This window comes from Streptomyces uncialis (genome assembly GCF_001905345.1).
In the GTDB taxonomy this organism is placed as follows: Bacteria; Actinomycetota; Actinomycetes; order Streptomycetales; family Streptomycetaceae; genus Streptomyces; species Streptomyces uncialis.
The window spans coordinates 403,700-518,631 of record NZ_LFBV01000006.1; the positions used below are offsets into that span (position 1 = coordinate 403,700).

General features: G+C 72.7%; 96 protein-coding genes, 1 tRNA gene and 4 pseudogenes (2 of these 101 running past the window's edge). 38 read left to right on the top strand and 63 right to left on the bottom strand.

The window, feature by feature from the left end:
• Positions 1-454: the 3' end of a helix-hairpin-helix domain-containing protein gene (locus tag AB852_RS24255; protein WP_073792287.1), read on the top strand. It extends 2,120 nt beyond the left edge of the window; 454 of the gene's 2,574 nt are visible here — the last part of the coding sequence; its start codon lies beyond the left edge, outside the window; it ends in the stop codon at positions 452-454.
• 303 nt (positions 455-757) lie between these two features.
• Here the strand turns inward: AB852_RS24255 and AB852_RS24260 are convergent, their stop codons facing one another.
• Complete coding sequence (locus tag AB852_RS24260; protein WP_073792288.1) at positions 758-1,636, bottom strand: hypothetical protein; 879 nt, start codon at positions 1,634-1,636, stop codon at positions 758-760.
• A gap of 47 nt (positions 1,637-1,683) precedes the next feature.
• On the opposite strand from AB852_RS24260, the gene AB852_RS24265 reads away from it, so the two are divergent.
• Positions 1,684-1,872 (top strand): DUF5703 family protein, encoded by a 189-nt coding sequence (locus AB852_RS24265; protein ID WP_073792289.1) that lies wholly within the window; start codon positions 1,684-1,686, stop codon positions 1,870-1,872.
• A gap of 257 nt (positions 1,873-2,129) precedes the next feature.
• Here AB852_RS24265 and AB852_RS24270 read toward each other — a convergent pair whose 3' ends face one another.
• From AB852_RS24270 to AB852_RS24280, 3 genes are all read right to left on the bottom strand, one after another.
• A complete protein-coding gene (locus tag AB852_RS24270; RefSeq protein WP_073792290.1) occupies positions 2,130-3,062 on the bottom strand; it encodes a chaplin in 933 nt (310 codons plus the stop codon).
• A 158-nt stretch (positions 3,063-3,220) separates the two neighbouring features.
• Positions 3,221-3,454, bottom strand: a complete 234-nt coding sequence (locus tag AB852_RS24275) for a chaplin (RefSeq protein WP_073792291.1) — start codon at positions 3,452-3,454, stop codon at positions 3,221-3,223.
• Positions 3,455-3,612: 158 nt separating this feature from the next.
• Positions 3,613-4,947: a M20/M25/M40 family metallo-hydrolase gene (locus tag AB852_RS24280; RefSeq protein WP_073792292.1), complete on the bottom strand. Its 1,335-nt coding sequence runs from the start codon at positions 4,945-4,947 to the stop codon at positions 3,613-3,615.
• 231 nt (positions 4,948-5,178) lie between these two features.
• Between AB852_RS24280 and AB852_RS24285 the strand changes: the two genes are divergently transcribed.
• Together AB852_RS24285 and AB852_RS24290 are read left to right on the top strand one after the other, a co-directional pair.
• A tRNA-Leu gene (locus tag AB852_RS24285) sits at positions 5,179-5,266 on the top strand.
• Between the two features lie 183 nt (positions 5,267-5,449).
• Positions 5,450-5,920 carry a YchJ family protein gene (locus AB852_RS24290; protein WP_073792293.1) on the top strand — a complete coding sequence of 157 codons (471 nt, stop codon included), beginning with the start codon at positions 5,450-5,452 and terminating at the stop codon, positions 5,918-5,920.
• A 69-nt stretch (positions 5,921-5,989) separates the two neighbouring features.
• Here AB852_RS24290 and AB852_RS24295 read toward each other — a convergent pair whose 3' ends face one another.
• Positions 5,990-6,691 carry a FadR/GntR family transcriptional regulator gene (locus tag AB852_RS24295; RefSeq protein ID WP_073792294.1) on the bottom strand — a complete coding sequence of 234 codons (702 nt, stop codon included), beginning with the start codon at positions 6,689-6,691 and terminating at the stop codon, positions 5,990-5,992.
• Between the two features lie 256 nt (positions 6,692-6,947).
• Between AB852_RS24295 and AB852_RS24300 the strand changes: the two genes are divergently transcribed.
• Both AB852_RS24300 and AB852_RS24305 read left to right on the top strand, forming a co-directional pair.
• Positions 6,948-7,469, top strand: coding sequence for a gluconokinase (locus AB852_RS24300; protein WP_073792404.1), 522 nt, complete (start codon positions 6,948-6,950; stop codon positions 7,467-7,469).
• A gap of 179 nt (positions 7,470-7,648) precedes the next feature.
• Complete coding sequence (locus tag AB852_RS24305) at positions 7,649-9,046, top strand: GntT/GntP/DsdX family permease (protein ID WP_073792295.1); 1,398 nt, start codon at positions 7,649-7,651, stop codon at positions 9,044-9,046.
• A gap of 184 nt (positions 9,047-9,230) precedes the next feature.
• Here the strand turns inward: AB852_RS24305 and AB852_RS24310 are convergent, their stop codons facing one another.
• The 3 genes from AB852_RS24310 to AB852_RS24320 form a co-directional block, all read right to left on the bottom strand.
• Positions 9,231-10,793, bottom strand: a complete 1,563-nt coding sequence (locus AB852_RS24310; RefSeq protein ID WP_073792296.1) for an APC family permease — start codon at positions 10,791-10,793, stop codon at positions 9,231-9,233.
• Positions 10,794-11,188: 395 nt separating this feature from the next.
• A complete protein-coding gene (locus AB852_RS24315; protein WP_073792297.1) occupies positions 11,189-12,139 on the bottom strand; it encodes a hypothetical protein in 951 nt (316 codons plus the stop codon).
• Positions 12,140-12,525: 386 nt separating this feature from the next.
• A complete protein-coding gene (locus tag AB852_RS24320) occupies positions 12,526-14,181 on the bottom strand; it encodes an FAD-binding dehydrogenase (RefSeq protein WP_073792298.1) in 1,656 nt (551 codons plus the stop codon).
• 197 nt (positions 14,182-14,378) lie between these two features.
• Between AB852_RS24320 and AB852_RS24325 the strand changes: the two genes are divergently transcribed.
• The 4 genes from AB852_RS24325 to AB852_RS24340 all read left to right on the top strand — a co-directional run bounded on the left by AB852_RS24325 (position 14,379) and on the right by AB852_RS24340 (position 17,178).
• On the top strand, positions 14,379-15,272 hold the full coding sequence (locus AB852_RS24325) for a DMT family transporter (protein ID WP_073792299.1): 894 nt from the start codon (positions 14,379-14,381) through the stop codon (positions 15,270-15,272).
• A 595-nt stretch (positions 15,273-15,867) separates the two neighbouring features.
• Entirely contained in the window at positions 15,868-16,428 is a 561-nt protein-coding gene (locus AB852_RS24330; RefSeq protein ID WP_073792300.1) for an NUDIX hydrolase, read from the top strand.
• On the top strand, positions 16,425-16,856 hold the full coding sequence (locus AB852_RS24335; RefSeq protein WP_073792301.1) for a YidH family protein: 432 nt from the start codon (positions 16,425-16,427) through the stop codon (positions 16,854-16,856). The genes AB852_RS24330 and AB852_RS24335 overlap by 4 nt, the downstream gene beginning before the upstream one ends.
• Position 16,857: 1 nt before the next feature.
• Positions 16,858-17,178: a DUF202 domain-containing protein gene (locus tag AB852_RS24340; protein WP_073792302.1), complete on the top strand. Its 321-nt coding sequence runs from the start codon at positions 16,858-16,860 to the stop codon at positions 17,176-17,178.
• 48 nt (positions 17,179-17,226) lie between these two features.
• On the opposite strand, the gene AB852_RS24345 is transcribed toward AB852_RS24340, so the two are convergent.
• Positions 17,227-17,820 carry a TetR/AcrR family transcriptional regulator gene (locus AB852_RS24345; RefSeq protein ID WP_073792405.1) on the bottom strand — a complete coding sequence of 198 codons (594 nt, stop codon included), beginning with the start codon at positions 17,818-17,820 and terminating at the stop codon, positions 17,227-17,229.
• A 432-nt stretch (positions 17,821-18,252) separates the two neighbouring features.
• On the opposite strand from AB852_RS24345, the gene AB852_RS24350 reads away from it, so the two are divergent.
• Both AB852_RS24350 and AB852_RS24355 read left to right on the top strand, forming a co-directional pair.
• Complete coding sequence (locus AB852_RS24350) at positions 18,253-19,536, top strand: exo-beta-N-acetylmuramidase NamZ family protein (protein ID WP_073792303.1); 1,284 nt, start codon at positions 18,253-18,255, stop codon at positions 19,534-19,536.
• Between the two features lie 386 nt (positions 19,537-19,922).
• A complete protein-coding gene (locus tag AB852_RS24355) occupies positions 19,923-20,525 on the top strand; it encodes a hypothetical protein (RefSeq protein WP_073792304.1) in 603 nt (200 codons plus the stop codon).
• Positions 20,526-20,614: 89 nt separating this feature from the next.
• On the opposite strand, the gene soxR is transcribed toward AB852_RS24355, so the two are convergent.
• Entirely contained in the window at positions 20,615-21,148 is a 534-nt protein-coding gene (soxR, locus tag AB852_RS24360; RefSeq protein ID WP_073792305.1) for a redox-sensitive transcriptional activator SoxR, read from the bottom strand.
• Positions 21,149-21,348: 200 nt separating this feature from the next.
• On the opposite strand from soxR, the gene AB852_RS24365 reads away from it, so the two are divergent.
• Positions 21,349-21,810: a MaoC family dehydratase gene (locus AB852_RS24365; RefSeq protein ID WP_073792306.1), complete on the top strand. Its 462-nt coding sequence runs from the start codon at positions 21,349-21,351 to the stop codon at positions 21,808-21,810.
• Here the strand turns inward: AB852_RS24365 and AB852_RS24370 are convergent.
• Positions 21,801-22,451 (bottom strand): TetR/AcrR family transcriptional regulator, encoded by a 651-nt coding sequence (locus AB852_RS24370; protein WP_073792307.1) that lies wholly within the window; start codon positions 22,449-22,451, stop codon positions 21,801-21,803. The genes AB852_RS24365 and AB852_RS24370 overlap by 10 nt on opposite strands.
• Positions 22,452-22,559: 108 nt before the next feature.
• Positions 22,560-22,847, bottom strand: coding sequence for a YiaA/YiaB family inner membrane protein (locus AB852_RS24375; RefSeq protein ID WP_073792308.1), 288 nt, complete (start codon positions 22,845-22,847; stop codon positions 22,560-22,562).
• Positions 22,848-22,972: 125 nt separating this feature from the next.
• Here AB852_RS24375 and AB852_RS24380 point away from each other — a divergent pair, with 125 nt between their 5' ends.
• Positions 22,973-23,617 (top strand): TetR/AcrR family transcriptional regulator, encoded by a 645-nt coding sequence (locus AB852_RS24380; protein ID WP_073792309.1) that lies wholly within the window; start codon positions 22,973-22,975, stop codon positions 23,615-23,617.
• 887 nt (positions 23,618-24,504) lie between these two features.
• Here the strand turns inward: AB852_RS24380 and AB852_RS24385 are convergent.
• From AB852_RS24385 to AB852_RS24395, 3 genes are all read right to left on the bottom strand, one after another.
• Positions 24,505-25,704 (bottom strand): MFS transporter, encoded by a 1,200-nt coding sequence (locus tag AB852_RS24385; protein ID WP_245876892.1) that lies wholly within the window; start codon positions 25,702-25,704, stop codon positions 24,505-24,507.
• 107 nt (positions 25,705-25,811) lie between these two features.
• Positions 25,812-27,266, bottom strand: a complete 1,455-nt coding sequence (locus tag AB852_RS24390) for a CitMHS family transporter (RefSeq protein WP_073792310.1) — start codon at positions 27,264-27,266, stop codon at positions 25,812-25,814.
• Between the two features lie 134 nt (positions 27,267-27,400).
• Entirely contained in the window at positions 27,401-28,012 is a 612-nt protein-coding gene (locus AB852_RS24395; RefSeq protein ID WP_143201273.1) for a hypothetical protein, read from the bottom strand.
• A 167-nt stretch (positions 28,013-28,179) separates the two neighbouring features.
• On the opposite strand from AB852_RS24395, the gene hmgA reads away from it, so the two are divergent.
• From hmgA to AB852_RS24410, 3 genes are all read left to right on the top strand, one after another.
• Positions 28,180-29,508 (top strand): homogentisate 1,2-dioxygenase, encoded by a 1,329-nt coding sequence (gene hmgA, locus AB852_RS24400; RefSeq protein WP_073792312.1) that lies wholly within the window; start codon positions 28,180-28,182, stop codon positions 29,506-29,508.
• Positions 29,509-29,569: 61 nt separating this feature from the next.
• Positions 29,570-30,319 carry a GntR family transcriptional regulator gene (locus AB852_RS24405; protein WP_073792313.1) on the top strand — a complete coding sequence of 250 codons (750 nt, stop codon included), beginning with the start codon at positions 29,570-29,572 and terminating at the stop codon, positions 30,317-30,319.
• Positions 30,320-30,394: 75 nt separating this feature from the next.
• Positions 30,395-31,588, top strand: coding sequence for a type ISP restriction/modification enzyme (locus AB852_RS24410; RefSeq protein ID WP_073792314.1), 1,194 nt, complete (start codon positions 30,395-30,397; stop codon positions 31,586-31,588).
• A gap of 354 nt (positions 31,589-31,942) precedes the next feature.
• On the opposite strand, the gene AB852_RS24415 is transcribed toward AB852_RS24410, so the two are convergent.
• A complete protein-coding gene (locus tag AB852_RS24415) occupies positions 31,943-32,212 on the bottom strand; it encodes a hypothetical protein (RefSeq protein WP_073792315.1) in 270 nt (89 codons plus the stop codon).
• 463 nt (positions 32,213-32,675) lie between these two features.
• On the opposite strand from AB852_RS24415, the pseudogene AB852_RS24420 reads away from it, so the two are divergent.
• Positions 32,676-33,095 (top strand): annotated as a pseudogene (locus tag AB852_RS24420) (serine/threonine-protein kinase); the annotation flags it as partial.
• An 80-nt stretch (positions 33,096-33,175) separates the two neighbouring features.
• Positions 33,176-33,349: a hypothetical protein gene (locus AB852_RS39890; RefSeq protein WP_178391098.1), complete on the top strand. Its 174-nt coding sequence runs from the start codon at positions 33,176-33,178 to the stop codon at positions 33,347-33,349.
• Positions 33,350-33,356: 7 nt separating this feature from the next.
• On the opposite strand, the gene AB852_RS24425 is transcribed toward AB852_RS39890, so the two are convergent.
• Complete coding sequence (locus AB852_RS24425) at positions 33,357-34,166, bottom strand: SGNH/GDSL hydrolase family protein (protein ID WP_073792316.1); 810 nt, start codon at positions 34,164-34,166, stop codon at positions 33,357-33,359.
• Positions 34,167-34,465: 299 nt separating this feature from the next.
• On the opposite strand from AB852_RS24425, the gene AB852_RS24430 reads away from it, so the two are divergent.
• From AB852_RS24430 to AB852_RS24440, 3 genes are all read left to right on the top strand, one after another.
• Entirely contained in the window at positions 34,466-35,704 is a 1,239-nt protein-coding gene (locus AB852_RS24430; protein WP_073792317.1) for a S8 family peptidase, read from the top strand.
• Between the two features lie 480 nt (positions 35,705-36,184).
• A complete protein-coding gene (locus tag AB852_RS24435; protein WP_073792406.1) occupies positions 36,185-37,249 on the top strand; it encodes a DUF5925 domain-containing protein in 1,065 nt (354 codons plus the stop codon).
• A 294-nt stretch (positions 37,250-37,543) separates the two neighbouring features.
• Positions 37,544-38,938, top strand: coding sequence for an MFS transporter (locus AB852_RS24440; protein ID WP_079184900.1), 1,395 nt, complete (start codon positions 37,544-37,546; stop codon positions 38,936-38,938).
• Positions 38,939-39,013: 75 nt separating this feature from the next.
• Here the strand turns inward: AB852_RS24440 and AB852_RS24445 are convergent, their stop codons facing one another.
• Positions 39,014-39,883, bottom strand: a complete 870-nt coding sequence (locus AB852_RS24445; RefSeq protein WP_073792319.1) for an NAD(P)-dependent oxidoreductase — start codon at positions 39,881-39,883, stop codon at positions 39,014-39,016.
• Positions 39,884-40,041: 158 nt separating this feature from the next.
• On the opposite strand from AB852_RS24445, the gene AB852_RS24450 reads away from it, so the two are divergent.
• The gene (locus tag AB852_RS24450; protein WP_073792320.1) at positions 40,042-40,647 is read left to right on the top strand and encodes a TetR/AcrR family transcriptional regulator; all 606 of its coding nucleotides are present in this window, start codon (positions 40,042-40,044) and stop codon (positions 40,645-40,647) included.
• Between the two features lie 84 nt (positions 40,648-40,731).
• Here the strand turns inward: AB852_RS24450 and AB852_RS24455 are convergent, their stop codons facing one another.
• Together AB852_RS24455 and AB852_RS24460 are read right to left on the bottom strand one after the other, a co-directional pair.
• Entirely contained in the window at positions 40,732-41,109 is a 378-nt protein-coding gene (locus AB852_RS24455) for a GntR family transcriptional regulator (protein ID WP_107499329.1), read from the bottom strand.
• Positions 41,110-41,674: 565 nt separating this feature from the next.
• Positions 41,675-42,931 (bottom strand): SLC13 family permease, encoded by a 1,257-nt coding sequence (locus tag AB852_RS24460; RefSeq protein WP_073792407.1) that lies wholly within the window; start codon positions 42,929-42,931, stop codon positions 41,675-41,677.
• Between the two features lie 137 nt (positions 42,932-43,068).
• On the opposite strand from AB852_RS24460, the gene AB852_RS24465 reads away from it, so the two are divergent.
• Positions 43,069-43,998 carry a GNAT family N-acetyltransferase gene (locus AB852_RS24465; RefSeq protein ID WP_073792322.1) on the top strand — a complete coding sequence of 310 codons (930 nt, stop codon included), beginning with the start codon at positions 43,069-43,071 and terminating at the stop codon, positions 43,996-43,998.
• The gene (locus AB852_RS24470) at positions 43,979-44,506 is read left to right on the top strand and encodes a ribonuclease FAU-1 family protein (protein WP_073792408.1); all 528 of its coding nucleotides are present in this window, start codon (positions 43,979-43,981) and stop codon (positions 44,504-44,506) included. The genes AB852_RS24465 and AB852_RS24470 overlap by 20 nt, the downstream gene beginning before the upstream one ends.
• Here AB852_RS24470 and AB852_RS24475 read toward each other — a convergent pair.
• A pseudogene (locus AB852_RS24475) lies at positions 44,503-45,015 on the bottom strand (NUDIX hydrolase); the annotation flags it as partial. The gene AB852_RS24470 and the pseudogene AB852_RS24475 overlap by 4 nt on opposite strands.
• A gap of 186 nt (positions 45,016-45,201) precedes the next feature.
• Between AB852_RS24475 and AB852_RS39895 the strand changes: the two are divergent.
• The gene (locus tag AB852_RS39895; RefSeq protein WP_099280421.1) at positions 45,202-45,339 is read left to right on the top strand and encodes a hypothetical protein; all 138 of its coding nucleotides are present in this window, start codon (positions 45,202-45,204) and stop codon (positions 45,337-45,339) included.
• Positions 45,340-45,685: 346 nt separating this feature from the next.
• Here the strand turns inward: AB852_RS39895 and AB852_RS24480 are convergent.
• From AB852_RS24480 to AB852_RS24490, 3 genes and pseudogenes are all read right to left on the bottom strand, one after another.
• A pseudogene (locus AB852_RS24480) lies at positions 45,686-47,155 on the bottom strand (tripartite tricarboxylate transporter permease); the annotation flags it as partial.
• A 1-nt stretch (position 47,156) separates the two neighbouring features.
• Entirely contained in the window at positions 47,157-47,639 is a 483-nt protein-coding gene (locus AB852_RS24485) for a tripartite tricarboxylate transporter TctB family protein (RefSeq protein ID WP_073792409.1), read from the bottom strand.
• A gap of 95 nt (positions 47,640-47,734) precedes the next feature.
• On the bottom strand, positions 47,735-48,718 hold the full coding sequence (locus AB852_RS24490) for a Bug family tripartite tricarboxylate transporter substrate binding protein (protein ID WP_073792410.1): 984 nt from the start codon (positions 48,716-48,718) through the stop codon (positions 47,735-47,737).
• A gap of 157 nt (positions 48,719-48,875) precedes the next feature.
• Between AB852_RS24490 and AB852_RS24495 the strand changes: the two genes are divergently transcribed.
• Both AB852_RS24495 and AB852_RS24500 read left to right on the top strand, forming a co-directional pair.
• Complete coding sequence (locus tag AB852_RS24495) at positions 48,876-49,583, top strand: response regulator (protein ID WP_073792323.1); 708 nt, start codon at positions 48,876-48,878, stop codon at positions 49,581-49,583.
• Between the two features lie 350 nt (positions 49,584-49,933).
• Positions 49,934-50,953: a lytic polysaccharide monooxygenase auxiliary activity family 9 protein gene (locus AB852_RS24500; protein ID WP_073792324.1), complete on the top strand. Its 1,020-nt coding sequence runs from the start codon at positions 49,934-49,936 to the stop codon at positions 50,951-50,953.
• Positions 50,954-51,210: 257 nt separating this feature from the next.
• Here the strand turns inward: AB852_RS24500 and AB852_RS24505 are convergent, their stop codons facing one another.
• Both AB852_RS24505 and AB852_RS24510 read right to left on the bottom strand, forming a co-directional pair.
• The gene (locus AB852_RS24505; protein WP_079184884.1) at positions 51,211-52,293 is read right to left on the bottom strand and encodes a DNA polymerase Y family protein; all 1,083 of its coding nucleotides are present in this window, start codon (positions 52,291-52,293) and stop codon (positions 51,211-51,213) included.
• Complete coding sequence (locus AB852_RS24510) at positions 52,290-56,159, bottom strand: DNA polymerase III subunit alpha (protein WP_073792411.1); 3,870 nt, start codon at positions 56,157-56,159, stop codon at positions 52,290-52,292. The genes AB852_RS24505 and AB852_RS24510 overlap by 4 nt, the downstream gene beginning before the upstream one ends.
• 239 nt (positions 56,160-56,398) lie before the next feature.
• Between AB852_RS24510 and AB852_RS24515 the strand changes: the two genes are divergently transcribed.
• Positions 56,399-57,598, top strand: coding sequence for a DUF3533 domain-containing protein (locus AB852_RS24515; protein WP_245876893.1), 1,200 nt, complete (start codon positions 56,399-56,401; stop codon positions 57,596-57,598).
• A gap of 396 nt (positions 57,599-57,994) precedes the next feature.
• Here the strand turns inward: AB852_RS24515 and AB852_RS24520 are convergent, their stop codons facing one another.
• The 11 genes from AB852_RS24520 to AB852_RS24570 form a co-directional block, all read right to left on the bottom strand.
• Positions 57,995-59,077, bottom strand: a complete 1,083-nt coding sequence (locus AB852_RS24520) for a S1 family peptidase (RefSeq protein ID WP_073792325.1) — start codon at positions 59,075-59,077, stop codon at positions 57,995-57,997.
• A 477-nt stretch (positions 59,078-59,554) separates the two neighbouring features.
• Positions 59,555-60,403, bottom strand: a complete 849-nt coding sequence (locus AB852_RS24525; RefSeq protein WP_073792326.1) for a hypothetical protein — start codon at positions 60,401-60,403, stop codon at positions 59,555-59,557.
• Between the two features lie 286 nt (positions 60,404-60,689).
• Complete coding sequence (locus tag AB852_RS24530) at positions 60,690-61,598, bottom strand: S1 family peptidase (protein ID WP_073792327.1); 909 nt, start codon at positions 61,596-61,598, stop codon at positions 60,690-60,692.
• A gap of 280 nt (positions 61,599-61,878) precedes the next feature.
• Positions 61,879-62,715, bottom strand: a complete 837-nt coding sequence (locus AB852_RS24535) for a DUF1684 domain-containing protein (protein WP_073792328.1) — start codon at positions 62,713-62,715, stop codon at positions 61,879-61,881.
• A gap of 270 nt (positions 62,716-62,985) precedes the next feature.
• Entirely contained in the window at positions 62,986-64,377 is a 1,392-nt protein-coding gene (locus AB852_RS24540) for an NtaA/DmoA family FMN-dependent monooxygenase (protein WP_079184887.1), read from the bottom strand.
• A complete protein-coding gene (locus AB852_RS24545; protein ID WP_073792329.1) occupies positions 64,374-65,453 on the bottom strand; it encodes an LLM class flavin-dependent oxidoreductase in 1,080 nt (359 codons plus the stop codon). Before AB852_RS24545 ends, AB852_RS24540 begins: the two co-directional genes overlap by 4 nt.
• 119 nt (positions 65,454-65,572) lie before the next feature.
• Positions 65,573-66,583: an ABC transporter substrate-binding protein gene (locus AB852_RS24550; RefSeq protein ID WP_073792330.1), complete on the bottom strand. Its 1,011-nt coding sequence runs from the start codon at positions 66,581-66,583 to the stop codon at positions 65,573-65,575.
• Between the two features lie 207 nt (positions 66,584-66,790).
• A complete protein-coding gene (locus AB852_RS24555) occupies positions 66,791-67,543 on the bottom strand; it encodes an amino acid ABC transporter ATP-binding protein (protein WP_073792413.1) in 753 nt (250 codons plus the stop codon).
• A 227-nt stretch (positions 67,544-67,770) separates the two neighbouring features.
• Complete coding sequence (locus tag AB852_RS24560) at positions 67,771-68,664, bottom strand: amino acid ABC transporter permease (protein ID WP_073792331.1); 894 nt, start codon at positions 68,662-68,664, stop codon at positions 67,771-67,773.
• Between the two features lie 74 nt (positions 68,665-68,738).
• Positions 68,739-70,523: an FAD/NAD(P)-binding protein gene (locus tag AB852_RS24565; protein ID WP_073792332.1), complete on the bottom strand. Its 1,785-nt coding sequence runs from the start codon at positions 70,521-70,523 to the stop codon at positions 68,739-68,741.
• The gene (locus tag AB852_RS24570; RefSeq protein ID WP_073792333.1) at positions 70,520-71,386 is read right to left on the bottom strand and encodes an amino acid ABC transporter permease; all 867 of its coding nucleotides are present in this window, start codon (positions 71,384-71,386) and stop codon (positions 70,520-70,522) included. The genes AB852_RS24565 and AB852_RS24570 overlap by 4 nt, the downstream gene beginning before the upstream one ends.
• 718 nt (positions 71,387-72,104) lie before the next feature.
• Here AB852_RS24570 and AB852_RS24575 point away from each other — a divergent pair.
• Positions 72,105-73,064, top strand: coding sequence for an ABC transporter substrate-binding protein (locus tag AB852_RS24575; protein ID WP_073792334.1), 960 nt, complete (start codon positions 72,105-72,107; stop codon positions 73,062-73,064).
• Positions 73,065-73,355: 291 nt separating this feature from the next.
• Here the strand turns inward: AB852_RS24575 and AB852_RS39900 are convergent, their stop codons facing one another.
• Entirely contained in the window at positions 73,356-74,702 is a 1,347-nt protein-coding gene (locus AB852_RS39900) for a DUF5685 family protein (protein WP_073792335.1), read from the bottom strand.
• A gap of 286 nt (positions 74,703-74,988) precedes the next feature.
• Here AB852_RS39900 and AB852_RS24585 point away from each other — a divergent pair, with 286 nt between their 5' ends.
• The gene (locus AB852_RS24585) at positions 74,989-75,438 is read left to right on the top strand and encodes a cell division protein SepF (RefSeq protein ID WP_073792336.1); all 450 of its coding nucleotides are present in this window, start codon (positions 74,989-74,991) and stop codon (positions 75,436-75,438) included.
• 88 nt (positions 75,439-75,526) lie between these two features.
• Here AB852_RS24585 and AB852_RS24590 read toward each other — a convergent pair whose 3' ends face one another.
• Complete coding sequence (locus AB852_RS24590; protein ID WP_073792337.1) at positions 75,527-76,717, bottom strand: acyl-CoA dehydrogenase family protein; 1,191 nt, start codon at positions 76,715-76,717, stop codon at positions 75,527-75,529.
• Between the two features lie 100 nt (positions 76,718-76,817).
• Positions 76,818-78,515: an MFS transporter gene (locus tag AB852_RS24595; protein ID WP_079184888.1), complete on the bottom strand. Its 1,698-nt coding sequence runs from the start codon at positions 78,513-78,515 to the stop codon at positions 76,818-76,820.
• 473 nt (positions 78,516-78,988) lie between these two features.
• Here AB852_RS24595 and AB852_RS24600 point away from each other — a divergent pair, with 473 nt between their 5' ends.
• Positions 78,989-80,050, top strand: coding sequence for a phosphatase PAP2 family protein (locus AB852_RS24600; protein ID WP_073792338.1), 1,062 nt, complete (start codon positions 78,989-78,991; stop codon positions 80,048-80,050).
• Between the two features lie 121 nt (positions 80,051-80,171).
• Here the strand turns inward: AB852_RS24600 and AB852_RS24605 are convergent, their stop codons facing one another.
• The gene (locus AB852_RS24605; RefSeq protein WP_073792339.1) at positions 80,172-80,387 is read right to left on the bottom strand and encodes an I78 family peptidase inhibitor; all 216 of its coding nucleotides are present in this window, start codon (positions 80,385-80,387) and stop codon (positions 80,172-80,174) included.
• 464 nt (positions 80,388-80,851) lie between these two features.
• Here AB852_RS24605 and ctaD point away from each other — a divergent pair, with 464 nt between their 5' ends.
• Positions 80,852-82,594, top strand: a complete 1,743-nt coding sequence (gene ctaD, locus AB852_RS24610) for an aa3-type cytochrome oxidase subunit I (RefSeq protein ID WP_079184889.1) — start codon at positions 80,852-80,854, stop codon at positions 82,592-82,594.
• A gap of 72 nt (positions 82,595-82,666) precedes the next feature.
• Here the strand turns inward: ctaD and AB852_RS24615 are convergent, their stop codons facing one another.
• Positions 82,667-83,518 (bottom strand): hypothetical protein, encoded by an 852-nt coding sequence (locus tag AB852_RS24615; protein ID WP_073792340.1) that lies wholly within the window; start codon positions 83,516-83,518, stop codon positions 82,667-82,669.
• Between the two features lie 626 nt (positions 83,519-84,144).
• On the bottom strand, positions 84,145-84,876 hold the full coding sequence (locus AB852_RS24620) for a LysM peptidoglycan-binding domain-containing protein (protein ID WP_073792341.1): 732 nt from the start codon (positions 84,874-84,876) through the stop codon (positions 84,145-84,147).
• Positions 84,877-85,413: 537 nt separating this feature from the next.
• Here AB852_RS24620 and AB852_RS24625 point away from each other — a divergent pair.
• A complete protein-coding gene (locus AB852_RS24625; RefSeq protein ID WP_073792342.1) occupies positions 85,414-86,199 on the top strand; it encodes a hypothetical protein in 786 nt (261 codons plus the stop codon).
• 311 nt (positions 86,200-86,510) lie between these two features.
• Positions 86,511-87,044 carry a hypothetical protein gene (locus tag AB852_RS41670; protein ID WP_143201274.1) on the top strand — a complete coding sequence of 178 codons (534 nt, stop codon included), beginning with the start codon at positions 86,511-86,513 and terminating at the stop codon, positions 87,042-87,044.
• A gap of 52 nt (positions 87,045-87,096) precedes the next feature.
• Here AB852_RS41670 and der read toward each other — a convergent pair whose 3' ends face one another.
• From der to AB852_RS24660, 6 genes are all read right to left on the bottom strand, one after another.
• The gene (der, locus tag AB852_RS24635) at positions 87,097-88,572 is read right to left on the bottom strand and encodes a ribosome biogenesis GTPase Der (RefSeq protein WP_073792344.1); all 1,476 of its coding nucleotides are present in this window, start codon (positions 88,570-88,572) and stop codon (positions 87,097-87,099) included.
• A gap of 73 nt (positions 88,573-88,645) precedes the next feature.
• A complete protein-coding gene (locus AB852_RS24640) occupies positions 88,646-89,371 on the bottom strand; it encodes a lysophospholipid acyltransferase family protein (RefSeq protein ID WP_073792345.1) in 726 nt (241 codons plus the stop codon).
• Positions 89,299-90,018, bottom strand: a complete 720-nt coding sequence (gene cmk, locus AB852_RS24645) for a (d)CMP kinase (protein WP_073792346.1) — start codon at positions 90,016-90,018, stop codon at positions 89,299-89,301. Before cmk ends, AB852_RS24640 begins: the two co-directional genes overlap by 73 nt.
• A gap of 201 nt (positions 90,019-90,219) precedes the next feature.
• The gene (locus AB852_RS24650) at positions 90,220-91,305 is read right to left on the bottom strand and encodes a prephenate dehydrogenase (protein ID WP_073792347.1); all 1,086 of its coding nucleotides are present in this window, start codon (positions 91,303-91,305) and stop codon (positions 90,220-90,222) included.
• Positions 91,302-91,664 carry a chorismate mutase gene (gene aroH / locus AB852_RS24655; protein WP_073792348.1) on the bottom strand — a complete coding sequence of 121 codons (363 nt, stop codon included), beginning with the start codon at positions 91,662-91,664 and terminating at the stop codon, positions 91,302-91,304. Before aroH ends, AB852_RS24650 begins: the two co-directional genes overlap by 4 nt.
• A 420-nt stretch (positions 91,665-92,084) precedes the next feature.
• Positions 92,085-92,576, bottom strand: coding sequence for a YidB family protein (locus AB852_RS24660; protein WP_218623284.1), 492 nt, complete (start codon positions 92,574-92,576; stop codon positions 92,085-92,087).
• 121 nt (positions 92,577-92,697) lie between these two features.
• Here AB852_RS24660 and AB852_RS24665 point away from each other — a divergent pair, with 121 nt between their 5' ends.
• Entirely contained in the window at positions 92,698-93,429 is a 732-nt protein-coding gene (locus AB852_RS24665) for a nucleotidyltransferase domain-containing protein (protein ID WP_073792350.1), read from the top strand.
• A gap of 149 nt (positions 93,430-93,578) precedes the next feature.
• On the opposite strand, the gene AB852_RS24670 is transcribed toward AB852_RS24665, so the two are convergent.
• The 13 genes and pseudogenes from AB852_RS24670 to AB852_RS24730 all read right to left on the bottom strand — a co-directional run bounded on the left by AB852_RS24670 (position 93,579) and on the right by AB852_RS24730 (position 110,001).
• Positions 93,579-94,634 (bottom strand): ADP-ribosylglycohydrolase family protein, encoded by a 1,056-nt coding sequence (locus AB852_RS24670; protein WP_107499330.1) that lies wholly within the window; start codon positions 94,632-94,634, stop codon positions 93,579-93,581.
• On the bottom strand, positions 94,631-95,542 hold the full coding sequence (locus AB852_RS24675) for an NUDIX hydrolase (protein ID WP_079184891.1): 912 nt from the start codon (positions 95,540-95,542) through the stop codon (positions 94,631-94,633). The genes AB852_RS24670 and AB852_RS24675 overlap by 4 nt, the downstream gene beginning before the upstream one ends.
• Positions 95,539-96,651, bottom strand: coding sequence for an AAA family ATPase (locus tag AB852_RS24680; RefSeq protein WP_073792351.1), 1,113 nt, complete (start codon positions 96,649-96,651; stop codon positions 95,539-95,541). The genes AB852_RS24675 and AB852_RS24680 overlap by 4 nt, the downstream gene beginning before the upstream one ends.
• A complete protein-coding gene (gene pnuC / locus AB852_RS24685) occupies positions 96,648-97,298 on the bottom strand; it encodes a nicotinamide riboside transporter PnuC (protein WP_073792352.1) in 651 nt (216 codons plus the stop codon). The genes AB852_RS24680 and pnuC overlap by 4 nt, the downstream gene beginning before the upstream one ends.
• A 228-nt stretch (positions 97,299-97,526) precedes the next feature.
• A complete protein-coding gene (locus AB852_RS24690; protein ID WP_073792353.1) occupies positions 97,527-98,696 on the bottom strand; it encodes a pseudouridine synthase in 1,170 nt (389 codons plus the stop codon).
• Positions 98,696-99,349, bottom strand: a complete 654-nt coding sequence (gene scpB / locus AB852_RS24695; RefSeq protein ID WP_073792354.1) for an SMC-Scp complex subunit ScpB — start codon at positions 99,347-99,349, stop codon at positions 98,696-98,698. Before scpB ends, AB852_RS24690 begins: the two co-directional genes overlap by 1 nt.
• 17 nt (positions 99,350-99,366) lie before the next feature.
• Positions 99,367-100,500 (bottom strand): segregation and condensation protein A, encoded by a 1,134-nt coding sequence (locus AB852_RS24700; RefSeq protein ID WP_245876894.1) that lies wholly within the window; start codon positions 100,498-100,500, stop codon positions 99,367-99,369.
• Positions 100,490-101,173 carry a hypothetical protein gene (locus AB852_RS24705; RefSeq protein WP_073792355.1) on the bottom strand — a complete coding sequence of 228 codons (684 nt, stop codon included), beginning with the start codon at positions 101,171-101,173 and terminating at the stop codon, positions 100,490-100,492. Before AB852_RS24705 ends, AB852_RS24700 begins: the two co-directional genes overlap by 11 nt.
• Positions 101,158-102,279, bottom strand: coding sequence for a ParA family protein (locus AB852_RS24710; protein ID WP_073792418.1), 1,122 nt, complete (start codon positions 102,277-102,279; stop codon positions 101,158-101,160). The genes AB852_RS24705 and AB852_RS24710 overlap by 16 nt, the downstream gene beginning before the upstream one ends.
• A 448-nt stretch (positions 102,280-102,727) precedes the next feature.
• Positions 102,728-103,843, bottom strand: coding sequence for an alanine dehydrogenase (ald, locus tag AB852_RS24715; protein WP_073792356.1), 1,116 nt, complete (start codon positions 103,841-103,843; stop codon positions 102,728-102,730).
• Positions 103,844-105,306: 1,463 nt separating this feature from the next.
• Positions 105,307-107,331: pseudogene (locus tag AB852_RS24720) on the bottom strand (tetratricopeptide repeat protein); the annotation flags it as partial.
• A 245-nt stretch (positions 107,332-107,576) separates the two neighbouring features.
• Positions 107,577-108,203: an NUDIX domain-containing protein gene (locus AB852_RS24725; RefSeq protein WP_073792357.1), complete on the bottom strand. Its 627-nt coding sequence runs from the start codon at positions 108,201-108,203 to the stop codon at positions 107,577-107,579.
• Between the two features lie 139 nt (positions 108,204-108,342).
• Complete coding sequence (locus AB852_RS24730) at positions 108,343-110,001, bottom strand: CTP synthase (protein ID WP_073792358.1); 1,659 nt, start codon at positions 109,999-110,001, stop codon at positions 108,343-108,345.
• 485 nt (positions 110,002-110,486) lie between these two features.
• Between AB852_RS24730 and AB852_RS24735 the strand changes: the two genes are divergently transcribed.
• Both AB852_RS24735 and AB852_RS24740 read left to right on the top strand, forming a co-directional pair.
• Positions 110,487-112,286, top strand: a complete 1,800-nt coding sequence (locus AB852_RS24735) for a glycoside hydrolase family 15 protein (RefSeq protein WP_073792359.1) — start codon at positions 110,487-110,489, stop codon at positions 112,284-112,286.
• 148 nt (positions 112,287-112,434) lie between these two features.
• Positions 112,435-114,087, top strand: coding sequence for a PucR family transcriptional regulator (locus tag AB852_RS24740; RefSeq protein WP_073792360.1), 1,653 nt, complete (start codon positions 112,435-112,437; stop codon positions 114,085-114,087).
• A 12-nt stretch (positions 114,088-114,099) separates the two neighbouring features.
• On the opposite strand, the gene AB852_RS24745 is transcribed toward AB852_RS24740, so the two are convergent.
• Positions 114,100-114,932, bottom strand: partial view of a glycosyltransferase family 4 protein gene (locus AB852_RS24745; RefSeq protein WP_245876895.1) — the 3' portion only. Its footprint extends 307 nt past the window's final position; 833 of the gene's 1,140 nt are visible here — the last part of the coding sequence; its start codon lies off the right edge, out of view; its stop codon occupies positions 114,100-114,102.

Here is a 114,932-nt window from a genome sequence, read left to right on the forward strand (position 1 = left end):
CACCGCGCTCAAGGAGCGGCTCAACCCCGGTCCGGGCAGGTTCGGCGGGTTCGACCCGGGTGACCGGGTGGTGTGGTCACCCGTGCCGGGCCGCGCGGTCCCGGGCAGCGTGGTGGGCGCCGACGCGGAAGGGCTGCGGCTGGAGTGCGACGGTTCGCCGGTCGTGGTGGCCCGGGAGCGGGTCGAGCAGAGCGTGCGGCACGGCTGGGCGATGACCGCCCACCAGGCCGTGGGGCGGCGCTGGCCCGCCGCCGTCGTCGTCCTGCCGGGGGACGCGGCGCACACCCTGAGCCGGGCGTGGGTGTACACCGCCTTCGGCCGGGGCGAGCGGCATCTGTCCGTGGTGCACGGGGTGGAGCAGGCGTTGCCCCGCGCGGTGGCTGAGGGCGCGCCCAAGCCGCGTACGACACGGTTGGCGGACCTGCTGCGCGGCCAGGTACCGGCGGCGGAGTAGGACCGCGGGGCCGCGTGCGAGGGGGCCGACCCCTCGTACGGCGGCGGTGCTCGGCCCGGAACGGGCGTCACGGCGTCACGGCGTCACGGCGTCACGGCGTCACGGCGTCACGGCGTCACGGCGTCACGGCGTCACGGCGTCACGGCGTCACGGCGTCACGGCGTCACGGCGTCACGGCGTCAGGGCGTCAGGGCGTCAGGGCGTCAGGGCGTCAGGGTGGAACGGCGACCGGCCCCCGGGGTCCCTCTACGGGGAGCCCGGGGGCCGGTGGGTTGTGCGTGGCGGTGGGGTGCGGGCAGCGGGTCAGCGTCCCCCGTCGCGCCGCTGCGGCCCCTCGCCGTCGGGATCGCCGCCGTCCGGATCGGGTTCGCCGTCCGGGTCGTCGTCCGGGTCGTCGTCGCGACCGGAGGTGGGCTCGATGTCGAGGTCGTCCTCCAGCCCGGGGCGGTCGTCGTCGACCGCCGCGTCCACGAGGTCCGTGAGGGCGTCCGCCGTGTCGGTGCGGGGCTCGACGGCCCCGGTCCGCACGGTGTCCTCGATGTCGTCGTCCAGATCGTCGATGTCCACGATGTCCTCGTCGTCGAAGACGGCGCTGACATCGAAGCGGCACACCACCCGCTGCGGGTCCGCGTGCTCGAAGGGGCTCTCCAGCCACACGCCCGGGTCCTCCGGGTCGTCGGTGGCCGTCACCCACAGCGTGGAGTCGCCCTCCTCCAGCCCGAACTCCTTGTGCCGGGAGGCGATCTCGTCGGGTTCGAACTCCCCGAAGAGGACGCCGAGCGCGCCGTGCACGGTGGTGCCCGCCGTGTCGACGAGCGGCGCGCCGTCCGCCTCGGCGGCCTCTACGCGCTGGGCCTGGGCCATGAGCCGCTGCGGCTCCACCACCGAGTAGTCGCGGCGGATCAGCACGCTGACCGCGTTCGGCTCCTCGGGGCCGGTGTACGGAGGAAGGGCGTCCTCCGAACCGGGGATCTCGAAGGGGGTGACCTCGTCGTAGCGGTCGTAGAGCAGCTCGTCGTACTCCTCGGCCGCGACGGCCAACTCGTTGAACGCTTCGTAGACGGCCGGGTCGTCCTCCCCCGACCTCCGCTCGACCGCGGCAAGGTGGCGGTCGAGCGCGGCCTTGACCGCCTCGGCGGCGGCGCGTACCTCGGCAACCGTGGGCTGCGCAGCATCAGACATAGTGCAGACGCTATCCGTACCGGGCCGGTGCCCGCACAATAGATGCGATGCCGGAATACGAATTTGTCGACGTGTATGTCCCCCGCGGGGTGACCCGCAAGGACACGACCCGCCTGCTGACCGACCACGCGGAGTACGGACACTGGGAGTTGGACCGTCTGAGACTGCACCCGGACGGCAGCCGCAGGGTGCGGTTGCGGCGCCGGATCATCCGCCAGGTGCGCGCCACATGGTGACGGACCACGGCGAAAGGGAAGTGGGCCCCGCGTTCGCGGGGCCCACTCAGTGTTTTACGGAGAGCGACGAGATCCCGGTACCGCGCGGTCGCCGAAGGCGGTGACCTGCGGGGTTCCGGCCGCCGTGAGCGCGCCGTGTGATGTCCGTGACAGCAGGGCCGTCAGACCCCGCAGAGCGTACGGATGACCCCCGCACGGGCGACGCCCGGTCGTGCGACCACTGTCACCGGGGTGACGGGCGCCGGGGCGCGCGCCCCTCACGCACCCACGCGCCCCCGGCGGTACAGGACTCCGCCGCCGAGCGCCGCGCCCGCGGCAAGCAGTCCGGCCGCTCCGATCGGCAGCGGGCTGCCGGTCTCGGCGAGGCTGCCCCCGGTGCGGGATTCCGCGGCGCGGGCCGCGCCGCGGTCCGAGGAGCCGACCGTGTGACGGGCGGGCCCGGCGGGCCAGCCGCGGGTCTCCGTCCCGGGCTTCGTGTGCTGTTCCGGGGCGACGGGCCCCCCGGGAGCACCCGGAGTACCGGGCGCACCGGGGGTACCCGGCGTCGCGGGGGTACCGGGGCTCCCCGGCGTCCCGGGCGTCCCGGGCTGCCCAGGGGTGCCGGGCCCACCGGGCGTGCCGGGGCCCTCAGGACCACCGGGGTTCCCGGGAGTGCCCGGGTTCCCCGGAGTGCCGGGTGCCTCGGGACCTCCCGGGTTCCCGGGCCCACCAGGCCCACCGGGCTCCGTCGGCTCGGTCGGCCGCTCGGGCGGGGTGCCCGCGTCGCCGTTGCCGCAGTCGTTGCCCATGGCCGGGTTGCCGACACCGATGACGTCGACGCTGTTGCCGCACGCGTTCACCGGGACGTGCACCGGGGCCTCGACGGTGTTCCCGGAGGCCACCCCCGGTGAGTCGCTGGTCCGTCCGCCCGCGTGCGCTCCGCCGGGCCGCTGCGGGCCGCCCCGCGCGGAGGCGTTCACACAGGTGTTCCCGTACGCGGGATTGAGGAGCCCCACGGCGTTCACCGTGTTTCCGCACGCGTTGACCGGGACGTCCACGGGCGCGTGGACCGTGTTCCCGGAGAGCACACCGGGCGATCCGGACGCCGTACCGTGCGCGCCGGAGTCCGCTTGCGCGTATCCGCCCCCGGTCGCCAAGGCGCCGGTCGCGGCCACCATCGTGATCAGTCCCTTGCGCGTGACCTGTCGCATAACCACCTGTTCCCTGCCCCTGCTCCGTACTCGCTGTGCCATGCCTGGTGCCGTACCGTCCCCGCCCCTCCCCCGGCCCCCAAAAGCGATGGCCCCGGAGTGCATGGATGGCACTCCGGGGCCAGGACCTCAGGGCCTCACGGAAGGAGGCGCGGCAATCAGCTGTTGATACAGGTGTTGCCGAAGGCGGGGTTCAGCAGACCGACCACGTTGACGGTGTTGCCGCAGACGTTGATCGGCACGTGGACCGGCACCTGGACGACGTTGCCCGAGAGCACGCCGGGGGACCCCACGGCGGCACCCTGGGCACCGGCATCGGCGATGGCGAGGCCCGCACCCGCGAGCATGAGGCCACCGGTGGCAGCCGCGACGGCGACGACCTTCTTGATCATGAGTTCCTCCTTGTTGGCAGAACGGTCCCCAGCACGCGGACCGCACCACCTGTAACGAGGAGGGCGCAATGGAGCTACGAGCTTATCTTCGGATTCACTCTTTCCGGAGCGGCTCCGTACATACGCCCGAATAACGGAACCGGCCGCTCCGGCCGCCGTCAGGAAGCGTCGAGGAAGCGGTCCAGCACCCGGACCCCGAACTTGAGGCCGTCCACCGGGACCCGCTCGTCCACCCCGTGGAACATCCCCGCGAAGTCCAGCTCCGGCGGCAGCTTGAGCGGCGCGAAGCCGAAGCAGCGGATGCCGAGGTCGTCGAACGACTTGGCGTCGGTGCCGCCGGACAGCATGTAGGGCACGGCCCGGGCGATGGGGTCCTCGGCGCGCAGCGCGGTCTGCATGGCGTCGACCAGGTCGCCGTCGAAGGTGGTCTCCAGGGCCTTGTCCCCGTGCACGTCCTCCCGCCGGACGCGCGGGCCGAGAATGCGGTCGAGGTCGGCCAGGAACTCGTCCTCGTACCCCGGCAGGAAGCGTCCGTCGACGTGCGCTGTCGCCTCACCGGGGATGACGTTCACCTTGTACCCGGCGCCGAGCATGGTGGGCGCGGCGGAGTTGCGCAGGGTCGCGCCGACCATCTTGGCGATACCGCCGAGCTTGGCGAGGGTGGCTTCCATGTCCTCGGGGTCGAGGGGGGTGCCGAGCGCGTCGGACAGCTCGTCGAGGAAGGACCGTACGGTCTTGGTGACCCTGACCGGCCACTGGTGGCGGCCGAGCCGGCCCACGGCCTCGCAGAGTTCCGTGATGGCGTTGTCGTTGTTGGTCATGGAGCCGTGGCCCGCGGTGCCCTCGACGGTGAGCCGCATCCAGTGCATGCCCTTCTGGGCGGTCTCCACCAGGTACAGCCGCAGATTCTCGTTGACGGTGAACGAGAATCCGCCGACCTCACCGATCGCCTCGGTCACCCCTTCGAAGAGGTCCGGGTGCTTGTCGACGAGGTACCGGGCGCCGTACGTGCCACCGGCCTCCTCGTCCGCGAGGAACGCGAGGACGATGTCGCGGGGCGGTTTGCGCCCGCTGCGCAGCCGGTCCCGGACGACCGCGAGGGTCATCGCGTCCATGTCCTTCATGTCGACGGCGCCCCGCCCCCATACGCAGCCGTCCGCGATCTCGCCGGAGAAGGGATCGTGGGTCCAGTCGGCGGCGTTCGCCGGTACGACGTCGGTGTGGCCGTGGATCAGCAGTGCGGGGCGGGAGGGGTCCTCGCCCTCGATCCGGGCGACCGTGGAGGCGCGGCCCGGGTGGGACTCGAAGACGCGGGGTTCCAGTCCGACCTCGGCGAGCTTCTCCGCGATGTACTCGGCGGCGCCCCGCTCGCCGGGGCCCGAGTGGTCACCGTAGTTGCTCGTGTCGATCCGGATCAGGTCGCGGCAGAGGTCGACGACCTCGTCCTCTCCGGTGACGGTCCGGGGCCCGGCGGCCCTGTTCGACTCGCTCACGGCGGTTCCTCCCACTGTCGCTGCCTGCTGCTCTCCCCTCCATACTCTCCCTCCTTGCCCGTCTCCCCCAAGGGCCGGCCCGGCCCGACATGCGCCGTTCACGCTGCCGCGGGGGTCACCCCGGCGGGCGCCCCCGGCCGGGCCGCGGGTACCGGACGGCCCGCGTGATCAGGGTCCGGATTCTTTGCTATGGTTTCCCACGTCGCCGCGGGAAACCGCGACACACCACCGGTCCGGGTGGCGGAATGGCAGACGCGCTAGCTTGAGGTGCTAGTGCCCTTTAACGGGCGTGGGGGTTCAAGTCCCCCCTCGGACACCAGCTGAGACCCCTGATGATCAGGGGTCTTCTGCGTTTCCGGACAGTGACTCCATTACCGGGTCACTTCGGTGTCGTGCCCGCGGCTCCCCCGTCGCCGCGGGCACGCGGGAGAACGCTGCCCCGGCGACCGGACGGGCCCGGCGCCGGAACAGTCGGCGTGATGTGGGCGGGCACAATGGGCGTATGGCTCGACGACCCTCGCGCAATGCCCGTTCCCGCCCGGCCCGTGATGCCGCGGCGGGCCTCGGCGCCGGGCCGGCCCCGGCCGCTCCCGTGGACTGCCCGTGCGGCGCCGGCCCGGCGTATGCGGAGTGCTGCGGGCGGTTCCACCGGGGTGAGGGGGCGGCGGCCACCGCGGAGGCGCTGATGCGGTCGCGGTACGCGGCGTTCGTCGTGCGGGACGCCGGATATCTGCTGCGGACCTGGCACCCGTCGACCCGGCCGCCGGTGGTGGAGTTCGATCCCGCGCTGCGGTGGACGGGGCTGGAGATCACCGGGACGGGCGAGGGGTCGGCGTTCCACGCGGTGGGCACGGTGTCGTTCCGGGCCTCGTACCTGGAGGACGGCCGGGCCGGGGCGCTGGTGGAGCGCAGCCGGTTCGCGCGGGTGGACGGCGCGTGGGTCTACGTGGACGGGGAGTTCGGGGAGGGCTGAGGGGAGGACCGAGCGGGGCGGGTCCTGTCTCCGGGCCGTGCGGGGCCGTGGACCCGGGGCGGGCGCGGGTCAGGGGGCGAGGATGTCCAGCTCCTGGAGGGCGCCCACCGCGATCTGGCGGGTCAGCTCCTCCGCGCGGACCGCGTCGCCCTCGCGTACCGCCTCCGCGACCCGGACATGCAGGGTGACGGCCGCCGGGTCCGGGTCCTCGAACATGACCTGGTGATGGGTGCGGCCCGCGAGGACCTCGGCGACGACATCGCCGAGGCGGGCGAACATCTCGTTGCCGGACGAGGTGAGGATCACCCGGTGGAAGGCGATGTCATGGACGAGGTACCCCTCCAACTGCCGTCCGCGTGAGGTGGCGACCATCCCGAGGGCGCACCGGGTGAGTTCCGCGCACTGCTCGGCGGTGGCGTGGCGGGCGGCCAGCGCGGCGGCGGCCGGTTCGACGGCGGAGCGCAGCACGGTCAGGGAGCGCAGCTGGCGGGGGCGGTCGGCGCCCGCGAGCCGCCAGCGGATGACCTGGGGGTCGTAGACGTTCCATTCCTCGGTGGGCCGGACCGTGACGCCGACCCTGCGGCGGGACTCCACCAGCCGCATCGACTCCAGTACCCGGACCGCCTCGCGCATCACCGAGCGGGACACCTCGAAGCGCTGGGCCAGTTCGTCGGTCCGCAGCACGCTGCCCGGCGGGCACTCGCCCGCGGTGATCGCCGGGCCGAGGGTGTCGAGGACATGGGCGTGCAGGCCGCGGCCCGGTGTGGTCATGCCGCTCAGCGTACGAGCTGACCCCGGGCGAGACGAAGTCGAAAAGTCAGACTTTTATGTCACAGACTCTTGAATTCATCAGACCTAATAGGTTTCAGTGTCGTGACACCTCGCCGCCAGACCCCTTGGAAGCCAACGAACCGGTTGAAAACGGGTGATGCCGGCGAGGTCTCGGCCAGGTCAACAAGGACATCCATCGACACGAGGACCCCAGATCGTGAAGAACACACCGCCGACCCCCCATGTCATCGTGGTCATGGGCGTGGCGGGGACCGGGAAGACAACGGTCGGTCCGCTGCTCGCGGAGCTGCTGGGCGTCCCGTACGCCGAGGGCGACGACTTCCACCCGGCCGCGAACATCGCGAAGATGACCGCGGGCACCCCGCTCACCGACGAGGACCGCCGGCCGTGGCTGGACGCCATCGGCGAATGGGCCCACACCCGGGACGGGCTCGGCGGGGTCGTCAGCAGTTCGGCGCTGAAGCGCGGCTACCGTGACCGGCTGAGGTCGGCCGCTCCCGGGCTCGTGTTCGTGCATCTGACGGGCGACCGCGCGCTGATCGAGGACCGGATGAGCCACCGGCAGGGGCACTTCATGCCGACGGCCCTGCTGGACTCGCAGTTCGCCACGCTCCAGCCGCTCCAGCCGGACGAGGCGGGCGTCGCCGTCGATGTGACGGGCACCCCCGCCGACATCGCGCGCCGGGCCGCCGAGGCGCTGCGGCCCGCCACCGACCCGGCCGCCGCAGGTCCGGCCCCCGCCGGTACGGAGGGCTGACCCCCGGGTCCGGGGCCCGCCCCGCGACCCACCGCTCCCGGCACCCCCACCCGCGCGGACCGTCCCGACCCCACCCGACCGGTCCTCCGCGCATCCGCTCCCCCGCTCCCCCCGCTCCACCCCCTGCCCCGTTCACCGCCGTACCTCCCCGTACGACCGAGTCTCCAAGGAAACCGACCGTGACCAGTCTCAGCGTCGAGATGCTGGCAGCGGACCCCGTCGCGCCGATCACCTCCGCGGGCCACGCCCAGCTCGGGATCGCCGTTCTCGCGGGCATCGCCGTCATCGTCCTGCTCATCACCAAGTTCAAGGTCCACGCGTTCCTCGCGCTGACCATCGGCTCGCTCGCCCTCGGCGCCTTCGCCGGGGCACCGCTGGACAAGGTGATCCCCAGCTTCACCACCGGCCTCGGCAACACGGTCGCCGGTGTCGGTGTGCTGATCGCGCTCGGCGCGATCCTCGGCAAGCTGCTCGCGGACTCCGGGGGCGCCGACCAGATCGTCGACACGATCCTCGCCAGGGCGAGCGGCCGTTCGATGCCGTGGGCCATGGTGCTGATCGCCTCGGTGATCGGTCTGCCGCTGTTCTTCGAGGTCGGCATCGTGCTGCTGATCCCCGTCGTGCTGATGGTCGCCAAGCGCGGCAACTACTCGCTGATGCGGATCGGTATCCCCGCGCTGGCCGGTCTGTCCGTGATGCACGGGCTGATACCCCCGCACCCCGGCCCGCTGGTCGCGATCGACGCCGTCCAGGCGAACCTCGGTCTCACCCTCGCGCTCGGTGTCCTCGTCTCGATCCCGACCGTGATCATCGCGGGTCCGGTCTTCGCCAAGTACGCGGCCCGCTGGGTCGATGTGCCGGTGCCGGAGAAGATGATCCAGGCGCGTCCTTCCGAGGACCTGGACAAGCGCCCCAGCTTCGGCGCGACCGTCTTCACCGTGCTGCTGCCCGTGGTCCTCATGCTCGGCAGCGCGCTGGTCGAGATCATCATCGACGACCCCGCCAACATGGTGCAGCGGGTGTTCGACGTGATCGGTTCGCCGCTGATGGCGCTGCTCGCGGCGGTCATCGTCGGGATGTTCACGCTGGGCCGGGCCGCCGGGTTCACCAAGGGCCGGCTGTCGACCACGGTCGAGAAGTCGCTCGGCCCGATCGCCGGTGTGCTGCTGATCGTCGGCGCCGGCGGTGGCTTCAAGCAGACGCTGATCGACTCGGGCGTCGGTCAGATGGTCCTGGAGATCTCCGAGGACTGGTCCATCCCCGCGCTGCTGCTGGCCTGGCTGATCGCCGTGGTGATCCGGCTGGCGACGGGCTCCGCGACGGTCGCGACGGTGTCGGCCGCCGGTCTGGTCGCCCCGCTGGCCGCCGATATGTCGAGCACCCACCTGGCACTGCTGGTGCTGGCGATCGGCGCCGGTTCCCTCTTCTTCAGCCATGTGAACGACGCCGGTTTCTGGCTGGTGAAGGAGTACTTCGGGATGAGCGTCGGCCAGACCATCAAGACCTGGTCGGTCATGGAGACGATCATCTCGGTGGTCGCGGGCGCCATCGTCCTGCTGCTGTCCTTGGTGATCTAGGTGATCCAGGTGATCCAGGTGGCCGACGTGGTCCGCACGGTCCAGGTGGTCTCGACGGCCCAGGTGGCCCGGGTGGTCCCGGGGGTCTGAGGCCGGTCACCGGGAAGGCCGGGATGTGCGGGAGGGGCGGTCCGTCGTACGACGGACCGCCCCTCCCTGCGTCACCGGACGTGCGCCCCGGGGGTCAGGAACCCTCCTCGGCCGCCTTCTCCAGCTGGAACGCCTCGTTGCCGAGGCCGATCCGGGCGTGCGCCTCGGGCTTGCGTGCCTTGAGGTACGCGCCGACGGACAGCCCGACGGCGGCGGCGAGGAAGATGATCCCGGGCAGGACCCAGCGCAGCGCCGAGTCGGGGCCCGCGCCGACGAGGAGGTAGAAGTCCTTGGCGGTGTACCCGGCGATCACCAGCAGCGACACCCCGGCGACGCCGGACGCGATCAGCCGCCAGAGCTGTGCGCGGGCGGCGCCCCGGCGCACGAAGAAGACGATGACCGCGAGCGAGGCGGTGGCCATCAGCAGGATCACCCCGAAGGCGCCCACGTTGCCCATCCAGGTGAACAGCCGCAGGATCGGCGCGGTCGGGTCGCCGGTCTCCTTGGTGTCGGTGAGGGCGAAGGCCGCGATCACGACGACGGAGATACCGGTCTGGAGCAGCGCGCCGGTGCCGGGGGCGCCGCTGGCGCTGTTGGTGCGGCCGAAGACGGCGGGCAGCAGCCCTTCGCGTCCCATGGCGAACGCGTAGCGCGAGACGACGTTGTGGAAGCTGAGCGTCGCGGCGAACACACCGGTCACCAGCAGGATGTGCATGAGGTCGGCGAAGGTCTCCCCGAGCCTGCTCTCGGTCAGCACGAACAGCAGTCCGGCGGTGTGCTCCTGCGCGGCGGGGACGATCCCGTCCGGCCCGGCGGCGACGGTCAGCGCCCAAGAGCTGAAGGCGAAGAACAGCGCGACGAAGGTCACCGCGAGGAACATCACCCGGGCCACCACGACCTGCGGACGGCTGGTCTCCTCGGCGTACACGGGTGCCTGCTCGAAGCCGGTGAAGGCGGCGATGCAGAAGCACAGCGCGGTGCCGATGCCCGCGCCGGTCAGGGTCTCCGGGTTGAACGCGGCGAGCGACACACCGCCCTTGGCGGGCTCGGAGAGCGCGGCGATGTCGAAGACGACGACAAGGGCGACCTCGATCAGCAGCAGCACACCGAGGACGCGCGCGTTGACGTCGATCTTCATCAGGGCGAGGAAGCCCACGATCGCGGCGCCCGCGAGGGAGGGTATCCACCAGGGGACGGACACCTCGAAGTGGGCGTTCAGCAGCAGCGAGACCTCGAAGCCGAGGAGCCCGTAGAGGCCGACCTGGAGTGCGCTGTAGGCGACCAGCGCCACGAGCGAGGCGCCCGCTCCGGCGGTTCCGCCGAGGCCGCGGGAAATGTACGCGTAAAAAGCGCCCGCGTTGTGAACATGACGGCTCATCTCCGCGTATCCGAAGGAGAAGAGGATGAGGACGACGCCGAGGATGACGAAGAGCAGTGGCTGCCCCACGATGCCCATGACCGCGAAGGTGGTGGGCATGACCCCCGCGACGACCATGAGCGGTCCCGTCGCGGCGAGCACCGACAGGAGGAGTCCCGCCGTGCCGAGCCGGTCCGCGCGCAGTGCGCGGTCCTGGCCCTTGAAGGTGTTGATCCCGCCGCCGGACTTCGCTCCGGTGGTCGATCTGGCTTCGCTCGTGCTCGAACTGCCCGTCGTCATGGCGGGGTTTGTCCTTTCGGGTGGGCGGGTCAGGCGTGTTCCGGTTCGTGCGGGCGCGGCCGACGTGGACCGCGGCCGTACCGGGGTACGGCCGAGCGGTGCACGACCCGGTGGTACGGGTGGTGCGAGTCGTACGTGTGGTGCCGGGTGATGCCCGTCGTACCTGTGGTGCGGGTGGTGACGGGTGACGTCGATAAGGACGACGTCACCGGTGGTGCTGGTGTTGCCAATGCTGTTGCCGCCGATCGTGCAGCGCGCAGAACCGCTGGTTCGCACCCGAGGTGCCGGTTCCGCGCGGTGGTGCCTTCTTCCGCGATGGTGCTTGCGGTGGTGCTGGTGACACTGGTGGTGCGTCCGCGCCTACCGCCGGTGGGCGCGGGGATGTGGGGTGGGGGTCATCCGGTGCCGAGGGACGCGTTGCGCGCTTCCCTGAACGCCTCGGACGGGTCCCGGTCGGGGTACGACCAGGGGGCGGGGGTGATGTGGTTGCCGATGCGGTGGAAGAGGGCCGCGGCCTCGGCGGCCCGGCCTCCGCAGTACTTCGCGTGGGCGAGGAAGTTGAGGTCGACGCGGTTGCGCGGGTGGTCCTCGCGCTCCCACTCCAGCCACCAGTCGAACGCCGCCTTCATCACCTGGCGGGCGCGGCGGCCGACCCAGTGCCCCGAGGACAGCGGGTCGGCGGGCTCCCGGCCGGCCAGGGCCAGCACGCGGTACCGCTCGGCGTGCGCGACGACGGGCAGGATCGCCAGCGGGGAGTCCGCCGGGGCCTGTTCGGCGGCCCAGGCGGCGAAGTCGTAGACCTCGTGCATAGGGTCCTGTCCGGCGTCGGCGCGGCGCTCGGCGAGCCGGGCGATCATCAGATGGTGGGCGTGGTGGTGGTCGGGGTGCCGGTGGCGGACCTCGTCGAAGAGCTGGACGACGTCCTCCTCGGTGCCGACCGTGCGTTCCAGCATCAGCAGTCCGAGCCAGGGCGTGGGGTCGGCGGGGACGAGCCCGGCGGCGGTGCGGCAGGCGGCCCGCGCCGCGTCCGGGCGCGCTTTGCCGTTCAGCGCGCGCTGGACGGCGGCCAGGGCGAACAGGACCGCGGCGTCGGCGGACTCGGGCTCGGCGATCCGCCAGTCCTGGGCCCAGGCCGAGGTGGTGGTCTCCTGGGCGAGCGCCGTGACGCGGTGGCCGCGGCGGTCCCAGTCGTCGCCGGTGTCGACGAGCAGCCCGCGGACGACGGACCAGCGGCCCTGACCGAGCGCGGTACGGGCGGTCGCGAGTGCCGTGTCGTCGAGGGCCGCGTCGAAGACATGAGAGCCCCGCTTGCGCGAACGGCCCAGTGGCGGTGGGGGTGGCGTCACCGCGGGACTTCCTCCCCGACACGGTGTGTTGAGCGAATGATCACGGACAGCAAACCGGTAGGGGGTGCTCCGAGTCAAGGGCCACCAGCCCACCTACACGTGTCAAGTGCCTGATCGGACGGTCGAGTTGTCCCTTCGATGCCACTTCTTACCCAAGTGCGCCCGCGATCCGGGGGGCGTAATCGGCGTGGCGGCTTGATCGTTGCGCCCGTGATCATGCGGGACGGGCGACGGGAACGGGGGCCGCGGAGGCGCCGACCCGGGGTTCGGAAGTGGTCCTACCCCACCCCTCCGACGCTATGCGTGGCTGGAGCACGTATCCCGTTGCGACCGGTTCATCCCGCACTCCCCCGATTCCAGGCGCACTTGTACGGGCTCGGGAGGCGTCAGCCCGTCGCGCGGGCGGCGGCACGGCCGGCGGTCCGGCCGGAGAACAGACAGCCGCCGAGGAAGGTGCCTTCCAGCGAGCGGTATCCGTGCACCCCGCCACCGCCGAACCCCGCCGCCTCGCCCGCCGCGTAGACCCCGCCGAGGGGTTCGCCGCTCTCGGTGAGGACACGGGAGGACAGATCGGTCTCCAGTCCGCCGAGGCTCTTACGGGTGAGGACACTGAGCCGGACGGCGATCAGCGGACCCGCCTTCGGGTCGAGGATCGGATGCGGGGCGACCGTACGGATCAGCCGGTCCCCGAGGAAGGACCGCGCGCCGCGGATCGCCGTGATCTGGGAGTCCTTGGTGAAGGGGTTGGCCACCTCACGGTCCCGCGCGGTGATCACCCGCCGCAGATCCGTCTCGTCGATCAGCGGTTCACCCGTGAGGGCGTTCATGCCCCGGACGAGGGAGGCGAGGTCGTGCTCGACCACGAAGTCCTCGCCGTGGTCCATGAACGCCCGCACGGGCGCGGGCACGTCGGCGCGGGCCCGGTCGATCACCCCGCGGACGGACCGTCCGGTGAGATCGGGGTTCTGCTCCGAGCCGCTGAGCGTGAACTCCTTGCCGATCACACGGCGGTTGAGGACGAACCAGCTGTGCTCATGGCCGGTGTCCATGAGGTGTTCGAGGGTGCCGAGCGTGTCGAAGCCGGGGAAGAGCGGTACGGGGAGCCGGTTGCCGCGCGCGTCGAGCCACAGGGAGGACGGGCCGGGCAGGACCCGGATGCCGTGACCTTCCCAGATCGGGTTCCAGTTGTGCAGGCCCTCGGTGTAGTGCCACATCCGGTCACCGTTGATCAGACGGCCGCCCGCGGCCTCGGTGACACCGAGCATCAGCCCGTCGACATGGGCCGGGACCCCGGCGACCATCCGCTCGGGCGCCCGGCCGAGACGCGCGGGCCAGTTCCGGCGGACCAGCTCGTGATTGCCGCCGATCCCCCCGGAGGTGACGATCACGGCCTGGGCCCGCAGCTCGAAGGAGCCGACGACATCCCGGCCGCTGGGCCTGCCACGGGCCACCTCGGAGCGGTCGAGGATCTCGCCGCCCACCGTGTCCACGGTGCCCGCCGCGCCGCACAGCGCGGTGACCCGGTGGCGGAACCGCAGATCGACCAGGCCCCGGGCGGCGCCCGCGCGGACCCGGCGGGCGAACGGGGCGAGCAGCCCCGGGCCGGTGCCCCAGGTGATGTGGAAGCGGGGGACGGAGTTGCCGTGGCCGGTGGCGTCGTAACCACCCCGTTCGGCCCAGCCGACCACGGGGAAGAATCGCACCCCCTGGCGATGCAGCCAGGCCCGCTTCTCCCCCGCCGCGAAATCGACGTACGCCTCGGCCCAGCGCCTCGGCCAGTGGTCCTCGGCACGGTCGAATCCGGCGGTGCCGAGCCAGTCCTGGAGCGCGAGGTCGTGACTGTCCTTGATCCGCATCCGGCGCTGTTCCGGGGAGTTCACGAAGAACAGACCCCCGAAGGACCAGTGGGCCTGACCGCCGAGCGACTGCGGCGGCTCCTGGTCCAGCAGGACGACCTTGCGACCCGCGTCGACCAGTTCCGCCGTCGCCGCGAGGCCCGCCAGACCCGCACCGATCACGATCACATCGGCGTCGTACGCCATGGGCCGTCCCTCTTCTCAGCCGCGCTCCCGCCTGCCGCACCGGCGGGGCGGCGCACCCATGGGGATACTGGGGTTACTGGTGGGTCAGATCCTTGGGGACGGCGTGACCGGCGTCAACCGTCCCGGGGCCGTGACTCACCGGCCACGTACCCGGCGGCCCGGCTGGCTCGGGCCCGGCTGTCGTGAGGGGTAACGACGTGTCGGTACTCGTTGTCGTCCTGGCGGTCTGCGCCGCCTGCTGCCTGGGCTTCGGGTTCGTCCTCCAGCAGGACGCGGCGCAGCGGGCGCCCCTGAGCGACTTCCTGTCGTTCCGGCTGCTGCTCGATCTCATGCGGATGCCGCGGTGGCTCGGCGGGATCGCGCTGATGGTGTGCGGGATGGTCCTCGGGGCGCTGGCCCTCGCCCATGGCCAGGTGAGTCTGGTCGAACCGCTGCTCGCCACGAATCTGCTGTTCGCCCTGGCACTGTCCCGTGCGGTGACCGGGCAGCCGCTGGGTACGCAGGGCTGGTCCGGGCTCGCGGTGCTCGCGGGCGGGGTGACGCTGTTCATCGTCGCGGGGCAGCCGGAGGCCGGGGAGGCCGTGACCGACCCGCTCCGGCAGTGGCTGATCATCGGGGCGGTGGCGGGCCTCGCGGCGCTGCTCGTACTGCTGGCCCTGCGGGCCCGGCTGGTCATGGCGCCGGTGCTGCTGGGGGGTGCGGCGGGGCTGCTGTACGGGCTCCAGGACGCGCTCACCCGGGTGAGCGCGCTGCGGTTCGCCGAGGACGGCTGGACCGTGGTGGTCGCGACCTGGCAGCCGTACGCGGTGCTGGTGCTGGGGGTGACCGGGTTGTTGCTGGTGCAGAGCGCGTTCGAGATGGCGCCGTTGCGGATGTCGCTGCCCGCGTTGACGGCTGCGCAGCCGATCGCGGGGATCGTCTGCGGGGTCGGGTTCCTCGGGGACCGGCTGCGGACGGACCCGCTCGCGCTGCTGGGGGAGGTGGTGGGGCTGCTCGCGGTGGTCGGGGGGATCGTGCTGCTGGGGTTGCACCCGGCGATGCCCCGGGGGGCGGGGCGGTTCGAGCGGGCGGGTGAGCTCCATGGAGGGTGAACGGGACGGGTCGCCTTTGCTTGCGCTTCCCAGGTCCGTCCGGCGTGACGCACCTCTTCCTGTGCCGTCGCTCGGTGGTTTCGCGCAGTTCCCCGCGCCCCTTTGGGGCGCCATCTGCTTGTTCTTCGGGTCGGTGCCGGTCGGGATTCTCCGTCCTCGATCCGACACGCTCGGTACGACGTTCCGTGACCCGACTGAAGAGCATCGGAGTCTGCGAGCAGAGATTCCCGCCCACCCCCTCCCGCAGCCATGCGACTGCACGAGGAGGATGGCGAAGAACAACGTCAAGGGGCTGAGGCGCCCCCAAAGGGGCGCGGGGAACTGCGCGAAGACGAGGGCGGACCCGCGCCCGAGAAGCAACCGCAAGAGGCAGCATCCAGGGGCGCGGGGAACTGCGCGAGCAACCACGGATCACCCGCACCCGAACGGGAACCGCAAGGGGCGCGACCTCAGGGGCGCGGGGAACTGCGCACCCACGAACGACCCGCACCGGGACAAGTACGCCCAGCCGGACAGACCCAGAGGCGCGAGCGAAGGCGACCCGCACAGGTAGCCCGGAGGCGCGAGCGGAGGTGGGCGGTGGTTGGATGGGGGGATGGGTGCAGCTGGCACGGACACGGACGGCGCGGCCGACGCGAGGGCCGAGGTCCTGGACGTGGTGGACGAGGACGACCAGGTCGTCGACCGGGTACCCCGGGGCGAGATCTACGCCCGCGGCCTTCTGCACCGCTGTGTCTTCGTCCTCGCCCGGGACCCCGGCGACCGTGTCTTCGTCCACCGCCGCACGGCGACGAAACTGATCTTCCCGTCGCGCTACGACATGTTCGTCGGAGGCGTCGTCGGCGCGGGCGAGTCCTACGACGACGCGGCCCTCAGGGAGGCGGAAGAGGAGCTGGGGGTCAGCGGACTCCCCCGGCCCACCCCCCTGTTCCGGTTCCTGTACCGGGGCGAGGGCCAGGGCGGCTGGTGGTCGGCGGTGTACGAGGTGCGCTGCGCGCTGCCCGTGCGCCCCCAGCTCTCCGAGGTCGCCTGGCACGACTTCGTCCCGGAGGAGGAGGTCGACGCCCGGCTCGGCTCCTGGGACTGGGTGCCGGACGGCCTGGAGGCGTACCGGCGGCTGAAGGCGTTCCGGGCCGCGCGGGACGTGTCCCCGTGAACGCGCCGACCGGACCGGGGGGACGGGACCGGCCGGGCGGCCGGGCGTTCTCCTCCGTACGGCTCTGGTTCGCGCCGGCCCGGCTCGCACAGGAGGGCCGTACCCCCGACTACCGCTTCTCGCTGGCGAACGAACGCACCTTCCTGGCCTGGCTCCGTACCGCCCTCGCACTGATCGGCGGCGGCTTCGCGGTGGACCAGTTCCTGCCCGACCTGCGCTGGGGCTGGCGGGTCGGGCTGGCACTGGCCCTGCTCGCGGCGGGCGTGCTGTGCGCGCTGCGCGCCGTGAACCACTGGGTGCGCTGCGAGCGGGCGATGCGGCGCGGCGAGGACCTGCCGGTGTCGCGGTTCCCCGCGCTGCTGAGCGTCGTCATCGCCATAGTGGCCCTGGCGATGGTCGTGATCGTCCTCGCGGGCTGGGCGGGCTGACATGACCGGCGCCGGGGTACGCGACCCGGGGCTCCAGCCGGAACGCACCAGGCTGGCGTGGCGCCGTACGACGCTGACGGCGACGGTGGTGACCGTACTGGCCGCGCGCTCGGCGTTCCAGGACGGGGAGGGCGCGGTGGGTCCGGTCGCCTGCGCGTTGTGCGTGCTGGTGTGGCTGGGGCTGCTGGCCGTGGCGCACCGGCGGATACAGGAGCTGACGGGCGATCCCGTGGATCCGCCCCGGCTGATGGTGTGGGCGGCGGCGGTCGGCACGCTGTGCGCGGTGGGTCTCGCGGTGTGCGCGGCGGCCGTCGTGTTCTAGCGGGGGCGCGTTCCGGCGGGGCGGCGCCTCGGGCAGTCGTCCGGCGGGTCAGGGGCGCAGGGCCCGCAGCAGCAGGTCGGCGAGGTGGTCGGCGATCTGCGTGGGGGTGAGGGTGCCTGTGGCCCGGTACCAGGTGGGCAGATGGTGGACCGAGCCGAAGTGGTGGTCGACCACGAGGTCCGCCGGGGTGCGGGTGGAGAAGACACCGGCGGCCTGGCCCTCCTCGATCAGGGCGCGGAACCGTTCGTGGTAGCGGCGGCGTTCGGCGCGTACCCGCTTGTTCTTCGCCGGGCTCAGATGGTGCATGGAGCGCTGGAAGATGACCGCGTCGTCCAGGTTCTCGATGGTTGTGACGACGACATCGGCGGCGGCGTCCCGCAGTCGCCGTTCCACGGGGGCGTCGCGGGCGGCGAACGCGTCGAGGCGTTCCTGCTGGAGGCGCAGCACCCGGGAGTAGATCTCCTGGAGCAGGTCCTCCTTGGAACCGAAGTAGTGGTAGAGGGCGCCCTTGGTGACTCCGGCCGCCTCCACGATCTCCTGGACCGAGGTGCGGTCGTAGCCCTGGTCGGCGAAGAGCCGGGTGGCCGCCGCCAGCAGCCGCTGCGGGACGGTCGCCCCGTCCGTGTCCGTCGTCCTGGGCACGTGGCCGCCCGCCTTCCTGTTGTCGTGGACCACCGGTCCGGCTCGCCCGGGTGCCGTTCGGCTCCCGCCGGAGGATCTTCCCATCTGCCGGCGCGGTGGGCGCGGGGATATCGCCCCGAGGGGGACGGCGGCGGGGTCCGTACCGGCGGGACGGTATCGCCCCACGTCCCGGGCCCCGGGCCGTACGGGCGCGGAGGGGCGGGAGGGAGCGGGAGGGCGTCCGGCGGGGCGTGGCGGGGGCGTACGCGGCTGCGGTCGGGCGGGGGCGGTCCGGCGGGTGTGGGCGGTCCGCTCGGCCGATCACTTGTGTCCGGGACGTTCCGCGGCGCCGCGGCCCGCGCTACCGTGCGTGATCATGACCGTTTCGCGATCACCACAGGGTTCGAATGTGACGGATTCTGTGCGGAATCGCTCGAACCTGGAGGTACTCCGATGACCCTCTCCAGACGCGGACTGCTGGCCGCCACGGGCGGCACGGTGGCGGCCGGAGCCGCGGTGGCGGCCCCCGCCGCGGCGGACGGCGGTGACCGCGGCCGGTCCCGTCGCCGTACGCGCACCGGCTTCGAGCGGCTCCAGGCGAGCGGCTACGCCCTGCTCGCGGGGGACAAGGTCGGTGTCGTCACCAACCCGACGGGCGTCACCCGGGACGTCCGGCACATCGTGGACGTGATGCACGTGGACGACCGGGTCGAACTCACCGCCGTGTTCGGCCCCGAGCACGGCTTCCGGGGCACCGCGCAGGCGGGCGGTTCGGAGGGCCGTCACGACGACCCGGCGACGGGGCTGCCCGTCTACGACACGTACCGGCTGAGCGGGCAGGAGCTCGCCGATGTGTTCACCGCGTCCGGGGTCGACACGGTCGTCTTCGACATCCAGGACGTCGGCGCGCGGTTCTACACGTACATCTGGACGCTGTACGACTGCATGGCGGCGGCCCGGCTCGCGGGCAAGCGGATGGTGGTCCTCGACCGGCCGAACCCGATGACCGGGCGTGGGGCGTACGGGCCGCTGCTGCGGCCGGAGTTCGCGACCTTCGTGGGCCGGGAGCCGATCGCCCAGGCGCACGGGATGACGGTCGCGGAGCTGGCGCGGCTGTTCAACGGGGAGTTCCTGGAGCGGCCGGTGGAGCTGGACACCGTACTGATGTCGGGCTGGCGGCGCGACGACTTCTACGACGTTTCCGGGCTGCCGTGGGTGCCGCCGAGCCCGAACATGCCCACACCCGAGACTGCGCTGGTGTACGCGGGAACCTGTCTGTTCGAGGGGACGAACCTCTCCGAGGGGCGGGGCACGACCCGGCCATTCGAAATGATCGGGGCCAAGGGGCTGGACGGCCGCTGGGCCGCCGCCGCGAACGCCCTCGGGCTGCCGGGGGTACGGCTGCGGGAGGCGTACTTCGCCCCGACGTTCGGCAAGTTCTCGGGCCAGACCATCGGCGGGGTCCAGGTCCATGTGGACGACCGCGAGGCGTTCGATCCGGTGCGTACGGGGATCGGGCTGCTGGTGACCGCCAAGCGGGTCTGGGACGGCTTCGTATGGCGGCTGGACCGGCGGCCGGACGGCACGTCGTCGTACTGGGTGGACCATCTGACCGGGTCCACGCGGGTCCGCACGATGATCGACGCGGGTGCGGGGACGGACGAGGTGGTGGCCGGCTGGCGGCACGAGCTGTCGGCGTTCCGCGCGGTGCGCGGGCGGTACCTGGCGTACCGCTGACGGACCCGGCGGGCATCGACAGGGCCCGTCCCGCCGGTCGGCCGGGGCCAGGTCCCCCCGACCGGCGGGACGGCATCGCCCATAGGCGGGCCAATGGGTCGGCGGCAACTCCCTGACCTGCGGGAACATCAGCCACTGGCGCCACGGGTGTGACACGACGCACGTTACCGGCCGTATACCGGCGGCCGAAGGAGAGCGCGAATCAACTTCCCCTTGAGTTAAGCGCCTTGACCGGCATGAACGCCGGACCAAACGCCTCCTTCCAGCCAATCGCTCGCCCACCCGGAAAATGAGAGGGAGCCAATCCGGTCGCTCGTTCGTCTACTCCTCAACGCCCGAACGACGTCGACCACGTGCTGGCGCACATGTGACGGAGGTGCAGGACGATGGCCGGATTCCGGAGTCTCGCGAGACAGGTGCGCGACCCGCGCAACGACCTGGCGCTGCGAAGGTACTCGCTGCGCAAGTGCCTGGAGCGGTTCGCCCCCTACGGACACCGCGCGACATGGGACCACTTGTGCTCCAGGGCCGGCTTCGGGCCGGAGGACAGGTCACCCGACCCGGCGCGGCTGGTGGCCGCGCTCGACGAGCTGGAGGAGGCGCGGGCCGTCTGGCTCGCGTACGAGGCGCAGTTCGCGGAGCGCCGACGCAAGGAGAAGCACGGGGGTTTGCGCAGGCCCGGAAGTGTGGACGACTGGCACCGGCTGACCTGGGGCGGCTTCGGTGTCGCCTGGTGCGACGACCCCCGGCGGCATCCCCGGCAGTCGCTGGGCGAGGTGCTGCGGCGGCTGATCGCCGCGCTGGAGCGGGAGCCGGGCGAAGGGTGTCCGGTGTGCGCGGGCGACCGTCTGGTGTGGTCGGAGAGCCTGGCGCACGAGCCGTCCTCCGGGCCGGTGTGCGGTGAGTGCGGGATCGTGGTGCCCGAGCCGGTACTGACCCGTGGCGCGCTGCTGCGGGCCCGCCGGGGAGCCCTGCTCGTGTCGGTGTGACGACGGTACGGGGCACGGGCACGGGCACGGGGCCGGGGCCGGGATGCGGCGCCGGGGCACCGTACGGGCGGTGCGGGTGGCCCGCCGCGTCAGCAGCTCTCGTCCTGCGGGTCGCAGGTCTCCTGGGCCGGTTCGACGACACGGCCCATCGGGGGCCGCGCCTTCTGGAGCCGGGCGGGGAGCAGCCGTGAACCGGTGTGGTCCTCGCCGAACGCGTCGCCCGGGTTGGACAGGACGCAGGTCTCCAGCGAGAGACAGCCGCAGCCGATGCAGTCGGTGAGATGGTCGCGCAGCCGTCCGAGCTGCTTGATCCGCTCGTCCAGCTCCCTGCGCCATGCCTGGGACAGCCGGGCCCAGTCCTCCTTGTTCGGGGTGCGTTCCTCGGGCAGCTCGGCGAGGGCGTCCCTGATGGTGGCGAGCGGGATGCCCACGCGCTGGGCGGCCCGGACGAAGGCGACGCGGCGCAACGCGTCCCGGTGGAAGCGGCGTTGGTTGCCGGAGGTGCGGCTGCTGCGGATGAGTCCCTTGGACTCGTAGAAGTGCAGGGCGGACACCGCTACGCCGCTGCGGGCGGCGAGTTGGCCGACCGTGAGTTCATGGATCTTCACCGGGATCTGGGACACCCTTCGCAGCCTACCGATCCCGCGGGGCGTACGGCACGGCGTCATCCGGGCCCGCCGTGCACCGCGCGCTCCCGGAATGCGGCGGAACGCCGGGAACGCGTCAGCGTTGACACGGCCCGCCCGTACCCGCATTCTGAGCAAGCGCTTAGGCAGATCGTTCGACCGGAACCGTCTGCGCGGTACGGGGAAGGCACAGGGACATGGCAGAGCCGAGGATCTTCCGATCCGCCGGGGAGTTGGGCGCCGCGGTCGGTGAGCGGCTGGGGTACAGCGACTGGCTGGAGATCGACCAGCGGCGCGTCGACCTCTTCGCCGACGCGACCGGCGACCACCAATGGATCCATGTCGACCCCGAGCGTGCGGCGGCCGGGCCGTTCGGCACGACGATCGCCCATGGATATCTGACCCTGTCGCTGCTCCCCGTGCTGGTGCCCCAGGTGTTCCAGGTCGAGGGGGTGCGGATGGGGCTCAACTACGGCACCGACAAGGTGCGTTTCCCCGCCCCCGTACCGGTGGGCTCCCGGCTGCGGGCCACGGCCGAGCTCCGGAAGGTGGCCGAGGCGGGCGGCGGCGTCCAGGTGACCGCGGCGGTGACGGTCGAGCGCGAGGGCGGCGACAAGCCGGTGTGTGTCGCGGAGTCGGTGTCCCGGTACTACTTCTGAGCGCCGGCCACCTCTGCCGGGTCGCCCCGGAACCCCACCATGCGCAGCACCAGTTCGGCGTAGAGCGCGCCGACCTCGTCGGGTGTCCGCCGTCCGCCGACGTTGAACCAGCGGGCCACGTCGATGCACAGCGACAGCACGGCGACCGTGGTGCCCGCCGGGTCGGCCACGTCGAACTCCCCCGCGCGGACGCCGTCGTCGACGAGTTCGCGGATCACCCCGTCCGTCCGGCGGCGCAGCGCGACGATCTCGGCCCGCGCGCTCTCGCCGAGCGCGTCGAGTTCGTACTGCACGACCCGGGCGGTGGTGTGCTGCGCGGCGTGCCAGCCGACGAACGAGCGGACCGCGACGGCGAGCCGCTCGGCCGGGGTGCCGGTGCCGTCCGCCGCCGTGCGCAGGATGTCCAGCGCCTTGTCGTGGCCGATGCGGCTGATCCGGTGGAGGAGTTCCTCCTTGGTCTTGTAGTGGATGTAGAGCGCCGCCGGGCTCATCCCGGCGCGGCTCGCGATGTCCCGGGTGGTCGTCGCGTGGTAGCCGCGCTCGGCGAACGCCTCCACGGCCGCCACCAGCAGCCGTCTGGCCGCGTCCGGTGTGACCTCGCCCCAGGGCTGGGCGTCACGGCCGGTCTCCTCCGCAGTCATCGCGTACTCCTCTCCGCAGGTCAGGGAGGCCACCTTACCCTTGCGGGTGAGCAAGCGCTTAGCGAACGGAGGGCGGACACCGCCGGACCGCGCCACCCCCTCGGGGACTCAGAGCTTCTCGAAAGGGTCGTGGGCGGCGAGCAGTTTGTCCACCCGGGCCTGGTCGACCCGGCTGGTGAGCTCACCGGCCTCCTGCCGGTCACGGATCACCTTGGCGAGCGTGAAGCACGAGGTGACGAGATACAGGACGGCGATGGCGAGGAACCCCCGTACCCAGGAGTTCGCGTCCAGGCGGGCGATACCGATGCCCGTGGCGGCGATCGCGATGACGAACGACACGACGGCCTGGACGTAGAACGCCGCCGTCGACTGCTGCTTGACCGGTGAGTCACTCATGTCGCACAGGGTCGCCCGGCCCGGGGCGGACCGGATCGGTACGGGTACTCAGTTCGGTACTCAGACCCCTGCGGGGTATCCCGGCGAGGGGTCCGGGAGGATACCTCCGCTCTACTATGTGGCGCATGGCCAGACCCCGTAAGCCGCTGCTCAGCAGGGACCTCATCGTCGAGACGGCCTGTGCGCTGGTGGACGCGGAAGGGCTGGCGGCGCTGTCCACCCGCCGGCTCGCCGCGGAGCTGGGGGTGAGCGGGCCGTCGCTGTACAACCACTTCCGGACCAAGGACGAGATCCTGGAGGCGGTCGCGGACTCGGTGAGCGCGCAGGTCGATCTGTCGATGTTCGACGACGTGCGGGACTGGCGTACCGCGCTGCGCGACTGGGCCGTGTCGTACCGGCGGGCGCTGAGCGCGCATCCGCACATGGTGCCGCTGCTCGCGCGGGGGCCGGGGCGGCGGCCGGCCGCGCTGCGGGTCGCCGACGCGGCGTTCGGGGCGATGGTGGACGCGGGGTGGACGCCCGCGCAGGCCACGTCGATCGGGGCGCTCATACGGTACTTCGTGATGGGGGCGGCGCTGGGGTCGTTCGCGGGTGGGTTCGTGGACGACGAGAGCGCCTACGATCCGGCGGAGTATCCGCGGCTCGGCCAGGCGCATCTTCTCGCGGAGCGTCAGCAGGTGATCGACGAGCGGGCGTTCGAGACGGGGCTGTCCGCGTTGCTGGACGGGTTGGCGGTCCAGTTCGCGGCGGCGGCCTCCCGGGGGGCGTAGGGGGGCTTTCCGTGCGCGGTTCCCTGCGGGGCGCCTTGGCTTGCGCTTCTGGGTCTGTCCGGGTGGGCGCACTTCGTTCCTGTGCCGTCGCTCGTGGGGTGCGCAGTTCCCCGCGCCTCTGGATGCTGCCCCCTTGCGGCCGCTGCTTCGGGTGCGGGGCCGCCCTCGCTCTTTGCCCAGTTCCCCGCGCCCCTGGATGCTGCCCCCTTGCGGCCGCTGCTTCGGGTGCGGGCCGGCCCTCGTCTTCGCGCAGTTCCCCGCGCCCCTGTCGGGGCGCCTTCCGCCGTCGTTCAGGTCGGGGCCGGTCGGGATTCTCCGTCCTCGCTCCAACGCGCTCGGTACGGACGTTCAGTGGCCGCACTGGGGGCGTCGGAGTCTGCGGGCAGAGATTCCCGCCCACCCCCTTCGGCTGCCGGGCGAGTGCGCGAGGAGGAGGGTTCCGCAGGCGATGAGCCCGCAGCCGGGGGACAGCCTCAGGGGGCGCCCCAAAGGGGCGCGGGGAACTGCGCAACCACCGAGCGACGGCACAGGAACGAAGTACGCCCAGCCCCGAGTACCCAGGGGCGCGGGGAACTGCGCGAGCAACCACAGGCGACCCGCACCCGAACAGGAACCGCAAGGGGCGCGACCTCAGGGGCGCGGGGAACTGCGCACCCCCGTCCGACCTGCACGGGAACAAGTACGTCCAGGTGGGGGACCCCAGGGGCGCGGGGAACTGCGCACCCACGAACGACCCGCACAGGGACAAGTACGCCCAGCACAAGGAACCCGGCGGCGCGAGCGAAGGCGACCCGCGGGGAACTGCGCACCCACGAACGACCTGTGCGGGAACAAGTACGCCCAGCACAGGAAACCTCGAAGGCGCGAGCGAAGGCGACCCGTGGGGGTTACTCCGGGGGACGTACGGCCAGGGTGGCCGCTGCGCAGAGGAGGGTGCCCAGGAGGACGAAGGGGGCGCCCGTGCCCGCGAACCCCGCGACCAGGCCGCCTGCCGCGGGCGTCGCGACCTGGCCCAGGCGGTTGCCGGTGAGGCGCAGCGCGAGGGCGGTGGAGCGGGCGCCCTCGGGGGCCGCCCGGACGACGGTGGTCATCGACAGGGGCTGGCCCACGCCCAGGCAGAAGCCGAGCAGCGCCAGCATCACCGCGAGGGCCCACACCGGGACCGGCACCGCGACCCCCGCGCACAGGACCCCCGCGAGCAGACAGCTCGTCACCAGCAGGGGGGTCCGGCCGACGACCCGGATCATCGGCGCCATCACCACCCGGCAGGCGATCGTCGCGGCGGCCCGCAGACTGAGCAGCAGGCCGACGGTGAAGGGGCTGATGCCCCGTTCCTCGCCGATCACCGGGAGATAGGCGATCACGATGTCGGTGGCGGACAGCACGGCCAGGCTGATGAAGATGCCGCCGGGCACCCCCCGGGCCCGCAGGATGCGGTGGACGGGGACCCGGGCACCGGCCGCGGGCCGGGAAGCGGCGAGGCCCCGGGGCTCCACGCGCCACAGCGAGGTGAGCCCGATCGTGCCGACCCCCGCCGCGACGACGAGGGCGAGCGCGCTGCTGCTCGCGAGGGCTCCGTCCGGTCCCGCGTCCCCGACGATCACGAGCCCGGCGGCGATCGGGCCGATCAGCTGGCCGAGGGACGCGCCGATGGTGAAGTGCCCGAAGTTGCGGTCCTGGTCGTCGGGCGCCGAGCGGCGGGCCACGAGCGACTGGGCGCCGATCACGAAGCTGAGGTGTCCGAGGCCCATGACCCCGCTCCACGCGGCCAGCGCGCCGAGGGAGTCCGCCGTACCGCCGAGGGCGCAGCCGACCGCGATGAGGACGATGCCGGCGGGCAGCAGCGGGGCGCAGCGGCCGTGGTCGGTGCGGCGGCCGAGGGGGACGGCCGCGAACAGCGGCAGCAGGGCGTAGGCGCCCGCGATGACGCCGATGGCGCGTTCGTCGGCGCCGAGCGAGAGCGCCCGGTAGGAGACGGCGGGCCGGGCCATCGACACCGCCGCCTGCGCGAAGCTGAAGGCGATGACGAGGCGGAGCAGCCAGCCGCGGCTCCCGCCGGGCGTCGGTATGTCAGGGGGCAGGGACACCGGTCCTCCGGGGTAGGTGCGGCACGGTCACCCGGGCGGTGGGGAAGACGGCGGACGGGCACCGGGCGGCAGCGGACGGATGCGCCCGGTGCCCGTCCACCGCCGGCTCAGAGGATGCCGAAGAGGAATCCGGCGCCGAGCACGACGAGCGAGGTGAGCGCGGCCCATTTGACGGTGAAGCGGGTGTGGTCGCCGAACTCGACCTTCGCCATGCCGACCAGGACGTACACGGCCGGGACGAGCGGGCTCGACATGTGGAGGGGCTGGCCGACGAGGGAGGCGCGGGCGATCTCCACCGGGGAGATGCCGTGGGCCGCGCCCGCTTCGGCGAGGACGGGGACGATGCCGAAGTAGAAGCCGTCGTTGGACATGAAGTACGTGAACGGGATCGACATGACGCCGGTGACGAGGGCCATGTGCGGGCCCATCCAGTCGGGGATGGCGGAGACCACGGTCTTGGCCATCTCGTCGACCATGCCGGTGCCCTGGAGGACTCCGGTGAAGACGGCGGCGGCGAAGACCATGCCGGAGACGTTGAGGACGTTCTCGGCGTGGGCGGCGATCCGGGCCTTCTGGTCGGGCATGTGGGGGAAGTTGACGGTGAGGGCGAGGGCCGCGCCGAGGATGAAGAGGACCGGGATGGGCATCCACTGCATGATCATCGCGGTGAGCAGGGCGGCCGTGAGGCCCGCGTTGAACCAGTAGAGCTTGGGGCGCAGGGTCTTGCGGTTGGGGTCGAGGACATGGAAGCCCTCGTGCTTGTCGTCGTCCTCGTCCGCTCCGGTGGCGCCCTTGGTGGGCGCGCCCGCGGTACCCGTGGCGCCGGTGCCGGTGCCCGTACCGCCGGTGCGCTTGGCGGTGCCGGTGGTGTTCTTGCCGTCGCCCGTGCCGACCAGGACCTTCTCGTCGGTGGTGGTCGTGGCCTCGACGGCCTCGTCCAGGGAGAGATAGCCGAGGCGCTTGCGCTCGCGGCGGCCGAGGACGTAGGCGAGGGCGAAGACGGCGAGCAGTCCGACCGCGAGGGCCGGGATCATCGGGACGAAGATGTCGCTCGCGTCGAGCTTCAGGGCGGTCGCGGCGCGGGCGGTCGGGCCGCCCCAGGGCACGGTGTTCATGACGCCGTTGGCGGTGGCGGCGACACCGGTCATCACGACGAGGCTCATGTTGAGGCGCTTGTACAGCGGGTACATGGCCGAGACGGTGATCATGAAGGTGGTGGAGCCGTCACCGTCGAGGGAGACGATCGCGGCGAGCAGGGCGGTACCGACGACGATCCGCAGGGGGTCCGCCTTGGCGAACCGGAGGATCATCCGGACGATCGGGTCGAAGAGCCCGACGTCGATCATCACCCCGAAGTAGACGATGGCGAACATCAGCATCGCGGCGGTCGGGGCGAGGTCGCCGATGCCCTCGATGACGTAGTCGCCGAGGTGGGCCCCCTTCCCGACCAGCACGCAGAAGAGTGCGGGGATGAGCACCAGCGCCGCGATCGGCGAGACCTTCTTCATCATGATCAGGACCAGGAAGGTCGCGATCATGGCAAAGCCCAGGATGGTCAGCATTGAGTGGATACCTAACGTTCGCCCTTGACACCGTGTGGCTCTCACACCAGGGCCTTCGGTCAGCGCGACGTTAGGGCGCGTTGCTTGGCGTTAACAAGATGTTGACATGCGAGCAATATGCGCGAAAGTCCAGGTCACGAAGGTGTTGCGGTTGTCGGCGCCGCCGAGCGGGCCCGCTCGCCGGCCGCGCGGTCCTTGCGCGGCGCGGTCGTGACCCGGGCGATGTCCTCCACGGCCTCGCCGTCGACCGCCCACACGGTGCCGTCGTCGGCGTGCAGCCGGACGGTCAGTTCATGGGTGCCGCGCTCCAGGGCCGCGTCCGGCAGCCGGTAGCCGGGCTCGCGCAGTTCGGCGAGCCTGCGGTCGGCGAGGAAGAGGACGGCGTAGCCCCGGCCGGGTACGGGCCCGGTGCGGGTGTCCCGGGGGCTGAAGCGGAAGCCGGTGACGGTCAGCCGGACGTCCCAGGTGTCGGCGGAGCCGGGCCGGACGGCGATCCGGACCCCGGGCGCCTCCTCCTCGGGGACCTCCCGCAGCCGGTTGCCCGAGGGGTCGGTGGTGTCGAGGAGGGTGCCGACGACCGGGGACGGCGTGGACGTCCCGCCGGGGCCCGGGCCGGGGTCGGGGGAGCCGCCGCCGCAGGCGGCCGTGACGAGCAGCGCGGCGCACACGAGGAGGGCCCGGGCGGCACGGGCGGGCCGCCCGCCCGGTCGTGGGACGGGGCGCGGTGCCGAGGACGCCGGAGACATGGCACAGGAGCCTAGGCGACGCCCTCACCTGGGCGGGAGCGGGGGTGTCCGGCCGGGCGGGAAGCGGTCCGGCGGGGCCGGTCGGGTCTCACGCCCTGGATCGCTCTTGCGCGCGGGGGAACCGAATCCTACGGTGATGCATAGGAATAGCTGACGAGGGAGCGCCCATGAGCGGGGAAGCCGCCCGGAAGACCGCGGAGAGCCTGACCTATCTGACGGGTTTCGGTAACGAGCACAGCACCGAGGCCGTGCCGGGCGCCCTGCCGCTCGGGAGAAACTCACCGCAGCGGGCACCGCTCGGGCTGTACGCGGAACAGCTCAGCGGCAGCGCCTTCACCGAGCCCCGGGCGGACAACCGCCGCTCCTGGCTCTACCGGATCCGGCCCTCCGCGGCGCACCCCGCGTTCTCCCGCACCGCGAACGGCGCGCTGCGTTCGGCGCCGTTCAACGAGACGGTCCCCGACCCCAACCGGCTGCGCTGGGACCCGCTGCCGAAGCCCTCACCGGGCACGGACTTCGTGGCCGGGCTGTGGACACTGGGCGGCAACGGCGACGCGGCGACGCGGAGCGGTATGGCGGTGCACCTCTACCACGCCAACACCTCCATGACCCGGCGGGTGTTCAGCGACGCCGACGGCGAACTCCTCCTCGTCCCCGAACGCGGCGGTCTGCTGCTGCGCACGGAGATGGGCCTGCTCGCCGTGCACCCAGGGGAGGTGGCCCTGATCCCGCGCGGTGTCCGCTTCCGGGTGGAACTGCTGGACGCGACGGCCCGCGGCTATGTCTGCGAGAACTACGGCCGCCCCTTCCAGCTCCCCGAACGCGGCCCGATCGGCGCCAACGGCCTCGCCAACACCCGGGACTTCCGGGCCCCGGTCGCCGCGTACGAGACGACCGAGGGACCCGTGGAGGTGATCAACAAATTCTGCGGCAATCTGTGGACCGCGACGTACGACCACTCCCCGCTGGACGTCGTCGCCTGGCACGGCACCCACACGCCGTACGTGTACGACCTGCGGACCTTCAACGTCATCGGGTCGATCAGCTACGACCACCCGGACCCGTCGATCTTCACGGTGCTCACCTCGCCCTCGGACAGCCCCGGGCTCGCGGCGGTGGACTTCGTGGTGTTCGCGCCCCGCTGGCTGGTCGGCGAGGACACCTTCCGGCCGCCGTACTTCCACCGCAATGTGATGAGCGAGTACATGGGTCTGATCGAGGGCGCGTACGACGCGAAGACCGGCGGGAAGGGCGGGTTCGTGGCGGGCGGCGGCTCCCTGCACAACATGATGTCGGCCCACGGTCCCGACCGGGAGACCTTCGAGCGGGCGAGCGCCGCCACCCTCGTCCCGCAGCGGGTCGACGACGGGCTGGCGTTCATGTTCGAGACCCGCTGGCCCGTGGTCGCGACCGCGCAGGCCGTCGGAGGGGACCATCTCCAGCGCGGATACGACGATGTGTGGCAAGGTCTGGAGCGCCATTTCAGGAACGCCTAGCAGAGAGCGGGCGACCGGCCCCCCGGACCGGCGGGGCCACTGCACCGATTCGGAGAGCGTCGTGACCGCATTCGCCCCGGACTCGATCGTCCTGAATCGCAAACTGCCCTTGTGGTACCAGGTGTCGCAGTCGCTGCGCGCGTCGATACTCGGACGGTCGGCGGACGACCCGCTGCGGCTGCCCACCGAGGAGCAGCTGGCGGGCCACTACGGCGTCAGCGTGCTGACCATGCGCCAGGCCCTCAAAGAGCTGGAGGACGAGGGCCTGATCAGCAGGCACCGGCGGCGTGGCACCTTCATCGAACCGGCGGCGCAGCGCGGGGCCCCGGTGCGGCTGCTGGGTTCGGTCGACGCGATCGTGGCGCAGCAGTCGGGCATGGGCATCCGGCTGCTGGAACACGGCAGCGCTCCGGTGCCCCACGCGTACGCGGAGCACTTCCCGGATCTGGCCGAGGTCGTGATGTACCACCGGCTGCGCGGCGACGAGGAGACCGGGGAGCCGACCAACCACGCCCGGAACTACGTGCGTCCGGAGCTGGCCGCGCGGGTGGACCCCGCCGATCTCGGGCGCTGGCCGATGACCAAGGTCCTGCGGGACGTGGTCGGGGCGCGGATCAGCCGGATCACCGACACGGTGGAGGCCCGGCTCGCCGACCCCGAGACGGCCCGGCTGCTGAACGTGCCGCTGCTGAGCCCGATCCTGCACTACACGGGCATCACCTACGGCGAGGACGGCCGGGTGCTCGACCTCGCCGTCATCCACTACCGGGGCGACCGCTTCTCCTTCACGGTCACCCTGGACGCCCACTGACCCGGCCGTCCCGGTCCGCGCGGGCCCCGCACACCCGTGCGGACACCTGGGGCGCGCCGGGCGGGCCCCGTTACGATGCCGGGCGTGACGAACGACGAAGCTCCGCGGCTGGCGGACCTGATGCCGTGGTCCGTCGCCGCCCCCCGGCTCGGCCGGAGCTGGCCGCTCGCCCCGGACCCGGACACCCTCGGTGCCCGCTGGGACGCCCTGACGCGGGCGCGGGGAGCGGAGCGCGCGGCCCTGTTCGAGGTGTCCCGGGCCCGTGACCCGCACTCGGCGGTCGCCCAGCTGCCGGGCCGGCGCACGTCCACGGCCCGGCTGGCGCGCGACCCGGGTCCGCTCCCCGGGCCGCTGCGGGTCCTGTGCGGCCCGTTCGACGAACAGTGGCTGCTCCCGGACCACCGGCTGATCGACTCGGCCCGGCCGGAACTGTGGCGGGTCGCGGACCAGGCCCAGCTCTTCGCCGTCGAGCAGCGGGTGCCGTCCGGGGACCCGGGGCCCACCCTGCTGGTGTCCGCCCTGCTGCCGGTCTCCGCGCCGGCGTCCGGCCCGGCGCCGCGGGTCCGTCCGCTGTTCCGGCGGCCCGGGGGCACCGAGCCGAATCTCGCCCCGGGCCTGCTGGGGCGGCTGGCCGACCGGCTGGGCGGCTCCCCCGCCCCGGTGGACGTCCTCGCGTGGATCGTGGCGTATGCCCGGCCCGCTCCCGGGGGCTGTGTCGTCCCACTGACCACCGATGCCGGCGCCTGGGCGCGCGGCACCGCCACGGGCCACCGGATGCTGCGGGTGATGTGCCGCCCGGAGGGCGGGCGTCCGAAGCTTCCGGGCGGCCGGCGCCCGTACATCCGGGTGCCGCTCCCGGACCGGCCCGGGGAACTCCGCTACGACCGTGACGGGGAGACGCTGTGTGCGGGCGAGGGTCGGATCTCCCCCGTCCCGGCCGGGGCCTGGGACTTCACGGTCGGCGGGGCCCGGGTCCTGGAGTCGTGGTTCGCGGGGCGGACAGTCGTCCCGGAGGGGTCCGGGGCGCTGGCGGCGATCCGGGCGGCCGGCTGGCAGCGGTCATGGACCTCGGAGCTGCTGGAGCTGATCACCGTCCTGGCGCTGCTCGCGGAACTGCGCGCGAGCGTCCCGGACCCGGGCGGCGCACCGCTCACGGCGGCGGAGCTGCGCGGGGCCGGGGTGCTCCCGCCGCCGGAGGCGGCACGCCGTCCGGCCTCGGTGCTCGACCATCACGAGGAGGGCCCGGAGGGGCAGTTCGCGCTGCTGTGAGACACGGCCGGCCTCCGGTGGGCGCGGCGGGTGCGGGCGCCGGGTACGGGGGAAGCGGGCACGGCGGCGTGGGGAGACGCGGCGCGCTGGCCGGTCCGGCACGGAGGGGGAAGAGGGTTCGCGACACAGGCCCGGGGGGCGGCGGATCGGCCGGGGAGGGACCGAACCGCGCCGCGCGGGGTGTGACGGACCGGCGCTCCGTGCCGGTGATGTCGAAACGGTGAGCACAGGTGTGACCCGTGCTCGCCGGGGGTGCCGAAGGGCGCCGCGCACCGTGGGGATGACGGTTTCGGGATGGCGACGCGGCGCCTTACGGGGGTGGGCCGTCGAGCAGGGGCCGCCGGGGCGGCCCGCTCAGCGGTCGCCGAACAGCGACCGGCGCAGCCTCCTCAGTGGGGCGAAGAGCGACACACGCCGGACCCGCGCCTTGCGCACGCTGGGCTCACGAGCGGTGTCACGCGTCGTCAGTTCACGCATCAGCGAGGTCGCCTCGGCCGTCTCGCGCTGCGGGACGGCGGGACCGCCCAGCACCGCCAGATGACGGTCGAGACGCGAGCTGGTCGCGCTGCTCCCGCAGGTGATCGCGGGTACGCGAGCCCTGCTTCGCATCGTTATCTGTTCCATTTCTCTCCCCACCCGTACGAGGGCACCCGACCCGGGCAGGTTAACCCTATCGCCCCACCGTGACACCCGTGTATCCCGCCCACGGGATTCACCTCTCGGGTGCCCGGTTGACGCTCTCCGCACACCTCGGTCCCCAATCGCCTTGATTACCGGGCAAGTTGGACATTCCCCCACGACCGACCCCGTCAAACCTCCGGAAAGCGCACCCGTCCGCACCGTGCCCCGCCCGAACGGTGCCCGCCGGTCGGACACCACGCCGGACCCCGCACACCCGTCCGGGGTCCGGCGCAGGTCACGGGCGCCTCGACCCCACCCTTCCGAGGGGGTCGCAAGCGGCCCCCGCTGGGCTGCTTTTGTGAGGAATCGCACGCTGCGAAGGGGGACGCCGGTGACCCGGGGACCGAGCGGTGACGGTCAGGAGCGCGGCGGCGGGGCGCCCGGAGGCGATCCGGCGGGCGGCGGGGTGCCCGAGCGGCTCGTCGGCGGGCGCTACCGGCTGCTGTCCGCGCTCGGCGAGGGCGGGATGGGCACGGTGTGGCACGCCCGGGACGAGGCGCTGCACCGGGAGGTCGCCGTGAAGGAGGTCCGGGCCCCGGCAGGGCTCCCGGCGGCCGAGGCGGCACGGCCGCACACCCGCCTGGAGCGCGAGGCGTGGGCGGCGGCCCGGGTGTCGCACCGGGGTGTGGTCACCGTCCATGACGTGGCCGTGGACGGCGGCCGGCCGTGGATCGTGAGGGAACCGGTCCGGGGGCTCGCCCTGTCGGACGTCCTCGACGCCGAGGGACCGCTGCCGCCGCCGCGGGCCGCCCGGATCGGCGCCGAGGTGCTGAACGCGCCGCGGGCCGCCGATGGGGCGGGGGTGCCGCACCGGGACATCAAGCCCGGGACGCCCGGTCGGGGCGGTCGTCGGACCCGGGCCGGAAGGCCCTGACGTTCCCGGCGGACGGCGACCTCACCCGGCGGGTGGAGCACCTGGAGCCGGTCCGCCGGGCCATGTGGTCCACGTACCGGGACGCGCTGCGGGTCGAGGTGCGCGCGCCGGTGCGCAAGGAGTCGGACGAGGTGGCGTTCACGGTGACGTGCGCGGGGGAGGTCCCGTCGACGGACGGAACCTCCCCCGCGTCGCGGTCGGGGTGAGCGGAGGTCAGGCGGCGGCCGTCAGGGCGGGCAGATAGCCCCTGGACTGGCCGTTCGCCTTGGGGTGGTAGGACTCGCCGATGCTGAGCCAGTTGACGCTGTGCAGCCACGCGTCACCGGAGCAGATCTCGTGTCCCGCGAACCGGTCGGCGACCCCGGCGAAGGCGAAGCCGTGGTCGGCGGCGCGCTTGGCGAGCGTGCCGTTGAGATGGTCGGACGCGGCGTTGATCGCGGAGCGTTCCCGCTCGGAGAGCCCGGCGACACAGGTGCCGCTCAGCTTGTAGAAGCGGGGGTAGCCGAGGACGACGACCTGGGCGGCGGGTGCCCGGTCGCCGATCGCCGTGTAGACCCGGTCGAGGAGACCCGGCAGCGTCGAGTCGACGTAGGAGCGCGCGGAGGCGACCCGGGACAGGCAGGAGCTCTCGGAGCCGGTGACGCAGGCCGTCATGACATCCGCGAAGCCCGCGTCGTTGCCGCCGACGGTGACGCTGACGAGACCCGTACCGGAACCCAGGGGTCCGAGCTGGTTCGCCAGAACATCACCCGTACGAGCACCCGAACACGCGGTGAAGTGGAAGGACGAGGGTGAGTTGGCCGCGGCCCAGAGCGCCGGGTAGGCGCGCGGGGTGCGCTTGCAGGAGCCGCTTGAGCTGTCGTAGGCACCCGCTCCGACACCGGAGGAGTAGGAGTCGCCGAGCGCTACGTAGCCGGTGGGGGCGGCTTGGGGGGATGCCTGCGCCGTGGCGGCACCGGTGACGGTGAGGCCGACGGCGAGGAGGAGCGCGGACAGGTACGACGTAAGTCGGGAACGTCTCATGGAACCACCCTTTAGCAGGATCTCTGGCTCAACTTTCGTACCAGGACGCCTTTTCAACCGGAAGTGTCCATGTCAATTCTCCCCGAAACAAACCCACCTTATTCGCCATGCATTCAATTACGTTCAGATGACGACGCCATGACAAGTGGTCAACACCCTTGCTCTGCCAGGGCGGATGACGCACGCTGCTGAACGGCCCGAACGGAACGCGTCCGTCCGGGCCGCCGTGCGCGCTCCCGCGCACACCCCCCACACCGCGCGTCCCACGACGCGCCCGCCCGGAGGAGGGCTCCCTCGTCATGGCACAGCAGCGAAGCACCACCACGCACGGCACCCCCCGCACCACGCGTACCGCCCGGATCGCGGTGGCCGTCGCCGTCGCGGCAGCCACCGGTCTCATGGGCTCGCTGACCGCGCTCCCGGCGCACGCCGCCCCCGCCGAGGGCACCGTCCTCGCGGCCGGTTCGCCGACGGCAGTCAAGGACAGCTACATCGTCACCCTCAAGAAGGACGCCGGACTGCGGGCCTCCACACCGCAGGGCAAGAAGCTCATATCGGGCTACGGCGGTACGGTCCGCACCACCTTCCGCAGCGCCCTCAACGGCTTCACGGCCACCCTCTCGGCCACCGAGGCCCGCAGGCTCGCCGCCGACCCGAAGGTGGCGTCGGTGGAGCAGAACCAGCGGGTGCGGGTGCAGGCCACCCAGACCAACGCGCCCTGGGGCCTGGACCGGATCGACCAGGCCGCCCGCCCGCTCAACGGCACCTACACCTACCCGGACAGCGCGGGCACCGGGGTGACCGCGTTCGTCATCGACACCGGCGTACGGATCAGCCACTCGCAGCTCACCGGTCGGGCCGGCAACGGCTACGACGCGATCGAGGGCGACACGGTGGCCCAGGACGGCAACGGCCACGGCACCCATGTGGCCACCACCATCGCGGGATCGACGTACGGCGTCGCGAAGAAGGCGCGGATCGTGGCGGTCCGCGTCCTCGACAACAACGGCTCGGGCACCACCGCCGGGGTCATCGCGGGCGTCGACTGGGTGACCCGCAACCACAGCGGCCCCTCGGTGGCGAACATGTCGCTCGGCGGCGGCGCGAGCACCACCCTGGACAACGCCGTCCGCAACTCCATCGCCAGCGGGGTGACCTACGCGGTCGCGGCGGGCAACAGCGGCGTCAACGCGTCCTCGACCTCACCCGCGCGGGTCACCCAGGCCATCACGGTCGGGGCGACGAGCAACACCGACGCCAAGGCGAGCTGGTCCAACTTCGGCAGTGTGCTGGACCTGTTCGCGCCGGGTGTCTCGATCACGGCCGGCTGGCACACCGGTGACTCCGCCACGAACACCATCTCCGGTACGTCGATGGCCGCGCCGCATGTCGCCGGGGCCGCCGCCGTCTATCTGTCCAGCAGGCCCACGGCGACACCCGCCCAGGTCTCCACCGCACTGGTGAACGGCGCCACCAACAGCGTGGTGACCACGCCCGGCTCCGGTTCCCCGAACAAGCTGCTCAGGCTGGTTCCGTAGCACTCCCGCACGATCGTCGCAGGGCCGCCTCCCCCCACTTCACCACGGGCGGCCCTGCTCCGTGTCCGGGGAGCCGACCCCACCCGGACACCGGGGAGTTCCCCGGAGGCCCACGACCACCGGGGAACTCCCTGGCGGGTAGCGGGCGTCCCGACCGCCCGCGCCGGGTGGTGCCGACGGGACGGCCGTGCGTGACTCCGGGCCGTCGGGCGGGCGGGGCTGTACGGGTGGGCCGGGCCGGAAACCTGGATGCGCGGGGCAGTCGGGTGCCGCATCATGTCCGGCATGCCCACGCGAACGGAGCACACTCTGACGTACGAGCCTCAGGACGACGACCGCCCCACCGATGCCCCCCTGAACACCCCCGACCTCGATACCGCGGGCACCGCCGACAACGGCCCTCCGGAGGGCCTCACCGGCACCGGAACCGGCACCGGAACCGCCGCCGTACCGGGGGACGCGTTCGCCGCCGTCCTGCCGATGCAGGTCGCCCTGAACGACGAGGACAGCACGTCCGACGTGGTGGACGCGCTGTTCCTGGGGCGGTTCGCGAACGGTGAGCAGCCGTTCTCGCACCGGACGGCCATCGAGCGGGTCCGGGCCGGGGCCACCCTGCTGCCGCCCGGCGCGACCGTGGTGCGGGCCACCCGCGACGACAACCGCGGCAACACCCTCGCGGTGGGCGACGACTGGACCCTGCTGGTGTCCCGCTGGCGGCAGGGCGCGGACGTCACGGTCACCGCGACCAGCGCCGAGCTGGCGGAACGGGTGCTGGAGCAGGCGACGGACGGCGCGTCCGACGAGCCGGAGCCGCAGCCGGAGACGGTCACGATGGGCTTCTGGTACGTGTCGCCGCGGCGCGGTCCGCACCGCACCACCCGGCAGATCTCCGCCGACACCTGGGCCGGGGCGCGCGCCAACTACACCGCGCCCGTCGCGGAGGCGATGGACGGGCTGATGAAGCTGACCGCGGACGACATCGCGGGGCGGCTGCTGCTGCTCCACGGCCCGCCGGGCACCGGCAAGACCTCCGCGCTGCGCACCCTGGCCCGCTCGTGGCGGGACTGGTGCCAGGTGGACTGCGTGCTCGATCCGGAGCGGCTGTTCTCCGATGTCGGCTATCTGATGGACATCGCGATCGGTGAGGACGAGGGCTCCGGGAACGGCCGCTGGCGGCTGCTGCTCCTGGAGGACTGCGACGAGCTGATCCGGGGCGGCGCGAAGCACACGGCGGGGCAGGCCCTGTCCCGGCTGCTGAACCTGACGGACGGTCTGCTCGGCCAGGGCCGCAACGTCCTCGTCGGGGTCACCACCAACGAGGACCTGGAGCGGCTGCACCCGGCCGTCGTACGGCCCGGACGCTGCCTGGCCCGGATCGAGGTCGGTCCGCTGACCCGCCCGGAGGCCGTCGACTGGCTCGGTACGGAGGAGGGCGTGGGACGCGAGGGGGCTACGCTGGCGGAGCTGTTCGCGCTGCGGCGGGGCAGTTCCCCGGCGGCGGTACCGGGAGCCCGGGACGGCGCGGACGCGGGACTGTATCTGTAGCGCGCACCCATCTCCGCGAAGCGTTTTTCACGAAGAGTCACGACGGCACCGACGGAACCTCTTCGCGAAGATGTCTTTGCCGAAGCAGTCTTTGACCAGGACGAACCGCGCGCCGCCGTGGACCGGTAGCTTGCGGGACGCCCCGGCCGGCGCCGTGGGCGCCCTGCCGGATGCCGAGAGGATCACGCTGGTGACCCGTCCGCCGCCGGAACCGGAGTCCCCCGGCGCGGGGTCCTCGTGACCGCCGCCCCGGGGCGGTGGCGCTCCGGTGCCCTCGGGGGCGTCCTGGCCGCCATGGCGGTCTCGGTCGTCGGCACCCGGATATCCGCGATCGCGCTGCCCTGGTTCGTCCTCAGCACGACGGGCAGCGCGACCCGGGCGGGGCTGGTGGCCTTCGCCGAGATGACGCCGTACGTGCTGGTCAAGGCGTTCACCGGGCCACTGGTCGACCGGGCCGGGCCGCGCACCGTGTCCTGGACGACCGACCTGGTCAGCGCGGCGGCCGCGGTGGCGGTCCCGGTGCTGCACCATCTGGACGCCCTGCCCCTGTGGCTGCTGCTGGCGCTGGTCGCGGTGATCGGAGCGGCGCGGGGGCCCGGGGACCTGGCCAAGGAGGTGCTGATCCCCGAGGCGGCCGAGCGCGGCGCGGTCCCGCTGGAACGTGCCTCCGGGCTGGCCGGGGTGACCGAACGGCTCGCCTCCACCCTGGGCCCGGCGGCGGGCGGCGCGCTGATCGCCGTGACCGGGCCGATGGCCGGGCTCGCCGTGAACGCCGTGTGCTTCGCGGCCGGTTCCCTGATCATCGCGGTGACGCTGCCGCGCGGAATGGGCCGGGGAACGGCCCTCCCGGGCGAGCATCGCGGCGCGGGCTCCGGTACAGGGTCCGGTACGGGGTCGGGTGCAGGGTCCGGCGCGGGGCTCCGTACCGGGTCCGGGGCGGGGAAGGGGGTCGAGGCCGGGTACTGGCGGCGGTTCGGGGAAGGGTTCGCCTTTCTGCGTGGTGACCGGCTGCTGCTCACCCTGTCCGGCATGATCGCCGTCACCAATCTGCTGGCCAGCGGCTTCGTCACCGTGCTGCTGCCGGTCTGGGCCAAGGAGTCGGGCAACGGTCCGGCGACCATCGGACTGCTGGCCGCGACCGGCGGCGTGGCGGCGATCTGCGCGGGACTGATCGCCTCGGCCGTCGCGCACCGGATGCCGCGCAGGCCGGTCTTCTTCGTGGGTTTCCTGTGCGCCGGGGCGCCCCGCTTCGTGGTCCTCGCGTCCGGTGCCCCGATGTGGGTGGTGCTGGCCGTCTTCCTGGTCGACGGCTTCGGCAGCGGATTCCTCAACCCGATCCTCGGCGCCATCCGCTACGAGCGGGTACCCCGGCCGCTGCTGGGCCGGGTGAGCGCGCTCGTCGCCTCGCTGGCCTGGGCCGGTATCCCGCTCGGCGGGCTGATCGCGGGGGCGGCCGTCACCGCGTTCGGACTGGCTCCGGTGCTGCTCGCGGGCGGGACGGCGTACTTCCTGACGACCACGCTGACCGGACTGCGGCCGGAGTGGCGGGAGATGGACCGCTCCCGCGACCGGACCGGGAGGAACCCCGAACCGGAGGAGCCCCGGGGCGGGCCGCCCCGGGCGCGGGGCGAGGTGCCGGGGCCCGGCCCGGCGGGCACCCCTGGCACCCGGCCGGGCCCCGGCCGTTGACCTCCCGCCACCACCGCCGCCACCGCCCCGGACCGCGGTGGTCCGCCCCGCCCGCCTTCGCGGAGCGCGTCGCCGTCACGCGGCCGGCTTCCTCAGCACCTCCAGCAGGCTCGTGAAGCTGTCGGCACCGCGGCCCGCCGCCACTCCGCGCCGGAAGATGTCGTGGACCGCCGACGGCAGCGTGCTGTCCACGCCCGAGTCGCGGGCCGTGTGCACCACGTGCTCGATGCTGGCGACGCCCATGGTGAGCCGTTCGACGTCACCGGGGTGCTCGCCCCGGTCGACGCGCGCGGAGTAGAAGTCCAGGAACTGGCCGATGTCCACGGTGTCCTTGACGTACGGGACCAGTTCCTCGGCCGTGACGCCATGGGCCCCGGCCAGGGCCACCGCCTGGAGCCAGCTCAGCATCGTGGTCCAGAAGACAGTCATCTGGAGCTGGTAGAAGAGGGCCGCCCGGCCCGGGTCCTCACCGAGGTAGTCCGCGCCGGTCAGCGTCTCCAGGGTCTCCTTGTGCCGTTCGAACACCTCCCGGGGGCCGCTGTAGAAGGTCGACGTCCCCGGCTGCCCTATCCCGGACGGCGGTACGCGGACCCCGCCCGTCAGATGCGTGGCGCCGCGCTCCGCGATCCAGGCCGCCGCCTCGCGGGCCCGGTCGGGGGTGTCCGAGCTGAGATTGACGACGACCCGGCCCGCGAGCGCGTCCTGCGCGGGACCGAGGACCCCGTACGTCGCGTCGTAGTCCGTCAGGCTCAGCACGACCAGGTCGTTGGCCCGCAGCGCCGCTTCGACGCTGTCCGCGAGGACCGCGCCCCGCGCCACCAGGCCGTCCGCCTTGCCGGGGCTGCGGTTCCAGACCGTGAGGGCGTGCCCCCGGTCCAGGAACGCCGCGCCCATCGCCTGCCCCATGGGGCCGAGTCCGATAAGAGTGACCGCCTGCTTGTCCATATGTCCGGATCCCTTCACGCATACGTGGACGACTGCCGACTGCATGGAGCGCCCCGGAAGCCCCAGGACGGGCCTTGGGGCTCTAGAACGAGCGCTCTATCTAGAGAGGACCGTAGCAGAGTCTCTGTAGCGAACGTTCTATTCGATAGAATCGCGTCGTGAAGACGACGAGCACAGCCCCCGAAAGTTCCGGCGGGACGGTCGGGACGCGCGAGCGGATCGTGCGGGCCGCGTCACAGCTGATGCAGCGGCAGGGCTACGACGGCACGGGGATCAAGCAGATCTCCCTGGAGGCGTCGGCCACGCTCGGCTCGGTGTACCACTTCTTCCCCGGCGGCAAGCAGGAACTCGCCGTCGCCGCGATCCGGCACGGCGACGCGGAGTTCGGCGACGCGCTGCGGGTCTGGCTGGACAGCGAGGCCGATCCGGCGAAGGGCGTCACCGCGTGCGCGGTGGGCCTCGCGGCCGGGCTGCGGGAGTCCGGGTGGCTGGACGGCTGCCCGGTCACCTCGACCGCGCTGGGTACGGCGAGCCGGGCGCCCGACATCCAGGAGGCCGCGGCGGAGGCGTTCGCGCGCTGGCGTGAGCTGGTCGCCGTCCGGCTCCGTGACGCGGGGTTCGCCGAGGAGGTCGCCGGAGAACTGGCACACACCGTGATCAGCACGCTGGAGGGCGCGGAGCTCGCCGCGCAGGTCTCGCGCAGCGGGGTGCCGCTGGAGCTGGCCGGGCGTCACCTCGCGCAGCTCATCGACCTCCACCGGTAGCCGGGGCGGCGCCGGGCCGGACGCCGGAACAGGTCGTACGGGGTCGGGGGCCGGGTCGGTCGCGAGGCCGGTCGGCGGCCGTGCTCAGCGGCCGTATGTCGCGCGGAGCGCCTCCCGGACCGCGGTGAGGGCCTGCGACTCGGGGACACCCAGGCGCAGGGCGCGTTCCGCGTAGGTCATCGCGGCGACGGCCGTCTCCCGGGTGGCGGCGTCGCCCGCCGCGGCGACGAAGGTGCCGTTGCGGCCCCGGGTCTCGATGACCCCGTCCGCCTCCAGGGCCCGGTAGGTCTTCGCGACGGTGTTCGCGGCGAGGCCGAGGGTCTCCGCGAGGGCGCGGACGGTGGGGAGCCGGTAGCCGGTCGGCAGGGTACCCGAGCGGGCCTGATCGGCGATCTGGGCGCGGAGTTGTTCGAAGGGGGCGGTGGGGGTGTCCTGGTCGATCACGACCTTCAGGGGGTTCACGGGGTGATTGTCCCCCACGGGTCGCCTTCGCTTGCGCTTCCGAGGTTGTCGTCGCTGGGCGTGCGTCCTTCCTGTGCGGGTCGTACCCCGGTCCCTGGGGTTCCTGTGCCGGGCGTGCTTGTTCCTGTGCGGGTCGCTCGTGGGTGCGCGGTTCCTCGCGCCCCTTCGGTCGCGCCTCCTGCGGTTCCCGTTCAGGTGCGGGGTGCCCCTGGTTGCTCGCGCAGTTCCCCGCGCCCCTGGGGTTCCACACCTGGGCGTACCTGTTCCCGTGCGGGCCGCTCGTGGGTGCGCAGTTCCCCGCGCCCCTGGGGTTCCACACCTGGGCGTACTTGTTCCTGTGCGGGTCGCTCGTGGGTGCGCGGTTCCTCGCGCCCCTTCGGTCGCGCCCCTTCCGGCTCCCGTTCAGGTGCGGATTGCCCATGGTTGCTCGCGCAGTTCCCCGCGCCCCTTCGGTGCTGCCCCGAGCCGTTGTTCTTCGGGTGCGGGTCTGCCCTCGTCCATTGCGCGGGTCCCCGCGCGCCTTCGGTGCTGCCCCGGTGCGTTGTTCTTCGGGTGTGGGCTGGGGTCAGGTTCCGATGGCGTGGAGGGAGAGCCATAGTGCTGTCACCGCTCCCGCGAGGGTGGCGGGGACGGTGAGGAGGCCTAGGCGGGTGAACTCCTTGAGGTCCGGGTCGCTGTCGTGTTCGCGCGCGATCCGGCGCCACAGCAAGGTGGCCAGCGAACCGGCGTAGGTGAGGTTGGGCCCGATGTTCACGCCGATCAGTACCGCGAGCACGGCACCGGCGCCGAGCGGGGCGCTCAGCGGCAGCAGCACCAGGACCGCGGGCAGGTTGTTGATGAGGTTCGCCAGTACGGCGGCCAGCGCGGCGATCGCGAGGAGGGCGGGCAGCGTGCCGCCGTCGGGCACCAGATGACCGAGCGCTTCGCCGAGGCCGTTGTCCACCACCGCGCGGACCACGATGCCGAGGGCCAGGACGAACGCCAGGAAGGGGAGGTCCGCGGCCCGGACCAGCGCGACGGGGGTGGTGCGGCGCCGGGCCAGGGCGCGGACCGCGAGGACCACCGCGCCGGCCAGGGCGGCCCAGGCCGGTCCGATCCCGAACGCGGAGGTGATGACGAAGCCGGCCAGCGTGCAGGCGACCACCACCAGCGCGAAGACCGGTACCGGGGGCGCCGCGACAGCGGGCGGCGCGGACGCGCCGGCGTCCAGGTCGGCGGCGAAGAAACGCCGGAACACCGCGTACTCGATACCGATGGCCACCAGCCACGGGAGGGTCATCAGCGCGGCGAAACGGGTGAAGCTGAGTCCGCTGGCGGCGAAGGCCAGCAGATTGGTCAGGTTGGAGACCGGCAGCAGCAGCGACGCGGAGTTCGCCAGATGGGCGCAGGCGTACACATGCGGCCGGGAGCGGGCGCCCAGCCGCGCGGCGGTGGCGAACACCACCGGGGTGAGCAGCACCACCGTGGCGTCCAGGCTGAGTACCGCGGTGATCAGCGACGCGGCGGCGAACACCTGTGCCAGCAGTCGGCGCGGGCGGCCCGTCGAGGTACGGGCCATCCACGCACCGCAGGCGTGGAACAGCCCTTCCTCGTCGCACAGCCGGGCGAGCACCAGCACCGCGGCCAGGAATCCCATCACCGGTCCGAGCTGCTCCGCCTCCGCGCGGGCGTGGTCGAGGGAGATCGCCCCGGTGGCGATCACGACGACGGCGGCCGGCACCGCCACGACGGCCTCCGGCCAGCCCCGTGGCCGCATCACGGCACAGGCCAGCACAGCCAGCAGCAGAACGACGGACAGGGCTTCCGCCGATGACGCGTTCAGGATGGGGACCCCCGGAAGGAGAGCAGGCGGAACCGACCCTCCATCGAACCAGACCACCCCCGCCCCACCCGCACGGCCACAGGTACGGCCGCGAAATTGGGAGGCGGGGCGGGGCGCGGGGTCCTAGCGTTCGGGGCATGAGTGTCGTCATCCGTGAGCTCCTCCCCACCTCCCCGGCGGACGCCGAGGGTTTCGCCCGGGTCCGCCGCGCGGCCGTCCCGTTCATGCTGGCCACCGCCGAGTCCGTCCTCTTCGACGTGTCCCACATCCACCCGGACGCCCACTACCGTCCGCTGCTCGCCGAGCTGGACGGCGAGATCATCGGCACCGTGCAGTCGGGCGTCGCGTACGACAGCCCGCTTCCCGGGCAGGGGTTCCTGAACGTCTACGTCCACCCGGAGCACCGCCGCCGGGGCGCGGGCTCCCTTCTCGCGCGGACGGCCGAGGCGCATCTGGCCGAGCGGGGGGTGCGGACGGTGTACTCCTGGGTCCTGGACGAGCCGGAGAACCGCGCGTTCGCGGAGCGCAGGGACTACCGCCCGAGCCGCACCGCGCACTTCCTGCGGCTGGACCTCGCGGAGGGCACGCTGCCGCCCCTGGCCCCCGTACCGGAGGGGGTGGAGCTGCGGACGGCGGCCGACTTCGCGGACGACCCGCGTCCGATGTTCGAGCTGGACGCGGAGTGCGTCCTGGACGAGCCGGGGGACATCCCGGCGGAGTTCGACGACTACGAGCAGTGGCTCGAAGACACCTGGCGTCACCCGTTGCTGGACCGGTCGCTGACGACGGTCGCCGTCGCCGGCGGCCGGCCGGTCGCGTTCACCGCGGCCCGTACCGACGGGGGTTCCCGGTACGCGACGGCGATGACGGGCACCGCGCGCTCCCACCGGGGCCAGGGGCTGGCCAAGCTCGTGAAGAACGACTCCCTGCACCGGGCCCGGGAAGCGGGTATCACGGAGGCGTTCACGGGCAACGACACCGGCAACGCCCCGATGCTCGCGGTCAACACATGGTTCGGGTACGCGATCGGCGCGACGGAGGTGCGGTATGTCCGTGAACTCGGCTGAGCAGGAGGCCGTCCGCACCGTGGACGTGGTGCTGGTCAAGGGCGGCCGTACGAAGATCCGTTACCCCGCGGTGGTGCTGGACGACGACGGGGACCGGGTGAGCGTACGGGCGCCGTGGGCCGGGGACGGCGTACGGGACTTCGGGTTCGTCCGCTTCGAGCCGGGCGATGTGTTCACGGAGCACTACTGGCGCACCCGCTGGTACGCGGTGAAGGAGGTGTGGACGTCGGAGGGGCGGTTGAAGGGCTGGTACTGCGATGTGACGCGGCCCGCGCTCGTGCCGTCCGGGGAGATCGTGGTGACGGACCTGGAGCTGGATCTGTGGGTGTCCGCCGACCGGTCGGCGGTCCTGCGGCTGGACGAGGACGAGTTCGCGGCGAGCGGGCTGGACCGGACCGATCCGGTCGCGGCGGACCATGCCGTCCGCGCGCTGGACGAGCTGGAGCGGCTCGCCCGCGCGCCGCACGACCCCGCGGCCGTCCATGCCCCCTGGTGGCCCGCCGGTTAGGGCGTGGCGTGGGGGACGGTGGCCGGCAGATGCTCGGCGCGGTCACGGGCCGGGTCGTACGCGATGGGGTCGTCGTCGTGGTGCCAGTGGAGCACGAAGCGTTCGCCCGCGCGGTAGGCGTCGAGCCCGGCGCGGCAGTAGCCGACGAGGTCGGCGGGCAGGGCGTCGAGGGGGAACCAGCCCAGCTCGGAGCATTTGCCGGGCTCGGCGTTGACGGGTTCGCCGCCGGCGCCGTGCTCCGCCTCGAAGAACCAGCCGGTCCGGGGCACGCCGCCGGGGCCGCGGTGCTGCATGACCAGGGCGACTCTCAGGTCCCCGGGGGCGAGCCGCAGACCGGTCTCCTCGCGGGCCTCGCGGATCATGGCGGCGCGGACGTCCTCCCCGGCCTCGACATGGCCGGAGGGTGCGTGGAGCAGTCCGTCGCCGTATCCGGTGTTCGCCCGGCGGGCCAGCAGGACGTCCGGACCGCGGCGGACGATCAGATGGACGTCGACGATCTCGGAGTGCCGCGGGCGGTGGTAGGAGGGGTCGGCGGGCGGTCGCGGGGCGGCGCCGGAAGGGGGCGCGGGGTCGTTGTGCTTCACACCGACGAGGGTGACATCCACCACTGACAACGGGACGTGGATGAGTCACTGTCCCCCAACGGGTCTAGCTCCGTGTGATCGCGGGAAAAGGTAGTCCTCAAGGAGGCAGTCATGCGCCGAGTGACCGTGCAGAAGACGCCGAGCAGGACGAGCACCCGCCGCGTGCGGCGGGAGGAGACCGAGGAACTGCCCCGGGAGCGTCCGGAGGTCCGCAAGGACATCCAGCGCACCTGGTGGCCCGAGGGGTGAGCGCGAGGGGCCGGGAAACGCCGTGCGCCCCATGACACGAGGTGCCGCCGGGCACCTCGTGTCATGGGGCGTTTCGGTCATGGGGCGTTTCGGACGGGCCGTTCGTGGCGGATGTCCTGGCGCGCGGGGAGCTGTCTCCCGTTCATGACCGCGGGCCGGGTCCCTTCCCGTCCGGGTCGTTCTCGGGGCCGTCCCCGGGGCCGTGCGGGGTGTCGTCCGGCTCCGACGGGGTGTCCGACGAGTCGTCGGACGGGGTCCGCGTGGCGTCGCCGCGTGAGGCGTCCGGGTCCGGGGCGCCGACCGAGGTCTTCACCCGGGCCGGAGCCGGTGCCGCCGCCGGCTTGCGGATCAGCTTCGCGGCCAGCGGCCAGAAGAGGATCAGCAGGATGATGACGTACACCGTCACGGAGAACGGCGTGTTGACCAGGCCGGAGGCGCTGCCGTCGCTGATCTGGAGGGCGCGGCGCAGCTGCTGCTCGGCGTTCGGGCCGAGGATGACACCGATGACCGCCGGGAGCACCGGCAGGCCGTAGCGGCGCATTCCGAATCCGATGAGGCCGATGATCAGCAGGATCACCAGGTCGAGGGACTCGCCGCCGACCGCGTAGGCGCCCACCGCGGCGAAGAAGAGGATTCCCGCGTAGAGGTAGGGCCGGGGGATGCGCAGCAGCTTGGCCCACAGCGGCGCCAGCGGCAGGTTCAGGGCGAGCAGCAGGACCATGCCGACGAAGAGGGAGGCGATGAGGCCCCACACCAGGTCGGGCTCGCGCTCGAAGAGCATGGGTCCGGGCTGGATGCCGTACTGCTGGAAGGCGGCGAGCATCACGGCGGCGACCGCGGTGGTGGGCAGGCCGAGGGTGAGCATGGAGACGAGGGTTCCGGCGGCGGACGCGGAGGCCGCGGACTCCGGTCCGGCGACGCCCTCGATGGCGCCCTTGCCCCACTGCTTCTTGTCCTTGGAGAGCCGCTTCTCGGTGACGTACGAGAGGAAGGTCGGGATCTCGGCGCCGCCCGCGGGGATCGCCCCGAACGGGAAACCGATGACGGGACCGCGGAGCCAGGGCTTCCAGCTGCGCTTGACGTCGTCGCGGCCGAGCCAGGGAAGGCCGACCGGGATGGGCTCGGGGTTGCCCCGGCGCAGATGGGCGGCGACCCACAGGGCCTCGCCGATCGCGAAGAGACCGACCGCGACGATCACCACGTCGACGCCGTCCGCGAGTTGCAGGGAGCCGAAGGTGAGGCGCTGCTGTCCGGTCATCTGGTCCAGGCCGACGAGACCGATGGTGAGACCGATCAGCAGGGACGCGAGACCGCGGATGCGGGAGGAGCCGAGGACCGAGGTGACCGCGATGAACGCCAGCACCATGATCGCGAAGTAGTCGGGTGCGCCGATGTCGACGGCGAGGTCCGCGACGGTGGGGGCGAGGGCGACGAGCAGCAGGGTGCCGATCATGCCGCCCACGAAGTGGCCGATGGCGGCGGCGGCGAGGGCTTGTGCGCCTCTCCCCGCCTTCGCCATGGGATTGCCCTCCATGGCGGCCACGACGGCCGCGCTCTCCCCCGGGGTGTTCAGCAGGATCGAGGTGGTGGAACCGCCGAACATGGCGCCGTAGTAGATACCGGCGAACATGATGAACGCGCCGGTGGGGTCGAGTCCGTAGGTGACGGGCAGGAGCAGGGCGACGGCCATGGCGGGGCCGATGCCGGGCAGGACGCCGATGGCGGTGCCGAGGAGGACCCCGATGGCGGCCCAGAGCAGGTTGAGTGGGGACAGGGCCGTGCCGAACCCGTCCATCAGGGAGTTGAAGGCATCCATCTCACAGCACTCCCATCAGGGGTCCGCCGGGCAGTGGTACGCCGAGCAGACGGTCGAAGACGATGAAGGCGGCGAGCGAGATTCCAGCGGCGATGAGCGGATCACGATGGAAGTGCCGGCTGCCGAGGGCGTAGGCCGCGCCCCAGAAGAGCAGGGCGCCCGCGACGGGGAACCCGAGGGGGTCGATCAGGACAGCGGTGGCCAGGAAGACCCCGGCGAGCAGCAGGACGGTGCGCCAGTCGGCGGGTTCGCTGAGGTCGATGTCCTCGCCGCCCTCGGCCTCGCCGTGGCCGCCGCGCAGGACGTCGATGGCGAGCAGGACGGCGATCACCAGCAGCCCGATGCCGACCGCGATCGGGACGGTCTTGGGGCCGATGGGCCCGCGCTGGGAGATGTCGACGTCCATGGTGAGGGCGTCGGTGAGGACGAGTGCGCCGAGGGCGAGCAGCAGCAGGCTGACGCCGAGTTCGGAGTGCTCGCGCAGCCAGGAGCGGCGGCCCGGCTGCTGCCCGGCGGGCGCCCGGGTGGCGGCGTCGGTTCCCGCGCCCGGGTCCGGACGGCCGGGCGGTTCGGTGGTCGTCACAGTCCCAGCTCCTTCAGTACGGACACGACCCGCTTGTCCTGGGCGTCGAGGAACTCACCGAACTTGTCGCCGGTGAGGAAGGCGTCGTGCCAGCCGTTCTTCTTCAGCGACTCCTTCCATTCCTTGGAGTCGTGGAGCTCGGTGACGAGGTTCGTCAGCTTGTCGCGTTCCGCGTCGGTGAGTCCGGGCGGGGCGACGATGCCGCGCCAGTTGGTGAAGTCCATGTCGTAGCCGGCCTCGCGCAGGGTGGGCGCGTCGAGCCCGTCGACCCGCTCGGGTCCGGTGACGGCGAGCAGCCGCAGTTCACCGGACTTGATCTGGTCGAGGTACTCGCCGACGCCGGAGACGCCGAAGGCGACCTTGTTGCCGAGGATGGAGGCGAGGAGTTCGCCGCCGCCGTCGTAGGGGATGTAGTTGACGTCCTTCGGGGTGAGGCCGCCGGCCCGTGCCATCAGCATCGGCGCGAGGTGGTCGGGGCCGCCCGGGGAGGAGCCGCCGCCGACGGGCAGTTTCCCGGGGTTCTCCTTCCAGGCGTCGATGAGCTGCTTGATGTCCTTGTACGGGGAGTCCTTCGCGACGACCACCACGTCGGGCTCTTCGGTGAGCCGGGCGATCGGGGTGGTGTCGGCGAGCGTCTTCGGCGCGTCGTTGGAGTGGACGGCGCCGACGACGCCGAGCCCCATCGACATGGCGAGCTTGCCGTTGCCGTGCTCGCTGACGAGCCGGGCGAGGCCGACGGTGCCGCCCGCGCCGGGCAGGTTGAAGACCTCGATGTCGTGGGTAAGTCCGGCGTCCTCGGCGTTCTTGGCGGCCGTACGGGCCGTGATGTCGTAACCGCCGCCGGGAGTGTTGGGGACCATGAACCGCAGCCCGGGTATCTGCGTGCCGGTCTCGGCGCCACTACCCGTCGTGAGCAGCGGTGGCCCGGTGAGTACCAGGACCGCTGCCCCGAGCAGGGCGAGAGGAGTGCGCAGGCGCACGCGTGCCACCACCTGTTCGTCAAGGGGAGCCAATGGGAAGCTCACACGATATTTATGTGTGAGGTGGCCCACATGTTGCCTGGGCGTTAAGAGCCTGTCTCTCTTCCGCAACCAACGGACGTTGTGGTCCTTGTGTTCACGCGCTTAGCCTGCGGCGGTGACGAAAGTACTGGTAGTGGACGACGACTTCATGGTCGCCAAGTTGCACAGCCGGTACGTGTCCGAAATGGCTGGATTCACGGTGGTGGGAGTGGCCCACAACGGGGTAGAGGCGCTGCGCTCGGTGGAGTCGCTGCGGCCCGATCTCGTGCTGCTGGACGTGTATCTGCCGGACATGGACGGTATCGGTGTGCTGCGGGGTATCCGGTCGGCCGAGGAGATCGATCCGGGGCGGGTCCCGGTGGACGTTCTGTTCATCACGGCCGCGCGGGAGGCCGTGACGGTCCGCGCCGCGCTGCGCGCGGGGGCCCTGCACTATCTGATCAAGCCGTTCGAGCGGGGCACCCTCCAGGAGCAGCTGCGGCATGTGGCGGCGGTCCGGGCCCGGCTCGACGGTCTCGACCAGGCCCGCCAGCAGGACGTGGACGAGCTCTTCGGGAGCCGTCCACCGGGCTCGCGCGAGCTGCCCAAGGGTCTTGCCGCGCCCACGGCGGATCTGGTCGAGCGGACGTTGCGGGAGCATCCGGCCGGGCTGTCCGCGTCGGAGTGCGCGCTGGCCGGTTCGCTGTCCCGGGTCAGCGCCCGCCGGTATCTGGAGTACTTCGCGGAGACGGGCCGGGTGGAGGTGTCCCTCCGGTACGGCGGAGCGGGCCGGCCCGAGCGCCGCTACCAGTGGATCGAGCGCCCCCGCCGGGCGCGTTCCTGATCCGGGCCCCTGCCTGGGCGCTTCCGTCACCCCTCTGACCTGCGTGAACGGCTCCGGGATGGCGGGGCCTGCCCGGTACGGGGGCCCTGGCGGGCCGCGGCGGCACCGGGTCCCGGGGTGGCGGGGCGCCGGGTCCGGCGGGGCCGGGGTGTGAGGATTCGGGCGTATCGGGGCGTGAGCTGAGGGGAGTCCGATGGCTCCCTTAAGAGCGCCATAAAGATCACCTCCGGGGCGCCGGGAAGGCTGGATCGAACGTCTGGACGAGCTAGTTTTCGAGTCGCCCGGGAGCCCCGTACACCGCCCGTACGACTCCCGGGTCCCCCCGCTGAGCAAGACTGAGGAGTCCGTCCATGACCGCTCGCCGCACGGTAGCCGCGATCGCCGCACTGGGTGTCGCCCCGCTCGCCCTCACCGTCCTGACCGCCTCGCCGGCGGCGGCGCACGGGTCCATGAGCGATCCGGTCAGCCGGGTCTCGGCCTGCTTCGCCGAGGGCCCCGAGAGCCCCGACTCGGCCGCCTGCAAGGCCCTCGTCGCCACGAGCGGCACCCAGCCGCTGTACGACTGGAACGAGGTGAACATCGCCAACGCCGCGGGCGCCCACCGGGACATCATTCCCGACGGCAAGCTGTGCAGCGCCAACCGCTCGAAGTACGCGGGCCTGGACGCTCCCCGCACCGACTGGCCGTCCTCGCAGCTCAAGTCGGGTCAGCACACCTTCCAGTACCGGGTCACCGCGCCCCACAAGGGCAGCATCGAGCTGTACATCACCAAGGTGGGCTACGACCCGACCAAGGCCCTGAAGTGGTCGGACCTGGAGTCGCAGCCGTTTGCGAAGGTGACCAACCCGCGGCTGGCGAACGGCTCGTTCATCTTCGACGGCACCGTCCCGCAGCGGACCGGCCGCCACCTGGTCTACTCGGTCTACCAGCGGTCCGACTCCCCCGAGGCGTTCTACACCTGCTCGGACGTCGTGTTCGGCAACGCCGGTGGCGGCGCCGCCGCGCCCGTCGCCTCCGCGCCCAGCAACAAGCTGATCGAGAAGGAGCGCGACAACTCCACCGTGGAGCACGACGGCCACGGCGACCTCAGCTCCACGATCAAGGACGGTCCGCAGAACGCCTCGGCGACGGACGGTCCCGGCTCGGTGACGGCCGTGGAGAACGGCGGCGCCCAGGGCACCGCCGTCAAGGCGGACGCCGGCGCCAGGGCGCAGGGCGGCACCACCGAGAACCTGGCCGAGACCGGTGGCACCAGCACCACCCCGTACATCGCCGTCGGCGGTGCGGCCGTGCTGGCGCTGGGTGCCGCGGGTCTCTTCGCCTCCGCCCGCCGCCGTGCGGCGACGGGCGGCGGTCGCAGCGGTCGCTGAGGGACGACCGCGGCGCCGGGTGGCCACCTCCGGGGTTGGGATGGCTACCGGGTCGGGTGGCCGCTGAAACGAGCGGCCACCCGGAACCACCTTCCGGGGCGGCGGCGGGGCGACCCGCCCGCCCCCGGAAGGTGAATGACGACGACGACCCCGCACCACGGAGGTGGCGCACGCCGGACGCGGCGTGCGCCACCTCCGTTCGTATGTCCGGGGGTACGGGGGTCCGGGGGTCCGGGGGTACGTCCCCCGGTGGCGGGTCACGCGGCGAGGGTGCCCGGCAGAACCGCGTGCGGGCCGAACCGGGCCCGGGCCCGGTCCGCGGCCTCCTCCAGCCGGCGGGCCTTCTCGTCCACCGGGTCGAAGGTGAGCTGACGGGACGCCCGCTCCCGCGGGATCAGCCCCTCGGCCCGCAGTGTCATCCCCCGGACCCTGGCCCGCTGGAGGCCCAGCGCCCCGTACATCCGGTACACGGCGTCGGTGAGCGCGGCGGAGTGCGCGGTCGGTTCCGCGAGCGTGCGGGTGCGCGCGGTCCCGGGCCTCCGTACCGGGTCCAGCGGGCCCGCCCGGTCCGGCCGCCGCGCGTACCGGAGGGTGAGGGTCAGCGAGCGGCACACCAGCTGCTCGGCGCGCAGCCGGGCACCGAGCTCCCCGGCGAGGGAGAGCAGGGCCCGCCGGTGCCGGAAGGGGTCGAGTTCGTCGCGGTCGAAGGAGCGGTCGGCGGCGATCGACCGGGCCACGGCGTCCGGGACGACCCGCGTGCGGTCAATCCCCCGGGCGCGTTCGCGCAGTTCGCGCCCGGCGCGTGCGCCGACGAGCCGTTGCAGGGTGGACAGCGGGGCGGCGGCGACCCGGTCGACGGTGTCCAGGCCGTAGGAGCGCAGGGTGCGGACGGCCGCCGCGCCCGCGCCGGGCAGCTCGCCGACCGGCCGTCCGGCCAGGAACCCGCGTACGGCGTCCGGTTCCCCGGGGACCGTGAGGGTGGCCCCCGGACCGGCGGCGCGGGCGGCCATCCGCGCGAGCATCGGGCCGGGTCCGGCGCCGATCGCGCACTCCACCCCGTACAGGGCCAGCGCCCGGACCCGGATCAGCGCGGCGAGCCCGGCGGCGTCCCGTCCGAAGTACCGTTCGGCGCCCCGCAGGTCCACGTACGCGGCGTCGGGCGGGACCGCCTGGACGACGGGACTGACCGTGCCGAGCAGCGCGAGCAGCGGCGGCAGCGCGGTCCCCGGACCACCCGCGCCCGCACCCGGCCCCATGCCCGTGCCCGGCCTCGTGCCCGTGCCCGTGGTGTCCGGCTCGGGGAGCCGGAAGCGTATGTACAGGACATTCGTGCCGGTCATCCCGCGCTCCCCTGGCTCTGGTGCCACAGCTTCCGGACGGGGCCGCGCGGTGCCTTCGACGGGTCCTCGCCCGCCGGGCGCAGATCGGCCCAGGCGTGCATCTCGTACCCGGTGGACATCCGTATACGACGGTCGCCCGTCCCGTCCCCGGCACCCTCCGTACCGGGTCCCTCCGCGCCAGGGCCCTCGGTACCGGTTCCGGACACGGCGGTCGCGGTCGTGGCGGTCGCGACCGGGGTGCCCGGCCGTCCCGGGCCCCGGCCGTCGGGGTCCACGGCCAGCCGGCGGGCCACCGCGTCGAGGCCGCCCGCGTCCCGTACCTCCGTCAGCTCCGCGAGGTTCCAGGCGGCCGAGCCGACCACGCTGAGGCTGCGCGGGCCCCGGCGCTGGACCGTGCCCCGGACCAGGAGCAGCCAGGAGTGGAAGACGGTGTGCGCGCAACGCTCGTGGGAGTCGTCGAAGAAGGCCAGGTCCACCAGGCCCGTACCGTCGTCCAGGGTGGTGAAGACGACCCGCTTGCCGGAGCGGATCGGCGGGGTCTGGGTGGCCACCTTGGCGCCCGCGACCAGCACCGTCTCACCGTGCCGCGCGGTGCGCAGCCGACGCGCGGAACGCACGCCCAGCTCGTCCAGGAAGGCCCGGTGATCGTCCATCAGATGCCGGGAGGCGTCCATGGAGAGCACACCCAGCTCGGCGCTGAGGCGTTCCGTGTCGTCCAGGTCGGGCAGTCCCGCCGGAGCCGTCCGCCGCCCGCCCGCGAGCGGGAGCTGCGCCCCGTACGAGCCCCGGGCGCCCCGGTGCAGCTCGGCGAGATGGAGCTGGAGGTCCCGCCGGTTGGCGCCGAACGCGTCGAGCGCGCCGACCTGGGCGAGCCGCCGGGCCAGTGGCGCGCCGGGCCGGGCGCGTTCCCAGAAGTCGAGGAGCGAGGCGTACGGCTGTCCGTCCGCGATCCGCGCGGCCTCGGCCCCGCTGATGCCGTGCACATCGCCGAGCGCGAGCCGCAGCCCCCAGCGCTCCGGCCCGCCGTCGCGGTCCGCACCCCCACCCGAACCGGACACCAGTTCGATACGGTGGGCGACCGCCGACCTGTTGACGTCCAGCGGGAGTACGGGCACCCCGCGCCGCCGGGCGTCCGCGAGCAGCAGCCGTTTCGGGTACATCCCGGGGTCATGGGTGAGCAGCCCGGCGTAGAAGGCGGCCGGGTGATGGGCCTTCAGCCAGGCCGACTGATAGGTCGGGACGGCGAAGGAGACCGCGTGCGCCTTGCAGAAGCCGTACGACCCGAACGCCTCGACGATCTCCCAGGTGCGGGTGATCACCTCGGTGCTGTAGCCGCGTTCCGCCGCGCGCTGCGCGAACCAGAAGCGGATACGGCCCTGCGACTCCGGGTCCGACAGACCCCGGCGCGCCCGGTCGGCCTCGCCGCGTCCGCAGCCGGTCATGATGTCCACGATGTCGATGATCTGCTCATGGAAGACGACGACACCGTAGGTCTCCTTCAGCGGCCCCTCCAGATCGGGGTGCGGATAGCGGACGGGCGCGCGGCCGTGCCTGGCCTCGATGAAGGGCCGGACCATGTCGGCGGCGACCGGGCCGGGCCGGAACAGCGAGATGTCGACCACGAGATCGTGGAAGGTCGCGGGCTGGAGCCGCCCCACGAGATCGCGCTGGCCCGGCGACTCGATCTGGAAGCAGCCGAGCGTCTCGGTGCTGCGGATCAGCTCATAGGTCGCCGGGTCACCGGGCCGCACCTGCCCGGGGTCGTCCAGATCGACCTGGACGCCGCTCGCCCGCTCGATCTCCCCGACGGCGTGCGCCATCGCCGACTGCATCCGCACCCCGAGCACATCGAGTTTGAGCAGCCCCATGTCCTCCACGTCGTCCTTGTCGAACTGGGACATGGGGAAGCCCTCGCCGCTGGTCGGCACCACCGGGGTCCGGGCGAGCAGGGAGGCGTCCGAGAGCAGCACCCCGCACGGGTGCATGGCGATCCCGCGCGGCAGCGCGTCCAGCCCCTCGACCAGGTCCCAGAACCTGCCGTACTTCCCCGGTCCGCCGTTCTGTCCACCGTTCTGTCCACCGGCCTGCCCGCCGGTCGGCCCCGGCCGTTCGTGGCGCTCGTACCGCTCGCGCTGCTCCCGGGCGAGTTCCCGCAGCTCCGGCAGTTCGTCCAACGCGGCGCGGGCGTCCCGGGCCCGGATGTGCGGGAAGGACTTCGCGATCCGGTCGATGTCGGCGGGGTCCATGGACAGCGCGGCGCCCACGTCACGGACGGCGTGCCGGACCCGGTACGTCTCGGGCATCGCGACGGTGGCGACCCGTTCGGTGCCGAAGCGGCCGATGATCGCGCGGTAGACGTCGAGACGGCGGGCGGACTCCACATCGATGTCGATGTCCGGGAGGACGAACCGCCGCTTGGAGAGGAACCGTTCCATCAGGAGGTTCTGCTCGACGGGGTCGGCGTGCGCGATGCCCAGCAGATGGTTGACGAGCGAGCCCGCGCCGGAACCCCGCGCGGCGACCCGTATCCCCAGGGCGCGCACATCGTCGACGACCCGGGCGACGGTCAGGAAGTACGAGGCGAAACCGTGGTGGGCGATGATGTCCAGCTCGTGGTGCACCCGCTCCCAGTAGGCACGCGCGCCCGGCCCCCGGTCGTAACCGCGCAGGACCATGCCCGCCGCGGCCCGGGAGGCGAGCACCCGCTGCGCGGTACGGCGTCCGGCGCCGACGATCCCCGGTTCGGGGAAGTGAACCGACCGCATCCCGAGGTCGTCCCCGGGGTCCACCCGGCACTCGGCGGCGGTCGCCCGGGTCTGTTCCAGCAGCCGGTACGCGGTGTCGCGGCGGAACCCCGCGGCCTCCACGACGCGCTCGGCGGCGGCCAGCATGGCGCCCTCGTCCTTGAGCCAGCGCTCACCGCTGTCCGGCCCGCCCAGCGCGCCGACGGGCACCAGCCGGCGGGACGCGTCCAGGACGTCCGCGAGGGGGCCCATGCCCGGGTCCGCGTACCGGACGGCGTTGCTGAGCACCGGACGCACCCGCTGCTCGGCCGCGAGACCGACGGTCCGGGCGGCCAGCCGCAGCGAGCCGGGTCCGGTGCCCTCGCGGCCGTGCCAGACGGCCTCCAGCCGGAGGGCGTCGCCGTACAGCTCCCGCCAGGACGTGAGCAGCCGGGCGGCACGGTCGGGACGTCCGGCGGAGAGGGCGCGGCCCACGTCGGAGGCGGGTCCGAGCAGTACGGTCACCCCGTCGGCGGGGAGCGCGGCGCGGTCGAGGAGCGGACCGCCGCCCCCGGTGGCGTGCGCGGCGGTGACCAGCCGGCACAGCTCCGCCCAGCCGGTGGCGCCGTCGCGGGCGAGGAAGGTGACACGGGACGCGGACTCGTCGACGAAGGCACCCCCGTGGACCGGGGTCCGGCGGGCGGGGTCGGAGGTATGGGGGGCGTGGGAGGTGCGGGGGGACGCGTCGCGGGTGGCCCGCGCGGTCCGCGCGCCTGGGGGGTACGCGGTGCTCGGTGGTGCGGTGCGGTCGCCGGGTGACGCGGCGCGGGCGCCGGCGGGCGCGGTGCGGCCGGACGGTGTCGTGCGGTCGCCGCGCGGTGCGGACCTGGGGCCGGCCGTCGCCCGGCGCGGGGATTCCGCTTCCTGTTCCGCTACCGCGAGCTCCGTGCCGAACAGCGGACGTATCCCGGCCTTCTCGCACGCCTTGGCGAACCGGACGCTGCCCGCCAGGGTGTCCCGGTCGGTGAGGGCGAGGGCGTCCATGCCCCGCTCAGCGGCGCGTTCGGCGAGCCGCTCCGGGTGGGAGGCGCCGTAACGCTGGGAGAAGCCGGAGGCGGTGTGCAGATGCGTGAACCCTGGCACACGCACCTCCTGAAAGTTCCTGTTCCTGTTCCGTTTCCGCTCCGGCAACGACCCCCGTCTTCCACCATAGACCACTTTTCGAACGCACGTACGATATCGATCAGGGGGTGGGCCGAGGCCCGCGAGAGGCCCGTACGGGACCGCTCCGCAGCGGTACGGGGGAGCCGCGGCGGTACGGGGCTGCGCCATTCGGCCGTGCCCCGACTGCGGGAGGGGCGGCCCGGCCGGACGGTGAGGGCATGCGCTTCGTCGACGAACTGAAGAGTGCGGTGACCCCGCGAGCGGCTCTGCTGGTGATCGGGGTGGTCGCCCTGCAACTGCTCTTCATCGCCTCCTACGTGGGGGCCCTGCACCACCCGAAGCCGACGGACGTCGCCTTCGGGGTGGCCGCGCCCGCCGGGGCGGCCGAGCGGACCATGGCGCGGCTCGACGCGCTGCCCGGCGATCCGCTGGACACCCGTACGGTGCGGGACGCCGGGCAGGCCCGCGCGCAGATCATGGAGCGGGAGATCGACGGCGCCCTGGTGGTCGATCCGGCGGGGCGGACGGACACCCTGCTGGTGGCGTCGGGCGGTGGCGCCGCGCTGTCCGCGTCGCTGGTCAAGCTGGTCACGGAGGCCCTGGCGCCGCAGGACCGGGAGGTCCGGACGGAGGACGTGGCGCCCGCGTCACCGGAGGACTTCGAAGGACTGTCGTCCTTCTATCTGGTCGTCGGCTGGTGCGTCGGCGGCTATCTGTGCGCGTCGATCCTGGCGATCAGCGCGGGCGCGCGCCCCGCGAACGCGCAGCGCGCGGTGATCCGGCTGGGCGCCCTCGCCCTCGCCTCGCTCGCCGGGGGGATCGGCGGGGCGGTGATCATCGGGCCGATCCTCGGGGCGCTGCCCGGCAGTGTGTTCGCGCTGTGGGGACTGGGCGCGCTGGTGACCTTCGCGGTCGGCGCCGCGACCCTCGCCCTCCAGGGCCTCACCGGCATCGTGGGTATCGGGCTCGCGATCCTGATCGTGGTGATCGCGGGCAACCCCAGCGCGGGCGGCGCGTTCCCGTCGCCGATGCTGCCCCCGTTCTGGAAGGCCATCGGCCCCGCCCTGCCACCGGGCGCCGGTACCTGGGTGGCCCGCTCGATCGCCTACTTCCACGGCAACGCGGTCACCGGCCCCCTGCTCGTACTGTCCGCGTGGGCGGTGGCGGGCTCGGGCCTGACGATGCTGACGGCGGTGCGGCGGAAGCCGGGGGCGGCGGGGGCTACGCCGGGGGCGGGTTCCCCGGATTCGGGTGGGGGTACGGGCGCGGGCACCCCGGATTCGGGGGCGGGTGGGGGCGGCGGTACGGGTGGGGGTGCCGGTACGGGTACGGGCGGTACGGGCGATACGGGCGGTACGGGTACGGGTGGCGGTGGGGCGGGTGCCGGTGGAACAGGTCGGCCCGGGTCGGGAACCTGAGGGCGGTGGGCGGTGTACCAGAAGTGACGCGGTGCGGAAGGGCCGTCCGGGTCACGAGGGAGGGGGCACCTCATGGGTCGGTCGAGGGCGGGGCGAAGCGGCCGGGGAGCGGTCACGGACATCGGTGGCCGGAGGGTCCAGGGGGCGCCTGGGGCGGCTGGGCGAAGGCCGGGTCGGACGGCAGGGCGGACCGGAGGGGCCGAGCGGGCCGGACGGGCCCTCGGACGGGCCGGACAGATGCTCGGCGGGCGGGCCGGACGGACCCTCGGGCAGGCGGGGCGAATGCTCGGGCGGACCGGACGAATGCTCGTGCGGGCAGCCGGAAGGGGCCCGGTGGCGGACCTCGCACGCAGGCTCTCGGACAGCCTCGCGCACCGCTTCACCAGGCCCCCTGGTTCAGCCGATCTGCGCCCCGAGCACCTGGAGCGCCTCGGTCACAGGCTGGAAGAAGGTCGTCCCCCCGGCGGAGCAGTTGCCGCTGCCCCCGGAGGTCAGCCCGATCGCGGTGTCACCGGAGAAGAGCGACCCTCCGCTGTCCCCCGGCTCGGCGCACACATCGGTCTGGACGAGCCCGTTGACGACATCTCCGTTGCCGTAGTTCACGGTGGCGTCCAGCCCGGTGACCGCCCCTTCGTGCACCTGTGTGGTGGAGCCGCTGCGCACCACCCGCATACCGACGGTCGCGTCGCCCGCGCGGGCGATCGGCTGGGTGGCGCCGTTGTAGAGGTTGACCTCACTGGGATGCGCGACACCGGACTCGTAGCGCACAAGCCCGTAGTCGTCACCCGGGAAGCTGGATTCGGCGGTCTGCCCGATCCGCTGTCCGGAGCTGTCCGACCAGGTGGTCGTGCCGTTGGTGCAGTGCCCGGCCGTCAGGAAGAAGGGCTGTCCGTCGCGGACGACGTTGAAGCCCAGCGAGCACCGCCCTCCGCCGGAGGTAATCGTGTCACCACCGGCGGCGAAGGGCTTGAACTCCCCCGCGCTCCGCTGGAGTTCGACGGCGCCGCCGAGCCCTTCGAGGACACGGTTCAGCTTGTTCAGCTCAGCCCCGCGGACCGTGCGGTCCGCGGTGACGACGACCTTGTTGGTGGTCGGGTCGACGGCCCAGGAGGTCCCGGGGATGCTCGCCCTGTCGGTGAGTGTGGTGCGCGCGCTCCTCAGTTCGGCGAGCGAGTTCTCCACGAGTCTGGCCTTGGCCCGCGCGGCCTCGACCGTCCTGACCGACGCCTTGTCGACCACATTGACGACGAGTTGCCTGGTCCCGCTGTCGTAGTACGAGCCCGCCGCGTCGGCGCCGAGATCCTGGGACAGGGCCTTGGAGAGCTTTCCGGCCGTCACGGCCGAGAGTGTCTTCGGGATGTCGAGGGGTCGTTCCGTACTCGCGTTCGCACTCTGGAAAGTAGCTGCTCCGGCCACGAGTGCGAGAACACCCGCGCCGGCGAGGGCGGCCCGCCGCTTGGGTATACGTCGGTGCGTCAACTCACGTCCTCCTGTGGGGGGTCGGTCCCGGAGTGCGTGGGGCCTCCGGCACCGAAGGGCATAAGGGCAGGAATCCGGCGAACAAGAACTAGCCGCGTCCATGCCAACTGGCGGAGCCCACTATTCCGATACCGCCCGGTAGCACACAAGGTCGCCTTCAGGACGCGCGCACGAGAGGCGATACGCGCTCCTCGCGCATCGGGCGCCCCTGGTCACGCGGTCGCGATTCCCTGTGCAAACACCGCGTGCGACGAATGGTTCGGCAGAGGGTGAGGACTAGTCCTGTCTTGTTCTCGCCCTACTGAGACCGGAATTCACCGTGTGGACAAGGAGGCTGAAGTGGCACATCGAACCGTCCCGGAAACAAGGAGCGGCAGCTCCGCGCGACCCCCGCAGCGGGCGGTTCCGGTGAGAACGGCTCCGCCGGGGCCGCCCCGGGAAGCGCGGGGTCCGGCGCGGATCAGCCGTAGGCGCCGGTCAGCGGCAGGCGCCGGTCAGCCGGGCCGCACGGGCCGCGTCGACTCCGCCACGCCAGGCCGCGAGCGGCAGGGTGATGTCCGAGCGGGGCGCGCCCCGCATCCCCCGGTGGGCCTCATGGACCTCGGCCCGGGGGACGAACCGGTCGAAGGAGGGTGCGAGCAGGGGGTTCGGCAGCACACCGAGTTCGGCGAGCCCGATGAGGATGCCGTAGCGCTGGTACTTGTCGGTGCGTGCCAGCAGACCGGCCCTGGCGACGGTCCGTTCCAGTTGGCCGGGCGTGGTGCCCTGCGGCTGCGCGGCCACCAGGTCCAGGAGCGCGCGCAGCGCGTCGAGGTCCGCGCCGGTCGCCTCAGGCAGTCCATGGGACGCCGCCGCCTCCAGATCGGGCAGACAGCGCGCGGGGATCTCGTTCCAGGCCCATCCGCAGGCGATACGGACGAGTTCCTCGGTCACATCGAGGCGCTCGACCTCGCTCAGCCCGCAATCGGGCACACCGTGAGGCCCTTGAGGCGCTTCGGCGAGATGCCGCGCCCACGCGTAGGAGATGAGGATCTGCCTGCCGCGCGGCGCGCTGCCGCCGACACCGGCGACGAAGGCCGAGAGCACGGCATCGGGGTCCAGGGCGCGGGCCGCTGCGACCGAGCGGGCGACGATCTCGCCGGCCGCCCATTCCTCCTTGACCCCGATCGGCCTGCCGAGCCGGTGGGCCTCGGCCAGGTCGTCCTCGTGCGGTGGGGCGGTGGCCCCGGTCGCCACACCGTTGCGGTTGAAGCGGTAGCCCGTGCAGCGCATGAGCAGCAGCAGCTCGTCGCCCCGGGGGATGTCTCTGGCGGCGACCGGTGTCATGGCGTCAGGGTAATGAGTCTGCCCGGCGCCCGAGGCACCGCCCTGGAGAGCGGTCCGGGGACCCGGGATGCGGCGCATGACCGTACCGACCGGCCCGTCGGCAGCCCGCCCCGCCTCCGCCCGCCGTCCCCGGACCTGTCCCGGCGCACCTGCGCTACCGGGCGCTACCGGGCGCAACCGGCACACCTGGCACACGACGAGCCTCCGCCGGGACGGCCCGGCGGAGGCTCGCGATGCTACGGGGTGTCAGCCGATCGCTGGAGGGTCACCCCGTCGGCCACCGGGATCAGCCGATGGTGAGGCCATAGGCGTTGAGCGCCTCCACGACCGGCTGGAAGAAGGTCGTGCCGCCGGAGGAGCAGTTGCCGCTGCCGCCGGAGGTCAGTCCGTACGCGGTGGTACCGGCGAAGAGCGCGCCGCCGGAGTCGCCGCCCTCGGCGCAGACCGTGGTCTGGATCATGCCGTAGACGACATCGCCGCCGCCGTAGTTCACGGTGGCGTTGAGCGCGGTGACCCGGCCGCTGTGCAGACCGGTGGTGGAGCCGCGGCGCTGGACCGCGGTGCCGACGGTCGGGTTGGCCGCGCGGGTGATGGTCTGGCCGCCGACCGCGCTGGGCTTGCTGACGGAGGTGTTGGTGTAGCGCACCAGCCCGTAGTCGTTGCCGGGGAAGCTGGTCCCGGCGCTGGTGCCGAGGACCGTGGTACGTCCGGAGTTGGAGTACCAGGTACCGGCGCCCTCGGTGCAGTGGCCGGCCGTCACGAAGTACTGGGTGGTCCCCCGGCGGGCGTTGAAGCCCAGGGAACAGCGCCAGCCACTGGCGTAGATGGCGTCGCCGCCGGAGATGAGCGGTTTGAAGGTCCCCTTGACCTTCTTGACCGTGATGGCACCGGCGGAGTCCCCGGCGGCGCGCTTGATCCCGGCTATCTCCGCCGCGGAGACGGTGCTGTCGGCGGTGACGACCACACGGCCGGTGGCCGGGTCGACATGCCAGGCGGTGCCCGCCACATCGGCTTCGAGTACGGAGTTGGTCGCCTTGGCGAGCTCGACGGCGTCATAGGCGCGGGCGGTGTCCGCGCTGGCGGAGCCCGCCGAGGGCAGGGCCATCGCGGCCGCGGCCACGAGTCCGGTGGTCATCGCCACGAGCCGGGTGCGTCTCGTGGTCGTACTGCGGGGGGTGGTGCGCTTGTTCCTCACTGTCGTTCCTCCCGAGGGAAGTCTGGGGCCCGCGTGGGGTTTGGGCCCGTGAGGCGCAGTCAGGGGCGAGCACGTCCGCTATCCGAACACGCCGTGTCCCTGACAAGCGCTGCCGGGAGTATTTCGAGCCTCAACAGTCACGGACAAGGGCACCTTTCAGCCGTCCGCCATGGACATGCCGACAAACCCCGGCGGCATCCCCGGACCTTTCGCACCCGTTTCGCACGGAACGCTCTTCACGGTCCGGGGCCCACCGGGGCCCACTGTCCCCACAGACGGACTACCGCCCCAGCAGGTTCCGTTCCCCTGCGGCGACCGCCACGGGGAGGGCGTTGCCAGGGGGAGGGAAGGGGCAGAGGAAATGGTCCGCGAAGGCGCACGGCGGCAGCTGCGCGCGGTTGAAGTCCACCGTCACACGCCCCTCGGCGTCGGGCGGCCCGGGGCGCAGGAACCGGAATCGGTGGCTGCCGCCCGCCTCCGGAGCCTTGCCGCTGGTCGTGTCGGCGAAGACGGCCCACAGCGAGCCGTCGGCCTCCACGCCCGCCTGGAGCGTGTGCTCCCGCCCGTCGAGGGAGAAGGCCAGTTCACCGTCGAGCCCCAGGCCACGGCTGCGTCCGTCGGCGTTCTCGACCCGAACCGTCCGCCGGTCCCCGCTGTACGGGGTGAAGCGCCCGGGAACCGACCAGCGCGCCGCGTACGGGGTCGCGTCGATCCCCCGGAACCGGGTGCGGGCGTCCGAGGCGGGGTCGAAGTCCCGTACCGCCCAGAGCCCCTCACGTACGAGGACCACGAAGCGGCGGTCCCCCCGGGCGATCCGGGCGGTGTCGGGGCCGCCCGGGTCGGCGGTGAGTACGACCTCACCGGTGAACGGCCGCCCGTCGAGGGTCAGACCGTTGTCGGCGGTGGCGCCGAGAACCACTCCCGTGCCGTCCGACGCGGTGCTCCATCGACCGGGGATGGCCGGAACTAGGCCCTCCGGATGGTCCTGGAGCCAGTGCGTACCCCTCAAAGCCAGGGGTCCGTAGGGCGCGGCGACGGATTCGGTCCGCCGTGCGTGCCATGTCTTCCACTCCTGCACGGCGTCCTCGGCCGGCCCCTGCTGTCCCTCGTCACTCATCCGTCGCTCCGTCCTCTTATGTGGTCCTCATGACACATTTCACGTCACCGCGACCGACCGCTTTCCCCCGGCCCCGGCCCCGGCCCAGTCCGCCCCGCAGCATCCGGCACCCGGCCCGCAGCTCCCACCTCGCGCACCCCCGGCACCCGGCACCCGGCACCCGGCACCCGGCACCCGCTCAGGAAACCCGTCTCCGGCACCCGGCCCACATCGCGCACCCCAGCACCCGGCACCCGGGCCCCGTTCAGGAATCCCGCTTCCGGCACTTGCTCAGGAGACCGACTCCCCCACCCGCTCCGTCACCGACTCCCCCACCCGTTCCGACACCGGTTCCGTCGCCCGTTCCCCGGCGGGCGCCTTCAGCCCCAGGTGGGACCGGAGGGTGCGGCCCGAGTACTCCGTGCGGAACGCCCCCCGTTCCTGGAGCAGCGGCACCACGCGGTCGACGAATCCGTCCAGCCCGGCCGGGGTGAGATGCGGGACGAGGATGAATCCGTCGGCCGCGTCCGAGTCCACGAACTCGACGAGCTCGGCGGCCACCGCCTCGGGCGTCCCGATGAACGACTGCCGTCCGGTCGCCTCGATGACGGTCTGCCGGATCGACAGCCCCTTCTCCTCGGACAGCGCGCGCCATTTCGCGGCGGCGGTGACCGGGTCGGCGAGCCGCACCCGGCCCTGCACCAGCGCGGAGTCGGGATCGGGGTCGAACGCAGGGAGCGGGCCGTCCGGGTCGTGGCCGGAGAGGTCGACGCCCCACACCTGTTCCAGGGTGTGGAGGGCGTTCTGCGGGGAGATCTGCTGGTGCCGGATCTCGGCGGCGCGTTCCTGGGCCTCGGCGGCGGTGTCCCCGAGGACGACGGTGACTCCCGGCATGATCTTCAGCTCGTCGCGCTCCCGGCCGTAGCGGGCCAGCCGGTCCTTGACGTCGGTGTAGAAGGCGCGGCCCCCTTCCAGCGTTCCGTGCCTGCTGAAGATCACATCGGCGGAGGAGGCGGCGAACTCCCGGCCGTCCGAGGAGTCCCCGGCCTGGATCACCACCGGGTGGCCCTGCGGGGAGCGCGGCACGGTGAAGCGGCCCGCGATGTCGAACTGCCGTCCCTGGTGGGCGAAGGGCCGTGGCGCTTCGTCGGACGACGGCCAGGAGTCCCAGAGCTCCCGGGCGGTGGCGACGAACTCGGCGGCCCGGGTATAGCGGTCGGCCCGGTCGAGATAGCCGCCGCGCCGGAAGTTCTCGCCGGTGAAGGCGTCCGAGGAGGTGACGACGTTCCATCCGGCGCGGCCACCGCTGAGATGGTCCAGGGTGGCCAGTCGGCGGGCCAGTTCGAAGGGCTCGTTGAAGGTGGCGTTGACGGTGGCCGCGAGCCCCAGCCGGTCGGTGACGGCGGCGAGCGCGTTGAGCACGGTGATCGACTCGGGGCGGCCCACCACGTCCAGGTCGTGGACGCGTCCGTTGTGCTCGCGGAGCCTGAGCCCTTCGGCGAGGAAGAAGAAGTCGAACAGTCCCGCCTCGGCGGTGCGGGCCAGATGCTCGAAGGACGCGAAGTCGATCTGCGAACCCGAGCGCGGATCGGACCACACGGTGGTGTTGTTGACGCCGGGGAAGTGGGCGGCGAGATGCATCCGCCTGCGGGCGCGGCCGGGGCCGCGGTGGGTGCTGGTCATGAGGGGTCCCCCACGAGGGCGTAGCGGTTGGCGGGCCGTGCGAGTCCCAGGTGCTCCCTGAGCGTGCTGCCCGGATAGAAGGTGCGGAACAGTCCGCGGTGCTGGAGCAGCGGGACGGTTCCGTTGACGAGCCGCTCCAGGTCACGGCGCGGTTCGACGGGGGTGAGGTGGAAGCCGTCGGCGGCGCCGGAGGAGTGCCAGGCGGCGATCAGCTCGGCGAGGTCGACGGGCCCGCCCCGGTAGAGCGGACCGTACGGGCTGGGCCGGGGGCCTCCGCCGCCGTGGCCCGGTTCGGCCGCGTACTCGCCCTCGCCGAGGTCGACGGCGAGGGCGGCGAGGACCCGCAGGGTGTCGGGGTCACGGCCGTGGGCGGCGGCGGCCGTACGCAGTCCGGTGCGCAGCGCGGCGCTCTGCGCGGGGCCCACCGCGCGGACCAGCGCCACATCGGCGTACCGGGCGGCGGTGTCACGGGCGTGCGGGTCGGTGGCGTCGACGACGATGACGGGGTGGCCCTGGGGGGACCGGGGCACGATCGAGGGGCCCTTCACGGAGAAGGTGGCGCCCTGGAAGTCGACATAGTGCAGCTTGTCGCGGTCGATGAAGCGCCCTGTCGATGTGTCGCGGATCTCGGCGTCGTCCTCCCAGCTGTCCCACAGCCGGGTGGCCGCCTCGGCCACGTCCGCCGCCTCCCGCCACAGCGCCTCGGGGGGCGCGGCGTCGCGGCGGCCGAACAGCCGGGCCTCGTGCTCCCCCTGCGAGACCTCGGCCTGCCAGCCGGCCCGGCCCCGGCTCACCCAGTCGAGGGTGGCCACGGCGGCCTGGAGGTGGAAGGGCTCGGTGTGGGTGGTCGTCACGGTCGGCACCAGTCCGACGCGCCCGGTGACCGGGGCGAGCCGGGCGAGCACGGCGAGCGCGTCGGGGCCGGGGCGGCCGAAGGAGTCGCCGAGGGTCACGAAGTCCAGGGCGCCCCGTTCGGCGAGCCGGACGAGTTCGGTGTAGGGCTGGGGGTCGTAGGCGCCTGGCAGATCGAGGGCGGCGGCCAGGTGCAGCAGCCCCCGGCCGGTGGAAGCGGTCATGTCGGTGTACCTCTCGGGTGGGGGTGGGGGTCCCACGCGGGGCCCGGCGGCGGACCGGGCAGGCGGACGGGCCGCCGGACCGGTCGGGGGTAGGCCGACGGGCCCCGCATGGCACCGGGTCAGGTCCGGGGCAGTCCCTCCGGGTTGACCTCGGACTTCTTCACGGCCTCACCGGACAGTCCCCAGCGCTTGAGGACCTTGGCGTACGAGCCGTCGGCGATGACGTGGTCGAGGGCGGCGGCATAGGCGTCGACCAGCCCGCTGTCCTTCTTCGTGGTGGCGGCGATCTTGCCCTGGAGGGCGTCACCCGCGCCGGACAGCGAACCGACGACCTTGGTCTGTCCGGAGGTCGCGACGTGGTAGGCGACCGTGGGGTAGGGGCCGAGGTGGCCGTCGATCCGTCCCGACTGGAGGGCGAGGTAGTAGTCGGTGTCCTTCTGGAAGTACTTGATGTCGACGGGCTTGCGGCCCGCCTTCTCGTTCTGCTCGCTCCAGTCGATCAGGATGCGTTCCTGGTTGGTGCCGGAGGACACCGAGATGGTCCGGCCCGCGACGTCCTTCGGGCCGGTGATCTTCCAGTCGGCGTCCTTCTTCGCCTCGAACGCGATGTTGTCGAGCCGGTAGGTCGCGAAGTCGTACTTCTCCTTGCGCTCCTCGGTGACCGTGACATTGGAGAAGACGGCGTCGAACTTGCCGCTGTCGAGGCCGACGAAGAGGTTCTCCCAGGACACCGTCTGGGGCTTGACCTTCAGTCCGAGGGTGTCGGCGACCAGGGTCGCTATGTCGATCTCGGAGCCGATCCGGGTCTTGTCGTCGGTCGCGAAGAAGCCGAGCGGCGGGGAGGAGTCGGCGCCCAGCCCGGTCCGCAGGAGACCGCTCTCGCGGATGCCGTCGGGCAGCAGGGCCGCGATCTTCTCGTCCTTGGTGCCTCTGACCCGGTTCTGGTCGGGGCCGATGTTGATCCCGCCGGCCTTGTCGCCCTTGGCCTGCCCCGTCGCGGACGACGCGGCGTCGCTGTCACCTCCGCAGGCGGCCAGCAGCGGTGCGGCCACCAGCGCGGCGGCGGACAGGACGAGAGCGCGGCGGGGCCGTCTGACGGACCGGGGACCACGAGGGGAACGGGAAGACACAGTCGTACTCCTGAACTGGTGACCGATGAGGGTGGGATGAGGCGGTTCCACGCGCGGCGGACCCGGACGGACCGGGCAGCCGCCGCGCGAACGGAACAGCGGCGGGAACAGCGAAAGGACCTGAGAAGGGAGAAGGGAGAAGGGAGAAGGGAGCTGCGAAAACGATCAGCGGACGGTACGGATACGGACCGGACAGCTACGGGCAGGTCACAGGACCTTGGACAGGAACGCCTTGGTGCGCTCGTGCCGGGGCGCGTCGAGGACGGCCGCGGGCGGCCCCTGTTCGACCACCCGGCCCTCGTCCATGAACACGACGGTGTCGGCGACCTCGCGGGCGAAGCCGATCTCATGGGTGACGACGATCATCGTGGTGCCCTGGTGGGCGAGGTCCTTGATGACGTCGAGCACCTCGCCCACGAGTTCGGGGTCGAGCGCGGAGGTCGGCTCGTCGAAGAGCAGCAGCCTCGGTTCGAGGGCGAGCGCGCGGGCGATCGCGACCCGCTGCTGCTGACCGCCGGAGAGCTGCTTGGGATAGGCGTCGGCCTTGTCGTCGAGCCCCACCCGGGACAGCAGCCGCCGGGCCGCCGCGACGGCGTCCTTGCGGGGCCGTTTCAGCGCGGAGACGGGAGCCTCCACGATGTTCTCCAGCACGGTGAGATGCGGGAAGAGGTTGAAGTTCTGGAAGACGAACCCGATCCGGGTGCGCTGCCTCAGTACCTCGCGCTCGCGGAGCTCGTACAGCTTGTCGCCGGAGCGGCGGTAGCCGATGAGGGAGCCGTCGACGCTGATCCAGCCGCTGTCGGCCTTCTCCAGATGGTTGATGGTCCGCAGCAGGGTCGACTTGCCGGAGCCGGAGGGGCCGAGGATCACGGTGACCTCGCCCACGGGGACGTTCAGATCGATGCCCCTGAGCACCTCCAGCGTCCCGAAGCTCTTGTGGACACCCCGGATCTCGACCATGACCGGCGCCCCGGACTCCTCCTCGACGGCCACCTGGTCGCCGGGGCCGTCCGCCACGACCGCCTCACCGACAGCCGCCTTGCCGACAGCCGCGTTGTCGCCGGCCGCCTTGCCGCCGGCCTCCCCGGCGGTACCCCCGTCGGGTTCCCCTGTGGTGCTCGTGACCGTGCCGGCCGGACCGACCGTGCCTGCGGTCTTCGTGACCGCGGAAGCGGGTACGGGCGCGCTCATCGCGTGGCCCCCTTCGAGAAGTGTCGTTCGACGTAGTACTGGAGGACGGACAGCGCGGTGGTCAGGAGGATGTACCAGACCGTGGCGACCATCAGCAGCGGGACCACGCGCCCGTTGCGGCCGTAGATGACCTGGACCTGGTAGAACAGCTCGCCGATCGCCATGACGGAGACGATCGAGGTGCCCTTGAAGAGGGAGATGACCTCGTTGGCGGCGTTGGGCAGGATCGACCGCATCGCCTGCGGCAGCACGATCCGGCGGATCTGCCGCAGCCGTGGGATACCGAGCGCGGCGGCCGCCTCCAGCTGCCCGGTGTCCACGGCGAGCACCCCGCCGCGGACGATCTCGGCGGCGTACGCGGCCTGGTGCAGCGCGAGTCCGAGGACCGCCGCGCTCATCGCGCCGACCAGGCCCATCGTGTCGAAGGTGAAGAAGCCGGGCCCGAACGGGATACCGAACTGCAACTCCTTGTACAGATAGGCCAGGTTGAACCAGAAGAGCAGCTGGACGATCAGCGGGATCGAGCGGAACGCCCAGATGTAGCCGAAGGCGACGGCCTTCAGGAACGGGCTGGCCGACAGCCGCATGAAGGCCAGCACGATCCCCAGCGCGAAGCCGAGGGCGGTGCCGTAGAAGGTGAGCTGAAGGGTGACCCACACCGCCCTGAGGACCACGTCCGCGGTGAAGAACTCCGCGAACACCTCCCATTCCCAGCCCGCGTTGGTGACCAGCCCGTGGACGAACTGGGCCAGGAGCACGGCGGTGGCGACGACCGCGGCCCAGCGCCAGGGGTGCCGGACGGGAACGACCTTGAGCGAGGCGAAGCCGTCGTCGGCCGGGACGGGTCGTGGTGTCGTGGTGTCGAGAGGTGGATCGCTGGTCAGGGACATGAGGTTTCCTCGGGGCCTGTGGGTTCGCGCACGCGCGCGGGAGGGTTCGCGTAGGGCCGGACGGGCCGGGGCCGTCAGGCGGCGGCGCGACAGGACACGTCACGCAGGAAGGCGAGCACGGTGCGCGCGGTGGTGTCGTTCTGCCGGAAGGAGGGGCCGCCCGTGCAGGGGCGGGTGAACGCCCCGGAGCCCCGGGCGTCGGTGTGCGGGCCGAGGGCGAACCTCCGTGGATGCGGTACGCCGTCCCGGTCCAGGACCCGGCCGTCCGCCGGGTCCACGGCGAGCAGTCCGGCGGAGGTGACCCGTACGCCTTCCGTGTACAGCCCGCGCAGCAGGGAGTCGCTGGTGTCCTGGAGGGTGGGGTGCGGCAGCCGCGCCTCGATGAGCGCGCGGGCGGTGACGGACCGTCCGGGCACCGAGGGGCCGGAGCCGCGGAAGACCCCGTCCTCGGCGGTGACGGTCATACCGGGTCCGAGGAACCGGACGATCCCGGCCCGGGAGAGCGCGAGCAGTTGCCGCAGCCGGGGTCCGGGCGGTCCGGAGGCGAGGTAGCTGAAGAAGCCGTGCCACCAGGGACCGGTGTCGCCGAGCCGGATGAGCTGCCCGTACACCGACAGCAGTCCGAGGAAGACCGCCAGGTCGGGGCTGTGCGCGGGGTCGTGCCGGCGGGCGAGGTCGGCGGTGATGTAGGCGCGTACCCCGTCCTGGAGCGCGTCGCCGTCGGGGTAGCGCACCCCGTCGAGGGGCCGGTCGAGGGCGGCGAGGTCGAGCCGGTCGGCGGGGTCGGGCACCGAGGACGCCACCAGGGCGCGCAGTTCGTCGCTCAGCGGCCCGGCGGCGGCGTACTTCTCCTCGAAGTCGGTCCAGGAGACCCGGGTCCGTTCGGGGTGCGTGGCGAACAGCCGGTGGTAGTGGGCGAAGCCCAGTTCCTTGTCGATCAGCGGCCACACATCGCGGACGAAGTCGGCGCCACCGGGCCGGGCCAGCAGCCCGTCCACCTCGGCGGGGCCGAAGAACCGGGGCAGCGGCGGGCGCTCCCCCGACCAGGAGTACCCGATCTTCGAGTGGTACGGCACCCCGCGCCGGGAACCGACGTGCAGTACGGGTTCCCGTCCGGTGGGCCGGTACGTCAGCTCGCCGCCGGGGCCCTCCTCGTACCGTCCGCCGCGGCCCTCGGTGAGCAGGACCATCAGGTCGACGAAGGCGAGACCGAAGCCCCGCACCAGTACCGGTTCGCCGGGCGCGAGTGCGGACAGATCGATGTCGGCGGTGTAGTCGGGCGGCAGATGGAGCAGGCCATGGTGGTCCGCGTAGGCGCGCAACCCGCGCTGTTCGGCGTCGAGTTCGGCCTCGACATGGCCGAGGGCGAGGATCACCAGGTCGGCGGTGAGCGGTTCGGCGCGTCCTTCGATCCAGACCCGCTGGCTGCCGTCGCGGTCCCCCTGGAGGCGGGTCGCGCGGCGCGCGTGGTGGTGGACGGTGATCCCGGGGGGCAGTGCGGCCACGGCCCGCTCGTACACCCAGCGCAGATAGGAACCGCCGAGCCGGCGGCCGGGGAAGGCGGCGCCGTCGAGTCCCGCCCATTGGTGGAGGGTGGGTCCGGGGCGGACGGGCCCGTCCAGGGGGACGGTCTCGTCGGTGAACATGGTGACGTCCTCGGCCATGGAGTTCATCCACAGCAGCGGGGACTGGTCCTGGCGCCATATCCGGCCGCTGCCCGGCGGATAGGGGTCCACGAGATGGATGTCCAGCGCGTCGGCGCCGTCGCCGGACAGCAGTCCGGGCGCGTTGGCGGCGATGCGTTCCAGCAGGCCGGTGGTCCGGGGGCCGGCGCCCACGATGACCAGGGTGGGTCTCATCGGCGGGTCTCCGTTCCCCGGGCGTAGTGCCGTTCGACGTAGTACTGGCCGACGCTGAGCACGGAGGTGACGACCACGTACCAGACGGTGGCGACGAGCAGCAGAGGGATCACCTGGTAGGTGCGGTGATAGACGAGCTGCACCGAGTAGAGGAGATCGGCGACCGCGATCACGGAGACGATGGACGTGCCCTTGAGGGTGCCGATCAGCATGTTCCCGGCCGGTGGCACGATCGCCCGCATGGCCTGCGGCAGCACGATCCGCCGCCAGCGCCGCCCCCGGCCGAGCCCCAGCGCCTGCGCGGCCTCGATCTGTCCGCGGTCCACGGAGAGGATGCCGCCGCGGACGACCTCGGCGGCGTACGCGGCCTCGTGCAGGGTCAGTCCGATGATGGCGACGGTGATGGGGTCGAGCAGATTGACGGTGCTGACCCCGAGGATCTGCGGGTACAGGGCGCCGATGTTGAACCAGAAGAGCAGCTGGACGAGGATCGGCATGGACCGGAACAGCCAGACGTATCCCCAGCTCACGGCGCGCAGTACCGGGTTGTCGGACAGGCGCATCACGGCGAGCAGGGTGCCGAGGGCGAAGCCGAGGACCATCACGAGGGCGGTCAGCCACAGGGTGAGACCGAGGCCGCGCAGTACGGACGCGGAGGTGAAGTACTCACCGACGACGCCCCATTGGAAGGCGTCGTTGCGGACCACGGACCGGACGGCGGCCGCGAGCAGGGCGAGCAGGACGACGGCGGCGATCCACTGACCGGCCTTGGGCCGGCGCACGATCGACAGGGTGAGAGGCGGGCCGCCGGACGGATCACGTGGTCGGGCGGGGGAGCTCTTGGTGAGCGTGGGCAAGGACATGCGAAGGCTCCGCGGGCACGGGAAGTCGGCACGGACTGGCCTTCACACATGGACACCGACCGAGCCCCTCAGCAGCGGCGGGTGTCCCAATACGCCTTGAGACTAAGGGTGTTGTCCGCCACGCTGTCAAGGGTGTCCACACTCTGAGCCGTACGTCTCAAGTCGGTTGACGGCGACCCGGATGCCTGTTCCACTTGTGACCATGCATCCGCAGCAGTGGCTGGTCACACGCTCCCACATCGACTTCGGTCGAGTGTGGTCGGCGTCTTGTTGAGCTGACGCCACGCTGCCCGGCCCCGCGGTTCTCTCTCCGCGCGACGGCCGTCACGCGTTCTCCGAGGCACCGGGCCACCTTCCGCGTCCCGCGCACGGTCCGCCCCGCCGTTCCCGCTGTTCCCGCCGTTCCGGCGCCCTTTCCCTTTTCGCAGTGCCCGCAGTGCCTTCACACACGTTCGCCAGCTCGGCCCCTCCCCTCAGCAGTGCCCTTCCCGCAGTGCCCTCGGTGACCGCCGGCGGGTGACCCGCTCCGGCGGGACCCGCGGCCGGCCGCTTCCCGACCGCTTCCCGACAGCTCCGCCGCGCCCCGCGCGGCCCGACCGGCGACCCCGGACGGGCCGGCCGGCCGCGCCTGGGCCGGGCCGCGCGCACCGCCTTCCCGCCGGGCCTCTCACCTTCCGGTCGTCCGTCTCATCTGTCGGTACTTGGAGAACGCCACACCATGAGTACGTCCACGCTGTCCCGCCATCGCAGTTTCGCCACCTTCGCCCTGATCACGGCCACCGCGCTGACGCTCACCTCGTGCGGTTCGGACGGGTCGGGCGGATCGGACCCGGGTACCCGGACGGGCGCCGCGAAGAACGCGGACCTCCCGACGACCGATGTGGTGTCCTCGCTCGCCAAGGACCCGGCCGCCGCGGCGCTGCTGCCGGCGGAGGTCCGCGGGAGCGGTGAACTGACCCTCGCGACCAGCGTCGGCGGCAACCCGCCCGGCTCGGCGTACCTGGACGACGGGAAGACGCTCGTCGGTCAGGACGTGGACTTCGCGGACGCGGTGGCGAAGGTGCTGGGCATCGAGCTGAAGCGCGAGGTGGCGAGCTTCGAGGCGATCCTGCCCGCGCTCGGCAGCGGCAAGTACGACCTGGGCACCGGCAACTTCGGGGTGACGGAGGAGCGCCGCAGGACGATCGACTTCGTGACGTACATCAACGACGGCCAGGGCTTCGCCGCGCGCGAGGACAGCGATCTGCCCGAGATCAAGGATCTCAAGCAGCTCTGCGGGCTGAAGGTCGCGACGAGCGCGGGCACGACGTTCGAGGCGACGCTCCAGGACAACAAGAAGGTGTGCGACGGGCAGAAGGCGTACAGCGTCCAGACGTACAGCGATCAGAGCGCGATCTGGTCCGCGCTCCAGCAGGGCCGCGCCGATGTGGTGATGAGCACCATCAACGGTCTGCGGTACGCGGTGTCCCATCAGAAGGGGCTGAAGTTCCTGAGCGAGTTCCACCGGCTGGACGTGGGCTTCGCCTTCAAGAAGAACACCCCGCTGGCCCCCGCCTTCCAGGCCGCGGTCAACAAGCTCATCGAGGACGGGACGTACGACAAGATCCTGGCGAAGTGGGGCACGAAGGGCTCCGCCATCAAGACCTCGGAGATCTCCCCGCCGGAGTCCAAGGGCTGAGCACACCCCGGCCGCCGGTCCCGTACCCAGGACCACCCGACACCCCCGGCACCCCAGCACCCCGGCGGCCCTGGGTACGGGACCGGCACCCCGGCGACCCGGCGACCCGAGGTACGGGCGACCCGGGGTACGGGACCGGCACCCCTGCCGTTCCGGTGCGGGTGCCGTACCCCTCCCACCCGGGTGCGGGTCCCGCACCCACGCCCGCCCAGGGACGGGTCCCGCACTCCCGCCCGCCCAGGGACGGGACCGTATCCGGCCGGGCAGGAGGCGAACCGGGCGACGGAAGGATCAGCAGTCGCACCCGCAGTCGCAGCAGCCGCCCTCGCCGTCCCCGCCGCAGCAGCTACAGCAGTTGCAGCATTCGCCGCACACCCCGCAATCGCAGTTCCCGCACGGTGACGGACGGCGCTCACGCGACCAGGGGTCCTCGTACTCGCCACAGCAGAGCTGACACGTGCAGGCGAGTCCGGCCCAGACCAGACAGCCCGCGAGCATCCCCCGCCGGTCCCGGCGCGGCGGTCCGGGCGGGAAGGGACCACCCGGACCGGGGCCACCGGGTCCGCCGGGCGCGTAAGGCCCGTTCGGGGCGTACGGTCCGTTCGGCGCGTAAGGCCCGTTCGGCCCGCCGGGTGTGTGCGCACCGGCCGTGTGGGCGGCGCCGGCCGTGTGGGCGGCGCCGGCCGTGTGGGCGGCGCTGGCCGTGTGGGCGGCGCCGGGTCCGGACAGGGTCCCGTGCGTGCCCGGCGCGGCCTCGTCACCCGCGCCCGGGTGCCCGCAGGAGCGCGACCCGAAGGCGCGGTCCACCGAGTTCCGCAGTTCATGGGCGAGCAGCACATGGGCGAGTCCGCCGTCGGTGAAGTCGGCCTCGCGCAGCGCCAGACGTATCCCGTGCAGCGCGTCGTCGGCGAGGCGGCGGGCCTCGGTGAGGTCGGTGCCGGTGGCGGTGAGCGGGTTCCACGCGCCCGTGGCGGCGTCGGTGTCCCGGTCCTCGACGGCGTCCAGGAGATGGGCGAGCCGGCCGAAGAGGCGTCCGGCCTCGGCGAGCGGCGCGGCGTTGTGGGGTCTGCCGGCGAGGACGGCGGTGTGCGCGAAGGCGGCGGCCGTCGCGGTCTCGGTGGGTTCGGTGACGGTGAGCAGCGGGGTGCCGGGGCCCGCGAGTGCCTCGATGCCCGGCTGGCGGTCGACCGCGTCGAGCAGGAGCGCGGTGTCGAAGCCCACAGCCGTACCGGTACGTTGACCCGCTTTGTCCCAGTTGGTCGCGACACGCCGTGCGGCGACCGCTATGGGCTTTCGAGCCAACAGTCCGTCACCGTCCAGGACGTGGTCCCGCATCTTGGCCGCGGCGAGCACCAGGGAGACCGCCGCGGCGAGCCTGGCACCCTCCCCACGGGCCACTGAGGCACCACGCATCCCGCGCAGCGGACAGGGTCCGGCCCGGCGCCGGCCCTCCTCGGCCCGCTCGGCCTGAGCTTCCGTCAGAACCGAGACCAGCAGACCGTCATAGTTGGTGACAAGCCGGGCGAACTGCCCGTGATCCCTTCGCAGAGCGAGGCACAGGCCGCACAAATGAGCCATCCACGCGGCTCCGAGCCGCTCCCCCAAGCGATGCTTGCAGGGCCTGACAATGCCGAACATGACGACGCTCCCCCCGTGCCGTAACCGAATCGGCGCATGCTACCGGCCGGTCCGTTCACCCGGACGCACCGGGCATCACCCAAACGCCGCGAGAAATCATATTTCACTCACAGTCAGCAGCGTTGTGCCGCAAGACCCTTGGAATCAGGGGACCTCTACCGATTTGCTGTGCACCAGTACCGTCACGAAAACCCAGCGCGGCGACCAACCCCTTGGCGCGTTGTCAGCATCATGGTCGACCATAGGGGGGCGGAACCACGCAAGACCGCTGTGAGAGGAGGCGTCCATGGGATCGGTGCGCAAGGCGAGTGCCTGGCTTGGCCTCGTCGACGACAACGATGATGAGCGTTACTACGACAGCTACGAGGACGACACGACCGACGCGACCGGGAGCCACGGCAACGCCTGGGTGACCGACCCGCGGGTGAAGGTCGCCACGGACACCGCCGAGGAGACCGGCCGCCGCATCGGCACGGTCACCCCGGACAGTTTCCGGGACGCCCGCGCCATCGGTGAACTGTTCCGGGACGGTGTCCCGGTCATCGTGAACCTCACGGCCATGGAGCCCGGCGACGCCAAGCGCGTCGTCGACTTCGCGGCCGGTCTGACCTTCGGACTGCGCGGCTCGATCGAGCGCGTGGCCACGCGGGTCTTCCTGCTCACCCCTTCGCACACCGAGATCGTCAGCGGCGAGGCCCAGGGCCGTCGCAGCGACGGTTTCTTCAACCAGAGCTGAGGCAGGGCCGCTCACCGGCCGGTTCGGCCGGGGCGTCACCGCCCGTACCGGGGATCACCCGGACGGGCGACGGAAGGGCCGGGGGGCCTTACCGGAAGGCGTCGAGTCCGGTGAGCGCCTTGCCCAGCACGAGCTGATGCATCTCCACGGTGCCCTCGTAGGTGAGCACCGACTCCAGGTTCGTGGCGTGCCGCATCACCGGGTACTCCAGCGAGATGCCGTTCGCGCCGAGGATCGTCCGGGCGGTACGGCAGATCTCGATCGCCTCCCGCACGTTGTTGAGCTTGCCGAAGCTGATCTGCTCGGCCCGCAGCGTCCCCGCGTCCATCCGGCGGCCCAGATGATGGGCCAGCAGAATGCCCTTGTGCAGCTCGACCGCCATGTCGGCGAGCTTGGCCTGGGTGAGCTGGAAGCCGCCGATGGGCCTGCCGAACTGCTCCCGTGACCCGGCGTACGCCAGCGCCGTCTCGAAACTCGACCGGGCCGCGCCCATCGAGCCCCAGACGATCCCGTAGCGCGCGTGCGACAGACAGCCCAGCGGACCGCGCAGCCCGGTGACCCCGGGCAGCACCGCGTCGGCGGGCAGCCGTACGTCGTCCAGCACCAGCTCACTGGTGACGGAGGCGCGCAGCGACCACTTGTGCTTGATCTCGGGCGCGCTGAACCCCGGGGCGCCGGTGGGGACGACGAAGCCGCGCACTCCCCCGTCGGTCTGCGCCCAGACCACGGCGACCTGCGCCACGGACCCGTTGGTGATCCACATCTTGCGGCCGTTCAGCACCCAGTCGTCACCGTCGCGGCGCGCGTATGTGCGCATCGACCCCGGGTCGCTGCCGTGGTCGGGCTCGGTCAGTCCGAAGCAGCCGATGAGTTCCCCCGCGGCCATCCCGGGCAGCCACTCCCGGCGCTGCTCCTCGGAGCCGTAGCGGTGGATCGCGTACATCGCGAGCGAGCCCTGCACGGAGACCAGGGAGCGGATGCCGGAGTCGGCGGCCTCCAGCTCCAGACAGGCGAGGCCGTACTGCACCGCGCTCGCGCCCGCGCAGCCGTACCCCTCCAGGGACATCCCGAGGGCGCCGAGCGCGCCGAGCTCCCGCGCCAGTTCCCGGACGACGGGCAGCTCGCCGCTCTCGTACCACTCGGCGATGTGCGGCAGCACCCGGTCGCGGGTCCAGGCCCGGACGGTGTCCCGGATCGCGAGGTCCTCGGGCTCCAGGAGGTCGTCGATGCCGAGCGGGTCGGCGGGGTCGAAGGGCGGCGGCTTGGGCGACGCGGACATGGGTGTACCTCCGACGACGGAAACTAGCAGCGGTAACCAGGCTCGGGGGCCGACGTTAGCCGGGGGTCCTCCCGGTGGCAACGGCGACCGGGCCGGAGCGTCACACCGTCGCGTCGGCGGAGGTGCGCGAGCCGCTCGCGCTGCGGGGCGAGGGCAGCTCCGCGCCCGGACCGGACGTCACGGGCTTCGCCGCGGGGGCCGGGCACTCCATGTCCCTCGGCAGCCGCAGCGCGGCCAGCGCGCCGAGCACCAGCAGGGCGGCGCTCACCGCGAGCGTCATGTGCAGCCCGTCGACGAAGGAGTCGCGCGCGGCGGTGCGCAGCGTCTCCCCCGCGCCGGGGCCGAGCCGCTCGGACACCTCGTACGCCTCCCCCAGCGAGTGGCGCGCCGCCTCCTGGGCGCCGCCGGGCACCCCGGGCAGCACGCTGAGGCCGTGTCCGTACGTCGCGTTCATGACGCTGCCGAGCAGGGCGATGCCGATGCCCGCGCCGAGCTGGTAGGAGGTCTCCCCGATGGCGGCGGCGCCGCCCGCCTGTTCCTCGGGCGCCTCGGCGAGCATCGACTCGTACGCCCCGAACAGGGTGGTCTCCAGGCCGAAGCCGAGCATCAGGAATCCGCAGAGCAGCAGACCGCGATTGTCCTGGTGGCCCATGAACGTCAGGGTCAGGACGGCGGTGGCGGTGAGCACGAAGCCGAGGGCGACCATGGTGCGGGGGCCGAAGCGCTGGAGCATCCGGGCTCCGGCGAGACCCGCGGTCATCGCGGCGACGGTGAGCGGCAGCAGCCGCAGCCCGGTCTCCAGCGGGGACAGCCCGAGGACGAGCTGCAAGTACTGCGCGGCCACGAGTTCGAGGCCGACGAGGGCGAGCATCGCGAGCACGATGCACCCGACCGAGGTGCTGAACGCGGGCCGCGCGAACAGCCGCAGATCGACCAGCGGATAGGTGCGGCGGCGCTGGCGCCGTACGAAGGTGACGAGCAGGGCCGCGCCGCCGATCAGCGGCAGGAGGGTCAGCGGGCCGCCGTCCGCGCCCTCGCCGCCCAGCTGTTTGACGCCGAGGACCAGGGCGAAGAGTCCGGCGGCGGCCATCAGCGCGCCGACCACGTCCCAGGGTCCGTCGCGGTCGCCGGTGGACTCGGGCAGCAGCAGCCGCCCGATCGGAAGGCTGATCAGCATCAGGGGGATGTTGATCAGGAAGACGGAGCCCCACCAGAAGTGCTCCAGCAGGAAGCCGCCGACGAGCGGGCCCATCGCCGCGCCGACGGCGGCGACCGCGCTCCAGACGCCGATGGCGAGGGCGCGTTCGCGTCGGTCGGGGAAGATCTGCCGCAGGATCGAGAGCGTGGCGGGCATGATCATCGCGCCGCCGACACCGAGCAGGGCGCGGGCCGCGATCAGTACGCCCGCGTCGTCCGCGACGGCGGCGATCGCGGAGGCCACCCCGAACAGCGCGTAGCCGAGGAGCAGCACCCGGCGGCGGCCGACCCGGTCGCCGAGGGTGCCGAAGAGGATCAGCAGCGAGGCGCAGACCAGCGGGTACACGTCCACGATCCACAGCAGCTCGACACCGCTGGGCCGCAGGTCCTCGGTGACGGCGGGGACGGCGACGTGCAGGACGGTCGCGTCGACAGCGACGAGCAGCAGGCTGACACAGAGGACGAGCAGGACGAGCCAGCGGTTGGCGCCGGGGTCCTTCGGGTCGCCCGGCCGGGCGAGGAGCGTGTCGCGCAGCCTGCCGAGACGCTCGCCGAGCGCGTCCGCGGCTGCCCGTGCGGCGGCCGTGGTCGTCCCTGGCATGCGGTACCTCCCGGATGGTCGCTCACCCTCGGCGGACCCGCGGGAGGGGCTTCCCGCGGCGTCGGGAGTGGGGACGCTCCCGGTCCGGTCACACAGAGCGAGTGAGCGGCCAGCGTACGCGAGTCACCCGGGGCCCCGGGTGGCGGACCTCCCCCCGTCCGGGTCGGCGCGTGTGGCGTGCGCCACTCGTGTCCGCCGGTGCGCCCCGTGCCGCGCCGGCGGACACGAGGAGCGGGCGGTCCAAGATCGCCGGTGAGCGGCCGGGGAATTCCTGGCCGGCGGCCGGTGAACAGAATTCGTCCCGCCCATAAAGCCCGCTTGTCATAGTGCGGCGGAAATAGATGAGAAGTCCCTCATGCAATAAGGCCGATGCCGTATTGACAGTGGCAACTGAGAGGAATGCCACATCACATGGTCATCACAAAGCGAGGGATTGGACGTCGCCGGGTGCGCGCCCCTGTAACGTCGATTGAGTGCGTACCGAACCAAACCCCACCCGTCTGGACCGGGTGTTCGCCCGGCTGGACCGTGAGCCGGAACGACCGGCTCATGTCTCCGTACCGGGGATGAGCCGGCACAGGGTCGTCCTCTTCTCGGCGACCCTGGGCTTCTACGCCGCGATCGTCGTCGCGGTGCTCACCACGTCCTGGCTCGTGCGCCTCGACTGGCAGGTCATGTTCTTCCGGCCGTACCAGCAGTGGCCGGAGCTGCACGCCTACCTCGACTACTACGTGGTCCTCGGCCAGCGCGGCCCGACCGCCGTGATGGTCGCCGCGTGGCTGGGCTGGCGGTCGTGGCGCCAGCGCACCCTGCGTCCGATGCTGACGCTCGGGATGTCCCTGCTGCTGCTGAATGTGACGGTGGGCGCGGCCAAGCTGGGCATGGGCCGCCTCGGTCCGCACTACGCGACCGTGATCGGCTCCAACGAGATGTGGCTCGGCGGGGACATATTTCCCTCCGGGCACACCGCGAACGCGGTGGTGACCTGGGGAATCCTCGCGTATCTGGCGGCGACCCCGCGCGCCCGCCGGTATCTGTCGGCGCTGTCGGCCGTCGTCTCGCTCGGGGTGGGTCTGACCACGGTCTATCTCGGTACGCACTGGCTCAGCGATGTCCTGCTCGGCTGGGCGGCCGGGCTGCTGATCCTGCTCGCGCTGCCGTGGTTCGAGCCGCTGGTGGCACGGGCGGAGCGCTGGCTCTTCGGACTCCGGGACACCTGGCGCCGCCGCCGCGCGGCAGCCGGTGCCCCCGCTTCCACGGCCCCCGTCGCCACACCGGACCCCGCGGACGGCCCACCGCCGGTACGCATTCCCGGTCCGGCCCAGGAGCCCGCCACGCCGGAGACCGTCGGCGCCCCGCACACCGGCCGGGCGCAGCCCCGGCCGGCGCCCGGCGGGCACACCCCGCGCCCGGACCGCGCCCCGGGCACACCCGTCGGCGGGCGGCGCGGAACGCACCACCAGGAGCGCCCGGGGCACGGCACACCACCGGCGGCCGTACCGGCGGGCGGTCCGCCCGGCGGCACCCGCCCCTGACGGACGGCCCAGGGACAGCGGGGCACGGTACGCACAGCCCGCCCCGCGCCGCGAAGGCCCCGGCAAACCCCACCACGGGGTTGCCGGGGCCTTCGCGGCGCCCTGGAGCGTCCTGGTGGCCTCAGCCCTTCCAGCTGCGGCGCACCACACCGTCGGCGACCTCGAAGTTCAGCCGCCCGAAGCGGTACTCCATGGTGATCAGGGCGCCCGGGGGCAGTGACCGGACGCTCGACCAGCCGCGTTCACGGGCCAGTCGCTCGGCGGACTCGGCGTCGAGACCCGCGTAGGCGGCCGGGTCGTCCTGGGGCTCTTCGGGTGTCTGCGGATTGGGTGCCATGCCCGCCACGTTAACCGCGCGTCGACTCCGGCAGGGGCCGGGTCGTCCCTGCGGGGTCACGCTTGGGTCACAGGATCACGACGCCCGATTCCGCGCGGCCGACTTCTCGTAGTTGGCGGTCATACGCCATACGCATTCCTTCCCCCGGTCATCCGCCGCTATTAGCGGACTTCCGGGAAAGCACTCGGAATATCTTCGCAAGGATTCACTCCGGCCCCTTCAAGGAGGAGCGGGACGAGGCATTCCACAGCTCTTCGGAAAAGCTGAACGAGTGCCGGAGTTTCACGATTTCCCCACACAACACCCGGACGCCTTCAAGGGGTGGGGGCCGCTTCCCGCGCATCATGACGTGAGCTCCGGGAAGCCCGGAACACCATCCGTCCGGCAGCGGGCTCGGGGCCATGGCCGGTCAGGCCGGACATCCCCGCACGCGGGCCCGGTGCGGACCACAAAGGGGGCAGGCGATGGTGACCGGCAGCGCGCGGACGGCCGAAGGGCCGCGGAGCTCCGGGGCCCCGGAGAGCGACGAGGCGGCGGGGAAGGACCGGGCGGCGCGCCGGGGGCGGCTGGTGGTCGACTGGCTGACCACGACCGACCACAAGAAGATCGGCCATCTCTACCTGATCACGTCGTTCGTGTTCTTCCTGATCGCGGGCCTGATGGCGATGGTGATGCGCGCCGAGCTGGCCCGGCCGGGCACCCAGCTGGTGTCGAACGAGCAGTTCAACCAGCTGTTCACCCTGCACGGCACGATCATGCTGCTGCTGTTCGCGACCCCGACGTTCGCGGGGTTCGCCAACGAGATCGTGCCGCTCCAGATCGGCGCTCCCGATGTGGCCTTCCCCCGGCTGAACATGTTCGCCTACTGGCTGTTCCTGTTCGGCGGGCTGATCGTGCTGGGGTCGCTGCTCACCCCGGGCGGGGCCGCCGACTTCGGGTGGTTCGCCTACGCGCCGCTCAACAGCGCCGAGCGCACCCCGGGGATCGGCGCCGACATATGGATCATGGGGCTGGCGCTCGCCGGGTTCGGGACGATCCTGGGCGCGGTGAACTTCCTGACGACGATCATCGTGATGCGCGCCCCGGGGATGACGATGTTCCGGATGCCGATCTTCACCTGGAACGTGCTGTTCACCTCGATCCTGGTCCTGATGGCGTTCCCGGTGCTCGCGGCGGCGCTGCTGGTCCTGGAGGCGGACCGGCGCTTCGGTTCGGTGGTGTTCGACGCCGCGAACGGGGGCGCGCTGCTGTGGCAGCACCTGTTCTGGTTCTTCGGGCACCCCGAGGTCTACATCATCGCGCTGCCGTTCTTCGGGATCGTCTCGGAGATCATCCCGGTCTTCAGCCGCAAGCCGATCTTCGGCTATGTGACGCTGGTGGGGGCGACGATGACGATCACCGGTCTGTCGATGGTGGTGTGGGCGCACCATATGTTCGCGACGGGCGCGGTGCTGCTGCCCTACTTCTCGCTGATGTCGTTCCTGATCGCGGTGCCGACCGGGGTGAAGTTCTTCAACTGGACCGGGACCATGCTCAAGGGATCGCTGTCGTTCGAGACGCCGATGCTGTGGGCGACCGGGTTCCTGGTGTCGTTCCTCTTCGGCGGGCTCACCGGTGTGATCCTCGCGTCGCCGCCGCTGGACTTCCATGTCACCGACTCGTACTTCGTCGTGGCGCACTTCCACTACGTGGTCTTCGGGACGGTGGTCTTCGCGACGTTCGCCGGGTTCCACTTCTGGTGGCCGAAGTTCACCGGGAAGCTGCTGGACGAACGGCTCGGGAAGATCCACTTCTGGACCCTGTTCACCGGGTTCCACCTGACGTTCCTGGTGCAGCACTGGCTGGGCGCGGAGGGCATGGCCCGGCGGTACGCGGACTATCTGTCGGCCGACGGCTTCACCGCGCTGAACACCCTGTCCACCATCGGCGCGTTCCTGCTGGGCGCCTCGACCCTGCCGTTCCTCTACAACGTCTGGCGGACCGCCCATCACGGCGAGCGGGTCACCGTGGACGATCCCTGGGGCTACGGCCGTTCGCTGGAGTGGGCGACGTCCTGCCCGCCGCCCCGGCACAACTTCGTGACGATGCCGGTGATCCGCTCGGAGTCCCCCGCGTTCGACCTGGCCCATCCGGAGTTCCCCGGCGGCCCCCGGGACACCCGGCGGAGCGCTCCGGCACCCGGACCGGCGGGTCCCGGGCGTAGCTGACGGGCGGATGGGCCCGGCGGGGCCCGGTACCCCGACGGCGGGCTGCCCGGGATCGTCCGCCCCGGCGCGGGGTCAGCGCACGGGCGTGACCCGTACCGAGAGATCGTTGTCCTGGGTGTACAGGGCGCGGGCCTCGAACACGCCCTGCCCGGCGGCCGGCCGGACGGCGGGGTAGCCGTGGACGGCCCGGCGGTCGGCGATGTCGGCGGCCCGGTCGATGATCCGGGCGATCCGCACCCGGGGCCCGTCCGCCCCGTCCGGACACAGCCACAGGTCCCACAGTCCGGGCCGGGACATCAGTTCGGCGTACGGCACGGTGAAGACGAAGTCCCGCTGGCGCACGGTGACCCCGGCGCGTACGAGGACGGACGGATCGGCGCGTAACACCGACTCGGCGTGGGCCGCGGTGGTGGGGACGGTGCCGTACATCCGGCCGCTGACGGTGAGACCGGGGTCCGCGACCAGGAGTTCCCCGGCCTCGGCGTGCGGGGCGCGCCACCAGCTGCGCACGGACAGATTGCCGTTCTTGGTGGCGTAGGGGATACGGACGGCGACATGGCCGAGTGCGCCGCTGGGGACGCGGTCGAGCAGGGACCGCAGATCGTGCGCGCCGGGCGCCAGCCGTCTCAGCCGTCCGCCCGCGACCTGCGCGTGGACGTCCCAGCGGCCCTCGGTGAGGGCGACCCCGCTGGGCAGCGCGGCCCGCAGACTACCGCCGGAGGCGGGGGTGAGGGGCAGCCGCACCTCCTCGGCGGGGTGTCCGGAGCCCCGGCGCAGCAGCACCAGATGGGCGTCGCCGGGCGTTCCCGGGTCGCGGACGTCGAAGGTGAGGCCGCCCGCGGAGTCGGCTATGCAGTGGGCGCGGGGCGTCCGTTCCCGGCCGTCGCCGTCGGGCCGCTCGGCGGCGGGGACCAACGTCGTCATACGGGACGTGCCTCTCTGTGGACGGCTCTCGGGACGGCGCCGCCCGGGTCAGGGGCGGCGGGCGGGACGCTCCCGGTGCGGCGGGCGCGGTGCGGGACGGCTCGGCCGGGGAACGCGTGGCGGACGGGTGCGGTGCGGGTCGTGCGGAGTGTGCGGGCTGTGTGGAGTGTGCGGGCTGTGCCGTGGGCGTGCTGGGTCGGGAAGGAGATGTGCATCCGCGTCTCCTCTCCCCCTCTCTGCGGCTTTCCGTCGGCCCCCGTACGGCGGACCGTCCGGGCGGTTTCCAAGGATTGACCAGGCTTTCCCGGTCTCTGCCGTTCCCCCGCTCTCCTCCCGCTTGGGACGGTTCCCCGCCGAACCGTCCCGCTCCTCCGCCTACCGTAGGTTTGGAATCGCTCCCACGTCGTCCGCTCGGCGAGGAACATCATCTTGTGCTGCAAGAGTTGCCTGATCGATAGCGCCGGACGGGAACCATTCCCGCGACCGGCGCGCGCCGGTACCGCCTGACGGACGATAGGCCAACCCGGGGTACCCCGAACAGATGCCCCGCACGCCCGGCCGCGGGCATGCGGACGGCCCCGCCTCCGAGCCCAGGGGCGGGGCCGTGCGTGCGGGGGGCGACCCGGTCAGATGTCGAGTCGCTGGCCCGGCACGATCAGATGCGGGTCGGCGCCGATGACCCGCTGGTTGGCGTCGTACAGCCGTCGCCAGTCGGTGGCGTACCGCTCGGCGATCGCGCTGAGCGTGTCGCCGTCGCGGACGGTGTGGTGGCCGCGGCTCGCGCCGCCGGCGGCCCGCTCCGGGGCGCGCGGGGCGGCGGCCGGGGCGGTGCGCTGAGAGGTGTTCGCGGCACGGGGCGCGGAGCGCTCGCCGTCGGACGGGGGCGCGGCGGCGGAACCCGGGGCGGCCGGCGCGGGCGCGGCGGGGGCCGCGGGCCTGGCGGGCGCGGGGGCCGCGGGCTTCGGGGCGGCGGGGGCGGGGGGCTTCGCGGCGGAGGGGGCGGCGCCGGTCGCTCCGGCGCGGGCCGAGCACACGGGCCAGGCGCCCCAGCCCTGGCCGCGCTGCACCTGGGTGGCGACGGCGATCTGCTGGGCCCGGGTGGCCCGGTCGGCGGTGGGGGCGTAGGCGGTGCCGCCGTAGGCCCGCCAGGTGCTCGCGGCGAACTGGAGCCCGCCGTAGTAGCCGTTGCCGGTGTTGATGGACCAGTTCCCACCGCTCTCGCACCGGGCGATACGGTCCCAGACCCCGCCGTCGGCGGCCTGGGCGGTGCCCGAAGCCGCGAGCAGCCCCAGCGGGGCGAGCAGCGCGGCCCCGGCGAACGCGGCGATCCTGCGGGTGGAAACGGGATGTCCGGACATGAGGTTCCCTTTCCGAAGCCCCGGGTTCCCCCAAGATGTCGCGGGCTCCCTCACGCGTTCGGCGTGCGGAGGCCCGTTCCACCCCGTCCGCCACCCGGCGCTGGGCGCCGGGCTCGCCGGTCGAACCGGCTGGTGGACATTCCCGAGTGGTGCTCGGTGCACCGCCGAGGAACCTAGGGAAGCGGACGGTCCGGCATCAACCAACGGCCTGTCCCGCCAGGCCAGTCCATAGTTACCCCGGGTAGCGGCGTTTTCCGGTCAACCCCTTCTTCGTCCCATATCGGGATTTTCCCGCCACCCGGCCAACCGGCCTGTGACTCACTTCACCGGCTCAACACACCTTGGACGTAAACAAGTTGACGCGGTGTAGCCGGATCGGCGGCCCATCTCACGCTCCGCTCCGGATGGTTCGATTCCGTTGACCGCCGGGCGTGACCATGGCCACAGCTTCCCCGTTGTCCCTGTCATGAGCCGGGGACCGCCCGGCACGGGCCGGGAGCCACCCGGCGACGCACACAGAGATCCCGAGGAGCCACCGTGCCGCGCATGCTCGACGTCAGCGACGACGTACGCGCCGAGATCGGCGACGCAGAAGCCGACCGGCTGCTCGCCGGAGAGAACGACCCGGGCAGTTACGACTGCACGTCCTGCCGCACCCCGGGCGACTCGGAACAGGAACGCACCAGCACCGTCCTGTTCATCGGCGAGGAGACCGCCGTCCTCGCCTTCGCCCATGCCACCTGCCTGCCCTCACAGATCGTCAAGGTCAGCGAGGAGCAGCTCCAGGGGGCCGTCCGTTCCATCACCGGGGAGGGCGACGGGGCCGGGCCCGGCGACACCGGACCCGAGCAGGCCGTCCTGGGCATCACCAGCGGTCTGGTCCTCATCGAGGGCGAACTGCACCCGGCACTGGTCGTCGAACCCACCGCGCCCATCGCGCGGGCCGGTACCACCGGGGAGAACGGCGACGAGTTCCTGGCCCTGCTGGTCGAGCAGGGCTTCCATCCCGCGTCGGGTGTGGACTCGGTACCGCCGGTGCTGCACGGCTGGTCGGTGCTGCTGGCCATGGGCCAGTTGCACGCCGTGCTCCAGCCGGGCCCGACCGGCGGCCAGCCCGTCGCCTGGTGGCAGGCCCACCGGCCGCTCCAGGTCACCGAGGGCTGGCGGGCCGCGGCGAACAAGCTCCAGCAGGTACTGGTGTTCGCCGCGCCGGTGGGCGCCATCGGCCGCCAGCCGCGTGAGGACCTGCTGCGGGACGCCCTCGACAAGGCAGCCGTCAACGGCGCCCTCGTCGGCTGCGCGATGCCCCTCGCGGGCACCTGAGCCGGAGCCCCGCGGGACCGTGCGCGACGGCGGGTGCGTGACGGCCGTACGCACCGCGGTCCCGCACGGCCGTCACGCTCGGCCGGTCCGGACCGCCGGAGCGGGCTGCCGGCCCGGACCGCCGGAGCAGGCTGCCGGGCCGGACCGCCGGAGCAGGCTGCCGGGCCGGACCGGGCCCCGCCGGGTACGTCCGCCGCGGTCGGCGAAATGGTGCGCGATGGCCGCATCCGTCCGGGCCCGGGGTCGTTTGGCAGTTCGTGCACACCTACGACCCCACCCGCCGCCCGCCGCAGCAGAGCCCCATCCCGTCCATGCGCCCCGCGCATGAACAGGCGGGCGGTGTATCGGCCACGCCGATCTACGACGCGCTGTACGCGGAGTACCGCCGGTTGTTCCGGACCCTGCCCGGTGACCGCCACGGCGAGGAGGGGATGGGGTTCACCGCGTTCGGCACCGGCCCCCACGGCTCGTTCCCCGATCTCCGCTACGGCATGTCGTACGGCGGCACGCCCTCGGGGATGACCGGCGGGCTGTCGTCCGTCGGCTACGGCATGACCCAGCACGGCACGATGTACCAGCCGGAGCTGCGGCACGGCCCCGGCTACGACCCCGGTCCCGGACCGCGCTACGACGCCCGGCCGGACCATCAGCGGTCCGAGCACCACCGGCCGGAGCAGCACCGGCCCGAGCAGCAACAGCGCCATGGTCAGAACGGGGGGCCGGGCCAGGGACAGGGTCAGGGCCCGGCGCCGCAGGCCCATCCCACCGGGATGGTTCCCGTGTGGCAGGGCGGGCGCGGCTCGCATCTGCCGGCCCTGCCGCCCGCCCCGCGCCGGGAGTCCTGACCCGGGTCCGGGCGGGCGGGGCCGCCCCGGCCCGCCCGACCGCTTCTTCCCGCTACTTCTTCCGGCCGCGCTTCTCGCGCACCCGCACGGAGATGTGGATCGGGGTGCCCTCGAAGCTGAACTCCTCCCGCAGCCTGCGCTCCACGAAGCGGCGGTAGCCGTGCTCGATGAAGCCGGAGGCGAAGAGCACGAACCGCGGGGGCTTGGTCCCCGCCTGCGTCCCGAACAGGATGCGGGGCTGCTTGCCGCCGCGGATCGGGTGCGGGTGGGCGGCGACCAGTTCACCGAGGAAGGCGTTCAGCCGGCCCGTGGGCACCCGGGTCTCCCAGCCCGCGAGGGCCGCCTCGACCGCCGGGACGAGCTTCTCCATATGCCGTCCGGTGCGCGCGGAGACATTCACCCGCGGGGCCCAGGCGACCTGCGCGAGCTCGGTGTCGATCTCCCGTTCCAGGTAGTAGCGCCGCTCCTCGTCCAGCGTGTCCCACTTGTTGTAGGCGAGGACGATCGCGCGCCCGGCCTCGACGGCCATGGTGACGATGCGCTGGTCCTGGATGCTGATGCTCTCGGACGCGTCGATGAGGATCACCGCGACCTCGGCCTTCTCGACCGCGGCGGCGGTGCGCAGGGAGGCGTAGTAGTCGGCGCCCTGCTGGAGGTGGACCCGCTTGCGGATACCGGCGGTGTCCACGAACTTCCAGGTCTTGCCGCCGAGCTCGATGATCTCGTCGACCGGGTCCCGGGTGGTGCCCGCGATCTCGTTGACGACGACCCGCTCCTCGTTCGCCACCTTGTTCAGCAGCGACGACTTGCCGACGTTCGGGCGGCCGATCAGCGCGATCCTGCGGGGCCCGCCGATCGCGGTGCCGAAGGTCTGCGCGGGCGCCTCGGGCAGCGCGTCCAGCACGGCGTCGAGCATGTCGCCCGTACCCCGGCCGTGGAGCGCGGACACCGGGTGCGGCTCGCCGAGCCCCAGCGACCACAGCGCTGCGGCGTCGGCCTCGGCACTCGGCCCGTCGACCTTGTTGGCGCACAGGACGACCGGCTTGCCCGCCTTGCGCAGCAGCCGGACGACGGCCTCGTCGGTGTCGGTGGCGCCGACCGTGGCGTCCACGACGAAGACGACCGCGTCGGCCGCCTCGATCGCGAATTCCGCCTGCGCGGCCACGGAGGCGTCGATACCGAGGACGTCCTGCTCCCAGCCGCCGGTGTCGACCAGCTTGAAGCGGCGGCCGGCCCATTCGGCCTCATAGGTCACCCGGTCGCGGGTCACCCCGGGGCGGTCCTCGACGACGGCCTCACGGCGGCCGATGATCCTGTTCACCAGGGTCGACTTGCCGACATTGGGGCGGCCGACGACGGCGAGGACGGGCAGCGGACCGTGTCCGGCCTCGTCGATCGCGCCCTCGACATCCTCGGGGTCGAAGCCCTCGACGGCGGCGAGCTCCATGAACTCCGCGTACTCGGCGTCGCCGAGCGCCCCGTGGTCGTGCCCGTCGCCCGCGCCCTCGGAGGGAATGTGCTCGTTCATGAAGTCCGTACCTCGTTCATCGTGGTGATCGGTGGACCGGCCCGTTCCGGGAGATCCACTACTCAAGTGTCGCCTAGCGGCCGGTGAGCCGCCTGGCGTTTTCCAGGTGGGTGGTCAGGTGCTCCTGGATGCGGACCGTCGCCTCGTCGAGCGCCGTGCGGGTCCGCCGTCCACTGCCGTCGCCCGCCTGGAACGGGTCCCCGAACACCAGGTCGACCCGGCTGCGCAGCGGGGGCACCGCCCGTATCAGTCTGCTGCGGCGCTCCGTGCTGCCGAGCACCGCGACCGGGACGATCGCGGCACCGCTGCGGACCGCGAAGTACGCGAGCCCCGCGCGCAGCGACGCGAAGTCGCCCTCGCCCCGGGTGCCCTCCGGGAAGATCCCGAGGGCGCCGCCCTGTTCCAGCACCCCGAGGGCCCGGGTGATCGCGGACCGGTCGGCGATGGAGCGGTCCACCTTGAGCTGGCCGATGCGCTCCAGGAAGGGGCCGAGCGGGCCGATGAACGCTTCCTTCTTGATCAGGAAGTGCACGGGCCGGGGCGCGGTGCCCATGAGCATCGGACCGTCGATGTTGTGCGAGTGGTTGACCGCGAAGATCACGGGACCGCCGACGGGCACCTTCCAGGCGCCGAGCACCCTCGGGTTCCACAGCCCGTACATCAGGCCGACCCCGATCCGGCGGCCGAGATCGGCGCTCCGCGTCGAGGGGACCTGGACCCCGGGCGTCACCGTGCGGCCCGCTTGCCCTCGACGAGGGTCTTCCCCTCGCGCCTCTCCTCGACCAGGGTGACGACGCACTCGATGACCTGCTGGAGGGTGAGGTCGGTGGTGTCGACCTCGACCGCGTCGCCGGCCTTGGCGAGCGGGGACGTCTTCCGGCTGGAGTCCGCCGCGTCCCGCTTGACCAGGGCCTCCTGGGTGGCCTTCACATCGGCGCCGTTCAGCTCCCCGCTGCGGCGGGCGGCGCGGGCCTCCGGGGAGGCGGTGAGGAAGATCTTGAGATCGGCGTCGGGCAGGACGGTCGTACCGATGTCCCGGCCCTCCACCACGATGCCGCCCTCGGCGGCGCGGGCGATGGTGCGCTGGAGCTCGGTGATCCGGGTGCGCACCTCGGGCACCGCGCTGACCGCGCTGACCTTCGCCGTGACCTCCTGGGTACGGATCGGCCCGGCGACATCCGTGCCGTCGACGCTGATCGTCGGGGCGGCCGGGTCGGTACCGGACACGATCTCCGGCTGCCCGGCCACGGCGGCGATCGCCGCGGGGTCCGTGATGTCGACGCCGTGGTGCACCATCCACCAGGTGATCGCCCGGTACTGGGCACCGGTGTCCAGGTAGCGGAGCCCGAGCTGGGCGGCGACGGCCTTGGAGGTGCTGGACTTGCCCGTGCCGGACGGACCGTCGATCGCGACGATGACTGCGGGGCTTCCGGCGACGGTTTCCACGGGGCACCTTCCAGGTGTGGAGCGGGGTGGGTGGGCCGATCGTCGGCCTCGCACAAGGTTACTGGTTCCGGCGGGGACGCCTTGACCGCTCACCCCGGGGACGGCCACGCCCGCCCCGGCCCCGCCGCGCCGGACCCGCCCGCCCCCGCCGCGCCGGGTCACCCGTACCCGGTGCCGGGTCACCCGAGGCGGGACGCGGGGTCACTGGCGCAGGGACCAGCCGCGCTCGCGCAGGGCCACGATGAGGGCGGGCATCGCGGCGGGGACGACCATCAGCTGGACCAGGCCCTCCTGGCGCCCGGTGGCGTGCTCGATCCGGACGTCCTCGATGTTCACCCCGGCCCGGTCGGCGTCCGCGAAGATCCGGGCGAGCTGGCCCGGCTCGTCCCCGATCAGCACGACGACGCTCTCGTACGACGCGGGGGCCGACCCGTGCTTGCCGGGCACCCGGGACTGCCCGGCGTTGCCCCGGCGCAGCACACCCTCGACCGCGAGCCCGCCACCGAGCCGCTTCTCCTGGTCCGACGACTGGAGCGCCCGCAGCGCCCGTACCGTGTCGTCGAGATCGGCGGCCACCTCCGAGAGCAGATCCGCGACGGGGCCGGGGTTGGCGGCCAGGATGTCCATCCACATCCGGGGCTCGGACGCGGCGATCCGGGTCACATCGCGGATGCCCTGGCCGCTGAGCCGTACCGCGGACTCCTCCGCGTGCTCCAGCCGCGCGGCCACCAGGCTGGCCAGCAGATGCGGCATGTGCGACACCAGCGCGACCGCCCGGTCATGGGCGTCCGCGTCCATCACGACGGGCACCGCGCGGCACAGCGAGACCAGTTCCAGCGCGACGTTCAGCACCTCGGTGTCGGTGTCCCGGGTGGGGGTGAGCACCCAGGGGCGCCCCTCGAAGAGGTTGTCGGTGGCGGCGAGCGGCCCCGACTTCTCCCGCCCGGACATGGGGTGCGTGCCGATGTACGCGGAGAGGTCGACCCCGAGGGCCTCCAGCTCGCGCCGGGGCCCGCCCTTCACGCTGGCGACGTCGAGCGCGGCCCGCGCGGCCCCGTCGCGCAGCACGCCCGCGAGGGTCGCGGCCACGTGCGCGGGCGGGACGGCGACGATCGCGAGGTCCACCGGCCCGGCGGGCGGGTCGTCGGTGCCCGCGCCGAGCGCGGCGGCGGTACGCGCCTGCTGCGGGTCGTGGTCCATGAGGTGGACGGTGACGCCCCGGCCCGCGAGGGCGAGGGCGATGGAGGTACCGATCAGACCGGTACCGATGACAAGGGCGGTTCTCACTGGGCGATGTCCTTGCGCAGGGCAGCGGTGGCGCCCAGGTAGACGTGGGCGATGTCGGGGCGGGCCAGGTCGGACTCGATGTGGGCGAGGACACGGACGACCCGGGGCATCGCCCCGGTGACGTCGAGTTCCTGGGCGCAGATCAACGGGACGTCGAGGATGCCGATGCCCCGCGCGGCGGCCGCGGGGAAGTCGCTGTGCAGATCGGGGGTGGCCGTGAACCAGACGCTGATCAGGTCGTCCGCGGTGAGGCGGTTGCGCTCCAGGATCGTCCCCAGCAGCTCACCGACCCGCTCGGCCATGTGCCCGGCCTCGTCGCGTTCCAGTTGGACCGCTCCGCGGACCGCTCGTACCGCCACGCTCACCGCTCCTTGTCGTCCGTCCGGCGCTGATCGGGCCGTCGCCTGTGGTCAGGTGACCGGGCCGGGAGGCCCGGTGCCGGACCTGGGCCGGACCTGGGGCCCTGGATCGGCCCGGCGGGGCCCGCCGTATGCCGCAAGCCTAGCCAGGTGGGAGCGGGCCGGTTCGGGCGACCGGGTGCCGAGACGGGCACCCCCCCGGGTCCGGGTCGCGGGTCCGGTCGCGGCGGCCGGGTGGGAGCCCCGGTCGGCGCCCGGGGGCACAGCCGGTGGGGCACTGCCTGTGGGCCGGATCAGCCCGGTCGCATCAGAGCCGCCCGGTCACGGGCGCCTGGTCACGGACGCCCGGTCACAGGCGCTAGGTGAGAGCCGCCGGATCAGAGCCGGTGGGTCACAGCCGGTGGGTCACCGCAGCCGGGGTCACAGCCGCTGGGTCCGGATCGCGTCCTCCAGGGAGCCCGACGGGACCTGTCCCTCGGGTGTGAGCTTGTCGACGGCCTGCGGCAGGGACTCGGCGATCCGGTCGGCGGCCTGGTCGGTGCTGACCCCGGTCTCGTCCGCGACCTTGCGGAGGGTGTCGTCGGGCAGGGCATCCTTGACCTGGGCGCCGCTCACCGGCTGGTTGTTCCCCGTCCCGATCCAGGATCTCGCCTGATCGGCGAGGCCCGACTTCTGGAGCAGGTCGAGCAGACCACCCAGCGGATTGCCCCCGCCGCCCGCCGCCCCGCTCGGTGCCGCCTGTCCCGCCTGGCCCGCCTGGCCGGTTTGTCCCGCCTGGCCCGCCTGGCCGCCACTGCTGAGCGCGCCGAGCAGCGCGCCGAGGATCTTCCCGGCCCCACCGGAGCCGCCCTGACCGCTCTGACCACCTCCGAGGAGTCCGCCGAGCAGGCTTCCCAGATCGTTTCCCGCCATGACCACGCCTTCCGAGAGGGGCCGGGCCACTGGACTGGGACACCGGCCGCGGACCCTGCCAATGTCACCCGATCCCTCCCGCTCCGCCACCTGGGGGAACGCACGCCGTAGCCTGTCCGGCATGGCGCCCGAAGACCTGGTCCGCGACCACACGATCTACTCCTGTGTGATGGGCTCCCGCGCCTTCGGGCTGGCGACCGGGGCCAGCGACACGGACCGGCGCGGGGTGTTCCTCGCCCCGACCCCGCTGTTCTGGCGCTTCGAGAAGCCGCCCACCCATGTCGACGGACCCGCCGAGGAGCAGTTCAGCTGGGAGCTGGAACGCTTCTGCGAGCTGGCGCTGCGCGCCAATCCCAGCATCCTGGAGTGCCTGCACTCCCCGCTGGTAGAGCGGCTGGACGACACCGGACGCGAGCTGCTGTCCCTGCGGGACGCGTTCCTGTCCCGGCAGGTCCATGTGACGTTCACGGGGTACGCGCTGGGGCAGCGCGACAAGCTCATGGCGGATGTCCGGCGGCACGGTGAGCCGCGCTGGAAGCACGCGATGCATCTGCTGCGGCTGCTGAGCAGCTGCGAGGCCCTGCTGCGCACGGGCGCCCTCACCCTCGACGTGGGCGAGGACCGCGAGCCGCTGCTCGCGGTCCGGCGCGGCGAGGTGCCCTGGCCCGAGGTGGAGGCCCGGATGAACCGTCTGACGGCCCGGGCGGACGAGGCGCTGTCCCGCAGCCCGCTGCCCGAGGCGCCGGACCGCGCTCGGGTGGAGGACTTCCTGGTCCGGACCCGCGCCCGGTCCACCCGGTCCCCACGATCCGACGTCCCGGCGGGCAGCGAGGCAGCCGGTACAGCCGGTTAGCCGGGCGGCCCGGCCCGACGGCTTGGACGTACGGCGGTCCAGGTGGCTCGGGTGGCTCGGGTGGTGCGGCCGGTCCGGGTGGCGCGGGTGGCGCGACCCCCCGCCGCCCCCGCCCCGGCACGAACCGGCACGAACCGGCTACGGCCCACTCAGCCCGCGTCGTCCCACAGCGCACCGAACTCCCGCAGCTCACCCGCGTGCTCGACCCGGTCCGCCCAGGACGCGGGCCACGCACCGGCGCCCAGGTGCGCGCCCGCGAACGCGCCGGTGAGACAGGCCAGGGAGTCGGAGTCGCCGGAGGTGCAGGCGGCCCGGCGCAGCGCGGTCAGCGGTTCGTCGGGGAAGAGCAGGAAGCACAGCAGTCCGGTGGCGAGGGCTTCCTCGGCGATCCAGCCCTCCCCCGTGGCGAGGCAGGGGTCGGTCTCCGGGGAGGGCGACCGCAGCGCGGCACGGAGCCGGTCGAGCACGGCCGCGCACTCGTCCCACCCGCGCGCGATGAACTCCTGCGGTGACCGGTCGTCGGCGCGGCTCCACAGATCGCCCAGCCAGCGCTCGTGGTAGCGGGTGCGGTTCTCGTACACGTACGAGCGCAAGCGCCCGACGAGTCCGGCCGGTTCGGCGCCGCGGGCGAGGAGCCGTACGGCGTGGGCCGTGAGGTCGGACGCGGCGAGCGCGGTGGGGTGGCCGTGGGTGAGGGCGGCCTGCAACTGGGCCGCGCCCGCGCGCTGTTCGTCGTCGAGTCCGGGGACGAGTCCGACGGGCACGACGCGCATGTTGGCGCCGCAGCCCTTGGAGTGGATCTGGCTGGCGTCCTGCCAGGCGCGGCTTTCGGTCTTGAGAAGGTCGCAGGCCTGGAGACAGGTGCGGCCGGGGGCGCGGTTGTTGTCGGGCGACCGGTACCAGTCGACGAACTCCTCCCGCACCGGGCGCTCCATCCGCAGCGGTCCGAGGGTGCCGCCCTCCTGGGCGGTGCGTAGCCCGCGCGCGAGAGCGAGCGTCATCTGGGTGTCGTCGGTGATGAACGCGGGGGTGGGCAGCTCCATCGTCCGCCAGGGGCCGCACTTGGCGAGGATCGACGGAACGTCGTCGAACTCGGTGGGGAAGCCGAGGGCGTCCCCGAGGGCGAGGCCGACGAGGGCCCCGGTGGCGGCGCTTGCCGGCTGCGGGCCACGGGATGTCGGGGTGATGGTCGGTGAGGCGGTCATGCGGGCCGTCCTTCCGGGCGCAGCAGAGGTGGGTGCGGGGCGGTGGCCGTACCGGCGCGGTACAGCGCGGCGGGCTTTCCCCGGCCGCCGGTGAGTCTGGCGGCGCCGGGGACGGGTGCCACGAAGCCGGGTGTGGCGAGGACCTTGCGGCGGAAGTTGGCGGGGTCCAGCGAGGTGCCCCAGACCGTCTCGTAGACACGGCGCAGCTCCCCGAGCGTGAACTCGGGCGGGCAGAACTCGGTGGCGAGGGAGGTGTACTCCAGCTTGGCGCCGACGCGGGTGCGCGCGTCGGCCAGGATGCGGTCGTGGTCGAAGGCGAGGGGTTCCCAGCGGCCCTGCGGTACCCAGCGGGCGTGTGCCGCGTCGCCTCCGCCGCGCGGCTCGGGCAGGTCGGGGACGAGCGCGGTGTACGCGACGGAGACGACCCGCATCCTCGGGTCCCGGTCGGGGTCGCTGTACGTCCGCAGCTGTTCGAGGTGGAGTCCGGCGACGGTGTCGGCGGCCAGTCCCGTCTCCTCGGCGAGCTCGCGCCGGGCGGCCACCCCGGCGGACTCGCGCGGCAGGACGAAGCCGCCGGGCAGCGCCCAGCGGCCCAGATAGGGCTCCTGGCCGCGTTGGACGAGCAGGATCTGGAGCGCGCCGTCCCGGACGGTGAAGACGGCCAGGTCGACGGTGACGGCGAAGGGTTCGAAGGCGTACTTGTCGTACCCCTCGGGGGCTCGGACGCCCTCGGGCGCGCCGGGGCCACCGTCGGACGCGCCGGGGGTACCGGGGCTGCCGGGGCTGCCGTCGGCGTCACCGGCGTCATCGCGGTCGCCGGGGTCGCCGGGGCGGGCTGCGGGGTCGGGGCGGGCGGCCGGGTTCCGGTCGTCGGGGCGGCTGGCGGACTGGTCCGGGCGCGTCGTCATCGTTGTCTCTCCGGGAGCGGGTCGGCGAGGTCCCAGCCCGCCGCGAGCAGGGCGTCGACCGCCGTCACGGCGGTGCGTACGCGCTCCTCGTGCGAGCCGGTCACCTGGATGAACTTCCGTCCGGTACGGAGAAGTTCCGCGCGGAAACGTTCAGTCATCCACGGTCTCAGTTCTTCGCCGTCCCGGAGCCCGTCGTCCTCGAACGGCACCCCGTGGTGGTCGGTGAGCAGCCACAGATGGTGGTCGACCTGGTCGGCGATCTCCTCGACCTGGGGGCGGCGTCCGCCGATGTACCGCTCGTGCCAGACGGTCGTGGCGAACGAGTCCGTGTCGCAGAACAGGACGGGTGAGCCCGCGCGGGCCGCCTCCTCCTCGCGTTCGTTCTGCCGCCGGGCGATGACGGGGAACTCGTCGGAGGTGAACTCGACGTCCTCCCACTGGGCCTCGGCCCACCGCGCGCGGAGCGCGTCGAGCTTGGCGGCGCTGTGCTCGCGGCCGTACTCGGGCACCCACCGGGTGTCCGCCCATACGCCGCCCCGGTCCCGGTAGTGCGCGGCGAGGGCGCGGGCCAGGGTGGTGGTGCCGGTGGACTCGGCGCCGAGCACGACGACCCGGCGGGCCAGCCACGCCCGTACGGGACCGGACAGCCGGTCCCAGTGGGCGACCGGGTCCGCGCGGACGGCCGTGCCGGAGACCGGGAAGGCGGTGCGTTCCAGGTCGACGCAGACATGTGCGGCGCCGAACCGGCGGGCGAGTTCGTCGCCGTACCGTTCCGAGGTGAGGACGGCGTCCACGGGGTGCGGCAGTCCGCGCAGCCCGGAGCGGAAGACCGCCATATGGGCGTCCCAGATCGCGGGGTCGCCGGTGTCCATGGGGATGTCGTCGACGACGCCGACGACCCGCGCGCGGGGATGGGCCTCGGCCATCCAGCGCACGCGCGCGTCGAGCGGGATGGACTCCACGGAGGCGGCGCACACCAGGACGGTGACCTCCGCGCAGTGTTCCAGCGCGCTGCGGACCAGATGGTGGTGGCCCGCGTGCGGTGGATAGAACTTGCCGAGCACGAGGCCGTGCCGGTAGCGGTGGGTCCCTCCCGCGCGGGCGCTCACGCCAGGGCCCCGGCGACACGCGCGGGGGTGGGCAGGGCGCGCCGCCAGTTGCGCAGCCCGATCACGCACAGGGCGAGGAATCCGGCGTACAGGAGTGATGTCAGATACAGCTCCTTGTGCGCGTAGAGCGGGATGTAGACGAGGTCCGCCGCGATCCACAGCCACCAGGACTCGACCAGCCCCCGGCACTGGCCGTAGGTGGCCGTGAGGGACAGCGCGGTCGTCAGGGCGTCCCAGAAGGGCACGGTGGAGTCGGTGGCCCGGTCCAGGAGCAGGGTGAGGGCGAGTGTGCCCACCACCCCCGCCGCGAGCAGCAGGACCCCTTCGGTACGGCTCGTGCGCCGCACCCGTACGGGGCCGGAGCCAGGACCACCCCCGTGGGCCCAGGTCCGCCAGCCGTACACGGCGAGGGTGATGAAGACCAGTTGGAGTCCGGCGTCGGCGTACAGCCCGGCCTGGCTGAACAGCAGGACGAAGAACAGGTTGTTGGCGATGCCGACGGGCCAGTTGGCGATGTGCCGCCGGGTGACGAGCCAGACGCACAGCGCGCCGCTGCCGAACCCGAGCACCTCGGTCCAGCTCACAGGGGTGCCGAGCAGGGTGAACAGCGGACGCTGCAACGGCTCGACGAGGTTCGCGAGTTCCACACCCGCCTCCTTAATGGTCGCTTCGACTATAAAGAGGACGAGGGGTCCGCCACAAGGCGATTGCCCGGGGGATTTCCGTCGGCACACCGGAAATTCCGCCGGTCCACCCGCGCGCGGGACCCCACCCGGGCCGGGACACGCCGAAGGCCGGGCCCGGGGAACTCCCCGGACCCGGCCTTCGGACACCTCGGGCGGCGTACCGCCACCAGGCGTGGACCTCGGTGGACCTTAGAGGTCGACCTCCTGCATGAGCATCCCGACCTCGGTGTTGGACAGCCTGCGCAGCCAGCCGGACTTCTGGTCGCCCAGGGTGATCGGCCCGAAGGCCACCCGCACCAGCTTGTCGACGGGGAACCCCGCCTCCGCGAGCATGCGCCGCACGATGTGCTTGCGCCCCTCGTGCAGGGTCACCTCGACCAGGTAGTTCTTGCCGGTCTGCTCCACGACCCGGAAGTGGTCCGCGCGCGCGTAGCCGTCCTCCAGCTGGATGCCGTCCTTGAGCTGCTTGCCCAGGTCCCGCGGGATGGGTCCGACGAGGTGCGCCAGATAGGTCTTCTTGACGCCGTACTTGGGGTGCGTCAGCCGGTGGGCCAGCTCACCGTGGTTGGTGAGCAGGATGACACCCTCGGTCTCGGTGTCGAGGCGGCCCACGTGGAACAGCCGGGTCTCCCGGTTGTTCGTGTAGTCACCGAGGCACTGCCTGCCGTCGGGGTCCTCCATGGTCGAGACCACACCGGCCGGCTTGTTCAGCGCGAAGAACTGGAACGACTGGGTGGCCACGGTCAGCCCGTCGACCTTGATCTCGTCGTTCATGGGGTCCACCCGGAGCCCCTGCTCGATCACGATGGAGCCGTTGACCTCGACCCGGGAGTTCTCGATCAGCTCCTCGCAGGACCGCCGGGAACCGTATCCGGCGCGCGCGAGCACCTTCTGGAGCCGCTCGCCCTCCTGCTCGGCGCCCGGGAACGTCTTCGGGGGCTTCACGTCCTTCTTGTCGGCGTACCGCTCCCTGTTGCGCTCCTCCGCCCGCGCGTCGTACTCGCGGGAGCGCGCCGGAGCCGTCCGGCCGCCGCGCGGCTGGGGGGACTGCCGGGGGCCGCCCTTGGCGCCACCGCGCGCGGCGGCACCCTTGCCGCTCCGGGGACCGGTGCCGCCGCCCTGGGAGCCGCCTCCCGACCCGCCGGAACCGCCCGCCTCGTAGCGCCGCTCCTCCGGGCGCGGGGGCCCGGTCCGCTTCTGCTTGTCGCCGCGCCCGTCGCCCGCGCCGCGGCTGTTACCGCGTCCGCCGCCCGTGCCGCGTCCGCCACCCGCGCCGCGGCTGTTACCGCGCCCGTCACCCGCGCCGCGGTTGTCACCGCGTCCGCTGGTCCTGCCGCCACCGCTGCCGCTGCTTCGCATCAAAGTTCCGTCTTGTCGTCTGCGTGCTCGAAGGTCCCGGAATCGGGTGCATCCGGATCGAACGACGGGACACCCTCCTGGGTCTCGGCCTCGATCGCCGCCGCCTCCGGGAGGAAGGGCGCGAGCTCCGGAAGCTCGTCCAGGCCTCGCAGGCCCATCCGCTCCAGGAAGTAGTCCGTCGTCCTGTACAGGATCGCACCTGTTTCGGGTTCCGCGCCCGCCTCCTCGGTCAGACCCCGCTGGAGCAGGGTCCGCATCACCCCGTCACAGTTCACCCCGCGCACCGCGGAGACCCGGGAACGGCTGACCGGCTGCCGGTACGCGACGACCGCCAGGGTCTCCAGCGCCGCCTGGGTCAAGCGCGCGTGCTGACCGTCCAGGATGAAGCCCTCGACGGCCGCCGCGTAGGCCGGCCGGGTGTAGTAGCGCCAGCCGCCCGCGACCAGGCGCAGCTCGAAGCCGCGCCCCTGGACGGTGTACTCGTCGGCCAGCTCCCGAAGGGTGTCGGCGATCTGCCGCCGGGGCCGCTGGAGGATCTTCGCCAGATGCTCCTCGGTGGCCGGTACGTCGACGACCATCAGGACGGCCTCCAGCGCGGGCCTCAGCTCCAGCGCGGCGACGTCCCGGGCCCCCGCCGGTCCCCCGGCCGCCATGTGGTCGTCCCTGTCACTCACACCGCACTCCCAGCCTTGTCGCGTCTGCCGCCCTGGTCACCCTCGCCGCCCGCCGTACCGTCGCCGTCCGATCGGCCGGTGGCGCGTCCGCGGGCGTCCGGGTCCGCGGGGCGGTCGAACTCGTCCGTGACCCGGGGCGGCTCGTCCCCGTCGCCGCCGGTCCAGCGCACCATGAGTTCACCGAGGGCCTCCTCCTGCTCCAGCGCCACGGCCTTCTCCCGGTAGAGCTCCAGCAGGGCCAGGAACCGCGCCACCACGGTGAGGGTGTCGCCCGCGTCCGCGACCAGCTCCTGGAAGCTCGTCTCGCCGCGTTCCCGCAGCAGTGCCACCACCGCCGCGGCCTGTTCCCGCACGCTCACCAGCGGGGCGTGGATGTGGTCCACGTACACCTGGGGTTCGGGGCGGGGCTGCATCGCCTTGACGGCGAGCCGCGCGAACCCCTCGGGCCCGATGCTGATCACCACGTCGGGCAGCAGTTCCGCGTGGTGCGGTTCCAGCCCGACGGTACGCGGCCGGCGCAGGGCCTCGGCCTCCAGCCGGGCACCGAGGATGTCCGCGATCTGCTTGTAGGCGCGGTACTGGAGCAGCCGGGCGAAGAGCAGGTCCCGCGCCTCCAGGAGCGCCAGGTCCGCCTCGTCCTCGACCTCCGCGGTCGGCAGCAGCCGGGCCGTCTTGAGGTCGAGCAGGGTCGCGGCGACGACCAGGAACTCGGTCGTCTCGTCCAGGTCCCAGTCGGGTCCGCGGCCCCGGATGTACGCCATGAACTCGTCGGTGACCCGGGACAGCGCGACCTCGGTCACATCCAGCTTGTGCTTGGCGATCAGCTGGAGCAGCAGATCGAACGGCCCCTCGAAGTTGACCAGCCGCACCTGGAAGCGGGTGTCGCCCCCGCTCGCGACGCCCGTGCCGCCGGATGCCTCCGGCGCCTCTTCACGCACGAGCGCGTCATCGGACACGAGCACGTCATCAGGCGTTTCTTCCGCAGGCCCACCGGGCTCCCCGGGCCGCCAGGACGCCTCGGACCCACCGAGCCCGTCCGACCCGTCGTGGCCGTCGGACCCGTCGTGACCGTCCGCCCCCGCGGGTCCCGTACCCAGTACACGTCGCCCCCGCCGAGGGCTACCGACCACGAAGCCGCCGTACCAGGATGCTCGCGTCGCCCCGTGACTCCAGATCGGCCAGGACGACGGCGACCGCCTCCCGCACGATCCGCCCCCGGTCCACCGCGAGACCGTGCTCACCCCGCAGCACGAGCCGGGCGTGCTCCAGGTCCATGAGCTCCTCGGCGGACACGTACACGGTGATCTTCTCGTCGTGGCGTTCCCGGCCGCTGGGCCTGCGCGCCGCGCGACCCCGCCGCCGGGCCGCGCTGCCGGACGCGGGCGCGACCGCGCCCCGGCCGGCCGTGGCGGTGGCCCCTGTCGCCCCGGTGGCGGCCTCCGGGGCCGTACGGCGCCCAGGATGCCCTGGAGACTGTTCCATGCCGTCAGACGAGCGCTCAGCGCCCCGGGTCCGGGACTCCCCGGCCTCCGCGTCGGCCGCGGAACCGTGCTCGGCCGCGCCCTCGCCGTGCCGCCCGTTCTGCTGCGGCGTGTGCGGGGAGCGGGCGGGCGACGGTACGGACGGCTGAGCCGCCGACGGCTCCGTGCTCCCGTCGGCGGCGGTCCCGTCACCCTCGGCGGCGGGACCCGGCACCCTGGCCCCGCCGTTCGGCGGGCGCCTGGGGGAGGACGACTGGAGCGCCGTCCCCCCGGTGGTACGGAACAACTCGTCGGCTCCCGGCAGACTCACTCGGCGTGACACCGGGCGAGCACCTCCCTGGCGAGCTGGCGGTAGGCGGCGGCACCGACGGAGTTCGACGCGTACGTGGTGATCGGCTCACCGGCGACCGTGGTCTCCGGGAAGCGGACCGTCCGGCCGATCACCGTGTGGTACACGTGATCGTCGAACGCCTCCACCACGCGCGCGAGGACCTCGCGGCTGTGCACCGTGCGGGAGTCGTACATCGTGGCGAGGATGCCGTCGAGCTCCAGTTCCGGGTTGAGCCGCTCCTGGACCTTCTCGATCGTCTCGGTGAGCAGGGCCACACCGCGCAGCGCGAAGAACTCGCACTCCAGCGGCACGATCACCTTGTGCGCCGCGGTGAGCGCGTTCACCGTCAGCAGACCGAGCGAGGGCTGACAGTCGATCACGATGTAGTCGTAGTCCGGCAGCAGCGGCTTGAGCGCCCGCTGGAGCGTGGACTCGCGCGCCACCTCGGAGACGAGCTGCACCTCGGCCGCGGACAGGTCGATGTTGCTCGGCAGCAGGTCCATGTTCGGAACGGCCGTCTTGAGCAGCACCTCGTCGGCCGACATGCCCCGCTCCATGAGCAGGTTGTAGACCGTCAGGTCCAGCTCCATCGGGTTCACCCCGAGGCCGACCGAAAGGGCGCCCTGGGGGTCGAAGTCGACGAGGAGGACCCGGCGTCCGTACTCCGCGAGGGCGGCGCCCAGGTTGATGGTCGACGTGGTCTTGCCGACGCCGCCCTTCTGGTTGCACATCGCGATGATCTTCGCGGGTCCGTGCTCGGTGAGCGGGCCCGGGATCGGGAAGTACGGGAGCGGGCGGCCCGTGGGGCCGATGCGCTCCCGGCGCTGCCGTGCCGCGTCGGGCGCGAGCGTGGCCGCGTACTCCGGGTCGGGCTCGTACTCCGCGTCGGGGTCGTAGAAGTGCCCGTCGGGCAGGTCGTAGTCGGCGAAGTGGCTGTCGCCGTTTCGGTCGCCGGCCATGGCGTTCACGTGAGGGCCATCCATGCTCTGGTGTGCTGTCTGAATCCGCTGGGGACTCTGCTGGTGGGCTGCGAAGGTGCGGACAGCGACCGAGCCGACAGCCTCGAACCCCACGGGGCCCTGGCCCCGCCCAGGGATTCCTGGTTGACCACCCCCGGGAGTAAATGTCGACTCATTCACAAGTCGTCTTACCTCCTTGGTGACCAGGAAACTTCTCGATAGGTCAGCGTGGCACCATGCCGACGGTTGGCGACTCTATGGCGTGTCACCGCTCCGCAGCAACACAATCCGCCGGACCCGGCACGATGTGTCGGCATCGGAACCCGCCCCTGTCAAGGGCGTACGGCGGCTCTCCACCGCTGTTCACGGGTGTACGAATCGGTTAAAGGGTTACGTTCGAGGCGAGTTGGACCGGTCGGTACGAACACCTCACAGCGCTTCGCACAGTGGCGCGATCCACACATCGACATGCCTACGGCCGGACCTCGTCCACAAGGTCCGGCCGTACGCGTGAGCTTGGCGGCATCCGTTGACCGCGACGCGCGGCGCCGCAGGTCACCGGCCGCGCCGCCGGGCGCGGCCGGGCTCAGCCGAGAAGCGTGTCGAGCTCCAGGTGGTCGAGCCCGTGGGCCTCGGCGACCTCGCGGTAGACGACCTTGCCGTCATGGGTGTTCAGGCCCTTGGCCAGCGCCGGGTCACGGCGCAGCGCCTCCACCCAGCCGCGGTTGGCCAGCTCCACGATGTAGGGCATCGTCGCGTTGGTGAGGGCGTAGGTGGAGGTGTGGGGCACCGCGCCGGGCATGTTGGCGACGCAGTAGAAGACCGAGCCGTGGATCGGGAAGGTCGGCTCGGCGTGCGTGGTGGGACGCGAGTCCTCGAAGCAGCCGCCCTGATCGATCGCGATGTCGACAAGAACACTTCCCGGCTTCATCCGGGACACCAGCTCGTTGGTGACGAGCTTGGGGGCCTTGGCGCCGGGGATGAGGACCGCGCCGATGACGAGGTCGGCGTCGAGGCACGCCTTCTCCAGCTCGAAGGAGTTGGAGACGACGGTCTGGATGCGGGTGCCGAAGAGCTTGTCGGCCTCCTTGAGCTTGTTGATGTCACGGTCGAGCAGTGTGACGTGGAAGCCCATGCCGATGGCGATGGTCGCGGCGTTCCAGCCGGAGACCCCGCCGCCGATGACGACGGCCTTGCCCGCGGCCACACCCGGGACCCCGCCCGGCAGCACACCGCGGCCACCGGCCGGGCGCATCAGGTGGTAGGCGCCGACCTGCGGGGCGAGCCGGCCCGCGACCTCGGACATCGGGGCGAGCAGCGGCAGCGCGCGGTTCGGCAGCTCGACGGTCTCGTAGGCGATCGCGGTGGTGCCGGAGGCGACGAGGGCGTCGGTGCACTCCTTGGAGGCCGCCAGATGCAGGTACGTGAAGAGCGTCTGGTCCTTGCGCAGCCGGTGGTACTCCTCGGCGATGGGCTCCTTGACCTTGAGCAGCAGGTCGGCGGTGGCCCACACCTCGTCGGCGGTGGCGAGGATCACGGCCCCGGCGGCGACGTACTCGGCGTCCGTGATCGACGACCCGGCACCGGCGTTCTGCTCCACGACGACCTGGTGGCCGTGGCGCACCAGCTCATGCACACCGGCGGGGGTGATGGCGACGCGGAACTCGTTGTTCTTGACCTCGCGGGGGATGCCGACCTTCATCGTCGATCACGGTCCTTGACTCAGGGGTTTTTTCGGGGCAATGCACTACACACCCGGATATGCGCGGGCACATCGAGCGGCACCACGAAAGAACGCGGCGGAGCCAGTCTAATGAAGGACTTCCAGCTGTCTAGCCTTCCAAAGCATCAATCTTTCCTGGATGCACTGCGGATTTCGTAGGTGGAATCGGTGATTCCGCCTTACACCTCCCTGATTACGGGCCCGATCACCGTCATTGGCACGGTGCTCCGGTGCCCCACGGCCCCCGGTAGAGGGCCGCCGGAACACAGCCCCACGCGCCCCCGCACGCCACCCTGCGCCCCGTCACGCCCCACCCCGCTCCGACCCGTCACGGGCGACCACCCGGCCCGTCCCGCCCGTCCGGTCGGGCCGGTCGGTCGGCCGGCCGGGCTGCCGGGCTGCCGGGCTGCGGTGAGCGCTCGGTGTGCCAGGGGTCGCAGGACGGGCGGCGGCACCCGGTGTGCCGGAGGACTCAGGACCGGCCCCCGGCACCCGATGCGCCAGGCGGCTCAGGACCGGCCGCGCGGTTTGCCACCGCGTGAGCTCCGCCTGCGCGTCGGCTCGGACCGCCGTTCCGCTTCCGGGGCCGACGCGATCGGCGTGAGCGGTACCACGACGGATTCCGCGGCGGCGTCCGCCGCGCGTTCCACGGTCTCCGGCCCGCCGGGTCCTGCCCCGACCGGGTCCGGCGCCACGGCGGGTCCGGGAGCACCCGCCCCGGCCGGGGGTCCGCTCACGTCCGGCGCGGGCCTCACCTGGTCCGCGCCACCGGCGGCCGGTGCGGCACCGGGTTCCTGGACGACGGGCGCGGCGAGCGTGGCGGGCCGGGCGTCGGGGCGGGGCGCGATGTCCGCGCCGTCGGCACCGGGACGTGCCACCGGCTCCGGGACGGCCTCCGCCCGCGTCCGGGCGACGGGCTCGCGGAGCCGTTCCGGTTCCGGCGCGACGAGGCCGCCCGGCCCGCCCAGGTCGACCGGCCCGCCCAGGTCGACCGAGGCGGCGTGCTCGTCCCGGCTCGTCCGGCTGCCGTCCGAACCGGTGCCGCCGCTGTCCGGACCGTCCTGGACACCCGAGGCGGCCAGGGCATCCGAGGTACCCGAGACGGCCGATGCGCCCGAGGCATCCAGCGCCTGCGGAGCATCAGAGGCCTGCGGGGCGTGCGCGGCGTCCGGAACACCCGAGATGCCCAGGACCCGCGGGACACCCTGCCCAGCCCGACCACCCGGAGCGCCCTGACCACCCGGAACACCCGGAGCACCCGGAGCACCAAGGCCGTCCGGACTGTCCGGACTGTCCGGGCCGTCGTGCGCGTCGCGCGGGCCGTCCGGGCCGTCCGGGCCGTCCGGGCCGATCCCACCACCAGGGGCGGACACCGTCGTGCTCCCCGCCGTCCGGCTGGCCGTCGCCACGCCCGTGTCCGCGCCCGCGCCCCCGTACTCGTACCCGTCCGGCCCGGCCGGGTCCTCGCCCAGCATCCGCTCGGCCGCGTTGCGGTGCAGCTGCGCGGTCGAGGAGTCCCCGAGCCGGTCGAGGGTGTCCGCCAGCCGGAGCTGGAGCGCGGCCTGGAGCCGGGCGTCGTCGGCCCTGCGTGCCCACTCGACGGCCTCGTGGCAGGTGCCGAGCGACTCGTCGGGGCGGCCCGCGTACTCCTGCACCCGGGCCAGCTCGCTGAGCGCGCGGGCCACCGCGGGGATGTCCCCGGCCCTGCGGTGCCCGGACACCGCCGAACGCCAGTTGCGCAGGGCGTCGCCGTAGCGGCCCGCGTAGGTCTGCACCCCCGCGATCCGGCCGTGCAGCCGGGCCGCGTCCTCCCCTTCGCCGCGGGCCAGCCGCTGGGCCAGCGCGCGTCCGTACCAGTCGGCGGCCCGGTACCAGTCCCCCAGCTCCTGATAGGCGCCGCCGACGGACTCCATCGCGCGGCCGGTCGCGTACGGGTCCCGGGCCTGCCGTCCGGCGTCCAGCGCGGCCCGGTAGCGGACCAGGGCGTCCTGGGTGCGGCCGGTGCGGGCGTCCAGGTCGGCGAGGTTCAGCAGGGCGGCGGCGCGTTCACGCGGGAGGTCGCGGCGCTCGGCCACGTCCAGGACCAGCGCGTGGATGCCGTACAGGTCGGGGGCGGCGGCCCCGGTGCCCTCATGGGCGACGAGCGCCCGGGTCAGCGCGGCCATCAGCCGGCGGGCCAGGGTGTCCAGCTCGCCGTCCGCGACGGCCGTCCGGGCGGCGGCGAGCAGCGCGGGCCGCCGGATGCGCAGCCAGTCGGCGGCGGCCCGCGGGTTGGGGAAGCGCAGCGCGCGCGGGAGCCCGGCGAGCCGGCTCTGGGCCAGGGCGTCGTCGGTCTGGGTGATCGCGCGGCAGGACTGGAGCAGCCGTACGGTCCGCTCCAGCATGCGGGCCCGCGCGAGCTGGACCTCGGCGGGCCGGTCCTTGGTCTCGGTGAGGTTGCGCAGCAGGGGGACGAGGCAGTCGGGGACCTCGTACTGCGGGAGCGGGGAGTCGACGCGGCGCAGCAGGCCGAGCGCGGTGAAGTCGTCGAGGGTCGACCGGGCGGCGGAGACCGAGCAGCCCGCGAGGGCGGACGCGGTGTGCGGGTCGGCGAGGCCGCCGGGGGTGAGGCTGAGCAGTCGCAGTATCCGGGCCGCGACGGCGGGCAGGGCCTCGTAGGAGTGGTGGAAGACCCGGGCCAGGACGGGGCCGTCCTCGGACCGGGCGCGCAGCCGTTTGGCGAGGTCCGCGACGGACGACTTGGGGCGGGCGGCGAGCCAGCCGCCGGCGAGGACGAGCGCGGCGGGCTGGGCGCCGCATTCCTCGACGAGTCCTTCGGCGGCGAGCGGGTCGACGGTGACGCGTACGGAGCCGGTCCAGCGGGTGAGGAGCTCCACGGCCGACTTGGTGTCGAGGCCGCCGAGGGTGCAGGGCCGTACGTCGGCGACGCCGGTCAGGGGGCCCTCGGTGACGGCGAGGACCAGGCTGGACGGGGTGGGCGGCACCAGTTCGTCGACCTGTTCGGCGTCGGCGGCGCCGTCGAGGAGGAGCAGTACGCGCCGGTCGGTGAGGGCTTCGCGCAGATCGGCGGTCAGGTCGTCGGCGGACGCCCCCGCGGGGGCGGGGACGCCGAATGCGTCGAGGAGCGCGCGGGCGGCCCGGTCGGTGGGGACGGGGGTGCCGTCGGGTTCGGTGAGCCGGGCCCGGAGCACCCCGTCGGGGTAACGGTGCGCGACCTGCCGGACGAGTTCGTCGGCGAGGGCGGTGCGGCCCGAGCCGGGGCGTCCGGCGATGAGCAGCACGCGCGCGCGTGGCGCCTTCTTCCCGGCGATGGTGTCGAGGCCGGCGCGTTCGATGTCGGCGCGCAGCTCCTTCAACTCCCGGGTCCGTCCGAGGAACTGACTCTCCGTGGGGGCGGTCGCCGACGCACGGGGCCGCCCGCCCCCGGAAAGCCGGGTGCCGTCGGTGTCCACCGCCTGATCCGTCACGGGCCACGCTCCCGTTCCACTGCGCGCAGGTGCCCGCCGGGGCTCCGGACGGGGTGCTTTCAGAGCCTAGTTCACGCTCTGCGACGAACAGTGAGGAGCACGGCGGGCGGGGCGGGAGCGTCGCCCGATCGGATGATCAGCCGATCGGGCGATTCACCCGGGCCGGTGGCCGGACGGATGTTCGGACCGCCTGGTTCCGGGGCGGGCGGCCCGGCCGCGGAGCGGAACGCGAGGGGCCGGGCGGATCAGACCTCGAAGGGCCGGGCGGGCCAGGGCGCGTCGGCGGGGCGCAGCGCGTCGAGTCCGTCGCCGGCGCGGGCCGCGACCAGTGCCAGCACGCCCACGACCAGGCAGTTGTTGTGCAGGTCCCCGGCGAGGGCGCCCCGGACGAGATCCTGGAGGGGGACCGCGGTGACCGCCATGTCGAGCTCCTCGTGCTCGACGGCGTACCGCTCGTCCTCGGCCTCGGAGAGCTCCCGGGCGAGGAAGATCCGGACGGCCTCGTCGCAGCCGCCGGGTGTCGTGTACAGATCGGTGAGGACGCGCCAGTCCTCGGCCTTGATGTGGGCTTCCTCGTACAGCTCGCGGCGCGCGGCGTGCAGCGGGTTCTCGCCGGGGACGTCGAGGAGTCCGGCCGGGATCTCCCACAGCCGCTGCCGTACGGGGTGGCGGTACTGGTTGAGGACCGTGACCCGGTCCTGGCCGTCCAGGGCGAGGACGGCGACCGAGCCGGGGTGGACCTGGTAGTCGCGGCGGGCGACGGAGCCGTCGGGCATGACCACGTCGTCGGTGCGCACCGAGGTCTTGGCACCGGTGAACGGGGTCACGCTCGCCCGGGTCTCCCACTCCTCCGGGGTGTCCTTGATGATCATTTCGAGCTGTCCTCCGTACCGTCACCGGCGTCGACGAAAAACCGGGGCGCGTGCCCGTGAAGGCACGCGCCCCGGCTCACCGTATCGCGGGTCGCCGTCCGTCCCCTCCGCCCGGCCGGGCGGAGGGGACGGCGGTGGGTCACTTCGCGGTCTTGCGCTCCACGGCCGCCTTCACCAGGCCCGCGAACAGGGGGTGCGGGCGGGTGGGGCGGGACCGCAGCTCGGGGTGCGCCTGGGTCGCCACGAGGTACGGGTGCACCTCGCGCGGGTATTCGACGTACTCCACGAGCTTGCCGTCCGGGGAGAGGCCGGAGAACTGGAGTCCGGCCTTCTTCTCCAGCTCCGCGCGGTAGGCGTTGTTGACCTCGTAGCGGTGGCGGTGGCGCTCCTCCACGTACTCCTTGTCGTCGTAGACCTCACGGACGATGGAGCCCTCGGCGAGCTTCGCCGGGTACATGCCGAGCCGCATGGTGCCGCCCATGTCGCCCTCGCCGGCGACGATGTCGAGCTGTTCGGCCATGGTGGAGATCACCGGGTGGGCGGTGGCGGCGTCGAACTCGGTGGAGTTGGCGTCGGGGATGCCCGCGAGGTTGCGGGCGGCCTCGATCACCGTGCACTGGAGGCCCAGGCACAGACCGAGGAGCGGGATCTTGTTCTCACGGGCGTACTGGATCGCGCCGACCTTGCCGCTGACACCTCGGTCGCCGAAGCCGCCGGGGATGCAGACCGCGTCCACGTCGGCGAGCTGCTGGGCGGCCCCGGCGGGGGTGCGGCAGTCGTCGGACGCGACCCACTTGATCTTGACGCGGGCCTTGTTGGCGAAGCCGCCCGCGCGCAGCGCCTCGGTGACCGAGAGATAGGCGTCGGGCAGGTCGATGTACTTGCCGACCAGCGCGACGTTCACCTCGTGGTCGGGGTTGTGGACCCGGTCCAGGAGGTCCTCCCAGAGCGTCCAGTCCACATCGCGGAACGGCAGGTCCAGCTTGCGGACGACATAGGCGTCCAGTCCCTCGGTGTGGAGCACCTTGGGGATGTCGTAGATGGACGGCGCGTCGATCGCGGCGACGACGGCCGCCTCGTCCACGTCGCACATCAGGGAGATCTTGCGCTTGATCGCCACCGGCACCTCGCGGTCGGCGCGGAGCACGATCGCGTCGGGCTGGATGCCGATGTTGCGCAGGGCCGCCACCGAGTGCTGGGTGGGCTTGGTCTTCAGCTCACCGGACGGGCCGATGTACGGCAGCAGCGAGATGTGGACGACGAAGACATTGTCCCGGCCGACCTCGTGGCGGACCTGGCGGACCGTCTCCAGGAACGGCAGCGACTCGATGTCGCCGACCGTGCCGCCGACCTCCGTGATGACGACGTCCACGTCGTCGGTGGCCATCCGGCGGATGCGGTGCTTGATCTCGTTGGTGATGTGCGGGATCACCTGGACGGTGTCGCCCAGGTACTCGCCGCGCCGTTCCTTGGCGATGACCTGCGAGTACACCTGGCCGGTGGTGACATTGGCGGTGCCGTCGAGGTCGACGTCGAGGAATCGCTCGTAGTGCCCGATGTCCAGGTCGGTCTCGGCGCCGTCGTTGGTGACGAACACCTCACCGTGCTGGAACGGGTTCATGGTGCCGGGGTCGACGTTCAGATACGGGTCGAGCTTCTGCATGGTGACCCGCAGACCCCGCGCCTTGAGCAGGGCTCCCAGGCTGGAGGCCGTCAGGCCCTTGCCGAGGGAGGAGGCGACTCCTCCGGTGACGAAGAGATGCTTGGTCGTCGAGGAGTTCGCGGATCGGTTCGGCATGGGCAAGAGGGGGCTCCCGTGGTCGCGGTCTGAGATGCGGATCGGCGCCCGGCCCGGAAGAATCGGGAGGTGCCTGCGCTGCGGTTCGGGGGTCTCGTCGCTGTCGCTGGGACTCCTGCGAGCCCACCGGTCCACGGGCTACCAGGGTATCAGCGACACGAGGCGACCGCGTCCGGCCACACTCCGCTTCCAGCCCACCACAGAAGTCACACCAGCCCCGCACACCCTTCGCACCGCAGTCGAGCGACACGCTTCGGACGCTCACCCCGATGGCGCAAACCTGTTCACCTGAGCGGGCACCGCAACCCCTGAGCGCGTCGTATCCTCTTCGGACATTGCTGCCGAGCCAGGCCGGCAAAACGGCACCACCCCCGCCCGTCCCCCGGTAACACGAGCCCGTCGGCACGCCCTTGACTGGATCATCTGACCGCAGAGCCAGCCCCCGCTCCGGGGGCCGGGCGGCGGCCGTTCTACTGGAGTTGCACGTGGCCGGGCGCATCGAGGATTACGCACTCATCGGGGACATGCAGACCGCCGCCCTGGTCTGCCGGGACGGAACCGTGGACTGGCTGTGCCTTCCCCGGTTCGACTCCCATGCCGTCTTCGCCGCGCTGCTCGGTACCGAGGAGCACGGTTTCTGGCGGCTGGGCCCCGCACATGGCGACGCCGCACCCCCCAGGTCCGACCGCCGGACCTACCGCGGCGACTCGCTCATCCTGGAATCCGAGTGGGACACACCCGACGGAACCGTCCGTGTGACGGATTTCATGCCGCCCCGGGACGGCGCACCACAGCTGATCCGCATCGTCGAAGGCGTATCCGGACACGTTCCGATGCGTTCGGCGCTGCGAATGCGGTTCTCCTATGGCCGGATCGTGCCCTGGGTGCACAAGGTCGAGAACCGCACGGTCGCCGTCGCCGGACCCGATTCGGTTTGGCTGGACACCGACGTGGAGACCTTCGGCGAGGATCTGACGACCTACGCCGACTTCACGGTCTCCGCCGGGGAACGGGTCGCCTTCACCCTGTCCTGGCAGCCCTCGCACCGCGAGGCCCCGGCCGTCGGGGAACCCGAGGCGGCCCTGGAGGCGACCGCCGACTTCTGGCGCGAGTGGGTCGAGCACTGCACGTACCACGGGCCCTACCGCGAGGCCGTGGTCCGCTCCCTGATCACCCTCAAGGCGCTCACCTACGCCCCGACCGGCGGGATCGTCGCCGCCCCCACCACCTCCCTCCCGGAGGAGATCGGCGGGGTGCGCAACTGGGACTACCGCTTCACCTGGCTGCGCGACGCCGCGATCACCCTCTCCTCGCTGCTGCGCACCGGCTACCGCGAGGAGGCCCGCGCCTGGCGCGAGTGGCTGCTGCGGGCCGTCGCGGGCGACCCGGAGAACCTCCAGATCATGTACGGCATCGCCGGGGAACGGGAACTCGGCGAGAGCGAGCTGGACTGGCTGCCCGGCTACGAGAACTCCGGCCCCGTACGGGTCGGCAACGGCGCCGCCCACCAGCTCCAGCTCGATGTCTACGGCGAGGTCACCGAGGCCCTGCACCTGGCCCATATGACCGGGCTGGCCCGCAACGACTACGCCTCACTGCTCCAGCTGCGCCTCATCGGCTACCTGGAGAAGCACTGGACGGAGCCCGACGAGGGCATCTGGGAGGTGCGCGGCCCGCGCCGCCACTTCGTCCACTCCAAGGTCATGGCCTGGGTCGCCGTCGACCGCACCATCAAGCTCATCGAGTCCGGGGACGCCGAAGGCCCCCTGGAGCGCTGGCGGCAGATGCGCGACGACATCCACCGCGATGTCTGCGAGAAGGGCTACGACAAGGAACGCAACACGTTCACCCAGTCCTACGGATCCCGTGAACTCGACGCGTCCCTGCTCCTCATCCCCCAGATGGGCTTCCTGCCGCCCGACGACAAGCGCGTCATCGGCACCATCGAGGCCATCCAGCGCGAGCTGTCCACCTCCGACGGCTTCATCCTGCGCTACCCCACCGCCGGCGACGACGCCGGTGTGGACGGCCTCGCGGGCGACGAGGGCGCCTTCCTCGCCTGCTCCTTCTGGCTCGCCGACGACCTCGCGATGATCGGCCGGGTCGACGAGGCCCGCAAGCTCTTCGAGAAGCTGCTCGCCCTGCGCAACGACCTCGGCCTCCTCGCCGAGGAATGGGACCCCCATCTGAAGCGCCAGGTCGGCAACTTCCCGCAAGCTTTCAGCCATGTTCCGCTCATCGACACCGCCCTCAGGCTCACCGCGTCGGGCGCCTACGGGGGCTGACCCCGCGCGCGTGAGCGCGCTCCCGCTGATCCCCGGCCGCCGTGCCCCGTGTTCCGTGCCTCGCACACCACGGGCCCCGGAGGTCGGGGATCACCGCTGCTCAGGGTCCACGCTGGGCCCGGCGCCGCCGGACGGGTAGCGTCCCAGCATGGACAGACAGGACGTGCTGGGCACCACGGGCGGAATCACCGTACAGCGGGCCCTGGAACTACCGGGGCTGCGCGGCGGCCTCCCGGAGGTCGTCGCCTGCGCGGACCGCCTCCACCGCACCGTCCGCTGGGTCCACGCGGGCGAGGCCCCGAACATCGCCTCCCTGCTGAAGGGCGGCGAGCTCCTCCTCACGACCGGCCTCGGCCTGAGCACCCGCCCCGCCGAACAGCGCGTCTTCGTCCGCGGACTCGCCGAACGGGGCATCGCCGCCCTCGTCGTCGAACTCGGCCCCCGCTTCCCCCGGCTGCCCCCCGCCCTGGTGGATACCGCGCGGACCGCCGGACTCCCCCTCGTCCAGCTCCACCGCGAGGTGCCGTTCGTGACGGTCACCGAGGAGGTCCACACCGAGATCGTCAACGGCCACTACGCGCTGCTCCAGCGCGCGGAGGAGGTCTCCCGGCGCTGCACCGAGGCACTACTCGACGGCGGCGGGGTGCCCCAGGTGCTCACCATCCTCGCCGGGTTCGGCGGCAACCCCGTCTTCCTGGAGACCCCGGACGGCCGGCTCCTGTACGCGGCCGGCGCCGGGACCGAGGGCGCCGACCCGCTCCAGGTGTGGGACAAGCTGCGCGGTGGGCGGGCCGCCCGCGAGGACCCGCCCGGCGGCGCCGTGGTGATCGACGTACCCGGCGGCGGCACCGGCGGCCAGGGGCCCGCCTCCCCCCGCGCGCGGCTGGTCCTGCTGCCCGTCGCGGGCCCGCCCGCACCCGTCCACCGGATGGCGGCGGAACGCGCGGCGGCCTCCCTCGCCGTGGTCCTGATGCAGGCCCGGCAGGACGAGGAACTGGCCGCCCGGGGCCGCGGCGACTTCCTCACCGACCTCGCCGAGGGCCGCGTCACCCCCGGGGACGCCCCCGCGCAGGCCCAGGTCCTGGGCTTCCGGCCCGGTGCCTCCCCCCTGCTGCCGGTGGTGATGAGGCTCCCCGAGGGCAGCGGACTGTCCGCGGGCGGCGGCTGGGCCGTCCTCGCCCGCGCGGTCAACGAGGAACTCGCCTCCGTCGGGGTCCCGGTCCTGCTCGGGGTCCGCCCCGTCGAAGGACGGGTCCCGCTGCTCGTCGCGCTACGGACCGAAGAGGACCGTGAGGCGGTCGCCGACCGGGTCGCGGCGGCGCTGCGGGCGGGCGTCGAACGCGCGGGACTGCGGCACACGGGCACCCGCGCCCCGACCGTGGTCGTCGGCGCCACCGGCGGCTGGACGGCCGCCTCCGCGGGGCTGCGGCACGCCGCGGAGACCGCGACCGCCGCCCAGGGCCTCGGCGAACGCCCCTGGTACGACGCGCGGCGACTCGACATCGACCTGCTGCTGTGGCGGCTGCGGGACCACCCGGACCTCGCCGCGTTCGTCGACCGGGCCATCGGTCCGCTGCGCGCCTACGACAGCCGGGCGAAGCCGCCGCTGCTGCCCACCCTGGAGACCTATCTGGCGCACGCCGGACGCAAGGCGGAGACCGCCCGCGAACTGCACCTCAACCGCCAGACGCTCTACAACCGGCTCGCCCGCATCGGGGAACTCCTCGGCACCGACCTCGACGACCCGCAGACCGTGCTGGCGCTGAGCCTGGCCCTGCGGGCCCGTCGGCACGTCGGCTGAGGACGCGTCCGCTCAGCGCAGCACCAGCGGCCGGGTCAGCTCGTCGTACACGCTGAGGACCTGCGCCACGGTCTCGTCCTCGGTGGGCCATGTCGCCGCCTGGGCGACCCCCCGGTCCCGCAGCGCGTCACGGTACGCGGCGTCGCCCAGGACCCGCGCGACGGCGTCCCCGAGGGCGCCCGCGTCACCGTAGGGCACGAGCGACGCGGCGTCCCCCACCAGCTCGGGCGTACCGCCGACCGCGCTGGCGATCAGCGGCACCCGCGCCCGCAGCGCCTCCTGTGCCACCGGCGAGCGCGCCTCCCAGCGACTGGTCAGCAGCGCCGCGTCGGCCCCGGCCAGGATCTCCGGCGAGTCGTCCCGGCGGCCCAGCAGCCGGACCGGCAGCCGCTCCGCCTCGATCCGCCGCTGGAGCTGCCCCCTGAGCGGCCCCTCCCCCGCGATGACCAGCAGCGGCACGGGGTCCAGCCCCAGCCACGTGTGCGCGGCGTCCAGCAGGGTCTCGTAGCCCCGGTGCGCGTCGAGGGAGCCGACGGCGACGAGCAGCGGCCGTCCGACCGCGCCCAGTTCGGCCCGCGCCTTGCCCCGGACGACCTCACGGTCCTCCGGGCTCATGTCCTCGGCCGGGTCCGTGTCCCGCGCGGGGAACGCCACGGCCGCCAACCGCGCGTCCCTGGCACCCCGCCGCCGGGCCCGGTCCACTAAATCGCAGCAGGTACCGAGCACCACGGACGCGGCCCGCGCGACCCGGCGCTCCATCAGCCGCACCACCTGCGCGCGTGGCCCCTGCGCGTGCACGCGCGCGTGCCAGGTGACGACCAGCGGCACCCTCAGCCCGCGCAGGG

What these genes read in the sequence shown, in the direction of transcription:
- AB852_RS24370 (WP_073792307.1), bottom strand. Translation starts at nt 22,451, where the DNA reads ATGACTGCGGAGGAGACCGGCCGTGACGCCCAGCCCTGGGGCGAGGTC.
- AB852_RS24390 (WP_073792310.1), bottom strand. Translation starts at nt 27,266, where the DNA reads ATGCTGACCATCCTGGGCTTTGCCATGATCGCGACCTTCCTGGTCCTG.
- AB852_RS24290 (WP_073792293.1), top strand. Translation starts at nt 5,450, where the DNA reads ATGGCTCGACGACCCTCGCGCAATGCCCGTTCCCGCCCGGCCCGTGAT.
- AB852_RS24540 (WP_079184887.1), bottom strand. Translation starts at nt 64,377, where the DNA reads ATGACCAGCACCCACCGCGGCCCCGGCCGCGCCCGCAGGCGGATGCAT.
- AB852_RS24545 (WP_073792329.1), bottom strand. Translation starts at nt 65,453, where the DNA reads ATGACCGCTTCCACCGGCCGGGGGCTGCTGCACCTGGCCGCCGCCCTC.
- AB852_RS24505 (WP_079184884.1), bottom strand. Translation starts at nt 52,293, where the DNA reads ATGACCGGCACGAATGTCCTGTACATACGCTTCCGGCTCCCCGAGCCG.
- AB852_RS24380 (WP_073792309.1), top strand. Translation starts at nt 22,973, where the DNA reads ATGGCCAGACCCCGTAAGCCGCTGCTCAGCAGGGACCTCATCGTCGAG.
- AB852_RS24515 (WP_245876893.1), top strand. Translation starts at nt 56,399, where the DNA reads ATGCGCTTCGTCGACGAACTGAAGAGTGCGGTGACCCCGCGAGCGGCT.
- AB852_RS24430 (WP_073792317.1), top strand. Translation starts at nt 34,466, where the DNA reads ATGGCACAGCAGCGAAGCACCACCACGCACGGCACCCCCCGCACCACG.
- AB852_RS24425 (WP_073792316.1), bottom strand. Translation starts at nt 34,166, where the DNA reads ATGAGACGTTCCCGACTTACGTCGTACCTGTCCGCGCTCCTCCTCGCC.
- AB852_RS24330 (WP_073792300.1), top strand. Translation starts at nt 15,868, where the DNA reads ATGGGTGCAGCTGGCACGGACACGGACGGCGCGGCCGACGCGAGGGCC.
- AB852_RS24355 (WP_073792304.1), top strand. Translation starts at nt 19,923, where the DNA reads ATGGCCGGATTCCGGAGTCTCGCGAGACAGGTGCGCGACCCGCGCAAC.
- ctaD (WP_079184889.1), top strand. Translation starts at nt 80,852, where the DNA reads ATGGTGACCGGCAGCGCGCGGACGGCCGAAGGGCCGCGGAGCTCCGGG.
- AB852_RS24500 (WP_073792324.1), top strand. Translation starts at nt 49,934, where the DNA reads ATGACCGCTCGCCGCACGGTAGCCGCGATCGCCGCACTGGGTGTCGCC.
- AB852_RS39900 (WP_073792335.1), bottom strand. Translation starts at nt 74,702, where the DNA reads ATGTTCGGCATTGTCAGGCCCTGCAAGCATCGCTTGGGGGAGCGGCTC.
- AB852_RS24595 (WP_079184888.1), bottom strand. Translation starts at nt 78,515, where the DNA reads ATGCCAGGGACGACCACGGCCGCCGCACGGGCAGCCGCGGACGCGCTC.
- AB852_RS24465 (WP_073792322.1), top strand. Translation starts at nt 43,069, where the DNA reads ATGAGTGTCGTCATCCGTGAGCTCCTCCCCACCTCCCCGGCGGACGCC.
- AB852_RS24295 (WP_073792294.1), bottom strand. Translation starts at nt 6,691, where the DNA reads ATGACCACACCGGGCCGCGGCCTGCACGCCCATGTCCTCGACACCCTC.
- AB852_RS24585 (WP_073792336.1), top strand. Translation starts at nt 74,989, where the DNA reads ATGGGATCGGTGCGCAAGGCGAGTGCCTGGCTTGGCCTCGTCGACGAC.
- AB852_RS24340 (WP_073792302.1), top strand. Translation starts at nt 16,858, where the DNA reads ATGACCGGCGCCGGGGTACGCGACCCGGGGCTCCAGCCGGAACGCACC.
- AB852_RS24725 (WP_073792357.1), bottom strand. Translation starts at nt 108,203, where the DNA reads ATGATCATCAAGGACACCCCGGAGGAGTGGGAGACCCGGGCGAGCGTG.
- AB852_RS24525 (WP_073792326.1), bottom strand. Translation starts at nt 60,403, where the DNA reads ATGACACCGGTCGCCGCCAGAGACATCCCCCGGGGCGACGAGCTGCTG.
- AB852_RS24670 (WP_107499330.1), bottom strand. Translation starts at nt 94,634, where the DNA reads ATGACCGCCTCACCGACCATCACCCCGACATCCCGTGGCCCGCAGCCG.
- AB852_RS24560 (WP_073792331.1), bottom strand. Translation starts at nt 68,664, where the DNA reads ATGTCCCTGACCAGCGATCCACCTCTCGACACCACGACACCACGACCC.
- AB852_RS24675 (WP_079184891.1), bottom strand. Translation starts at nt 95,542, where the DNA reads ATGACGACGCGCCCGGACCAGTCCGCCAGCCGCCCCGACGACCGGAAC.
- AB852_RS24410 (WP_073792314.1), top strand. Translation starts at nt 30,395, where the DNA reads ATGCCGGGCGTGACGAACGACGAAGCTCCGCGGCTGGCGGACCTGATG.
- AB852_RS24575 (WP_073792334.1), top strand. Translation starts at nt 72,105, where the DNA reads ATGAGTACGTCCACGCTGTCCCGCCATCGCAGTTTCGCCACCTTCGCC.
- AB852_RS24615 (WP_073792340.1), bottom strand. Translation starts at nt 83,518, where the DNA reads ATGACGACGTTGGTCCCCGCCGCCGAGCGGCCCGACGGCGACGGCCGG.
- AB852_RS24620 (WP_073792341.1), bottom strand. Translation starts at nt 84,876, where the DNA reads ATGTCCGGACATCCCGTTTCCACCCGCAGGATCGCCGCGTTCGCCGGG.
- AB852_RS24435 (WP_073792406.1), top strand. Translation starts at nt 36,185, where the DNA reads ATGCAGGTCGCCCTGAACGACGAGGACAGCACGTCCGACGTGGTGGAC.
- scpB (WP_073792354.1), bottom strand. Translation starts at nt 99,349, where the DNA reads ATGGCGGCCGGGGGACCGGCGGGGGCCCGGGACGTCGCCGCGCTGGAG.
- AB852_RS24395 (WP_143201273.1), bottom strand. Translation starts at nt 28,012, where the DNA reads ATGTCTCCGGCGTCCTCGGCACCGCGCCCCGTCCCACGACCGGGCGGG.
- AB852_RS24555 (WP_073792413.1), bottom strand. Translation starts at nt 67,543, where the DNA reads ATGGTCGAGATCCGGGGTGTCCACAAGAGCTTCGGGACGCTGGAGGTG.
- AB852_RS24570 (WP_073792333.1), bottom strand. Translation starts at nt 71,386, where the DNA reads ATGTCCTTGCCCACGCTCACCAAGAGCTCCCCCGCCCGACCACGTGAT.
- AB852_RS24690 (WP_073792353.1), bottom strand. Translation starts at nt 98,696, where the DNA reads ATGCGAAGCAGCGGCAGCGGTGGCGGCAGGACCAGCGGACGCGGTGAC.
- AB852_RS24320 (WP_073792298.1), bottom strand. Translation starts at nt 14,181, where the DNA reads ATGGCGTACGACGCCGATGTGATCGTGATCGGTGCGGGTCTGGCGGGC.
- AB852_RS24660 (WP_218623284.1), bottom strand. Translation starts at nt 92,576, where the DNA reads ATGGCGGGAAACGATCTGGGAAGCCTGCTCGGCGGACTCCTCGGAGGT.
- AB852_RS24275 (WP_073792291.1), bottom strand. Translation starts at nt 3,454, where the DNA reads ATGATCAAGAAGGTCGTCGCCGTCGCGGCTGCCACCGGTGGCCTCATG.
- AB852_RS24740 (WP_073792360.1), top strand. Translation starts at nt 112,435, where the DNA reads ATGGACAGACAGGACGTGCTGGGCACCACGGGCGGAATCACCGTACAG.
- AB852_RS24665 (WP_073792350.1), top strand. Translation starts at nt 92,698, where the DNA reads ATGGCGCCCGAAGACCTGGTCCGCGACCACACGATCTACTCCTGTGTG.
- AB852_RS24565 (WP_073792332.1), bottom strand. Translation starts at nt 70,523, where the DNA reads ATGAGACCCACCCTGGTCATCGTGGGCGCCGGCCCCCGGACCACCGGC.
- der (WP_073792344.1), bottom strand. Translation starts at nt 88,572, where the DNA reads ATGAACGAGCACATTCCCTCCGAGGGCGCGGGCGACGGGCACGACCAC.
- AB852_RS24270 (WP_073792290.1), bottom strand. Translation starts at nt 3,062, where the DNA reads ATGCGACAGGTCACGCGCAAGGGACTGATCACGATGGTGGCCGCGACC.
- hmgA (WP_073792312.1), top strand. Translation starts at nt 28,180, where the DNA reads ATGAGCGGGGAAGCCGCCCGGAAGACCGCGGAGAGCCTGACCTATCTG.
- AB852_RS24375 (WP_073792308.1), bottom strand. Translation starts at nt 22,847, where the DNA reads ATGAGTGACTCACCGGTCAAGCAGCAGTCGACGGCGGCGTTCTACGTC.
- AB852_RS24605 (WP_073792339.1), bottom strand. Translation starts at nt 80,387, where the DNA reads ATGGCACCCAATCCGCAGACACCCGAAGAGCCCCAGGACGACCCGGCC.
- AB852_RS24265 (WP_073792289.1), top strand. Translation starts at nt 1,684, where the DNA reads ATGCCGGAATACGAATTTGTCGACGTGTATGTCCCCCGCGGGGTGACC.
- AB852_RS41670 (WP_143201274.1), top strand. Translation starts at nt 86,511, where the DNA reads ATGCGCCCCGCGCATGAACAGGCGGGCGGTGTATCGGCCACGCCGATC.
- ald (WP_073792356.1), bottom strand. Translation starts at nt 103,843, where the DNA reads ATGAAGGTCGGCATCCCCCGCGAGGTCAAGAACAACGAGTTCCGCGTC.
- AB852_RS24535 (WP_073792328.1), bottom strand. Translation starts at nt 62,715, where the DNA reads ATGAGTGACGAGGGACAGCAGGGGCCGGCCGAGGACGCCGTGCAGGAG.
- AB852_RS24470 (WP_073792408.1), top strand. Translation starts at nt 43,979, where the DNA reads ATGTCCGTGAACTCGGCTGAGCAGGAGGCCGTCCGCACCGTGGACGTG.
- AB852_RS24300 (WP_073792404.1), top strand. Translation starts at nt 6,948, where the DNA reads ATGGGCGTGGCGGGGACCGGGAAGACAACGGTCGGTCCGCTGCTCGCG.
- AB852_RS24590 (WP_073792337.1), bottom strand. Translation starts at nt 76,717, where the DNA reads ATGTCCGCGTCGCCCAAGCCGCCGCCCTTCGACCCCGCCGACCCGCTC.
- AB852_RS24440 (WP_079184900.1), top strand. Translation starts at nt 37,544, where the DNA reads ATGGCGGTCTCGGTCGTCGGCACCCGGATATCCGCGATCGCGCTGCCC.
- AB852_RS24260 (WP_073792288.1), bottom strand. Translation starts at nt 1,636, where the DNA reads ATGTCTGATGCTGCGCAGCCCACGGTTGCCGAGGTACGCGCCGCCGCC.
- AB852_RS24415 (WP_073792315.1), bottom strand. Translation starts at nt 32,212, where the DNA reads ATGGAACAGATAACGATGCGAAGCAGGGCTCGCGTACCCGCGATCACC.
- AB852_RS24730 (WP_073792358.1), bottom strand. Translation starts at nt 110,001, where the DNA reads ATGCCGAACCGATCCGCGAACTCCTCGACGACCAAGCATCTCTTCGTC.
- AB852_RS24350 (WP_073792303.1), top strand. Translation starts at nt 18,253, where the DNA reads ATGACCCTCTCCAGACGCGGACTGCTGGCCGCCACGGGCGGCACGGTG.
- AB852_RS24365 (WP_073792306.1), top strand. Translation starts at nt 21,349, where the DNA reads ATGGCAGAGCCGAGGATCTTCCGATCCGCCGGGGAGTTGGGCGCCGCG.
- AB852_RS24445 (WP_073792319.1), bottom strand. Translation starts at nt 39,883, where the DNA reads ATGGACAAGCAGGCGGTCACTCTTATCGGACTCGGCCCCATGGGGCAG.
- AB852_RS24310 (WP_073792296.1), bottom strand. Translation starts at nt 10,793, where the DNA reads ATGACGACGGGCAGTTCGAGCACGAGCGAAGCCAGATCGACCACCGGA.
- AB852_RS39895 (WP_099280421.1), top strand. Translation starts at nt 45,202, where the DNA reads ATGCGCCGAGTGACCGTGCAGAAGACGCCGAGCAGGACGAGCACCCGC.